This window comes from Streptomyces sp. CA-179760 (genome assembly GCF_050937045.1).
Classification (GTDB): Bacteria; Actinomycetota; Actinomycetes; order Streptomycetales; family Streptomycetaceae; genus Streptomyces.
The window spans coordinates 969,514-1,083,798 of sequence record NZ_JBNJLZ010000001.1 but is presented as its reverse complement, the minus strand read 5'-3'; the positions used below and the strand labels follow the sequence as shown (position 1 = coordinate 1,083,798).

The 114,285-nt window shown below is 70.2% G+C and carries 95 protein-coding genes and 11 pseudogenes (1 of these 106 only partly in view); 46 read left to right on the top strand and 60 right to left on the bottom strand.

Annotated elements, in window-relative coordinates:
* Positions 1–323, bottom strand: a pseudogene (locus ACQEV8_RS04675) (Bug family tripartite tricarboxylate transporter substrate binding protein) (it extends 660 nt beyond the left edge of the window).
* Between the two features lie 248 nt (positions 324–571).
* Here ACQEV8_RS04675 and ACQEV8_RS04670 point away from each other — a divergent pair.
* A complete protein-coding gene (locus ACQEV8_RS04670) occupies positions 572–1,321 on the top strand; it encodes a response regulator (protein ID WP_432957557.1) in 750 nt (249 codons plus the stop codon).
* Between the two features lie 195 nt (positions 1,322–1,516).
* Here ACQEV8_RS04670 and ACQEV8_RS04665 read toward each other — a convergent pair whose 3' ends face one another.
* On the bottom strand, positions 1,517–3,103 hold the full coding sequence (locus tag ACQEV8_RS04665; RefSeq protein ID WP_432957555.1) for an alpha/beta hydrolase: 1,587 nt from the start codon (positions 3,101–3,103) through the stop codon (positions 1,517–1,519).
* Positions 3,104–3,391: 288 nt separating this feature from the next.
* On the opposite strand from ACQEV8_RS04665, the gene ACQEV8_RS04660 reads away from it, so the two are divergent.
* The 9 genes and pseudogenes from ACQEV8_RS04660 to ACQEV8_RS04620 all read left to right on the top strand — a co-directional run bounded on the left by ACQEV8_RS04660 (position 3,392) and on the right by ACQEV8_RS04620 (position 13,807).
* Entirely contained in the window at positions 3,392–4,516 is a 1,125-nt protein-coding gene (locus ACQEV8_RS04660; RefSeq protein WP_432957553.1) for a Gfo/Idh/MocA family protein, read from the top strand.
* Positions 4,513–5,438, top strand: a pseudogene (locus ACQEV8_RS04655) (PmoA family protein). The gene ACQEV8_RS04660 and the pseudogene ACQEV8_RS04655 overlap by 4 nt, the downstream one beginning before the upstream one ends.
* Positions 5,432–6,193 carry a cupin gene (locus ACQEV8_RS04650; protein WP_432957552.1) on the top strand — a complete coding sequence of 254 codons (762 nt, stop codon included), beginning with the start codon at positions 5,432–5,434 and terminating at the stop codon, positions 6,191–6,193. The pseudogene ACQEV8_RS04655 and the gene ACQEV8_RS04650 overlap by 7 nt, the downstream one beginning before the upstream one ends.
* A gap of 75 nt (positions 6,194–6,268) precedes the next feature.
* Positions 6,269–7,552, top strand: coding sequence for an ABC transporter substrate-binding protein (locus tag ACQEV8_RS04645; protein WP_432957550.1), 1,284 nt, complete (start codon positions 6,269–6,271; stop codon positions 7,550–7,552).
* Positions 7,549–8,487, top strand: coding sequence for a carbohydrate ABC transporter permease (locus ACQEV8_RS04640; RefSeq protein ID WP_432957548.1), 939 nt, complete (start codon positions 7,549–7,551; stop codon positions 8,485–8,487). Before ACQEV8_RS04645 ends, ACQEV8_RS04640 begins: the two co-directional genes overlap by 4 nt.
* On the top strand, positions 8,484–9,344 hold the full coding sequence (locus ACQEV8_RS04635) for a carbohydrate ABC transporter permease (protein ID WP_432957546.1): 861 nt from the start codon (positions 8,484–8,486) through the stop codon (positions 9,342–9,344). Before ACQEV8_RS04640 ends, ACQEV8_RS04635 begins: the two co-directional genes overlap by 4 nt.
* Positions 9,345–9,349: 5 nt before the next feature.
* Positions 9,350–9,949, top strand: coding sequence for a hypothetical protein (locus ACQEV8_RS04630; RefSeq protein WP_432957544.1), 600 nt, complete (start codon positions 9,350–9,352; stop codon positions 9,947–9,949).
* 91 nt (positions 9,950–10,040) lie between these two features.
* On the top strand, positions 10,041–11,333 hold the full coding sequence (locus ACQEV8_RS04625) for a tyrosine-type recombinase/integrase (protein WP_432957542.1): 1,293 nt from the start codon (positions 10,041–10,043) through the stop codon (positions 11,331–11,333).
* Positions 11,330–13,807 carry a tyrosine-type recombinase/integrase gene (locus tag ACQEV8_RS04620; RefSeq protein WP_432957540.1) on the top strand — a complete coding sequence of 826 codons (2,478 nt, stop codon included), beginning with the start codon at positions 11,330–11,332 and terminating at the stop codon, positions 13,805–13,807. The genes ACQEV8_RS04625 and ACQEV8_RS04620 overlap by 4 nt, the downstream gene beginning before the upstream one ends.
* A 116-nt stretch (positions 13,808–13,923) precedes the next feature.
* Here the strand turns inward: ACQEV8_RS04620 and ACQEV8_RS04615 are convergent.
* Both ACQEV8_RS04615 and ACQEV8_RS04610 read right to left on the bottom strand, forming a co-directional pair.
* A pseudogene (locus ACQEV8_RS04615) lies at positions 13,924–14,552 on the bottom strand (class I SAM-dependent methyltransferase).
* Positions 14,553–14,739: 187 nt separating this feature from the next.
* A pseudogene (locus ACQEV8_RS04610) lies at positions 14,740–15,437 on the bottom strand (phosphatase PAP2 family protein).
* A 164-nt stretch (positions 15,438–15,601) separates the two neighbouring features.
* Between ACQEV8_RS04610 and ACQEV8_RS04605 the strand changes: the two are divergent.
* Positions 15,602–16,258 carry a class I SAM-dependent methyltransferase gene (locus tag ACQEV8_RS04605; RefSeq protein ID WP_432957538.1) on the top strand — a complete coding sequence of 219 codons (657 nt, stop codon included), beginning with the start codon at positions 15,602–15,604 and terminating at the stop codon, positions 16,256–16,258.
* Positions 16,259–16,283: 25 nt separating this feature from the next.
* Here ACQEV8_RS04605 and ACQEV8_RS04600 read toward each other — a convergent pair whose 3' ends face one another.
* Positions 16,284–18,533 (bottom strand): heavy metal translocating P-type ATPase, encoded by a 2,250-nt coding sequence (locus ACQEV8_RS04600; protein ID WP_432957536.1) that lies wholly within the window; start codon positions 18,531–18,533, stop codon positions 16,284–16,286.
* Positions 18,534–18,668: 135 nt separating this feature from the next.
* Between ACQEV8_RS04600 and ACQEV8_RS04595 the strand changes: the two genes are divergently transcribed.
* Positions 18,669–19,631, top strand: a complete 963-nt coding sequence (locus tag ACQEV8_RS04595; RefSeq protein ID WP_432957535.1) for a hypothetical protein — start codon at positions 18,669–18,671, stop codon at positions 19,629–19,631.
* A gap of 136 nt (positions 19,632–19,767) precedes the next feature.
* Here the strand turns inward: ACQEV8_RS04595 and ACQEV8_RS04590 are convergent, their stop codons facing one another.
* The 4 genes from ACQEV8_RS04590 to ACQEV8_RS04575 form a co-directional block, all read right to left on the bottom strand.
* Positions 19,768–21,003, bottom strand: a complete 1,236-nt coding sequence (locus tag ACQEV8_RS04590; protein ID WP_432957533.1) for an IS701 family transposase — start codon at positions 21,001–21,003, stop codon at positions 19,768–19,770.
* A 345-nt stretch (positions 21,004–21,348) separates the two neighbouring features.
* Positions 21,349–21,519, bottom strand: coding sequence for a hypothetical protein (locus tag ACQEV8_RS04585; protein ID WP_432957531.1), 171 nt, complete (start codon positions 21,517–21,519; stop codon positions 21,349–21,351).
* Positions 21,520–21,663: 144 nt separating this feature from the next.
* On the bottom strand, positions 21,664–23,481 hold the full coding sequence (locus ACQEV8_RS04580) for a glycoside hydrolase family 15 protein (RefSeq protein ID WP_432957530.1): 1,818 nt from the start codon (positions 23,479–23,481) through the stop codon (positions 21,664–21,666).
* Between the two features lie 68 nt (positions 23,482–23,549).
* On the bottom strand, positions 23,550–24,329 hold the full coding sequence (locus tag ACQEV8_RS04575; RefSeq protein WP_432957529.1) for a DeoR/GlpR family DNA-binding transcription regulator: 780 nt from the start codon (positions 24,327–24,329) through the stop codon (positions 23,550–23,552).
* Between the two features lie 117 nt (positions 24,330–24,446).
* On the opposite strand from ACQEV8_RS04575, the gene ACQEV8_RS04570 reads away from it, so the two are divergent.
* Complete coding sequence (locus ACQEV8_RS04570) at positions 24,447–25,337, top strand: SIS domain-containing protein (protein ID WP_432957527.1); 891 nt, start codon at positions 24,447–24,449, stop codon at positions 25,335–25,337.
* Between the two features lie 27 nt (positions 25,338–25,364).
* Positions 25,365–26,225, top strand: a complete 861-nt coding sequence (locus ACQEV8_RS04565) for a class II fructose-bisphosphate aldolase (protein ID WP_432957526.1) — start codon at positions 25,365–25,367, stop codon at positions 26,223–26,225.
* Here the strand turns inward: ACQEV8_RS04565 and ACQEV8_RS04560 are convergent.
* The gene (locus ACQEV8_RS04560) at positions 26,215–27,345 is read right to left on the bottom strand and encodes a methyltransferase (RefSeq protein WP_432957525.1); all 1,131 of its coding nucleotides are present in this window, start codon (positions 27,343–27,345) and stop codon (positions 26,215–26,217) included. The genes ACQEV8_RS04565 and ACQEV8_RS04560 overlap by 11 nt on opposite strands.
* A 68-nt stretch (positions 27,346–27,413) precedes the next feature.
* On the opposite strand from ACQEV8_RS04560, the gene ACQEV8_RS04555 reads away from it, so the two are divergent.
* The 4 genes and pseudogenes from ACQEV8_RS04555 (at position 27,414) to ACQEV8_RS04540 (ending at position 30,782) form a co-directional block, all read left to right on the top strand.
* Positions 27,414–28,058, top strand: coding sequence for an alpha-ketoglutarate-dependent dioxygenase AlkB family protein (locus tag ACQEV8_RS04555; protein WP_432957523.1), 645 nt, complete (start codon positions 27,414–27,416; stop codon positions 28,056–28,058).
* 36 nt (positions 28,059–28,094) lie between these two features.
* A pseudogene (locus tag ACQEV8_RS04550) lies at positions 28,095–29,332 on the top strand (ROK family protein).
* A 116-nt stretch (positions 29,333–29,448) separates the two neighbouring features.
* Complete coding sequence (locus tag ACQEV8_RS04545) at positions 29,449–30,339, top strand: NAD(P)-dependent oxidoreductase (RefSeq protein ID WP_432957522.1); 891 nt, start codon at positions 29,449–29,451, stop codon at positions 30,337–30,339.
* A gap of 20 nt (positions 30,340–30,359) precedes the next feature.
* Positions 30,360–30,782, top strand: coding sequence for a PPOX class F420-dependent oxidoreductase (locus ACQEV8_RS04540; RefSeq protein ID WP_432957520.1), 423 nt, complete (start codon positions 30,360–30,362; stop codon positions 30,780–30,782).
* A gap of 21 nt (positions 30,783–30,803) precedes the next feature.
* Here ACQEV8_RS04540 and ACQEV8_RS04535 read toward each other — a convergent pair whose 3' ends face one another.
* The 3 genes and pseudogenes from ACQEV8_RS04535 to ACQEV8_RS04525 all read right to left on the bottom strand — a co-directional run bounded on the left by ACQEV8_RS04535 (position 30,804) and on the right by ACQEV8_RS04525 (position 32,875).
* Positions 30,804–31,712, bottom strand: coding sequence for a phosphotriesterase family protein (locus ACQEV8_RS04535; protein ID WP_432957519.1), 909 nt, complete (start codon positions 31,710–31,712; stop codon positions 30,804–30,806).
* Positions 31,709–32,241: pseudogene (locus ACQEV8_RS04530) on the bottom strand (DUF4865 family protein). Before ACQEV8_RS04530 ends, ACQEV8_RS04535 begins: the two are co-directional and overlap by 4 nt.
* A 55-nt stretch (positions 32,242–32,296) precedes the next feature.
* The gene (locus tag ACQEV8_RS04525; RefSeq protein WP_432957517.1) at positions 32,297–32,875 is read right to left on the bottom strand and encodes a TetR/AcrR family transcriptional regulator; all 579 of its coding nucleotides are present in this window, start codon (positions 32,873–32,875) and stop codon (positions 32,297–32,299) included.
* Positions 32,876–33,018: 143 nt separating this feature from the next.
* On the opposite strand from ACQEV8_RS04525, the gene ACQEV8_RS04520 reads away from it, so the two are divergent.
* Complete coding sequence (locus tag ACQEV8_RS04520) at positions 33,019–33,309, top strand: SHOCT domain-containing protein (RefSeq protein ID WP_432957515.1); 291 nt, start codon at positions 33,019–33,021, stop codon at positions 33,307–33,309.
* 174 nt (positions 33,310–33,483) lie between these two features.
* On the opposite strand, the gene ACQEV8_RS04515 is transcribed toward ACQEV8_RS04520, so the two are convergent.
* Positions 33,484–34,020: an ATP-binding protein gene (locus ACQEV8_RS04515; protein ID WP_432957514.1), complete on the bottom strand. Its 537-nt coding sequence runs from the start codon at positions 34,018–34,020 to the stop codon at positions 33,484–33,486.
* 183 nt (positions 34,021–34,203) lie between these two features.
* Entirely contained in the window at positions 34,204–34,527 is a 324-nt protein-coding gene (locus tag ACQEV8_RS04510) for a hypothetical protein (protein ID WP_261682162.1), read from the bottom strand.
* A gap of 395 nt (positions 34,528–34,922) precedes the next feature.
* On the opposite strand from ACQEV8_RS04510, the gene ACQEV8_RS04505 reads away from it, so the two are divergent.
* A complete protein-coding gene (locus tag ACQEV8_RS04505; RefSeq protein WP_432957512.1) occupies positions 34,923–36,047 on the top strand; it encodes a PLP-dependent cysteine synthase family protein in 1,125 nt (374 codons plus the stop codon).
* Between the two features lie 16 nt (positions 36,048–36,063).
* Here the strand turns inward: ACQEV8_RS04505 and ACQEV8_RS04500 are convergent, their stop codons facing one another.
* The gene (locus ACQEV8_RS04500; RefSeq protein WP_432957510.1) at positions 36,064–36,531 is read right to left on the bottom strand and encodes an SRPBCC family protein; all 468 of its coding nucleotides are present in this window, start codon (positions 36,529–36,531) and stop codon (positions 36,064–36,066) included.
* A gap of 84 nt (positions 36,532–36,615) precedes the next feature.
* Positions 36,616–37,446 carry a DeoR/GlpR family DNA-binding transcription regulator gene (locus ACQEV8_RS04495; protein ID WP_432957509.1) on the bottom strand — a complete coding sequence of 277 codons (831 nt, stop codon included), beginning with the start codon at positions 37,444–37,446 and terminating at the stop codon, positions 36,616–36,618.
* Positions 37,447–37,738: 292 nt separating this feature from the next.
* Here ACQEV8_RS04495 and ACQEV8_RS04490 point away from each other — a divergent pair, with 292 nt between their 5' ends.
* Positions 37,739–40,129, top strand: coding sequence for a hypothetical protein (locus ACQEV8_RS04490; protein ID WP_432957507.1), 2,391 nt, complete (start codon positions 37,739–37,741; stop codon positions 40,127–40,129).
* On the opposite strand, the gene ACQEV8_RS04485 is transcribed toward ACQEV8_RS04490, so the two are convergent.
* From ACQEV8_RS04485 to ACQEV8_RS04470, 4 genes are all read right to left on the bottom strand, one after another.
* Entirely contained in the window at positions 40,099–42,534 is a 2,436-nt protein-coding gene (locus ACQEV8_RS04485; RefSeq protein ID WP_432957505.1) for a right-handed parallel beta-helix repeat-containing protein, read from the bottom strand. The two genes, ACQEV8_RS04490 and ACQEV8_RS04485, sit on opposite strands and share 31 nt — an antisense overlap.
* Before the next feature lie 231 nt (positions 42,535–42,765).
* Positions 42,766–43,371, bottom strand: a complete 606-nt coding sequence (locus tag ACQEV8_RS04480; protein ID WP_432957504.1) for an Rv1733c family protein — start codon at positions 43,369–43,371, stop codon at positions 42,766–42,768.
* 107 nt (positions 43,372–43,478) lie between these two features.
* Positions 43,479–44,372, bottom strand: coding sequence for an MOSC domain-containing protein (locus ACQEV8_RS04475; RefSeq protein ID WP_432957502.1), 894 nt, complete (start codon positions 44,370–44,372; stop codon positions 43,479–43,481).
* Between the two features lie 42 nt (positions 44,373–44,414).
* Positions 44,415–44,846 (bottom strand): DUF6643 family protein, encoded by a 432-nt coding sequence (locus tag ACQEV8_RS04470; protein ID WP_189730607.1) that lies wholly within the window; start codon positions 44,844–44,846, stop codon positions 44,415–44,417.
* A 296-nt stretch (positions 44,847–45,142) separates the two neighbouring features.
* On the opposite strand from ACQEV8_RS04470, the gene ACQEV8_RS04465 reads away from it, so the two are divergent.
* Positions 45,143–46,435, top strand: a complete 1,293-nt coding sequence (locus ACQEV8_RS04465; RefSeq protein ID WP_432957499.1) for a TerD family protein — start codon at positions 45,143–45,145, stop codon at positions 46,433–46,435.
* A gap of 22 nt (positions 46,436–46,457) precedes the next feature.
* Here ACQEV8_RS04465 and ACQEV8_RS04460 read toward each other — a convergent pair whose 3' ends face one another.
* Positions 46,458–47,651: a glycosyltransferase gene (locus tag ACQEV8_RS04460; protein ID WP_432957498.1), complete on the bottom strand. Its 1,194-nt coding sequence runs from the start codon at positions 47,649–47,651 to the stop codon at positions 46,458–46,460.
* 39 nt (positions 47,652–47,690) lie between these two features.
* Here ACQEV8_RS04460 and ACQEV8_RS04455 point away from each other — a divergent pair, with 39 nt between their 5' ends.
* Both ACQEV8_RS04455 and ACQEV8_RS04450 read left to right on the top strand, forming a co-directional pair.
* Positions 47,691–48,476: a glutamate racemase gene (locus tag ACQEV8_RS04455; protein ID WP_432957496.1), complete on the top strand. Its 786-nt coding sequence runs from the start codon at positions 47,691–47,693 to the stop codon at positions 48,474–48,476.
* Between the two features lie 110 nt (positions 48,477–48,586).
* Positions 48,587–49,137 (top strand): annotated as a pseudogene (locus ACQEV8_RS04450) (hypothetical protein).
* A 39-nt stretch (positions 49,138–49,176) separates the two neighbouring features.
* Here ACQEV8_RS04450 and ACQEV8_RS04445 read toward each other — a convergent pair.
* A complete protein-coding gene (locus ACQEV8_RS04445; RefSeq protein ID WP_432957495.1) occupies positions 49,177–50,265 on the bottom strand; it encodes an O-antigen ligase family protein in 1,089 nt (362 codons plus the stop codon).
* Positions 50,266–50,519: 254 nt separating this feature from the next.
* On the opposite strand from ACQEV8_RS04445, the pseudogene lnt reads away from it, so the two are divergent.
* The 4 genes and pseudogenes from lnt (at position 50,520) to ACQEV8_RS04425 (ending at position 55,554) form a co-directional block, all read left to right on the top strand.
* Positions 50,520–52,126: pseudogene (lnt, locus tag ACQEV8_RS04440) on the top strand (apolipoprotein N-acyltransferase).
* A gap of 67 nt (positions 52,127–52,193) precedes the next feature.
* Positions 52,194–52,673, top strand: a complete 480-nt coding sequence (locus ACQEV8_RS04435) for an NUDIX hydrolase (protein WP_432957493.1) — start codon at positions 52,194–52,196, stop codon at positions 52,671–52,673.
* 54 nt (positions 52,674–52,727) lie between these two features.
* The gene (locus ACQEV8_RS04430; protein ID WP_432957491.1) at positions 52,728–53,528 is read left to right on the top strand and encodes a 3-hydroxybutyrate dehydrogenase; all 801 of its coding nucleotides are present in this window, start codon (positions 52,728–52,730) and stop codon (positions 53,526–53,528) included.
* 79 nt (positions 53,529–53,607) lie between these two features.
* Complete coding sequence (locus tag ACQEV8_RS04425; protein ID WP_432957489.1) at positions 53,608–55,554, top strand: helix-turn-helix domain-containing protein; 1,947 nt, start codon at positions 53,608–53,610, stop codon at positions 55,552–55,554.
* A gap of 47 nt (positions 55,555–55,601) precedes the next feature.
* Here ACQEV8_RS04425 and ACQEV8_RS04420 read toward each other — a convergent pair whose 3' ends face one another.
* Positions 55,602–57,035, bottom strand: coding sequence for an MFS transporter (locus ACQEV8_RS04420; RefSeq protein ID WP_432957487.1), 1,434 nt, complete (start codon positions 57,033–57,035; stop codon positions 55,602–55,604).
* Positions 57,036–57,650: 615 nt separating this feature from the next.
* Here ACQEV8_RS04420 and ACQEV8_RS04415 point away from each other — a divergent pair.
* Positions 57,651–57,848: pseudogene (locus ACQEV8_RS04415) on the top strand (pirin family protein); the annotation flags it as partial.
* A 108-nt stretch (positions 57,849–57,956) separates the two neighbouring features.
* Here ACQEV8_RS04415 and ACQEV8_RS04410 read toward each other — a convergent pair.
* The gene (locus tag ACQEV8_RS04410; protein ID WP_432957485.1) at positions 57,957–58,943 is read right to left on the bottom strand and encodes a PucR family transcriptional regulator; all 987 of its coding nucleotides are present in this window, start codon (positions 58,941–58,943) and stop codon (positions 57,957–57,959) included.
* Positions 58,944–60,343: 1,400 nt separating this feature from the next.
* Here ACQEV8_RS04410 and ACQEV8_RS04405 point away from each other — a divergent pair.
* The gene (locus ACQEV8_RS04405; RefSeq protein ID WP_432957483.1) at positions 60,344–61,063 is read left to right on the top strand and encodes a Tn3 family transposase; all 720 of its coding nucleotides are present in this window, start codon (positions 60,344–60,346) and stop codon (positions 61,061–61,063) included.
* A gap of 335 nt (positions 61,064–61,398) precedes the next feature.
* Here the strand turns inward: ACQEV8_RS04405 and ACQEV8_RS04400 are convergent, their stop codons facing one another.
* The 4 genes from ACQEV8_RS04400 to ACQEV8_RS04385 all read right to left on the bottom strand — a co-directional run bounded on the left by ACQEV8_RS04400 (position 61,399) and on the right by ACQEV8_RS04385 (position 64,043).
* Positions 61,399–61,764 carry a DUF805 domain-containing protein gene (locus tag ACQEV8_RS04400; RefSeq protein ID WP_432957482.1) on the bottom strand — a complete coding sequence of 122 codons (366 nt, stop codon included), beginning with the start codon at positions 61,762–61,764 and terminating at the stop codon, positions 61,399–61,401.
* Positions 61,765–61,951: 187 nt separating this feature from the next.
* Positions 61,952–62,323 carry a DoxX family protein gene (locus tag ACQEV8_RS04395; RefSeq protein WP_432957481.1) on the bottom strand — a complete coding sequence of 124 codons (372 nt, stop codon included), beginning with the start codon at positions 62,321–62,323 and terminating at the stop codon, positions 61,952–61,954.
* 54 nt (positions 62,324–62,377) lie between these two features.
* Positions 62,378–63,064 carry an SDR family NAD(P)-dependent oxidoreductase gene (locus ACQEV8_RS04390; RefSeq protein ID WP_432957480.1) on the bottom strand — a complete coding sequence of 229 codons (687 nt, stop codon included), beginning with the start codon at positions 63,062–63,064 and terminating at the stop codon, positions 62,378–62,380.
* Positions 63,065–63,368: 304 nt separating this feature from the next.
* On the bottom strand, positions 63,369–64,043 hold the full coding sequence (locus ACQEV8_RS04385; protein ID WP_432957479.1) for an SDR family NAD(P)-dependent oxidoreductase: 675 nt from the start codon (positions 64,041–64,043) through the stop codon (positions 63,369–63,371).
* A gap of 129 nt (positions 64,044–64,172) precedes the next feature.
* Between ACQEV8_RS04385 and ACQEV8_RS04380 the strand changes: the two genes are divergently transcribed.
* Positions 64,173–64,886: a TetR/AcrR family transcriptional regulator gene (locus ACQEV8_RS04380; RefSeq protein ID WP_432957477.1), complete on the top strand. Its 714-nt coding sequence runs from the start codon at positions 64,173–64,175 to the stop codon at positions 64,884–64,886.
* 260 nt (positions 64,887–65,146) lie between these two features.
* On the opposite strand, the pseudogene ACQEV8_RS04375 reads toward ACQEV8_RS04380, so the two are convergent.
* Positions 65,147–65,452, bottom strand: a pseudogene (locus tag ACQEV8_RS04375) (helix-turn-helix domain-containing protein); the annotation flags it as partial.
* Between the two features lie 206 nt (positions 65,453–65,658).
* Between ACQEV8_RS04375 and ACQEV8_RS04370 the strand changes: the two are divergent.
* Positions 65,659–66,585 (top strand): recombinase family protein, encoded by a 927-nt coding sequence (locus ACQEV8_RS04370; RefSeq protein ID WP_432957475.1) that lies wholly within the window; start codon positions 65,659–65,661, stop codon positions 66,583–66,585.
* A 46-nt stretch (positions 66,586–66,631) separates the two neighbouring features.
* Here the strand turns inward: ACQEV8_RS04370 and ACQEV8_RS04365 are convergent, their stop codons facing one another.
* The 14 genes from ACQEV8_RS04365 to ACQEV8_RS04300 form a co-directional block, all read right to left on the bottom strand.
* On the bottom strand, positions 66,632–67,336 hold the full coding sequence (locus tag ACQEV8_RS04365; RefSeq protein ID WP_432957473.1) for a GntR family transcriptional regulator: 705 nt from the start codon (positions 67,334–67,336) through the stop codon (positions 66,632–66,634).
* A 935-nt stretch (positions 67,337–68,271) separates the two neighbouring features.
* On the bottom strand, positions 68,272–69,588 hold the full coding sequence (locus tag ACQEV8_RS04360; RefSeq protein ID WP_432957471.1) for a molybdopterin molybdotransferase MoeA: 1,317 nt from the start codon (positions 69,586–69,588) through the stop codon (positions 68,272–68,274).
* A gap of 4 nt (positions 69,589–69,592) precedes the next feature.
* Positions 69,593–70,582: a GTP 3',8-cyclase MoaA gene (gene moaA / locus ACQEV8_RS04355; protein WP_432957469.1), complete on the bottom strand. Its 990-nt coding sequence runs from the start codon at positions 70,580–70,582 to the stop codon at positions 69,593–69,595.
* A gap of 3 nt (positions 70,583–70,585) precedes the next feature.
* Positions 70,586–70,900 carry a ferredoxin gene (gene fdxA, locus ACQEV8_RS04350; RefSeq protein ID WP_432957467.1) on the bottom strand — a complete coding sequence of 105 codons (315 nt, stop codon included), beginning with the start codon at positions 70,898–70,900 and terminating at the stop codon, positions 70,586–70,588.
* 45 nt (positions 70,901–70,945) lie between these two features.
* Complete coding sequence (locus ACQEV8_RS04345) at positions 70,946–71,998, bottom strand: 2-oxoacid:ferredoxin oxidoreductase subunit beta (RefSeq protein ID WP_432957466.1); 1,053 nt, start codon at positions 71,996–71,998, stop codon at positions 70,946–70,948.
* A complete protein-coding gene (locus ACQEV8_RS04340) occupies positions 71,995–73,899 on the bottom strand; it encodes a 2-oxoacid:acceptor oxidoreductase subunit alpha (protein ID WP_432957464.1) in 1,905 nt (634 codons plus the stop codon). The genes ACQEV8_RS04345 and ACQEV8_RS04340 overlap by 4 nt, the downstream gene beginning before the upstream one ends.
* Before the next feature lie 519 nt (positions 73,900–74,418).
* Positions 74,419–74,874, bottom strand: a complete 456-nt coding sequence (locus ACQEV8_RS04335; RefSeq protein ID WP_432957462.1) for a molybdenum cofactor biosynthesis protein MoaE — start codon at positions 74,872–74,874, stop codon at positions 74,419–74,421.
* An 83-nt stretch (positions 74,875–74,957) separates the two neighbouring features.
* A complete protein-coding gene (locus ACQEV8_RS04330; RefSeq protein WP_432957460.1) occupies positions 74,958–77,207 on the bottom strand; it encodes a molybdopterin-dependent oxidoreductase in 2,250 nt (749 codons plus the stop codon).
* Between the two features lie 96 nt (positions 77,208–77,303).
* A complete protein-coding gene (locus tag ACQEV8_RS04325) occupies positions 77,304–77,975 on the bottom strand; it encodes an enoyl-CoA hydratase-related protein (protein ID WP_432957458.1) in 672 nt (223 codons plus the stop codon).
* Between the two features lie 59 nt (positions 77,976–78,034).
* On the bottom strand, positions 78,035–78,622 hold the full coding sequence (locus ACQEV8_RS04320; RefSeq protein WP_432957456.1) for a TetR/AcrR family transcriptional regulator: 588 nt from the start codon (positions 78,620–78,622) through the stop codon (positions 78,035–78,037).
* Between the two features lie 592 nt (positions 78,623–79,214).
* Positions 79,215–79,745, bottom strand: a complete 531-nt coding sequence (locus ACQEV8_RS04315; protein ID WP_432957455.1) for a hypothetical protein — start codon at positions 79,743–79,745, stop codon at positions 79,215–79,217.
* Positions 79,634–80,815: a tyrosine-type recombinase/integrase gene (locus ACQEV8_RS04310; protein WP_432957453.1), complete on the bottom strand. Its 1,182-nt coding sequence runs from the start codon at positions 80,813–80,815 to the stop codon at positions 79,634–79,636. Before ACQEV8_RS04310 ends, ACQEV8_RS04315 begins: the two co-directional genes overlap by 112 nt.
* A gap of 199 nt (positions 80,816–81,014) precedes the next feature.
* Positions 81,015–82,226: an allantoate amidohydrolase gene (locus ACQEV8_RS04305; RefSeq protein WP_432957452.1), complete on the bottom strand. Its 1,212-nt coding sequence runs from the start codon at positions 82,224–82,226 to the stop codon at positions 81,015–81,017.
* Positions 82,223–83,401, bottom strand: coding sequence for an FAD-dependent oxidoreductase (locus tag ACQEV8_RS04300; RefSeq protein WP_432957451.1), 1,179 nt, complete (start codon positions 83,399–83,401; stop codon positions 82,223–82,225). The genes ACQEV8_RS04305 and ACQEV8_RS04300 overlap by 4 nt, the downstream gene beginning before the upstream one ends.
* A gap of 543 nt (positions 83,402–83,944) precedes the next feature.
* On the opposite strand from ACQEV8_RS04300, the gene ACQEV8_RS04295 reads away from it, so the two are divergent.
* The 3 genes from ACQEV8_RS04295 to pruA all read left to right on the top strand — a co-directional run bounded on the left by ACQEV8_RS04295 (position 83,945) and on the right by pruA (position 87,376).
* Entirely contained in the window at positions 83,945–84,898 is a 954-nt protein-coding gene (locus ACQEV8_RS04295; protein WP_432957450.1) for a proline dehydrogenase family protein, read from the top strand.
* Positions 84,895–85,671 (top strand): GntR family transcriptional regulator, encoded by a 777-nt coding sequence (locus tag ACQEV8_RS04290; RefSeq protein ID WP_432957448.1) that lies wholly within the window; start codon positions 84,895–84,897, stop codon positions 85,669–85,671. Before ACQEV8_RS04295 ends, ACQEV8_RS04290 begins: the two co-directional genes overlap by 4 nt.
* Positions 85,672–85,750: 79 nt before the next feature.
* Positions 85,751–87,376, top strand: coding sequence for an L-glutamate gamma-semialdehyde dehydrogenase (pruA, locus tag ACQEV8_RS04285; protein ID WP_432972434.1), 1,626 nt, complete (start codon positions 85,751–85,753; stop codon positions 87,374–87,376).
* A 196-nt stretch (positions 87,377–87,572) separates the two neighbouring features.
* On the opposite strand, the gene ACQEV8_RS04280 is transcribed toward pruA, so the two are convergent.
* The 4 genes from ACQEV8_RS04280 to ACQEV8_RS04265 all read right to left on the bottom strand — a co-directional run bounded on the left by ACQEV8_RS04280 (position 87,573) and on the right by ACQEV8_RS04265 (position 90,610).
* Positions 87,573–88,175, bottom strand: a complete 603-nt coding sequence (locus tag ACQEV8_RS04280) for a HutD family protein (RefSeq protein WP_432957447.1) — start codon at positions 88,173–88,175, stop codon at positions 87,573–87,575.
* Positions 88,176–88,384: 209 nt separating this feature from the next.
* A complete protein-coding gene (locus tag ACQEV8_RS04275; RefSeq protein WP_432957445.1) occupies positions 88,385–89,167 on the bottom strand; it encodes an NAD(P)-binding domain-containing protein in 783 nt (260 codons plus the stop codon).
* A 127-nt stretch (positions 89,168–89,294) separates the two neighbouring features.
* A complete protein-coding gene (locus tag ACQEV8_RS04270; protein ID WP_432957443.1) occupies positions 89,295–89,741 on the bottom strand; it encodes an SRPBCC domain-containing protein in 447 nt (148 codons plus the stop codon).
* A gap of 5 nt (positions 89,742–89,746) precedes the next feature.
* Positions 89,747–90,610, bottom strand: coding sequence for an NADP-dependent oxidoreductase (locus ACQEV8_RS04265; protein ID WP_432957441.1), 864 nt, complete (start codon positions 90,608–90,610; stop codon positions 89,747–89,749).
* A gap of 212 nt (positions 90,611–90,822) precedes the next feature.
* Here ACQEV8_RS04265 and ACQEV8_RS04260 point away from each other — a divergent pair, with 212 nt between their 5' ends.
* Positions 90,823–91,755: a LysR family transcriptional regulator gene (locus ACQEV8_RS04260; protein WP_432957439.1), complete on the top strand. Its 933-nt coding sequence runs from the start codon at positions 90,823–90,825 to the stop codon at positions 91,753–91,755.
* A gap of 923 nt (positions 91,756–92,678) precedes the next feature.
* The gene (locus tag ACQEV8_RS04255) at positions 92,679–93,074 is read left to right on the top strand and encodes a MerR family transcriptional regulator (RefSeq protein ID WP_432957437.1); all 396 of its coding nucleotides are present in this window, start codon (positions 92,679–92,681) and stop codon (positions 93,072–93,074) included.
* Positions 93,075–93,211: 137 nt separating this feature from the next.
* Here the strand turns inward: ACQEV8_RS04255 and ACQEV8_RS04250 are convergent, their stop codons facing one another.
* A complete protein-coding gene (locus ACQEV8_RS04250) occupies positions 93,212–94,147 on the bottom strand; it encodes an NADP-dependent oxidoreductase (protein ID WP_432957435.1) in 936 nt (311 codons plus the stop codon).
* The gene (locus ACQEV8_RS04245; protein WP_432972431.1) at positions 94,066–94,734 is read right to left on the bottom strand and encodes a transposase; all 669 of its coding nucleotides are present in this window, start codon (positions 94,732–94,734) and stop codon (positions 94,066–94,068) included. Before ACQEV8_RS04245 ends, ACQEV8_RS04250 begins: the two co-directional genes overlap by 82 nt.
* Positions 94,735–94,886: 152 nt before the next feature.
* Between ACQEV8_RS04245 and ACQEV8_RS04240 the strand changes: the two genes are divergently transcribed.
* Entirely contained in the window at positions 94,887–95,384 is a 498-nt protein-coding gene (locus tag ACQEV8_RS04240) for an aldehyde dehydrogenase family protein (protein WP_432957434.1), read from the top strand.
* Positions 95,385–95,583: 199 nt separating this feature from the next.
* Here ACQEV8_RS04240 and ACQEV8_RS04235 read toward each other — a convergent pair whose 3' ends face one another.
* A complete protein-coding gene (locus tag ACQEV8_RS04235) occupies positions 95,584–96,210 on the bottom strand; it encodes a TetR/AcrR family transcriptional regulator (protein WP_432957433.1) in 627 nt (208 codons plus the stop codon).
* 98 nt (positions 96,211–96,308) lie between these two features.
* Between ACQEV8_RS04235 and ACQEV8_RS04230 the strand changes: the two genes are divergently transcribed.
* The 6 genes and pseudogenes from ACQEV8_RS04230 (at position 96,309) to ACQEV8_RS04205 (ending at position 101,947) form a co-directional block, all read left to right on the top strand.
* Positions 96,309–96,503 (top strand): ferredoxin, encoded by a 195-nt coding sequence (locus ACQEV8_RS04230; protein WP_432957432.1) that lies wholly within the window; start codon positions 96,309–96,311, stop codon positions 96,501–96,503.
* Positions 96,504–96,524: 21 nt separating this feature from the next.
* Positions 96,525–96,920 (top strand): annotated as a pseudogene (locus tag ACQEV8_RS04225) (FAD-dependent oxidoreductase); the annotation flags it as partial.
* A 61-nt stretch (positions 96,921–96,981) separates the two neighbouring features.
* On the top strand, positions 96,982–98,208 hold the full coding sequence (locus ACQEV8_RS04220) for a cytochrome P450 (protein WP_432957430.1): 1,227 nt from the start codon (positions 96,982–96,984) through the stop codon (positions 98,206–98,208).
* A gap of 149 nt (positions 98,209–98,357) precedes the next feature.
* Complete coding sequence (locus ACQEV8_RS04215) at positions 98,358–99,401, top strand: zinc-dependent alcohol dehydrogenase (RefSeq protein ID WP_432957429.1); 1,044 nt, start codon at positions 98,358–98,360, stop codon at positions 99,399–99,401.
* Positions 99,402–99,532: 131 nt separating this feature from the next.
* Positions 99,533–100,306, top strand: coding sequence for an SDR family NAD(P)-dependent oxidoreductase (locus ACQEV8_RS04210; protein WP_432957427.1), 774 nt, complete (start codon positions 99,533–99,535; stop codon positions 100,304–100,306).
* Positions 100,307–100,939: 633 nt separating this feature from the next.
* Positions 100,940–101,947 (top strand): DJ-1/PfpI family protein, encoded by a 1,008-nt coding sequence (locus ACQEV8_RS04205; protein WP_432957426.1) that lies wholly within the window; start codon positions 100,940–100,942, stop codon positions 101,945–101,947.
* A 154-nt stretch (positions 101,948–102,101) separates the two neighbouring features.
* Here the strand turns inward: ACQEV8_RS04205 and ACQEV8_RS04200 are convergent, their stop codons facing one another.
* The 9 genes from ACQEV8_RS04200 to ACQEV8_RS04160 all read right to left on the bottom strand — a co-directional run bounded on the left by ACQEV8_RS04200 (position 102,102) and on the right by ACQEV8_RS04160 (position 111,853).
* Positions 102,102–102,593, bottom strand: coding sequence for a zinc-binding dehydrogenase (locus tag ACQEV8_RS04200; protein ID WP_432957424.1), 492 nt, complete (start codon positions 102,591–102,593; stop codon positions 102,102–102,104).
* Between the two features lie 47 nt (positions 102,594–102,640).
* Complete coding sequence (locus ACQEV8_RS04195; protein ID WP_432957422.1) at positions 102,641–103,033, bottom strand: alcohol dehydrogenase catalytic domain-containing protein; 393 nt, start codon at positions 103,031–103,033, stop codon at positions 102,641–102,643.
* A 449-nt stretch (positions 103,034–103,482) separates the two neighbouring features.
* Complete coding sequence (locus tag ACQEV8_RS04190; RefSeq protein ID WP_432957421.1) at positions 103,483–103,641, bottom strand: hypothetical protein; 159 nt, start codon at positions 103,639–103,641, stop codon at positions 103,483–103,485.
* Between the two features lie 170 nt (positions 103,642–103,811).
* Positions 103,812–107,045 carry a S8 family serine peptidase gene (locus tag ACQEV8_RS04185; RefSeq protein WP_432957419.1) on the bottom strand — a complete coding sequence of 1,078 codons (3,234 nt, stop codon included), beginning with the start codon at positions 107,043–107,045 and terminating at the stop codon, positions 103,812–103,814.
* Positions 107,046–107,644: 599 nt separating this feature from the next.
* Positions 107,645–108,109: a VOC family protein gene (locus tag ACQEV8_RS04180; protein ID WP_432957417.1), complete on the bottom strand. Its 465-nt coding sequence runs from the start codon at positions 108,107–108,109 to the stop codon at positions 107,645–107,647.
* Positions 108,110–108,553: 444 nt separating this feature from the next.
* Entirely contained in the window at positions 108,554–108,718 is a 165-nt protein-coding gene (locus ACQEV8_RS04175; protein WP_432957415.1) for a hypothetical protein, read from the bottom strand.
* Positions 108,719–108,865: 147 nt separating this feature from the next.
* Entirely contained in the window at positions 108,866–109,861 is a 996-nt protein-coding gene (locus tag ACQEV8_RS04170) for an aldo/keto reductase (RefSeq protein WP_432957414.1), read from the bottom strand.
* A gap of 147 nt (positions 109,862–110,008) precedes the next feature.
* Complete coding sequence (locus ACQEV8_RS04165; RefSeq protein WP_432957413.1) at positions 110,009–110,725, bottom strand: SDR family NAD(P)-dependent oxidoreductase; 717 nt, start codon at positions 110,723–110,725, stop codon at positions 110,009–110,011.
* A 231-nt stretch (positions 110,726–110,956) separates the two neighbouring features.
* Entirely contained in the window at positions 110,957–111,853 is an 897-nt protein-coding gene (locus tag ACQEV8_RS04160; RefSeq protein ID WP_432957411.1) for a helix-turn-helix transcriptional regulator, read from the bottom strand.
* 164 nt (positions 111,854–112,017) lie between these two features.
* On the opposite strand from ACQEV8_RS04160, the gene ACQEV8_RS04155 reads away from it, so the two are divergent.
* Both ACQEV8_RS04155 and ACQEV8_RS04150 read left to right on the top strand, forming a co-directional pair.
* Positions 112,018–113,040, top strand: a complete 1,023-nt coding sequence (locus tag ACQEV8_RS04155) for a zinc-dependent alcohol dehydrogenase family protein (RefSeq protein ID WP_432957409.1) — start codon at positions 112,018–112,020, stop codon at positions 113,038–113,040.
* A 151-nt stretch (positions 113,041–113,191) separates the two neighbouring features.
* Positions 113,192–114,061 carry an aldo/keto reductase gene (locus tag ACQEV8_RS04150; RefSeq protein ID WP_432957407.1) on the top strand — a complete coding sequence of 290 codons (870 nt, stop codon included), beginning with the start codon at positions 113,192–113,194 and terminating at the stop codon, positions 114,059–114,061.
* Positions 114,062–114,285 lie beyond the last annotated feature (224 nt).

Sequence of the window (114,285 nt, the reverse complement as noted above, 5' to 3'; positions counted from 1 at the left end):
ACGGCACCCACGACCCCGAGCCCCATGGACATGGCGAGCTTGCCGTTGCCCTGCTCGCTCACCAGCCGGCTGAGGCCCACGGTGCCGCCGGCTCCGGGCAGGTTGAACACCTCGATGTTGTGGGTCAGTCCGGCGTCCTCGGCGTTCTTCGCGGCCGTACGGGCCGTGATGTCGTAGCCGCCGCCGGGCGTGTTGGGGACCATGAAACGCAGGCCAGGGATCTGTGTGCCGGTCTCGGTGCCGCTGCCGGTGGTCAGCAGCGGCGGTCCGACGAGCACGAGCACGGCGGCCCCGAGCAGGGCCAGGGGAGTGCGCAGGCGCACGAGTGCCACCACCTGTCGGTACGTCGATGCGGGTAGGTAAAGGCCCTGTGGGGGAGGGTGATGTGGGCCACATGCTGCCCGGGCGTCGACGGGCTGTCTCTCTTGCGGAACCAACGGAGGTTTTGGTCTTTGCGGTCGCCGGGCCGGCCGTGCCTCCACCGGTCTCGTGGACCGCACCCTGCGCATCTCTTTCCCTCACCGCAGGTGGACGCCATGATGGGCGGCCCCGGCACGGAAGGAGCGACCCGATGACCAGCGAGCCCCCCACGTCCGCCACCACCGGCACGATCGACGTCCTCGTGGTCGACGACGACTTCATGGTGGCCAAGGTTCACCGAGCCTTCGTCGAGCGCGTCGACTCCTTCCACGTCGTCGGCGTCGCCGGTACCGGCGCCCAGGCCGTCGCCGCCGCCGACGCGCTGCGCCCCGACCTCGTGCTGCTCGACCTGCACCTGCCGGACATCTTCGGCCTCGACGTCATCCCCCGGCTGCGTTCCGCGGGCCACGACTGCGACGTCATGGTCGTCAGCGCCGCCCGGGAGGCCGAGACGGTCCGCGGCGCCGTCCGGCACGGGGTCGTCGACTACCTCCTCAAACCCTTCGAGTCCGAGGAGCTGCGCGCCCGGCTGGAGCGCTACGCCGACCGGCGCGGCCGGCTCCTCGGCACGGTCGTGCGCAGCCAGGCCGACGTCGACCGGGTGCTGGCCGGATCCGCCGGCGGGGCCTCGCCCGTCGCCGCCCTGCCCAAGGGCATGAGCGTGGAGACCGCCGAGCTGGTCGAGCGGGCCCTGCGCGAGGCGGACGGCACCCTGTCCGCCAGCGAGTGCGCCGCCCTGACCGGCGTCTCCCGCGTGAGCGCCCGCCGCTACCTGGAGCACTTCCACACCGTCGGCCGCGTGGAGGTCTCCCTGCGCTACGGCGTGGCGGGCCGCCCCGAACGGCGCTACCGCTTCCGCGGCCCCTCCGCGTTCCGGCCGGGGGGCGAAGCGCGCGCCTAGCGCCACCACGAGCGGGCGGCGCAGGGGCCGACGGCGCCGGAGGCCCCCGTGAGCCGAAGGCCGGCCCCCGCCGGCCCGGGAACTGCTCGAGCAGCGGGGTTCCCGGGCTCGGTGAGCGCCCGCAGCACGTCCTCGGGTGATTCCTCGGAGGGACTCGCGGTGCTGGCCGCCTCCGGAACAGCGGCGACCGCCCCGCTATCGCGCGGCGCAGTCGACGTCCCTCGCCGGCAGGCGGCCCGTCGCGAGGTACGCGTTGACCGTGTCGTCGACGCACGGCACACCGTGGACGCCGTACACCGCGTGCTGGTCGGCACCGCTCAGCGTGACCAGACGCGAGGAGGGCCACCTGTCGCGCACCGCCTCGGCTCCGTCGTAGTCGGTGCGCGGGTCTCCGGTGGCGTTGACGAGGAGGGCGGGCAGGTCGTCGCGGATCCTGGTCGGACGTTCGCGCGGCCGGTCCCAGAACGCACACGGGTTGATGTTGTGCGTGACAGGCGCGAACAGCGGGTCCTGCGCACGCGTGCGCTGCACATCGCGCCAGTAGACCTCCGGGTCTCGAGGTGCGGGGGCGTCCCCGCAAAGGATCGCCGTCTGTGCGCTGCCGTAGTGCGAGTCGGCGCCCGTGAGCGTGAACTCGAGCACCCCGGCGAGCCAGGGCGACGGCGTGACCCGCTGTCCCTCGGACGCCCGCAGCATGTCGCGCACGCCCTGGGCGAAGTCTCCGTAGGCGGCGTCGTTGTGCTGGGAGAGGCCGTTGAAGACGACCATGGGCATCAGGTGCTCGTCCAGCCGGTGGCCGCCGAGCCGCAGCGGCGTGCGGGCCGCAGCCTTCCGGATGCGCTCCACGTTCGCCAGCACCTCGCCCCGTGTACGGCCCAGCCCGTAGGCCCCCTCACGCGCGGCGGCCCAGGACGCCCACCCCTTCAGCGCGTGACGGTTGGCCCGCTCGGCACCCAGCAGCAGTCTCGGCCCGTACCGGTCCGGGTCGATCACGCCGTCCAGGACGACCCGGTCGGTGCGGCCGGGGAACATCGTGGTGTACACCTCGCCGAGGTAACTGCCGTACGAGTAGCCCAGGTAGGAGATCCGCCGCTCGCCCAGCACGGCCCTGATGACGTCCATGTCGCGCGCGGTGTTGCGGGTCGTGGCGTGGGGCAGGGCGTCGCCCGCGTTGCCGCGGCAGAGCCCGGCGAGGTTCTTCGAGAACGCGGTCACGCGGTCGAAGCCGGACCGGTCGGCACCCGCCCCGCGCCATGCCGAGCCGGTCGGCCAGCGGCAGTCCAGCGGGGTGCTGCGGCCGATGAAACGGGGGTCGACGCCCACCACGTCGTACCGTGCGGCGACGTCTTTCATCGCCTTGCGCACCCACGGGGGGTCGCCGAGCGACGGCCCGCCGGGTCCGCCACCGTTGAGCAGCAGCGGGCCGACCCGTCGGCCGGTGTCGGTGGCGCGGATCCGGGATATCGCGACGGTGATCGTACGGCCGCCGGGGTCCGAGTAGTCCAGCGGCACGGTGACGTCGGCGCATCGGGCGCCCGCCTGCCGCAGCTCCTTGCCGGTCGTGTCCTCCGGGTCGAGCACACAGCTCTTCCAGTCGAGGTGCTGCTGGTGGTAGCGGGCGAGAGGATCGGGGGCCGCCCGGGCCGTCGCGGGCAGTGCCGTGCAGGCGAGGGCGGCTGCCGTCAGGGCGAGGGCGGCTCTTCTCGCGGTTCCCGAGGAACGGGATAACACGTGGATGTCCCTTCTGTCGTAGATGTCCCCTCCGCTGTCTGGCAGGTGCATGTCCAAGGGGATCTCCTGCGACAGAACGCTAGGGACGGGCCGCTGCCCGATCACTCCGGCTGGCAGCCGGTTCGTGGTGGGGGCAACCCCAGTGGCCAGCCGGGGGAATGCCGTTTCTGTGAGGCCGACGAGAACCGGAATCCGGGCCCCAAGCTGGGAGAACGCTCGCGCAGACCTTGTGCAGGTCGCCGTTGGGGGGTTGTCCAGACATGGTCCCGCGCCTAGGGTCGCCTTCCGAGTGCAAGCGCTTTCCAAGCGTGAGTCCACCGGCCGTCCGAGGAGCGCCGCATGTCCGTGTCCCCAGGGTCTCCCACCCGCCGCCGCGTGGCCGTCGTCGGCACCGGAGCCATCGTCAGCGGCAGCCACCTGCCCGCGCTGCGGGCCCATTCCGACCGGGTGGAGCTGGTCGCCGCAGTCGACGTGGACCAGGAGCGACTGGACACCTTCCGCGAGCTGGCCGGCGACCGGGTCGCCGGGTACACCTCGATGGACGCGATGCTGGACGCCGTACGCCCCGACCTCGTCCTGATCGGGACACCGCCCTCCCTGCACCGGGAGCAGACGGTGGCCGCGCTCAAGGCGGGCGCCTGGGTGCTGTGCGAGAAGCCGCTCACCCTGTCACTCGCCGAGTACGACGAGATCGCCGCCGCCGAGGAGGCCTCCGGCACCTACGCCTCGGTCGTCTTCCAGCACCGCTACGGCTCGGGCGCCGTGCACGCCCGCGAGCTGATCACCAGCGGCGAGCTGGGCGCCCCGCTGGTCGCGCACTGCCAGACCACCTGGCACCGGGACGCCGCGTACTACGCGGTGCCGTGGCGCGGCAAGTGGGCCAGCGAGGGCGGCGGCCCGACCATGGGCCACGGCATCCACCAGTACGACCTGCTGCTGCACCTGCTCGGTGAGTGGGAGGAGATCCAGGCGATGGCTGCCCGCCTGGTCCACGACACCGAGAGCGAGGACGTCTCCACCGCGCTGGTCCGCTTCCGCGGCGGCACCCTCGCGACCGTCGTGAACAGCGTGCTGTCCCCGGACGAGGTGAGCCGCGTCCGCGTCGACTGCGCGGACGCCACGGTCGAGCTCACCCACCTGTACGGCCACAGCAACGACAGCTGGGCCTACACCCCGGCCCCGCACGTCGCCTCCGAGCGCGCCACCGCCTGGCGCACTCCCGCGAACGACGTGCCGAGTTCGCACACGGCCCAGCTCGGCACGCTCCTCGACGCCTACGACACCGGCACCCGGCCACCGGGCAGCGGCCAGGACGCCCGCGCCACCCTGGAATTCGCCGCCGCCCTGTACAAGGCGGCGTTCACCGGCCGCTCGGTGCGCGCGGGAGAGATCGGCCCCGGCGACCCCTTCTACGAGGCCATGCACGGCGAGTACCCCGACTGGGCCCCCAAGGAGCGCGCATGAGCATCCGAGTCACCCACACCCACGGCGAGGACATCGCCGTCACGGCGGCAGGCGGCACGGAGATCCTCCGCTACGTCTACCGCCCCGACCCGGATCCCTTCGAGTCCCGCAAGCCGTACGCCCACCCCGTGCGCACCCTCTCCGGCCGCACGGTCACCGGCTACCGCCCGAACGACCACCGCTGGCACAAGGGCCTGCAGATGACCTCCAGCCATCTGTCCGGCCAGAACTTCTGGGGCGGCAACTGCTACGTCCACGGCCAGGGCTATCTCCCCCTGCCCGAGCGCGTCGGCTCGATGCGGCACGACGGCTTCACTGACTTCACGGTCGAGGACGACCGGCTCGCCTTCACCGAGAACCTCACCTGGGTCGAGAACGGCGGCGAGGAGTGGGCCCGCGAGGTGCGGGGCTGACCGTCCACTCCGTGGACGAGGAGGCCGGATCCTGGGCCCTCGACTGGTCGATCCGCCTCACCAACCTCCGCTCCGAGCCCCTGGCCTTCGGCTCACCGACCACCGCGGGCCGTGAGATGGCCGGCTACACCGGACTGCAGTGGCGCGGCCCGCGCGACTTCACCGGTGGCACGGTCTTCGCCCCCGACACCGACGCCGACGCGGGCAAGCTCATGGGCACCCAAGGCCCCTGGCTTGCCTTCACCACCGAGCACGACGACGTCGACGGCCACTCCACGCTCGTCTTCGCGCACGCGCCCGAGAACCTCGACGAGACGTCCGCGATCCACGAGTCGCACTGGTTCGTCCGCGCCGAGCCCTTCCCGACGGTCGCCTTCTCCTGGGCCTTCTTCGAGGAGTTCGAACTCCCGCCGGGCGAGTCCTTCGGCTACTGCTACCGGCTGGTCGTCGCCGACGGCGCCTGGGACCGCGACCGGGTCGGCACCCACATGGAGAGCCTGCCGTGGTGAGCGACCCGAAGCCCGCCCTGCCGCACCCCCTGCCCGGCGCGATCGGCCTGTCCCATCTGAGCGCCTACGACTGGGAGGCCGCCGACGGCGTCTGCGGCGGCAGCCCGCATCTGCACCTGGTGTGCACCGAGGCGTACGTCGTCACCGGCGGCCGGGGCGCGGTCCAGACGCTGAGCCCCGACGGCTACCGGGACATCCCCCTCGCGGCCGGCTCCATCGCCTGGTTCACACCGGGCACCGTGCACCGCATGGTGCAGGGCGGCGACCTGCGCATCACCGTGCTGATGCAGAACAGCGGCCTGCCCGAGGCCGGAGACGCGGTCTTCACCTTCCCGCCCGAGGTGCTCGCCGACCCGGAGAAGTACGCCGCCGCCGCGAAGCTGCCGCCCGGCACCGGCCCGGAGACGGCGGCGGCCGCCCGGCGCCGCAGGGACCTCGCCGTCGAGGGCTACCTCGTCCTGCGCGAGGCCCTCGAAGCCGGCGACAACGGCCCGTACCTGGAGTTCCAGCGGGCTGCCGCGAGGATCGTGCGCGACAAGGTGCCCACCTGGCGCGAGCTGTGGCGGGCGGGTGCGCTGGCCACCGCCGAACGCACCGGCGCCCAGCTCGACGCGCTGGAGGCGGGGGAGCCCGTCCATCTCGGCGAGGCCACCGCCCACGAGGCCGCGCCCACCCGGCTCGGCGGCTTCGGCATGTGCGGCCGCCGGGACGAGTACAACCTGCCCGGGACGACGCTGCCGTACCAGGGCGAGTAACCGAGCAAGGGGGCCGGGGGCAACAGGCCGAGGGGGGCCGACAGGAAGTCCGAGGAAAGGAGAGGTGACCTCGGCATGCCCGGACACAGGACAAAGGGGTTCTGCGCGTCGGCCGCCGCACTGGCACTGTGTGCCGTGCTGGCAGGCTGCGGAGGACCCGGTCAATCCGTCTCAGGCGGCAAGGTCGTGCTGCGCTACACGTGGTGGGGCAACCCCGACCGCGCGGCACGTACCGAGCAGGCCGTCGCGCTGTTCGAGAAACAGCACCCGGACATCGACGTCACGACGTCGTTCTCCGGCTACGACGCCTACAAGCAGAAGCTCGCCACCCAGGCCGCCGGCGGCGACGCGCCGGACGCCATGCAGCTGGACTACCGCCAGATCGACCAGTACGCCTCCGGCGGTGTGCTGCTCGACCTGGCGAAACAGAAGTCCGTCCTGCGCACCTCCGAGATCGACCAGGGGCTGCTCGCCACCGGCCGCGTGGACGACGTCCAGTACGCGATCCCGCAGGGCCGCGGCACCGAGACCGTCGCCTACGACGTCGGGACCTGGAAGAAGTCGGGAGTGCCGCTCCCCGGCGAGAGCTGGACCTGGAGCCAGTGGGCCGACACCATGCGCGCCCTCGCGAAGAAGACCGGCAGGCCAGGGGCGACCGACCCCGGCCAGAACGAGGACGCCTTCGAGGTCTGGCTGCGCGGCCGGGGCAAGTCCCTCTACACCGAGGGCGGCGGGCTCGGCTTCACCGCCGGCGACCTGACCCGATGGTGGACCTTCACGGACGGGCTGCGCCGCGAGGGCGCCGTCTCGCCCGCCGAGCAGACCACCCAGCTCGACGGCTCCGTGGAGAACACCCCGCTCGGCCGTGGCAAGTCCACTGCCGACAACAACTGGGACGCCCCGTCCAGCGGTTTCCTCGCCCTCGTCAAGGGCGGAGTCGCCCTCGCCCCCATGCCGTCCGGCGAGGACGGCACCCCCGGCCAGTACTTCAAGCCGTCCATGTTCCTCGGGGTCTCGGCCAACACCGGCCACCCCAAGGAGGCGGCCCAGCTCGTCGACTTCATGATCAACGACCGGCAGGCCGCGAAGATCCTCGGCGCGAGCCGAGGCATCCCGGTCAACGAGACCATCCGTGACGCGATCGGCCCGGAGCTGAAGGACTTCGACAAGACCATCGCCGACTTCCAGACGTCCCTCGACGGCAAACTCAAGGACCCGCCCCAGGCCCCGCCCTCGGGCGACAACGCCCTGCAGACCACCTTCCAGCGCGACTACGACCAGGTGTCCTACGCGCGCATGTCGCCCCGCGAGGCGGCCGAGAACTACGTCACCGAGGCGAAGGCGGAGCTGAGGTCATGACCACCACCGCGATCCCCCCGGAGGCGAAGCGCGCCACCGCCACCACCCCGAAGCGCCGCCCCAGGCGCGAACGCGAGGGCCCCGCCTGGGTGTTCCTCTCCCCGTGGGTGCTCGGTGCGACCGTCCTGACGCTGCTGCCGATGGCCGTGTCGCTGTACCTGTCCTTCACGGACTACGACCTGTTCAACCCGCCGAAGTGGGTGGGCCTGCGCAACTACACGCAGATGTTCACCGAGGACCCGCGCTACTGGCGCTCGGTCGTGACGACCCTGACGTATGTCGTCATCGCCGTGCCCCTGCAACTGGCGCTCGCCCTCGTCGTCGCGCTCGCCCTGAAGGGCATGAAGCGCGGCAAGGCCTTCTACCGCTCCGCCTTCTACGCGCCCTCGCTGCTCGGCGCGTCGATGTCCATCGCCCTCGTCTGGCGGGCGGTCTTCAACGACGGCGGCACGGTGGACAACCTGCTCGGCACCGGCGGCTGGGTCAACAAGCCCGGCTTCGCGCTGCTGGCCGTCGCGCTGCTGACGGTGTGGCAGTTCGGCGCGCCGATGGTCATCTTCCTCGCCGGTCTGCAGCAGATCCCCGCCGAGCTCTACGAGGCGGCGGCGGTGGACGGTGCCAGCAAGTGGCGGCAGTTCCTGTCGGTCACCGTGCCGATGCTGTCCCCGGTGCTGTTCTTCAACCTGGTCCTGCAGACCATCCAGGCCTTCCAGGTGTTCACGCCCGCCTTCGCGGTCAGCGCGGGCAAGGGCGGACCGGCCGACTCCACCCTCGTCTACACCATGTACCTCTACGACCGCGGCTTCGTCGCCTCCCACATGGGCTACGCCTCCGCCATGGCCTGGGTGCTGCTCGTCGTGATCGGTGTCGTCACGGCGGTGCTGTTCCGCACCTCACGCTCCTGGGTCTTCTACGCCTCCGAGGGGGACCGGTGACCTCTACGACCGTTACGCACAGGCCCGTTCGGTGGGGCCGTGTCGCCGTGCACCTGGGCTGTCTGGCCGCGCTGCTGGTCATGCTGTACCCGCTCGCCTGGCTGCTGGCCACCTCGCTCAAGCCCGCCGACGAGGTCATCGCGAGCCTGAACCTGCTGCCCAGCCATGTGGAGTGGTCGAACTACTCCACCGCCCTGGACGGCGTCAACGACGTCTCCATCTGGCGGCTGCTCGGCAACTCCCTGCTGATCGCGGGCGGCGCGGTCCTCGGCAACGTCATCAGCTGCTCGCTCGCCGCCTATGCCTTCGCCCGGCTCAGGTTCCGCTTCCGCGGGCCGCTGTTCGCCTTCATGATCGCCACGATCATGCTCCCGCACCACGCGGTACTGATCCCGCAGTACATCATCTTCAACCAGCTCGGCCTGGTGAACACCTACTGGCCTTTGATCCTGCCGAAGTTCCTCGCGACCGAGGCGTTCTTCGTCTTCCTCATCGTGCAGTTCATGCGCGGGCTGCCGCGTGAGCTGGAGGAGGCGGCCCGGATCGACGGCTGCGGCCCCTTCCGCAGCTTCTTCCAGGTCGTCCTGCCGCTCACCCGGCCGGCCCTGATCACCACCGCCATCTTCACCTTCATCTGGACCTGGAACGACTTCTTCACCCAGCTCATCTACCTCTTCGACCCGGACAAGTTCACGCTGACCCTCGCGCTGCGCTCCTTCGTGGACGCCTCCAGCACCTCCGCGTTCGGCCCGATGTTCGCGCTGTCGGTGATCGCGCTGCTGCCGATCGTGCTGTTCTTCCTCGCCTTCCAGCGGTTCCTGGTGGAGGGCATGGCCAGCTCGGGAGTCAAGGGGTGAGCGGGATGCGGACCCGTGAGGCCGGTGAGGTGTTCGGGCCGCGCATGGCCCTGTTCGCCGATGTGCTGAGCGTCGGCCTCGCCACGGCGGCGGCCTGTCTGCCGCTGGTGACCGCACCGGCCGCGCTGTCGACGGCCTGCGCCGTACTGCGCGGCGCGGGACAGGACCGGCCCGTCACGGCGGGGCGGTACTTCGCCCTGCTGCGGGGCCGGCTCCGGGCCGGTGACCTGCTAGCCGGTGGCGTCGCGCTGGCGGGTCTGCTGCTGTTCGCGGCTGACCTGGCGCTGGCCGGGGCGGGGTTGCCCGGGGCGCCGGTGTTCGCGGTGGCCGCCGCCGTCATCGGGGCCTGCGCGGCGGTCATCGGCCTGCGGGCCTGCGGACGCCCGGAGTCGCTCACCGACTGGCGTGCGGCGGTGCGCGGAGCCGCCCGGGACGCCGTGGCGGACGTGGGCGGCAGCGGGCTGGTCCTGCTCGCCGTGGCGACGGCCGCGCTGTGCGCCTGGATGCTGCTGCCCCTGGCCTTCCTGGCCCCGGGGCCACTGGCCCTGGCGCTCACAGCCGTCGATGTGCGCCGGTCGGCTGCGGTTCTCCTGGAACACGGCTGACATCAGGAGCCGTTGAGGCGCTCCAGGCCTGTTAACCGAACTAACTCAACTGTCTTCGCAGGTCAGACCAGGTATCTGCTAGCTTCCCGAGGTGCTTGATGAGCAGCGGTCCGGAAGGGACCTGAGGAATTTTGTCCTGCCTGAGTTAGGCCAGTTGCTGAAGACGGGAGATCCCTGGGAGCCGTACAGGGTGCTGGATGGACGCGGGAGGCCGGTTGCGCCCGTTGCGCTCTACCTCAAGGAGCTGATGGCGAGGGACAGCTCGCCGTTGACGCCACGTTCGTACGGCATGGATCTGCTGCGCTGGTTCCGGTTCCTTTGGGCGCTCGGGATCGAGTGGGACCGTGCGACCCGGGAAGACGCCCGGGACTTCATGTTGTGGATGAAGGTGGCGGACAAGCCGAAGCGCATCCATTGGCGCCATCGCGGCAAGGCTCTCTCCAAGGTCCCACCGCCTCGCAGCGGCAGGCCGGCACCGGGGACACCGAATCCGGTGACTGGAAAGCCCACGGTCGGGATCAAGTACTCGTCGGCAACCCGGGCTCATTGCGAGACGGTGCTGCGGGAGTTCTACAACTTCCATCTGGATGAAAGCACCGGTTCGTTGCTGGTCAACCCCTTCCCGTTGGTCCGTGGGCGCCGCTTGTCCCAGCTCGGGACACAGCGTGATGGTGGGAAGAAGCACCGCAACCGACGCACGGGCCTCTACCGGCCGACCGTTCCGCAGCGGGTCCCGCGGCGGATTCCCGACGAGATGTACACCAAGGTCTTCGCCAGCCTCCGTTCTCATCGTGACCGCGCCTTGCTGGCCTTCTGGGTCGCCACTGGCACCCGCGCCGAGGAACTGCTCACCGTCAAGCAGGGCGGCGCGATTGTCGGCGAGCAGGCCGTCAGTGTGATCCGCAAGGGCACCCGCGACTACCAGGACCTGGCCGCCACCCCTGACGCGTTCGTCTGGCTGCGGCTCTACCAAGAGTCCGCCTGGAAGAAGGGCGTCCCCCGGGGCCGCCACCACCCGCTGTGGTGGACGCTGCGGCGCCCATGGCGGCCGCCGCTGGAATACGACGCGGCGCGCATGATGTTCAACCGCGCCAACGATCTCCTTGGCGCCAACTGGACCCTTCACGATCTGCGGCACACGGCGACGTTCATGATGCTCGATGACCCGAACATGCCGCCGGTTTACGTGCAAAAGATCCTCGGCCACAAGTATCTGTCGACCCTGGACATCTACAACCGTCCGACCAGGGACGACGTCATCAGAGCCGGCCTCGCCCACCACGCCCGTCAGGAGAAGCGACGCGAGGAGAATCCTGTGCCTGTTGACGAGCCGTCCTACAACCCCGACTCCTTGTCCATCCTCTTCGGCCGGGACGCCTCATGACGAGCACTGCGACGCACGTCGGCTCGAGCTTCGTTCCGCGGGTCACCAGCATGGTGGGCGCCGAAGAGCTCAAGCTGATGAACCGATTCCCGCATCGGGAAAGACCAAGCATGTGGGAAGCGACCGCAGTCACGCGTGAAGAGGTCCTTGAGCGGCTGGCTCGCCCACCGCTACGAGCTGTGGAACCCAGTGCCCAGGCGAATCGAATGTTCGGGGCACGGCTCCTCCTCGACTGGCTGATGACTTTTCCGGGAGAAACCTGGCAACAGCGCTGGCAGAGGAGCCCTGCCCACGGCCAGCACATTGCGTCGCAGGGGTGGAGGGATGCCTTCGCAGCCTGGGCCCGCCCGGAAGGGCGAGTATCGCGCCGTGAAACGCTTCTCGTCGGGGTGCTGGCGCTGCTCTGCGCGGATGCCGTCAGACCCGACCCGGAGTTCCTCATCGGGTCAAGATCGCGGCATCTTCGGCCGGCTCTGGAGACCACACGCGACCCCCAGGGGTTCGCCCGCTTGAGGGCTTCACTGCCGACCAACATCTCGGCTGCGAATATCTCGTCCGGGCTGAAGACCATTGCGGAGATCATGGCCTGCCGAGGCGGCGCCATCGAGGACATCGTCGTCGGCGACCTGCTGCTCTGGCAAAGCAAGAATCCGAGGAACAGCAATGGACGGATCCAGCTTGCCTACACCTGGCTACGCGACTTGGGTCTCTTTCCAGCAGACGCACCGCACACGCTGTTCCGGATCTCGAACCGTACGGGGCAACTCACCCCGGCGGACCTTGTCGACCGCTACGAACTGCAGTGCCGTCCGATCCGCGATCTCTTGGTCGCCTACCTCTCCCATCGGTCCGTAGGGCTCGACTTCACGACGCTGCAGGCGCTCACGATCTCGCTGGCGCTTCGGTTCTGGGGCGACCTGGAGCGGCATCATCCGGGCATCGACTCTCTTCGGCTGCCTGCCGAGGTGATCACTGCCTGGAAGGTCCGCCTGGCTACGAAGACCGTCCGCAAGCGTCTGCCCGATGGATCATTTCGGGAGTTCACAGAGCCACGCCGAGGTGCGATCGGGATCAAAACCCAGGTCAGAGCCTTCTACCTGGACCTGGCGGAGTGGGCAGTGGAGGACCCCGGCCAGTGGGCCGCCTGGGTGGCGCCCTGCCCGATCAGCGAAGCCGAGTGCTCGGGAAGAAAGGCTGAGAAGCAGCTCAAGGCCCGCATGGACCAACGTACTCGCGAGCGCCTGCCGGCCCTGCCCACGCTGGTGAAGACGGCTCACCGCCTACTGAAAGAGGCCACCATGCGCCTCGATGCACTCAACGCTGCCCCGCTCGGTTCGGATTTCAGCGTGCTTGGTGAGACCTTCAGAGTCCCGCGCTTCAGCAAATGCGCTGACGGGCGCCCGATCCATGCCTGGGACGCGAAGGGCACCCGGCGCTCATTCGCGGGTGAGGAACGCAGCGCATTCTGGGGGTGGGCTGCCATCGAGATCTTGCGACACACCGGCATCCGCATCGAGGAACTCCTCGAGCTGGGGCACCACAGCATCGTCAGCTACAAGCTCCCCACCACCGGACAGGCCGTTCCGCTCCTGCAGATCGCCCCGTCGAAGACCGACCAAGAGCGACTTGTCCTGGTCACGCCGGAGCTGGCGGACGTGTTGAGCACGGTCGTCTCTCGAGTCCGAGGCTCGGACGGGAGAGTCCCCGTTCTCCGTAGCTACGATCACTACGAACGGGTCTGGAACCCGCCGATGCCTCTCCTGTTCCAGGATCGCTCTGGCGGCTACCTGCGTCCGCTGTCACGAGCGACGATCCGTCGGGGACTCGACGTCACCTTGTTGGCCTCAGGTCTGACGGACAGCGCGGGTGACCCCCTCATCTTCCAGCCCCACGACTTCCGCCGGATCTTCATCACGGACTCCATCCTCAACGGCCTGCCCCCTCACATCGCCCAGGTCATCGCTGGTCACGACCACATCGGAACGACGATGGGATACGCCGCGATCTACCCCACTGATGCCATCGAGGCACACCGAGCGTTCATCGCCCGGCGCCGGGCTCTGCGGCCTGCCGACGAATACCGCACCGTCACCCCTGAAGAATGGGGAGAGTTCCTCGGACACTTTGAGCGCCGCAAGCTCGCCCTGGGCGACTGCGGCCGCGCATACGGAACTGACTGTGCTCACGAACACGCTTGCGTCCGATGCCCCGCCCTGATCGTCGGCGCGACAGAACGTCCCCGGCTTGTCGAAATCCGCGACAACCTCCTCACGCGCATCGTGGAAGCCGAAAGGGAAGGCTGGCTCGGCGAGATCGAAGGGCTGCAGAGCAGCCTGACCCACGCCGAGGAGAAGCTAGCCCAACTCGACACCCAGATCTCCCGGAAGCAGGAGTCTGTCGACCTGGGAATCCCTACCTTCCGGGAGATCGTTGCTCGCACCACTGCGGCGGCCACCCCGCCGGGACCTGCGTGACTGAACGGCTGTCAATCCGGCGTGCTCAGCGGACACCGCCACAGAACGCGGCGCTTGGACGAGCTTCGTCCACGCGGATGATCTACACCACCCCGACCCCGGCCACGGGCCACGTTCTACGGGCGGCGGGCCAGCAGGTGGGTGTCGAGGAAGCCCCGCTCGGACGCTGGGTCGTGGAGCAACCGAGCCACCGTGACGAGTCCGGCCCCGGCCAGCAACTCGGCAAACTGCTCCGCCGGCCAGCTATAGGCAGGCGCCACCTTGTGGTCGAAGCGGACAGGCTCCGGCCCCTCGGTTCCGAAGAAGGACGCCAGGAGCAGGCCCCTGGTGCCAAGACACGCACCTGCTCAGCGAGCAGCGCGGGCAATTCTTCAGGTGGGGTATGGATCATCGAGTAGTGGGCCAGCACTCCGCCGAGCGCGCCGTCCTCGACCGGCAGGGCCTCCATTCGTGCTTCGTCGAACCGCAGCGCCGGATGGGCCCGCCGGGCGTGGGCGACCATAGCCGGGGAGAGGTCGAGCCCGAAGGCGTCCAACCCCAAGTCGCGCAGCATGGCGGTCAAATGGCCGGGCCCGCACCCGACGTCGGCTGCCCGCAGGTTCCCCGTGCCACGCACGAGCTCGGCGAAGGTGCCGATCATGTTCCGCGCGAACGGCTGCGTCTCCAACCGATTAGCGAACATCGACGCATACAGTTCGACGACCCCGTCGTAGGCCGCCCTGGTCTCGTCCTGGTGTTTTAACACGGGAGGGAAGCTAACACCCTCGTCGTTCACAGCAGTTCTCCGGCCCCATACCGGCCCCTTCCCCGCAGGACTGATCGTCCTGTCACCTGACCACGGGACGCCCCGGTAGTTCGGAGAAGCGGCCTGCAGCGTGTGAACGGTTTCCGTCGCCTCAGCGGCCTGCAGCGTGTGAACGGTTTCCGTCGCCTCAACGGCCGACGGAACCGATGCTGATCCGCGGCCACGACCGAGCCGTAGCCAGGAGCGCCTGGGTCCGTGCAGACGGAGTGGCCGCAGCCGTTGCCAGTGCCGCCGCGGCGCTCGCGATGCCGAGGACCGCGCCGGCGGCCACGTCGCCCGGATAGTGCACGCCCGTGTGGATGCGGGAGTAGCCGACCGCGCTCGCCAGCGCCCCGAGCGGCACCGCGGCGGGCGGCAGGACCACTCCGACGGCGGTGGCGAACGCGACCGCCGACGCGGTGTGCCCGGACGGGAACGAGGCCGACGTGGGCATCCGGACATGCCGGTCCACGGTCACCCGGGCAGCCTCCCGGTCCGGCCGGGCCCGGCGCACCAGGCGCTTGCCGAGCAGGTTGGCGGAGGCCGACGCCACGGCGATCGCCCCGACGCCGACGACCGCTGCCCGGCGCGGCCGCTTTCCGGCCAGCGCCAGGGCGGCGGCGATGCCGAACGAGATCTTGGAGTGGTCGGCCGCGTGCGACAGATGGCGCAGCGTCCGGTCGAGGGTGGGTGTGGGGTGGCGGCCACCGCCGCGTACAGGGCGCCGTCCACGGCCCTGAGATCGCCGAGTACGGCGGTCAGGAGCCGGCCGGGTCCGCTCGCGGGCTTCCCTCCGCTCGGCAGCGGACGGGGGGCGTCCGCGTCTGTGATCGTCGGATCGGTCATGTTGCTTCTCCCCGCAGTGGCCTTTCCCCAGCAAGGTACCGGCTCACGCCGGGCGCACGCTCGGCGCCCCCGCGGGCCGGTACCCGCCGAGTGCCCAAGCGGCGGACGGCCATCCGTGAGCCGGCCCCGGCACCGCCGCCCGGGCGACCTGGTGAACTTGCGGCATGACGTCACCGCTGCCCCGGGCCCTGCGCGCACTCGACCGCTTCCACTCCGCCCGCCCCTGGGACCACAACGCCCACTTCCACCGCTGGATCCTGCGGCAACGGCCCGCCCGTGTGGGAAGCGCCCTGGACGTGGGGTGCGGCAGTGGTGACCTGGCCCGGCTGCTGGCGACCCGGGCCGCACAGGTGCACGGGATCGACGCCGACCCGGCGATCACGGCACGGGCACGGGAGCTGACCCCGGCGACGGCCCCGGTGACCTACGCGGTGGCCGACGCGCCGACCGGGCTTCCCGACGGGCCGTACGACGTCATCACCTGTGTCGCCGTGCTCCACCATCTGCCGTTCAAGCAGACCCTGAAGGCCCTCCGCGACCGTCTCGCCCCCGGCGGCACGCTGGTCGTCGTCGGGCTCTCCCGAGAAGAGACTCCCATCGACCACGTCCTCGGCATCGCGTCGATCCCGCTCAACATCGTCATGGCGTTGGTGAAGAACCGGGGCCGCCGGGCAGCACGCCCGGCCTCGATGACCGCCCCCACGAGACCGGCGGACATGACCTTCCCCGAGATCCTCCGCGAGGCCCGAGCCGTCCTGCCCGGTGCCCGCCTGCGCCGCCGTCTGTTCTGGCGCTACACGTTGGTGTGGCACCACCGCTGACCGCCGCCCCCGTCCCGCGACCACTTCAGCCGGCGGCCCGGAACGTGCGCAGCCGCAGCGAGTTGCCGACGACGAAGACCGAGGAGAAGGCCATGGCCGCCCCGGCGATCATCGGCGTGAGCAGTCCGGCCGCGGCCAGCGGCAGGGCCGCAACGTTGTAGGCGAAGGCCCAGAACAGGTTCGAGCGGATGGTGCCGAGGGTGCGGCGGGAGAGACGGATGGCGTCCGCCGCGGCCCGCAGGTCGCCCCGCACGAGGGTCAGGTCCCCGGCCTCGATCGCGGCATCCGTGCCGGTGCCCATGGCCAGTCCGAGATCGGCCTGGGCGAGGGCCGCCGCGTCGTTGACACCGTCGCCCACCATCGCCACCGAACGGCCCTCGGCCTGAAGCCGCTTGACGACCTCGACCTTGTCCTGTGGGAGCACCTCGGCGACGACATCCTCCGGAGCGATACCGGCCTGGCGGGCGACGGACCGGGCCACCGCCTCGTTGTCGCCGGTCAGCAGGATGGGGGTCAGTCCGAGAGCGCGCAGCCGTCCGACCGCCTCCGCACTCGTCTCCTTCACCGCGTCGGCGACCTCCAGCACCGCACGCGCCTCGCCGTCCCAGGCAACCACGATGGCGGTACGCCCGGCGCCCTCGGCTGCCGCCCTGGCACAGGCCAGCCCCTCCGGCAGCTCCATCGCCCAGTCGGCCAGCAGCCTTTCCCGCCCGACGAGCACCGCGTGGCCCTCGACGACGCCCTGGACACCGAGCCCGGGCACATTGGCGAAGTCCTCCGGCGTGGGCAGCGCGCCGCTCAGCTTCTCCAGCGCACCGTCGGCGACGGCCCGGGCGATCGGGTGCTCGGAGGAGTGCTCCAGCGCCCCGGCCAGCCGCAGTACCTCGGCCTCGCCGATGCCGTCGGCGGTGTGCACGGCGAGCAGGGTCATACGGCCGGTGGTGACGGTGCCGGTCTTGTCGAGGACGACGGTGTCGACCCTGCGCGTCGACTCCAGGACCTCCGGGCCCTTGATGAGGATGCCGAGCTGGGCGCCCCGCCCGGTGCCGACCATCAGCGCGGTCGGCGTGGCCAGACCCAGGGCGCACGGGCAGGCGATGACGAGGACGGCGACCGCGGCGGTGAAGGCGGCCGTCAGTCCGGCGCCGTTGCCGAGCCAGAAGCCCAGCGTGCCCAGCGCGAGGGCGATCACGACCGGCACGAACACGGCGGAGATCCGGTCCGCGAGCCGCTGCGCCGCGGCCTTGCCGTTCTGCGCGTCCTCCACCAGCCTCGCCATGCGGGCCAGGTGGGTGTCGGAGCCGACTCGCGTGGCGCGCACGACGAGCCGCCCTCCGACGTTGATCGTGGCGCCCGTGACCGGGTCGCCGGCGCCGACCTCCACCGGCACGGACTCGCCGGTGAGCATCGAGGCGTCCACGGCGGAGGAACCCTCGACGACCGTCCCGTCGGTGGCGATCTTCTCGCCGGGCCGGACCAGGAAGCGGTCGCCGACTCGCAACTCCGCGACCGGAACGGCCTGTTCACGGCCCGCGTCCCGCAGCACGGTGACGTCCTTAGCGCCCAGCTCCAGCAGTGCCCGCAGCGCCGCCCCGGCCTTGCGCTTCGCACGGGCCTCGAAGTACCGCCCGGCCAGGAGGAAGGCCGTCACGCCCGCGGCGGCCTCCAGGTAGATGTTCCCCGCGCCGTCCGTGCGCTCGATGGTCAGCTCGAAGGGGTGCGTCATGCCCGGCGTGCCCGCGGTGCCGAAGAACAGCGCCCACAGCGACCACAGGAACGCGGCCGAGGTGCCCACCGAGATCAGCGTGTCCATGGTGGCCGCGCCGTGCCGGGCGTTGGTGAACGCGGCCCTGTGGAAGGGCCAGGCCGCGTAGGTCACGACGGGCGCGGCCAGCGTGAGCGACAGCCATTGCCAGTACTCGAACTGCAGCGCCGGGATCATGGCCATGGCCACGACGGGAACCGCCAGCACCACGGCCGTGACCAGCCGCTCGCGCAGCGGGCGGAGATCGTCGGTTTCCTCGGCGGGCTCGGTGCGCCGCTCGGGGAGTGCCGGTTCCTGAGCGGTGTACCCGGTTGCCTCGACCGTGGCGATCAGATCCCCGACCGAGACCTCGCCGGAGTAACTGACTTTCGCCTTCTCGGTCGCGTAGTTGACGGTGGCGGTGACCCCGTCCATGCGGTTGAGCTTCTTCTCGATGCGCGCCGCGCAGGAGGCACAGGTCATGCCTCCGATGACGAGCTCGACTTCGGTGCCGATCGTTCCGGTGGTCATGCCCCTGTATACCCCCTAGGGGTATCATTCGCAAGCGAGGAGGTAGCTTGACTAGGTACCCCTAGGGGTATGGTGAAGTGCATGGAAGCCCCGCATCCGAGCGCGAGGCCCGGCAGCTCGAAGGAGCCGACGGTCATGAACACCGGACTGAAGATCACCACCTTTGCCGCCGCCCTGGCCGCCACGTTCGGCACGGCCTACGGCGTCGGACAGGGCATCGGCCCCGTCGTCGCCGACGCCCCGCCGAAACACGAGGACGAGCACACCCGGCCCGCACCGGAGCCCGAGGGGAGCGGCGGCCACGCCGGACAAGGGACACCCCCGGCCGGCGGACTCCAGATCTCCGAGGGCGGCTACACCCTCGACCTCGAGACCCCGAGCGTCACCGCCGGACAGCGGGCCGACCTGCGCTTCACCGTCCGGGACGGCGGCGGCCGGGCCGTCACCGCCTACCAGCGCGAACACGGCAAGGAACTCCACCTCATCGTGGCCTCACGCGACCTGGCCACCTACCGCCACCTGCACCCCACGCGCGCTGCCGACGGCACCTGGAGCATCCCCGTCGACCTGCCCCGCGCCGGCGGCTATCGCGTCTTCGCCGACTTCACCCCGGCGAAGAAGGACGCCCGGAACCTCACCCTCGGCGCGGACCTCGCCGCCTCCGGCCCGTTCCGGCCGAAGGAACTCCCGCCGGCGAGCACCACGGCCGAGACCAACGGCTACGAGGTCGAGCTGGCCGGCGCCCTGCGCCCGGGCAGGGCGAGCGAACTGAACCTGAAGGTCTCCCGGGCCGGCAGGCCCGTCACCGACCTCCAGCCCTACCTCGGCGCGTACGGCCACCTGGTCGCCCTGCGCTCCGGCGACCTCGCCTACCTCCACGTCCACCCGAACGGCGAACCGGGCGACGGAAAGACCCGGCCCGGCCCGGACGTCTCCTTCACGGCCACGGCACCCAGCACGGGCTCATACCGCCTGTTCCTCGACTTCAAGCACGACGGAAAGGTCCACACGGTGGCGTTCACCGTCCGGGCAGGAGGGGCAGCGGCCGCTGAACCCGGTACCCCCGAGGGGCATGCGGACGACAGCCACGGGCACTGAGCCCTAGTAGTGCTTCGTTAGGTTCTGGGCTGTCTGTGGCTTCTTCGGGGGTTGGGCAGGGGGCGTCCGCAGGTGGTGCAGGTACCGGTCCAGCACCTGAGCAGGTCCTGAAGAATGTCGAGGACCTGGTAGAGGGTCAGGCCGGTGTGCGGACTTTTGGGTCGAGCCGCCTGAGGGTGAGGAAGGCCTGGGCGGCGGTGACGAGGGTGACGTGGTGGTGCCAGCCGCGCCAGGTGCGGCCCTCGAAGTGGTCCAGTCCCAGGCCATGCTTGAGCTCGCGGTAATCGTGCTCGATCCGCCAGCGCATCTTCGCCCACCGCACCAGGTCAGCGGCCGGTGTGGTGGCGGGCAGATTCGATATCCAGTAGTCCGTCGGAGTGTCCTGGCCCTCCGGCCATTCAACGAGGAGTGTCTGGACGGGCAGGACACCGTCCCACTGGTTGCGGCCGCCGCCCGCCGCCTGGGCTGCGGCGAGGGACTGCTTGCCCGCGGGCCGCACGCTCAGCACCGCGAACCGTGAGGTCATCGCGCCTTTGCTGCCCTGCCGCCAGGTCACCTCGGTGAACCGCTCCGCACCCGCCTCCGCTGCGAGGACGCAGACGGCTCGTGGTGGGGTGCGATAGCGGGGAAGGGTGGGCGGCCCGAGCCCACCGTAAGCAGGCTGGTGCGGCTCGGTATTCTCCGGGTGAGCGACTTCCTTCCCGTTCAGGGCCAGGACATAGGACAGCCCTCGCTCCTCAAGGCCGAGCCGGAAGGGGGTGCTGACGCCGTATCCGGCGTCGGCGACCACGACCGGCGCCTTCAACCGCCAGTCGGCGAGCGTGTCCAGCAGGCCGAGCGCGAGACGCCACTTCTCCTGGTGCACCACGTCGTCGGGGACTCCTGCTCTGCGGCATCGGTCCGGCTCATCCGTCCACTCACGCGGCAGATACAACTGCCACTGCAACGGGCACGAGGCGGTGTCGGTGGCGGCATGGACACTGACCGCGACCTGGCAGTTCGCCCGTTTGCCGAGTGCTCCGCAGTACTGGCGGGCCACTCCGGCCGACGCCTTGCCGCACTTGGGGAACGACACGTCGTCGATCACCCACACCTCAGGTGTGATCACCTCGGACAGCCGCTCGGCGATCCGCTGCCTGACCGGCAGCGGATCCCACGGCGACTGGTTCACGAACTGCTGCAGGGCCTGCATGTTCCCGTCCGGCAGACGCTCGGCCATCGGCTGGACCGACTTGCGCCGGCCATCGAGCATCAGGCCCCGCAGATAACACTCGCCCCACCGCCGCTGATCCCGCCGCGGCAACGACCCGAACACATCGGCAACGAACTCCGACAACTCACCCCGGAGCCGTTCCACCTCCCCCAACCTCACCCCGGGAAGCTGCCCACAATCAACCGAGATCACTCAACGTAACGAAGCACTACTAGGGCCTGTCGTTTGGATCACGCCGCAGACGCGGGGTCCGGCACGCGCATCTGCCGCGTTGTCGTCGGTTGCCGATGCTCCGCATCGCCGCCCTCCTCCGCCTTGCAACTGCACGCACCAGACCCCGCTCACCGGCGATTTCCAGGAACCGTCAGTTTCCTGCGACCTGATCCAAACGACAGGCCCTAGCTGTATTGGGTAGCCGTGGTCACCTTCGACGGATTCGACGAGCTCGAGGGCTTCACAGCTTCCGCGCTGATCAACCGGTGCCGCAAGGAAGGCTCCCCCGTCCTAAAGGGCCGAGGTCTGGTCGAGGGCGGCCGGGATCTGGGCAGCGAGTTCCCTGAGGGGCTCACCGCTCAACTGGCACACCCCCCACTCGTCGAGGAAGTCCACGCCGAGCGAGTTGTAGAAGTCGATCGTCGGCTCGTTCCAGGCCAGGACCCACCATTCGAAGCGCACCTCAGGGTGAGGCCGGCGGTCACCGCGTCGAGGTCCCGGGACAGCACACCTGGGGCCTGTCGTTTGGATCACGCCGCGGACGCGGGGTCACCGGCGATTGCGAGGAACTGTCAGTTTCCCGCGACCTGATCCAAGCGACAGACCCTAGCCGAGCGCCCGGTCCAGGTTGAAGGCCGCGCTGATCAGCGCGAGATGTGTGAACGCCTGCGGGAAGTTGCCCTGCTGCTCCCCGGTGTGGCTGATCTCCTCGGCGTACAGGCCGAGATGGTTGGCGTACGTCAGCATCTTCTCGAAGGCCAGGCGCGCCTCGTCGATCCGGCCGGCGTGCACCATGGCCTCGACGTACCAGAACGAGCAGATGGAGAACGTGCCCTCGTCGCCGCGCACACCGTCCGGGCTGGACTGCGGGTCGTAGCGGTAGACCAATGAGTCCGACACCAGTTCCTCGGTGAGGACGTCCAGCGTCGACAGCCACTTCGGGTCCGTCGGGGCGATGAACTTCGTCAGCGGCATCATCAGCACGGCCGCGTCCAGCACGTCGCCGTCCTCGTGCTGGACGAAGGCCCGGCGCTCCTCGGACCAGCCCCGGCTCATGATCCGCCGGTAGATCGTGTCCCGGCACTCCCGCCAGCGCGGCAGATCGGCGGGCAGCCCGCGCCGGGTGGCCATCCGGATGGCCCGCTCGATCGCCACCCAGCACATCAGCCGCGAGTACAGGAAGTTCTTGCGGCCGCCCCGGGTCTCCCAGACTCCCTCGTCGGGCTGATCCCAGTGCGCGCACACCCAGTCCACCAGCGCGCACACGTCGTCCCACTGGCCGCTGGAGATGGGCTTGGCCCACTTGTCGTAGAGGTAGATGGAGTCGATCAGCGCGCCGTAGATGTCGAGCTGGAGCTGGTCGGCCGCCGCGTTGCCGACGCGTACCGGTGCGGAGCCCTCGTGGCCCTCCAGATGGTCGAGGGTCCGTTCGGGCAGGTCTGTGCGTCCGTCGATGCCGTACATGATCTGCAGCGGCCCGGAGTGCTTGCCGTCGCCCGGGCTGATGTGCCGGGTCACGAAGTCCATGAACGCCTCGGCCTCGCCGGTGAAGCCCAGCCGCAGCAGGGCGTAGACGCAGAACGCCGCGTCGCGCACCCACACGTACCGGTAGTCCCAGTTGCGTTCGCCGCCGAGCCGCTCGGGCAGGCTCGTCGTCGGCGCGGCCACGATCGCCCCGGTCGGCGCGTACGTCAGCAGCTTCAGCGTCAGCGCCGAGCGGTGCACCATCTCCCGCCAGCGGCCCCGGTACCGCGACGCCGCCAGCCAGCGCCGCCAGTACGCCACCGTCGCCGCGAGCTGCTCCTCGGCCTCCGTGCGCGCGCACCGGCGGGGTGACACCTCGCCGCCGACCTTGTCCAGCGCGAACACCGCCGACTCGCCCTCGCCGAGCTTGAAGTCGCCGCGCACGTCCGGCCCGTCGGCCTCCAGCGGCACGGTCGCGGTCAGGGCGAGCGCCATCCCGTCGGCTTCGAAGAGCGCCGTCTCACCGTTCAGCCGGACGGTGTGCGGCCGGGTGCCGTAGTCGAACCGGGGAGCCACGCGCGTACGGAAGGGGACCGAGCCGCGTACGCACACCACCCGCCGGATCAGCCGGTGCCGCTCGGCCTCGGCCGGCTCGCCGTCCACCGGCATGAAGTCCTGCACCTCGCCGACGCCGTCCTCGGTGAAGAACCGGGTCATCAGGACGTTGGTGTCGGGGAAGTAGAACTGCTTGGTCCGGGCCGGCACGGTCGCCGCCAGTTCGAAGCAGCCGCCGCGCTCCGCGTCCAGGATCGAGGCGAACACGCTCGGCGCGTCGAAGGCCGGGCAGCAGTACCAGTCGATCGTGCCGTCGGTCCCCACCAAAGCCACGCTGCGCAGGTCGCCGATCAGCCCGTGCTCGGCGATCGGCAGATACCGTCGCCCGTCCGCTGTACCCCGCATGGCAGCCTCCCTGCCCTGGCGAGCGCCTGAGTTTCAGCTTAGGTCCGCCGAGCACAAGCGGCCGGGTGTCACACCGTGACGACCCGCAGCCCGGCGTCCTCGAAGGTACGCAGCGTCTCCGCGTCGGCCGCCGTGTCCGTGACCAGGGTGTCCACTGCCTCGGCCGCGCAGATCCGGGCGAACGCCCGCTGCCCCAGCTTGCTGGAGTCGGCGGCCACGACCACGCGCTCCGCGCGCTCGCACAGCAGCCGGTTGATCGCGGCCTCCGCCTCGTCGTGCGCCGCCGCCCCGTGCGCGACGTCGAAGGCGACCACGCCGAGCACCGCCACATCGACGGTGATCTGCCCGAGCACCCCGTCCGCGAGCGGCCCGACCAGCTCGTACGACTGGGCCCGGGCCACCCCGCCGGTCAGCACGATCTTGAACTGGGGCCGTACGGCCAGCTCATTGGCGATGTTCAGCGCGTTCGTCACGACCGTCAGCGCGGGCGACCCGGACGCCAGATCCCCGCGCGCCGCCAGCGCCCGCGCCACCTCGGTGGTGGTCGTACCGCCGGTCAGCCCGACCGCCTCGCCGGGCGCGACCAGGTCCGCCACCGCCTTCGCGATGCGCTGCTTCTCGGAGGCGTGCCGGGCCGTCTTGTAGCGCAGCGGCAGCTCGTACGACACACCGTGCACCACCGCGCCGCCCCGCGTGCGCACCAGCATCTGCTGCTCGGCCAGCCCGTCGAAGTCGCGGCGGATCGTCGCGGCCGACACCCCCAGCTCCCCGGCCGCCTCCTCGACGTCCAGCCGGCCGCGCTCCACGAGCAGGTCCAGCAGCGCCTTCCAGCGGGCGTCGCGCGACATCCGCACCTCCACGTCTCGATCTCCGGGCGACCCTAGCGCACCCGATCTCGCTGAATGCTTGATGTTGCTCGAAAGGTGGCGATACCTTGCAGGAACAATCAGAGCGGGGAGTGTGGCATGACGCATGTCGAGGACGAGCTGACCAGCCAGCCCGAGTGCTGGACACGCGCCGCGTCGGAGGCGGCGGGGTACGGGGAGGTGTTGCCGGCGGCGGGGGAGCGGGTCGCGATCGTCGGCTGCGGCACCTCGTACTTCATGGCGCAGGCCGCCGCGGCCCTGCGCGAGGACGCCGGCCAGGGCGAGACCGACGCGTTCGCCGCCTCGGAGTTCCCTTACGGCCGTGGCTACGACCGGGTCGTCGCCCTCACCCGCTCCGGCACCACGACCGAAGTCCTCGACCTGCTGGCCCGGTTGAAGGGCCGCACCCCCACCACCGCGATCACCGCCGACCCGGACACACCCGTGATGACGGCGGCCGACGAGCTCGCCGTGCTCGACTTCGCGGACGAACGCTCCGTCGTGCAGACCCGGTTCGCGACCACCGCCCTCACCCTGCTCCGCGCCCATCTGGGACTCCACCCCGACACGGCGGTCACCGACGCGCGCACCGCCCTGGCGGAGCCCCTGCCCGAAGGCCTGGTGGAATGCGCCCAGTTCGCCTTCCTGGGGCGCGGCTGGACCGTCGGCCTGGCCAACGAGGCCGGGCTGAAGATGCGCGAGGCCGCCCTGGCCTGGTCCGAGGCCTACCCGGCGATGGAGTACCGGCACGGTCCCATCAGCGTCACCACCAGCTCCACCGCGACCTGGATGTTCGGCGACGCGCCGGACGGGCTCGCCGAACAGGTCCGCGGCACGGGCGCGTTGTGGATCGCCGGGGCCCTGGACCCGCTCGCCGAACTCGTCCGCGCCCAGCGGCTCGCCGTCGCGGTCGCCGCGTCACGCGGCCTCGACCCGGACAGCCCACGCCATCTCACCCGCTCGGTGATCCTCACTCACCGACCTCGGTGATCCTCGCCCACTGACCCTGGAGGCACCGTGCCCCTCACCACCACCGGCGAGCTCGTCACCCGCGCCGCCGCGGCCCGCTCGGCCGTAGCCTCGTTCAACGTCATCACGCTGGAACACGTCGAGGCTGTCATCGCGGGTGCCGAGTCCGTGCACGCCCCTGTCGTGCTCCAGGTCAGCGAGAACGCGGTCAAGTTCCGCGGCGGGCAGCTGCTCCCGCTCGCCCGGGCGGCCGTCGCAGAGGCCGAACGCGCCGCCGTACCGGTCGCGTTGCACCTCGACCACGTGCAGAGCGACGCGCTGCTGTACCAGGCGGCGGAGGCCGGCTTCAGCTCCGTGATGTACGACGCGGCCCGGCTGCCCTACGCCCAGAACCTCGCCACGACCCGGGCGGCCGTCGACTGGGCACACGCCCAAGGGCTCTGGATCGAGGCCGAGCTGGGGCAGATCGGCGGCAAGAACGGCAGGCCCCCGCTGGACGCGCACGCCCCCGGTGCCCGCACCGACCCCGACGAGGCCCGGGCCTTCGTCGCCGACTCGGGGGTGGACGCCCTGGCCGTCGCCATCGGCAGCGCCCACGCCATGACCACCCGCACCGCGACCCTCGACCACGCCCTCCTCAAACGCCTGTCGGCCGCCCTGGACGTCCCGCTCGTCCTGCACGGCTCCTCCGGCGTCCCGGACGACGAACTCACCTCGGCCGTCGCCGGCGGCATCGCCAAGGTCAACATCGGTACGGCCCTGAACATCGCGCTGACCGGCGCCATCCGGGACTTCCTCGCCGAGCGCCCCGACGCCGTCGACCCGCGCGGCTACCTCACGGTGGCGCGGGAGGCGATGACAAATGCGGTGGCGAGAGCCCTCCGGACCCTCGGCCCGGCTACCGCTTGACGGCCTTCAGCACCACGAACTTCGAGTCACTGGCGACCAGTCGGCTGTTGCCGAAGATCCGCCGCAGCGTGACGTGGTAGCCCAGATGCCGGTTGCCGATCACCCACAGCTCGCCGCCCGGCCGCAGCGCGCGCCGCGCCCCGGTGAACATCCGCCGGGCCGTGGCGTCCGTCGTCGCCTGGTGGGAGTGGAACGGCGGGTTGTTGAGGACCAGGTCGACGCTGTCCGACGGCACACCGGCCAGCCCGTCGCCGACCCGGAACTCGGCATGCCCCGGCACTCCGTTCGCCTTGTAGGTCGCCTCCGCCGAGGCCACGGCCTGGAACGACTCGTCCACGAACAGCACCTCGGCCTCCGGATCGGCCAGCGCCACCGCCGTCCCGACCACACCGTTGCCGCACCCAAGATCCACCACTCGTCCACCCCGGCCGCCCGGCAGATGCCCGAGGAAGAACCGGGTGCCGATGTCGAGCCGGTCGGCGCAGAAGACACCCGCGTGATTGACGACGGTGCCTCCCGAGGCCGGGCCGATGCCGTCCGGCAGCGTGTAGACGTACGGCCACGGACTGGCGGGCCGCGCCGGCGCGGGATCCGGCGTGCAGAAGATCAGCCGGGCCTTCTTCTCAGCGAGCGAGGTGCGGGTCGGGCCGAGGATCCGCTCGAACAACTGAAGCGTCGAGGTGTGGATCTCCTTCACCATCCCCGTGCCCACGACAACGGTCCCCGCGTCCACCGCCGGCGCCAGCCGCAGCAACTGATCCTCCAGCAGCGCCAGGCTCTTCGGCACCCGCACCAGAAGGACATCGACGCGGTCGGGCGGCGGATCCTGCGTGGTGAGCAGCCGTACCGTGCCGGGCTCCACGCCGTGCCGCGCCAGGTTGGCCCGGGTCGCCTCCTGGGTCAGGTGGGAATCCGTGATCTGCGTCGGCCCGTGCTCCGCGAGCGCCGTCACCAGCGCGCCCCACCGGTCCCCGACGGCCACGACCGTGCCCGACAGCGGGACCCGCTCCCGCTCCAGATGCCTCAGCAGGTACTCGTCGGAAGCGTCCCAGGCGCGCAGCCTGTCACGCGGATCCTCGGGGAAACGGGTCAGCGCGAACTCGCCCCACGGCGTCGTCATACGGTCGTTCATCGTGCGTCAAGGCTAGCCGAGCCGCAGCTCAGGCCGTGTCGGGCAGGATGGGGAGCATGGACGGCGAGCTGTTCCCCAGGCCTCGTACGCAGGTGGCACCCGGCGCGGTGCACATACCGGACTGGCTGGACGCGGACCACCAGCGCGCGCTGCTCGACGCCTGCCGCGCGTGGGCCCGCCCACCCGCCGGACTGCGCACGGTCCGAACCCCCGGCGGCGGCACGATGACCGCCCGGCAGGTCTGTCTGGGCTGGCACTGGTACCCGTACGCCTACGCCCGCACGGTGGCGGACGGCGACGGCACCCCGGTGAAGCCGTTCCCCGATTGGCTCGGCGAGCTGGGCCGCCGAGCGGCCGGGGACGCCTTGGACACTCCGATGCAGGCTCCCTACGACATCGCACTGATCAACTTTTATGACGGCGACGCCCGCATGGGCATGCACCGTGACAGCGACGAGAAGTCGGACGCGCCGGTGGTGTCGCTGAGCCTCGGCGACACCTGCGTCTTCCGCTTCGGCAACACCGAGACCCGCACCCGGCCCTACACCGACGTCGAGCTGCGCAGCGGCGACCTGTTCGTCTTCGGCGGCCCGTCCAGGCTCGCCTACCACGGCGTCCCCCGGGTACACGGGGGCACGGCACCGCCCGGATTGGGCCTGACCGGACGGCTCAACATCACGCTCCGGGTCAGCGGTCTGTAGGCCGCAGGCCCGGCGGATCATGGGAGACTCGCCCTCATGAGCGGGAAGGCGGACCCCCGGCAGGCGGGGACGGGAGCACCTCGAGGACGCGGCTGGACCGGGGGCGCGCGGCGCTCGGACCCGCGCTGGAACTCGTCCACACCGGACGCGCGCCGACCCGGGCCGTACTCACCGCCGAGCTCGGAGTGACCCGGGCGACGGCCGGCGCGGTCGCCGCCGAGCTGGAGGCGCTCGGGCTGATCCGGGTCGACGCCCGGCCCGGCGCGGCGGCCGGCTCGCAGGGCAGGCCCTCGCACAAGCTGTCCGTCGCCGACGAGGGGCCCGTCGCGCTCGCCGCGCAGGTGCACGCCGACGGATTCCGGGCGGCGCTGGTCGGGCTGGGCGGCCGGATCGTCGCCACCGCCCCCGGCTGTGAGGTCGTCGACGCGGACCCGGCGAAGGTGCTCGCCTCCGTCGTCACGGCGGGCGCCGAACTGCTGCGAGAGACGGGACGCCGATGCGTGGGCGCCGGACTCGCCGTCCCCTCCGCGGTAGCCGAACCCGAGGGCCTGGCCCTCAACCCCCTGCACCTGGCCTGGCCCGCTGGCGCGCCCGTCCGTGACATCTTCGCCGAACAGGTGCGCGCGGCCGGCATCGACGGACCCGCCTTCGCCGCGAACGACGTCAACCTCGCCGCGATCGCCGAGCACCGGCACGGCGCCGGCCGCGGCGCCCGCGACCTGCTGTGCGTGGCCACCGGCCACCGGGGCGTCGGCGGCGCGCTCGTCCTCGACGGCCGCCTCCACAGGGGAAGTTCGGGCCTGGCCCTGGAGGTCGGACACCTCACCGTGCACCCCGAGGGCCGCCCCTGCCACTGCGGCAGCCGCGGCTGCCTCGACGTCGAGACCGACCCCCTGGCCTTCCTCACGGCGGCAGACCGCGCCCCCGGCCCCGAAGTCTCCCTGCTCCAGCAGTCCATCGACCTCGTCCGCCACCACTACGACGACCCGGGCGTACGCACCGCCACCGAAACCCTCATCGACCGCCTCGGCCTCGGCCTCGCCGGTCTGGTCAACATCCTCAACCCCGACCGCATCATCCTCGGCGGCCTCCACCGCACCCTCCTGGACGCCGACCCCGACCGCCTCCGCGCCGTAGTCGCCGACCGCAGCCTCTGGGGCCAGAGCGGCGGGGTCCCCATCCTCCCGTGCACCCTCGACCACAACAGCCTGGTCGGCGCGGCGGAACTGGCGTGGCAGCCGGTGCTGGACGATCCGCTCGGGGCGCTGGCCTAGAGGGCATGCGCTGGAGGAGTGCCCGCGCCGCTCCCGGGCAGGCGAGCTCCGAGCGGGCAGGCTGGCTCGGAGGCAGTACGCCCGCCGCACCGCACCACCGAGGAAGTAGACGCGCAATGACCGACAAGCTCACCGTGAGCGTCCTGGGCACCGGCATCATGGGCGCGGCCATGGCCCGCAACGTCGCCCGGGCCGGACACACCGTCCGCGCCTGGAACCGCACGCGTGCCAAGGCCGAGCCACTGGCCGCCGAGGGCGTGCACATCGTCGACACCCCCGCGCAGGCCGTGCGGGACACCGACGTCGTCCTGACCATGCTCTACGACGGTCCGGCCGTTCTGGAGACGATGCGCGAGGCGGCCCCGGCCCTGGGTCCCGGCATCGCGTGGGCGCAGTCCACCACGGCCGGTGTCGAGGGCATCGCCGATCTGGCCGCCTTCGCCCGCGAGCACGGCCTGGTCTTCTACGACGCGCCCGTCCTGGGCACGCGTCAGCCCGCCGAGGCCGGGCAGCTGACCGTGCTCGCCGCCGGGCCCGCCGAAGGGCGGGACCGGGTGACGCCGGTCTTCGACGCTGTCGGCGCCCGCACCGTGTGGACCGGAGAGGACGGGGCGGCGGGCGGGGCCACCCGGCTGAAGCTGGTCGCGAACAGCTGGGTTCTCGCCGTCACGGCCGCCGCCGGTGAGGCCCTGGCGCTGGCCAAGGCTCTCGACGTCGACCCGCACAACTTCTTCGACCTCGTCGCCGGTGGGCCGCTCGACATGGGCTATCTGCGCGCCAAGTCCGAGCTGGTCCTCGACGACCGGCTCACGCCGCCCCAGTTCGCGGTGACCACCGCCGCCAAGGACGCCCGCCTGATCGTCCAGGCCGGTGCGGGCAACGGCGTCCGCCTGGACGTCGCCGAGGCGGCCGCCATCCGTATGGAGCGTGCCGCCGCCCAGGGCCACGGCGACGAGGACATGGTCGCGGCCTACTTCGCCAGCTTCGACGAGAAGCCGTCCACCTGATCGACCCAGGAGGTTCCCGTATGTCCAAGCCGCCGCTGCCGCCCGAGGCCGACGCCCTGCTGAGCCGGCCCAACCCGTGCGTCATGGCCACGCTGCGCTCCGACGGCACTCCCGTCTCCACTGCCACCTGGTACCTGTGGAAGGACGGCCGTGTCCTGATCAACCTCGACGAGGGCCGCGTACGTCTCAAGCACCTGCGCCGCGACCCGCGCGTCACCCTCACCGTCCTCGCCGGCGACGACTGGTACACCCACGTCACCCTCATCGGCCGGGTCACCGAGACGTACGACGACGAGGGCCTGGCCGACATCGACCGCCTCGCCCGCCACTACATCGGCAAGCCCTACCCGGACCGCGTCCGCCCACGGGTCAGCGCCTGGATCGAGGTCGACCGCTGGCACGGCTGGGGCGAGTTGAAGGACAGCGACCAGGCCGGAGGCTGAGCGGCCTGGCGGCCACGCCGGTCAGTGCCACTCCGCCGCGAACGCCCGGCCCGGGTTCTCCGTGAGGATGCGCCCCACCAGGTCCTCGCCCACGGCGTGGACGAGCCGGGGTCGCACCCGGCGCAGCAGATACGGCATCCCGGGGCCGCCGACCACCGAGCGGGCGGCGGCCGTGGTGGTGTCCGCGCCCAGCAGCACCCGGTCGCCGAACCCGGCGTCGGCGAGGGCCCGTACGGCGTCCGGCATCCGCCAGTCCGTGGCGTGATGGGCGTGTGACGGGCCGTCGAAGGCCAGATAGCAGCCGGACTCCGCCGCCTGCCGGTGCGTCACGAGGTCAGGGGAGCGGTTGAGATGCCCCAGCACCACACGGTGCGGCGGCACCCCCAACTCCCCGCACAGCAGATCCAGTACGTCGAGCGCACCCGTGCCCAGCTCCAGATGCACGGCGATGGCCGCCCCCGTCGCGTGATGCGCCTCGGCCGCCGCCGCCATGGTCCAGCGGGCGTGCGTGTCCAGGACGTGGAACCCGCCCGCGACCTTGACGAGCCCCGCCCGCACCCCCGACACCCCGATGCCCACGGTGAGTTCGGAGACGAAGACGTCGGCGAGCCGCCCCCGCAGCCCGGCGAGCGTGTCCTCGTCGTAGTGCACGGCCTGGTGCAGACCCGTCGCGGCGACCACGTGCACGCCGGTCTCGCGGGACAGCGGCGGCAGATCGGCGGCCCGCCGCCCCAGCCCGTACGGCGTCCACTGCACCACGGCCCCGCCGCCCCGCTCCCGGAACGCGGCCAGCTCCGCCCGCGCCGCCGCCACGCTGCGCAGCTCCTGGCCCGGCAGCCGGGGACTGCCGAAGAACAGGTGGTCGTGGGCGTCACACACGCCCAGGTCTTCAGGGGCGACGTCCCCCAGCACTGTTCGTATCGCGGTCACCACTGGCGTCCCCGGGGCAGCCGTTCCCGGCCGGGCGCGGACAGGTGCAGCACCTCGAACACGTCACCGTCGGCCTTGGGCGTGTCGTGTTCCCAGACCGAGAAGTGCACCAGTTCCCACCGGCTCGTGTCGACGGCGGCCGCCGCGAGCAGGGCACCGTCCTCCGCCGCCAGGCGCCGGGCCTCGCCCACCGCGTCCGCCGCGACATCGGCCAATGGCCCTCCCTCGGGGACCGGTCGGCGGTGCCGCACCGCGAACCGCGCCTGGGACCCGCCCCTTCCTCGTACGCGAGCCCCGTCCACTGCCGTGCGGACGGCCGCCCGAAGTCGTCACCGAGCCGCTGGAAACCCCCGCCCCACAGAAAGGAGTTCATGCCTTCCACGGTGTTCCACAGATAGAAGGGCGCGTACTGATGGACCGGCGAGCCGCGCAGTCCGCGCTCTCGCAACAGATAGGCCTTGAGGCCGAGGCCGTCCCAGTCGTCCAGCAGTCGCCCCACCCGGGCGACCCGGTCGCGGATGACGCCCATGTCGTAGTCGGCCGGCAAGGTGAGTTCGTACTGCATGGCGTGCACGGAAACCTCCTCAGGCGGTACGGGGTGCCAGCAGCGAGAGCAATCCCCGCACCCCCGCGTCGAACGCGGCGGGGGAGCCGGAGGCGCGGGCGAGGACATAGCCGCCCTGGACGGTGGCCACGACCGCTGCCGCGATCTCCTCGCCGTCCAGCGAGGGCACGAACTGGCCCTGCTCCTTGCCCTCCTCGACGATCCCGGCGATCCGCCCCCGGATCCAGTCCAGGGTCTCCTCGACCGGGGCACGCAGCTCGTCGCTCGCGATCACGTCCGGGTCCATGGTCAGCCGGCCGATCGGACAGCCCCGCAGCACCTCCCGCTCGCGCCGCAGATACGCCTCGAGACGCTCGTACGGCGTCCCGGGGCCGCCGAGCACTCCCTCGGCGGCAGCCCGCATGTCCTCGGCGGTCCGCCGGATCGCGGTCAGCGCGAGATCGGGCTTGCCCTTGAAGTGGTGGTACATGCTGCCCTGCCCGGCGTCCGCGCGCTCCAGGATCGCCTTGGGGCTCGTGCCCACGTAGCCACGCTCCCACAGCAGCTCACGGGTGGACTGGATCAGGCGTTCCGAGGTGCTCATGCATCCACTGTACATACCAGTAGTTACAGAGTCGAGGCCTACTCCCCACGAAGTACGCGAACTGCCGCTGGCCGTACGACGACCGATGCCCCTTTGCGGGGCGACTCTCGGAAGCACAGAAAGAACATCGCGGCAACGCATCCGAGGAGTTGGACGACATGCAGACCCTGGCGAACTTCGGCGATGGCGGCGGGCCCGGCCCGTGGATCCTGTTCTTCCCCTTGATCTGGGCGCTGCTGATCGGTACCGGCATCGTGCTCCTGCGCCGCACCGTGTGGCGCGGACGCCGGGGCGGCCCCTGGCGGCAGCCCGCCGTCGAGAACGACTCACCCATCGCCGTACTCGGCCACCGCTTCGCCTCCGGCGAGATCGACGAGGACGAGTACTGGCGCCGGCTGTCCGTGCTGAACGAGGAGTTCGGACGCTCGGCCAAGGGCGGCGGTGCCTGAGTCCTGCCGGGCCGGCGACCTCATGGCCTCCCGGGCAAGTCCATCCCCGACAAGGCGGCGGACACCCGCTGAGCGCGGCCGTGACCTTGCCGCCGGGCGGCGTACGCCCCGGAACCACTCCCGGCGGCGTACGTCCCGGCGGCTACCGTCGTACGAAGGGTGGTCACCGCCCGGTCAACCGGCAACGGCGGACCGGGCGGGAGCATGGTCGGGCCGCAGCCCGTCGGCGGAGGACCCGACCTCCGCGAACCTGCGCGCGGGCTTCTCCAGGACGGCGCGACGCGCCCGGCGTGCCGGCGCCGCCACCACGGAGGTCGGCAGGGTGAACCACACGACCTTGCCGGACTCGCCGTCCGGCCGCACGCCCCAGCTCTCGCTCATGGCGGCCACCATCGCGAGCCCGCGCCCGCAGGTCGCCAGCGGCGCGATGTCCTGCGGGTCCTCGACCACGGGCATCCGTGGGTCGTGGTCGTGCACCGAGACCGTGAGCCGGTCGAGGAGGAGTTCTATCTCCACCGTGCATGTCTTGTCGGGCTGGGCATGCCGGTGGACGTTGGACAGCAGCTCCGTCACGCCGAGCGAGGCCCGGTCGATCAGGGCGTCCAGATGCCAGTAGCGCAATTGCGCAGATACGATTCTGCGGACCTGGCCGATCCGCGACGGCAGGGCTTGAAGCTCCACCGTGCAGTGTCTGCTTGGGTAGCTGATCACGGCTGCGACTCCCCGACGTGAGGTCCGGAAGAACACGGAGTTCGGATCCAGCAGGGCGCCTTCATGGCACTGCCGCCCGCTGTCGTGGCCGGCGGGCTGGTTCGCAGCGTTATCGCCGGTAAACCCAGAGTGACGTGAGACCAGAGTGACGCAGGGGGTGAGGTACCGCAACTCGCGGACATCTCAGTCGCCGCGCCCCGCCGCTCGGCGCACGGCTTCGATGAAGCGCCGTGCCGCGGGCGGCCCCGGCTCGCCCGGCGCGGGGTCGTGATCGCCCAGGGTGAGCAGGTACCGATTGCCGTTGAGATCCGCCGTGGCCCGGTCATCGGGGCCGAACCAGGGCTTGGACGCGCGCACCGCCTGTACCGGCGCACTGTCGATCTCACTGCCGTAGCTGGTCAGCAACTCGAGCCGGCCGTCGCTGATCCGGACCTGTCCGGCCCGGGTGAGCGAACGCAGCCGCTTCCCGATCCGCACGCCCGTGGCCCTGAACTCCGGCTCCGCCATGCCACCCGCCCCCTTGTGCGCCTCGGTGTGCCGGCCCGCGCTCCCCGCGGCGCCCGGATACGGCTCGTGTTCTGATCCAGTGTGCCTCGGAAGCCCGTTCCGGCGGTGCCTCGTACCTCTGCCGGTACCCCGTGCGGGGCCTTGGTCCCGCGGTGAAGTCTGCCCGCACCCGGCGTCGAGCACCAGTGCGTGAGACCCCTCGCCGGGGGGCGCCCGCAGCACATACGCGAATGCGCCCCCGGGACCGCGCGCCCCCTTGCCCCGGCCTCTGCCCCAGGGGGCGCTTTGGGGGCTCAAAGATGCGTTTATGCAGGTGAGAAGCGTGCCGAAGCTGCCTATCATCGAGGTGTCGGCCGCGCGACGTGCCGTCGGCGCGCAGCGTTAGGAGCACCCTCGTGAGCACTCCCCAGCAGACCCGGACCGGCGTGACCCTGGACGTCGACCACAGTGACGCCGGCTACCGCGCGTGGCTGAAAGAGGCCGTCCGCAGGGTCCAGGCCGACGCCAACCGATCGGCCGACACACACCTGCTCCAGTTTCCCCTGCCGGAGCGCTGGGGCATCGACCTGTACCTGAAGGACGAGTCGACCCACCCCACCGGCAGCCTCAAGCACCGGCTCGCCCGCTCGCTCTTCCTCTACGGCCTGTGCAATGGCTGGATCCGGCCGGGCAGACCCGTGATCGAGGCCTCCAGCGGTTCGACGGCCGTCTCCGAGGCGTACTTCGCGAAGCTCATCGGCGTTCCCTTCATCGCCGTCATGCCGCGCACGACGAGCGCCGAGAAGATCCGCCTCATCGAGTTCCACTCCGGACGATGTCACTTCGTGGACGACCCTCGCACCATGTACGAGGAGTCCGCCCGTCTCGCGGCGGAGTCCGGCGGCCACTACATGGACCAGTTCACCTACGCCGAGCGGGCCACGGACTGGCGCGGGAACAACAACATCGCCGAATCCACCTTCCGCCAGCTGCGTCTGGAGCGGTATCCCGAGCCGGCGTGGATCGTCGCCACGGCGGGCACCGGCGGTACCTCCGCGACCCTCGCGCGCTACATCCACTACATGCAGTACGACACGCGCGTCTGCGTGGCCGACCCGGAGAACTCCTGCTTCTTCGACGGCTGGACCGCCGGCGATCCGGACGTCGCGTGCGACTCCGGCTCCCGTATCGAGGGCATCGGCCGGCCCCGCATGGAACCGAGCTTCGTGCCCGGCGCGATCGACCGGATGATGAAGGTGCCCGACGCGGCCAGTGTCGCCGCCGTACGGGCCCTGGAGCGTGCCATCGGCCGCAAGGCGGGCGGCTCGACGGGCACGGGCCTGTGGAGCGCGCTGAAGATCGTCGCCGAGATGGTGTCCGAGGGCCGGCAGGGGAGTGTCGTGACCCTGCTGTGCGACCCGGGGGACCGGTATCTCGACAAGTACTACTCGGACACCTGGCTGGCCGCGCAGGGACTGGACATCGCGCCCTACACCGCCGCGATCGACTCGCTGCTGGAGACGGGCGTCTGGCCCGACTGAGCCCGGGCCCGCGACATCAGGCCGTCAGCCTCCGGTCCAGCGCCGAGACGGCGTCCCGGAAGGCGCGCGCCTGGGCGATCCGTATCGGCTTCATGGCGAGCCGGTAGACGGCCGTCCCGTCGGTGGCGAAGGTCCACCGCACCCAGGTGCCGTCGCCGGCGGGTGCGAGGCGCCACTCCTCGACGATCGCGCGCACCCCGGGCACGTTGGTGACATCGACGCGGTAGGCGTACACCTCGGGTTCCTTCGCCGCGATGACCGACTCGCGGAACCGGACGCCCCCGCTGAGCGTGATGTCGCGGCCCGCGCCCCCGTCGACCGAACGGGCGGCCGTCACCTGGGGAAACCAGTCGACCCAGCCGGGCACGTCCTCCAGCGCGCGGTAGACCGCGTCCACCGGAGCCGAGATCACCAGCGCGGAGACGTGCCGCACGGGCGCGATCCCGGCGAAGTCGAGCCCGACCGGGCGCAGACGGTGAGCCATGGACGAAGCCCTCCTCGCACGGAACGGGCGATGACCGGAAGCGTCACCCCCGGGTCTGTCAGGCAGACCCTAGCTGGCGACCCGTCAGATGTCTGCCCCGTCCTCGGGCTCCCCGGCCACCACCAGCCGCCGCAGATGTTCCACGACCACGCCGCGCGCCTCGTCCGGCAGACCGGCGTCCGTCACGAGCGTGTCGATCCGCTCCAGCGACGCGAACGAACTCAGGCCCACCTTGCCCCACTTGGTGTGGTCGGCGACCACCACCACCCGCCGGGCCGACTGCACGAGCCGCCGGTTCGTCTCGGCCTCCGCGAGGTTCGGCGTCGACAGACCGGCCTCGACCGATATGCCGTGCACGCCGAGGAACAGCAGGTCGAAGTGGAGCGCCGCGATCGCCTGGTCGGCAACCGGCCCCACCAGCGAGTCGGACGGGGTGCGCACACCACCGGTCAGCACGACCGTGGCAGCGCCCTGCCGCGGGCCCGAGGTGCGCTGCGCCGCGTGGAAGACGTCCGCCACCCGCACCGAGTTGGTGACCACCGTCAGATCCGGCACGTCCTGCAACTGGTGCGCGAGCGCGAAGGTCGTCGTACCGCCCGACAGGGCGATCGCCGCGCCCGGCGTGACCAGCTTGGCCGCGGCCCGCGCGATGTCCTCCTTGGCGGTCAGCTCCAGGCCCGACTTGGCCTCGAAACCCGGCTCGTGCGTACTCGCCTCGACCACCGGGACCGCGCCGCCGTGCACCTTCTCCAGCATGCCCTGGCGGGCCAGCGCGTCGAGATCGCGGCGGACCGTCATGTCCGACACACCGAGCTTGCGGGTCAGCTCGTTGACCCGGACACCGCCCCGCCGGCGGACCTCGTCGAGGATCAGGGATCTCCGCTGCTCCGCGAGGAGGTTCTGATTCTCGCTCACGTACGCTCCGGTCCTTTCGCCTCAATGCCGTCCGACTCGCCCTGCACACCCGCCCTCATTCAGGACATTCGCCCCGGGCTCCGGTGCGCGGACGTCTCATCCTCGCATGTCGCGGAGTCGGCGGCGCCACCGACTGCTCGTCGCGCACATGTCACTCGCGGCTCATCCGTCGCTTCCCCGCGTCACGGATCGGGGAGATTCCGTGACAGGAGGTGTGCGGCGCCGCAGAAGTGGAGATCCTTGTGCCCGCACGGACAGAGCCGACGGCGTGTCACGGGGGAAGTGCGAATCAGTGGAACGTGCGCAGGAACATGTCTCGACCGGCGGGCCCGACCAGCCCGCCCGGTGGCCCGGCGAGACCGGGGCCGCCCTGGAGCTCCTGGTCCACGGCGTGGGCGGCACCACGCCGCAGGAGATGCTCAATGATCCGCGGACGGTGCGGATCACCGGCGACAACATCGCGGCCGTCTTCCGCCGCGCCGACGACGTCGACGCGGAGAACAGCCCCGACGCCCACCGTCGCGACGGACCGGTGCCCGAGGCCTACGTCTGGTGCAACCTCACCTCCGGCAACGGCACCCGCGCTCTGTGGCTGTTGCTGCTGCCGTTCATGGTCGTCAACCTCGCCCACTGGATGCGCCCCACCGCCCGCGGCCGAAGACGCACGGTGCGTCTCTACGGCCTCCTGGTCCGGCTGGCGGGACTCACCCTGACGGTGCTGCTCGTCGCGGCGGCCTGCGAGGTCGCCCTCGACCTGGCGGCCTGGCAGTGCGCGGGCATCCCCGTGTGCGCCGACCGCCACTCCTGGCTGGGCTTCCTCTCGCCCACCGTCTCGGACGGCGGCTGGTGGAGCAGCCCCGGCCGCAGGCTCGCCCTCGCCGCCTTCGTCCCCACCGCCCTGACCGCCCTGCTGTGGTACCTGTCCAAGCGCACCTGGACCGACTACGAGTCCCAGCAGCCGATCGAACGCGACCCCCAGCCCGACGACGACGGCAGCCCGACCGCACTGGGCCGCCCCGGGTTCTGGTACGGACGCCGGCTGGTGGCCCGGCTGCGCGCCGCGCACACCGCCGCCGGACTGATCACCGTCGCGGCCGCGGTCGCCGGCGCCGCCGCCCGCCGCGACCGCGAGCCCGGCGGACCCGCCGCACTGCACATCCTGGGCCTGCTCCTGGAGGCGGCCCTCGCGGCCTGCGCGATCGCCGTGGTCTGGGTCGTGTGCCGCCGGGGCCGCAGCGAGAGGCGCCTCGACCGGAAACTCGACGAACGTTTCGTACGACGCCTGCCGCTCGCCGCGCTCGTCCTGCTCGGCCTCACCCTGCTGTACGCCGGGTGGGAGCGCCCCGGCTGGGAGTCGGCCGGGCGGCTGCCGGGCGACATGACCTTCGGCGGCATCGCCCTGGTGCAAGGGCTGCTCGTGATCGTCCTCGCCGTCGTCGCCCACGCCCTGCACCGCACCGACCCCGACCGGCGGGCCGTGCTGAGCGGCCTCGGCGGACCGGCCGTCGCGATGCTGGCCTGCGCCCTGGGCGGGGTGATGTCCGGCGGCGTGTCCCAGCGCGTGTCCGACTGGCTGGACGGCACGGGCACGTCGATCGACGGCCCACCGGTCCTGCTGACCTGGCAGGCGTCCGTCATCCCGCCCCTGATCGTGGTGCTCCTGGTGCTCTTCGGATGGCTGTGCCGGCGCGCCTGGCAGCTGGCCCGCGCCGAGCGCGAGGCCGTGGCACGCGACTACCCGGACGAGGCCCAGGACCGCGCCCGGACCCGCCGTATCTCCTACACCCGCGCGATGGCAGCGCTCACCGACCGGGGGCCCCGTATCGTCGCCGTCACCTCCGGCGTCACCCTGCTGCTCGGCGCCGGAGCACTGGTGGGCGCCCTGACCACCGACGAGACACCGGGTGAGGCCGCGCAGGGCGCCTACCCCGTCGTCCACGGTGCCGCGGAGACCGCCCAGGCCCTCGGCTCCTGGCTGATCGGCCTCGGTTTCATACTGTTCGTCACCTGGGGCCGGCGCGCCTACAAGGACGCGGCGGCCCGCCGCACCATCGGCATCCTCTGGGACGTCGGCACCTTCTGGCCGCGCGCCGCCCACCCCTTCGCCCCGCCCTGCTACGCCGAACGCGCCGTGCCCGACCTGACCTGGCGGATGGCGACCTGGACCCGGAACACCGGCGGACGGCTGGTCATCTCCGGGCACTCGCAGGGCAGCGTGCTCGCCGCCGCGGCAGCCTGGCAGCTCGCCCCGTCCGCCCGCAAACGCGTCGCGCTGCTGACCTACGGCTCCCCGCTGGAACGCCTCTACGGCCGCTGGTTCCCCGCGCACTTCGGCCCCGCCGCGCTCAGCTCGCTGCACCGGGAGGTCGACTGCTGGCGCAACCTCTACCGGCTCACCGACCCCATCGGCGGCCCGATGCGCCTGCCCGACGACCGCGGCCACCAGGTCGACCACGGCCCTCTCAAGGACCCCCTCGCCTACGGCCGCACCGAACTGCTGCCGTTGCCCGCGCCGATCCTCGGCCACTCCGACTACCAGGCCGACCCCGTCTTCGCCGAGGAACGCCGCACCCTGCTGTCCCGGCTGCTCCCGGCCGTGCCGGCTCCCCGGCAGACCGGCGAGCCGCCCGACCCGGATCCGGAGACGGATCCTCAGAGCAGCTCGGGAAGATCCTCGGAGTAGAGCAGCGTCAGGTCGTCGGTGCTCGGCTCCGCGACCTGGGCGACGCGGCTCGCGTGCCGCTCCACCATCGCCTCGAACGTCTGCCGCGCGGTACGGCCGTTGCCGAAGGCCGGGCCCTTGGGGAGCTCCGTGAAGTACTTCCCCAGGGCCTCTCCGGCGCCCGGCGCCAGCCGGTACTCGTGCTCCTCGGCCTGCTGCTCCACGATCCGCAGCAGATCCTCGGGGCCGTAGTCGCTGAACGTGATGGTCCGTGAGAACCGGGACGCCACACCCGGGTTGACCGACAGGAAGCGCTCCATCTCGGCCGTGTAGCCCGCGACGATCACCACGACCGCGTCCCGGTGGTCCTCCATCAGCTTCACCAGCGTGTCGATGGCCTCCTTGCCGAAGTCGCGGCCCGCGTCCTCGGGGGACAGCGCGTACGCCTCGTCGATGAACAGCACACCGCCGCGCGCCTTCTCGAAGGCCTCCTGGGTGCGGATCGCGGTCGAGCCGATGTGCTCGCCCACCAGGTCGACCCGGGACACCTCGACCAGGTGACCCTTCTCCAGCACACCGAGGGAGGCGAGGATCTCGCCGTAAAGCCGCGCGACCGTCGTCTTGCCGGTGCCGGGGGAGCCGGTGAAGACCAGGTGCCGCTTGACCGACGCCGCCTTGAGGCCCGCCTGCTGCCGGCGCCGGCCGACCTCGATCATGTCGGTGAGGGCACGCACCTCGCGCTTGACGCTCTCCAGGCCCACCAGCGCGTCCAGTTCACCGAGGACGGCCTTGGACGTGCGGGACGGCTCCTCGGGCTCCACGGCCGGGGCAGGAGGCTCCGGTTCGGTGCGCTGTCCCGGGAGGGCGCCCAGCAGACCGGGGGAGTGGTGCACCGTCTGCACGGCCGTCTCCTGCGCCGCGGGGGCTCTGAGCCCCGCGCTCTCGTCGCTGGTGCAGTCCTCCACCGCGGGGCCCGTGCCGGACGCCGCGTCCGCGCCGCTGTCCGCGAACTCGTAGCCGCCCCGCGCGCACCGCTCCGTGCGGCACTTCCTGAGCGTCGTACGGCTGCCGTCGATCACATGGAAGCCGTAGCCGCCGCTGCCCGTCACCCGGCAGTTCTGGAAGCTGCCGCGGCCACCTGCCGAGACATAGACCCCGGCCTCGGCGGGGGAGTCGATGGTGCAGCGCTCCACGGTGGGGTCGGCGCCCTTGGTGACGATGACGCCGGTCTGGGTGCCGTCCAGCGTGCAGTTGCTCAGGGTGCCGCCGCTGCCGTGGTCGCGGAACCAGGCGCCCGTCGCCGCGTCCCGGATCCGGCAGTCGTCGAGCTGGGCGGTCGCGCCGTCGCTCACCGACACGGCCGTGTTGCGCACCTGCGACAGGTCGCTGTCGACGACGTCCGCGCGCGAACCGCGGTCGAGGACGAACAGCGCGTCCGGCACGTCGTGCACCCGGCACGAGTCGAGCACCGCCGTGGCCCCGTCGCTCACCCACACCGCCGGGTAGTCGCCGGTGCTGTCGAAGATCTCGCACTGGTTGGCGTCCACCCGCGTGCCCGGGTCCCACACCGACAGGCCGTTGCGCCCGAACTGCCGCACCGTGGTGCGCGTCAGCGTGAGGACCGAACGCGAGCGCAGATCGACCGCGTTCTCCGGGATGTCGTGGATACGGCAGTCGGCCAGCGTCAGCACGGCGTCCGTGTCCAGCGTGACACCGTCGGCCGTCGTCCGGTGCACATCGCAGTCCGTGAGGTGCGCGGTGGCCCGGCCGGTGATCTGCACCCCGCTGCCCCGGACCTCGTAGATCTCGCAGCCCACCGCCTCCAGCGCCGAGTTCTCCCCCGTCACCGACAGCCCCGAGCCCGAAGTGTGGTGCACCCGGCAGCGCTCCAGACGGGGGTGGGCGCCGCCGCGCACCGCCACGCCCGCCTGACCGGCCGCGACGACCTCGCACTCCTCGAACACCCCGCCCGCGCCGTCGAGTACGGCGATGCCGACTCCCGCCGGATTGTCGACCGCGCAGCGCCGGACCGTGGGCCGGGCGTTGCCGCGCACCTCGATCCCCGCCGCCGAGCGCGTGACGACCCGCACGTCCCGCAGCTCCGGTGTGCCCTCTTCCACCAGGACGGCAGGGGCGGCCGAGTCCTGGCCCTCCACATGCAGGTCCTGCACCACCGCCGAGGCCCGCACGGTCAGCGGCACCCCGTCCACCGGCGCGATCCGCACCGAGCCGGGGGACCCCTCGGGTCCGCGCAGGGTCACCGCGCGCTGCACGACGAGGTTCTCCCGGTAGGTGCCGGGGGCGACGGTGAGGACGTCCCCGTCGGCCGCGGCCTCCAGGGCGGCGGCGAGCGATGCGTACTCACCCGTGCGGCGCCGCCACCGCGAGGTGCCGGTGTGCGTCACCTGGACCGTGCCCTGTGCCATGGTGTAGCTGTGCCCCCACCTCGGTCGTACTGATGGCTCGTTCGCCCTCGGGGCGCTTCAGCCCGTGTCGTGAGTCGCGGCCGTGCTCGGCCTCTCGGGCCTGCGCGCGCACGCGGCAGCGACACCGGCGCGCCCTTCCTGCTCGCTCGCGCGCGGGTTGTGCCGATCGTCTCGGCCGGACCACCGTAGCGTGCGCGCGGGTGGTGGGTTGACCAGAGTCGGAAGGCCGTCTCAGCTGCCGGTGCCCGTCCTGCCCCAGTCCGGGCCCGCCTTGTCCCATGCCTGGTCCCAACGGGCGTACCGGCGGCGGACCATGCGCCAGACGATCAGCCGCCGGGCGCCCTCGATGAGGCCGCCGGCCGCCAGGGCCGCGCCTGTGCCGCCGAGGACCGCGTGCGTCGACGCCGTCGCGGAGTCGAGCGGGCGGGCCACCATCCGGCCGTGCCGGTCGGTCCATATCCGGAACTCGTCGCCCTGCCGCGGGTCCTTGAGGCCGGCCAGGACCGGGCCCTGGTGCGTGGTGCCGTCCGGGGCGGTCCAGTCGGCGAGGACACGGCTGCGCAGATCCCTGCCCGTCGAGGTCTCGGGGTCGGCGTCGAGCGGGGAGCGGTCCAGCTTGCGGACCACCGTGGCCGTCACGAGATGCCGCGCCTCGTGCTGTGTCCGGACGGACCGCTGCAGCGTGTCCTGCGCGGCGCCTCCGACGAAGGACCCGGCCACCGGGGCGACCAGGAGGATCAGCAGCAGGGCCGCCAGCGCCACCCACGCCTCGGCCAGATCGGTCGCCCGGCACAGCGGATTGCGCCGCCAGCGCCAGAGCCCCCTGATCGCACGCACTGACCACACCCCCTTCCCGCTCCGTGATAACCCCCCGCGGAGCCCTCCACGCGCGGACCCGTCGAAGAGAGAGCCACATCACCTCTCACGGGTCTCTCATGAAGTTCTCACACAAGGCCAACGCCCGGGCCCGTGACCCGGTTCCCGCCTCGGCCGGAGAGCTGCTGCCCGCGCTGCTCGAGGATCCTGACCGGGTCCCCGACCCGGATCGTGCCCCGGGACAGGGGCACCAGGTTCTGCCCGAAGACCAGCTTGCCGCCGAGCCGCCGGTGCCGCCCCAGGCTGTGGAGGGGCTCGCGGCCGCGCTCGCCGGTGCTCTGGTCGGTGGTGGTCACCACGCACCGGCCGCAGGGCTTCGCGACCCGGAAGGACACCTCCCCGACGGCGATGCGCGACCACGTGTCCTCGGCCCAGGCGACGGTGCCCGCCACGACCACGTTCGGCCGGAAACGGTTCATCGGCAGGGGGCCCTCGTCCGCGTGGTCGCCCTGCGCGATCAGGGTGTTGAGGGCGTCGAGCGAGGCCGTCGTCGAGAGCAGCAGCGGGAAGCCGTCGGCGAAGGAGACGGTCTCGCCGGGGCGCGCGTACTCCGGGTCGACAGGGCGGCGCGTGGCCGGATCGGGCATGTACACGAGGCGCACACCGATGCCGAGATAGGAGCTGCACCAGGCGTGCGCGGCGTCGTCCTCGGCCGGGACCGCCTCGACCTTGTCGCGGAAGATCTGCACCGGCACTGTGCCGAGGGGCCGGGGAACGGGCACCGTGAGCGGCTCCATGCCGGGCGCGGACAGCCGGACGCCGCCGTCCGGGAGGAGTTCCGCGGCGGCGGGTGCGAGGCGCGGCTGCTGGCGTTGGGTGACGACCTTTCCCCCGTCGTCGATCAGCACCCAGCGTCGGTCTCCGGCCGGCCCCCAGGGCTCCACGACGGCCTTCCGGGGCGCCAGGCCCCGGACCGCCTTGACCGGATGGATGTGAATCGAGTGCAGATGTGCGTTCCCCATGGGGTCATCGTGCCAGTCGGCACCGACAACCCCCGGGACCGCTCAGTAACCCCGGTACTGCTGGTTGTTGTACGGGTCCTGATAGGGAGCCGGAGCGGGCCGGGGAGCCGCGGGACGCATCGCCTCGTAACCCCCTCCGGGCGCCGCGGGGCGCGGCTGCTGCGGCTGTGGGCCGGGATAGCCGCGCGGTGCGGAGGCCTGCTGCGGGATGTACGCCGCGGGCGCCTGCTGGAGCGGGGCGGGCTGCTGCGCCTGCGGATAGCCGTAGGCGGGCTGGGAGGGGGCTGCCGGCAGGGCGGGCAGCGCCGACGGGAGGGCGGGCAGGTTGCTGCCGGGCATGTCGTATTGCGCGGGGACCCGGATCGGGGCGATCTGCGGGGTGCCCCGCTCGGCGACGAGCCTGTCGTAGATCGGGGTGTCCGGGAAGGAGGCGGAGTAGTAGCCGCCGCCATAGGTGGAGCGGGGGGAGGTCATGCCACATAAGTTAAGCCAATGATGTGCTGGTTGGGGAGACCGATAAGAGGGTTGTTTTCCGCGTCCCCAGTGACCTGGGATCCCCAATGCGAGCGAACTCGCCAAAAAAGGGCACCGAACCGGGTTCTGATCGTGTAAAGGCCGAGTTCCGGGCCGGTTACCAGGGGTTGGCCACCGGTCTTCCGGTGGCGGCGCATGGGAGTTCGCCGCGGGGAGGAATAGGTTGTGCGCACGGAACTCGGAGAACGGCCGGGATGTGCCTGGCGCGGTGATACGCGATGGGGGCGGACATGCAAATGCTGAAAGGTTCAAACACTCCTGTGCCTACCGCGGCGCTGCGAGTGGAATTGGGCTGGCGCGCCGGGCCGGGTGTGCCCGACGCGGACGCCTCCGCTTTGCTGCTGGTAAGCGGGAAGGTGCGTTCCGACGCGGACTTCGTCTTTTACAACCAGCCCGCGCACTCCTCGGGTGCGATCCGTCACGAGGGCAAGCGGAACGCCGACGGCCGGGTGACCGACGCGCTCCTCGTCGACCTCGCGCGCGTGGAGCCCTCGATCGAGACGGTCGTCCTCGCCGCCTCCGCCGACGGCGGCACCTTCGGGCAGGTCCCGGACCTGTACATCGAGGTCCAGGACGCAGGCCGGAGCACTCCGATGGCCCGCTTCGACAACCCGGGCGCCACGACTGAAACCGCTTTCGTACTGGGCGAGTTCTACCGCCGCCAGGGCGCTTGGAAGTTCCGCGCCGTCGGGCAGGGCTACAGCAGCGGGCTCGAAGGGCTGGCCACCGACTACGGCATCACCGTGGACGAACCGCAGCAGACGGCTCCGGCCGCGGCACCGCCCATGGCCACCCCACCGCCCGCAGTGCCCCCGGCGCCCACACCCCCGCCGATGACGCGGCCGACGGCCCCGCCCCCGCCCGCAGCGCCTCCGGCAGCACCGGCGCCGGTCCGTCTGACCAAGGTGACGCTCACCAAGGCGGCCCCCTCCGTCTCGCTCACCAAGCAGGGCGGCACCTCCGGCGCCCTCCACGTGAACCTCAACTGGGAGGTGCGCAAGCAGTTCTCGGGGTGGAGCAGCAAATTCGGCCGCCCGGCCGCGATGCACTCCGACCTCGACCTCGACCTGTGCGCGCTGTTCGAACTCACCGACGGCAGCAAGGGCGTCGTGCAAGCCCTCGGCAACACCTTCGGAGCGCTGCACCAGCCCCCGTACATCCACCTCGACGGCGACGACCGCACCGGCGCCGTGGCGGCCGGTGAGAACCTCACCGTCAATCTCGACCACAAGAACGCCTTCCGGCGCATCCTCGTCTTCGTCACCATCTACGAAGGCGCCCGCTCCTTCGCCGACCTGGACGCCACCGTCACGCTCCAGCCGCAGTACGGCGCCCCGATCGAGTTCTCCCTCGACGAGTGCACGGTCCCCTCGCCCGTGTGCGCGCTCGCCCTGATCACCAACACCGGCGGCGACCTCGTCGTCCAGCGGGAGGCGCGCTACCTGGTGCCCGAGCGCGGAATCAGCCCGCAGCGCACGGTCGACTACGCCTACGGGTGGGGCATGAACTGGACCCCCGGCAGGAAATGACCACCCTTCCCACCGACGGCCGTCAGCCCTCGTCGGGCACGGCGTCCGGACGGGCGTAGGTGCGGCCCTTCCAGGCCGCACCGCGTCCCCGGTAGTGCTGCACCGCCGAATCGACCGTCATGAGGAGATAGAGGAACGCGGTGAACGGCAGCAGGGGAGCGAGCCACAGTGGCTGCCGGTAGTAGCGGAGCATCGGGACGTACGTCCCGGTCATCACGAGCCACGCCAGTCCGCCGGTGATCGCCGCCGCCGCGCTCCCCGCGGCCAGGCCGACCACGACCGCCACCGGCGGCACCAGGTACACCAGCGCCAGCCCCGCGACCGTCCCGGCCAGCAGCAGAGGGCTGTGCCGCAGCTGGGCGTACGCGCTGCGCGACACCATCCGCCACAGGTGGTGCAGCCGTGGATACGGCCGCACGCTGTCCACCCGGTCCGCGAGCCCGAGCCAGACGCGCCCGCCGCCACGCTTCACGGCCCGGGCGAGGGCCACGTCGTCGATGACTGCGTGCCGGAACGCGTCCGGGACCCGCACCCGCTCGGCGGTCTCCGCCCGCAGCAGGACGCAACCACCGGCCGCGGCGGCCGTCCGCGTTCCCTCCTTGCCGATCCGGCGGAAGGGATAGAGCTGGGTGAAGAAGTAGACGAAGGCCGGCACGACGAGCCGTTCCCAGGCGCTCCCCACCCGCAGCCGCGCCATCTGCGAGACCACGTCGAACCCTCCCGCGCGGGCCGCCGCCACCAGTTCCCGCAGACTGTCCGGCGCGTGCGCGATGTCGGCGTCCGTCAGGAGCAGATACTCGGGATCACGCGCGCGTGCCAGGCCGATGCCGTGGCGCACCGCCCACAGCTTCCCCGCCCAGCCCGGGGGAGGCTCGCCCGGCGAGCCCACGGTCAGCGGCAGCCCGCCGTGCCGGCGCGCCAGTTCCCGCGCGAGATCACCGGTGCCGTCAGAACTGCCGTCGTCGACGAAGAAGACCTCCGCCCTCCCCGGATAGTCCTGCAGCAGCAGGGACGGCAGCGCGGCGGGCAGTATCGCCGCCTCGTCGCGGGCCGGGACGACGACGCACACGGACGGCCACGCGTCCGGGTCCCTGCGCGGCGGCAGTCGCACATCCGTGCGCCAGAAGAAGCCCTGACAGAGCAGCAGCCACAGCCAGGAGAGGAGTGATCCAGCGGCAGTCCACACAACGGCGCTCACGCGCGCAGTCTGCCCCACCCGATCTGCCCGAGAAGGCTCATCGTCTATCGTGATCGGGTGAAGATCGCGCTCATGGACTCCGGAATCGGTCTGCTGGCGGCCACCGCCGTGATGCGGCGTCTGCGCCCCGACGCCGATCTCGTACTCTCCCTCGACCCCGACGGCATGCCGTGGGGCCCGAGGACCACGGAGGACCTGACCGAGCGTGCCCTGGCCGTCGCCGAGGCGGCCGCCGCGCGCCGCCCCGACGCCCTGATCGTCGGCTGCAACACCGCGACCGTGCACGCCCTCACCGCCCTGCGCGCCTGCCTCGAACCGGAGCTCCCGGTCATCGGCACAGTCCCCGCGATCAAGCCCGCCGCGGCCGGCGGCGGGCCCATAGCCATCTGGGCCACTCCGGCCACCACGGGCAGCCCCTACCAGCGGACCTTGATCCGGGACTTCGCCGGCGGAGTCCCGGTCGCCGAGGTGCCGTGCTGGGGCCTCGCCGAGGCCGTGGAACACGCGGACGAGGCGGCGATCGACGCCGCCGTGTCCGCGGCGGCCGCGCTGACCCCCGACGAGGTGACGACCGTCGTCCTGGGCTGCACCCACTACGAACTGGTCGCCGAGCGCATCCGGGCCGCCGTCCAGCGCCCCGGCCGCCCGCCCCTCGTGCTGCACGGTTCCGCGGGCGCCGTCGCCGCCCAGGCCCTGCGCCGGCTCGGCGAGCAGCCGGCACCGGGGGCCACGCCCCACGGCACCCTGACCGTACTGCTGAGCGGGCGCGAGGGCTCGCTGCCCGCGCGGGCCCTGGCGTACGACGAAGGGCGACTGCTCCAGGCGGTCACGCCCGCCGGCTGACCGGCACCGGTCACCGGCCGCTGTCGCCCGTGCCGGCCCGCCGCCCGGTCGGCGCAGTCACGCTCCGCCACGAGGTACCGGCGGAGCGAAACCTGAGTAACCTCATATGCATGAGGGACCACCCCCACGGCGAGAACGCCCCCCACTCGCACCCCGATGTCTGGACCGGCCGTGCCACCAACCGGGTCCAGTGGCTGCTGGCGCTCGTCGGCGCCGCCTGCATGGCGCTGGGCATCGAGCTGGCCGTCGACTCGGCGTGGAGGTCCGGCGCCGCGCTCGTCATGGCTGTAGTCGGGTGCATCGCCGCCGGGCTGCTGGTCCTCTTCGGAACCCTCGCCTTCGTGCACGTCGCGCTCCGGGTCGACGACGAGCACCTCGAGGTGCGCTGCGGCCACATCGGGCTGCCCCGCCGTCGTATCCCGCTCTCCCATGTGGCGGGCGCGACGTACCTGCCGCATGTCACCCCCGGCACTGGGGCGGCTGGGGCTACCGATGGCGGCCCGAGAAGGGCACCGCGGTGGTCGTACGACGGGGTGAGGGCGTCGTGCTGGAGCTGTGGGACGGTCACACCTTCACGGTCACCGTGGACGACGCCGAGGCGGCCGTACAGGTGATCAAGGCACGGCTGCGGCCCGCGAAGCCGGGAGCTCCCGCGCACTGAGCGCGAAGGATCGCCGACCGTGATCACCGGGGCGGCCGGTCACCAGGCAGGGGCGCGTCCGGCGCCGCGCGGGTGTGCGTCCGGGGCACGGCTCGACTGTTCGTCGGCCCAGGGGCGTGCCGTTGCCGTGCCCGCCAGCAGTCCCGCACCCACCGACACCGCGGTGAAGCTCAGCGCGTTGCCGAACGCGGCGATGGCGGCGAGCGCCGTCAGGGTCGCGCCCGCGGTCAGCACCACCGGCGTCGGGCGCGGGCCGCGCCACAGCGCGTACAGCACCCAGCCGAACACCGCCGCCAGCAGGACCACGCCGACGAGGCCCTGCTCGGCCGCCTGTTGCAGGGGCGCCGAATGGGGCTTGCCGTCGGACAGCAGTGACTGGGCGGACGTCGTGCTCAGCTCCCCGAAGCGGCCCGGGCCGACCCCCAGTACGGCGTCCTCGCGCAGCAGACGCCACGCGTCCTCCCAGAGTCGCACGCGGTGCGGCGTCAGCCGTCCTTCGAGGGCGGCCACGAGCCCGCCCGGTACGACCCGCGCGGCGACCGTCCAGGCCAGGCAGGTCACCAGGGCGGCGACCGCGGCCAGCAGGGCCAGGCCCACGCCGCGATGACGGGTGCGACCGGCGGCGAGCGAGCACAACAGCACCGCCACACAGGTGACGCAGCCGGTGGTCGAGCCGAGCACGGCCGCCACAACCGCGGTCCCCGCGGCCAGCAGACACAGGACGATCCGGGCGGCCGGAGCGGTGGCGGACCAGGCCGCGCAGCACGCGGCACCGGCCGACAGCGTCAGCACGGCCGCCGTGGCCCCGGCGTGTCCCAGGGGCGTGGTGATCTGCGGGCCCGGAGCCAGGTGCGGAACGGCCACGGTCAGCGCGACACCCGCCAGGGCCCCGGCGCAGGGCGTGCCGACCGGCAGCAGCGCCCCGGCGATCCGCCCCGCGGCGTACCCGGCCGCCACGGCCAGCACCGCAAGGAGCACGCCCTCGGGCCGGCCCTCGTGCACCGCGGCCGTGATCAGGGACCAGCCCGCGCAGGCCCCCAGCACCACGACGCCCGCCGCATCGGAAACGATTCTTCTCTCGCCGTCCGCGTCCAGCCCGGACGCGGACGTCAGCCCACGTGAACCCACCCCGCCCCGCCCCCGCACCACGTCGCCCCCGACCTGTGAAGACCCCGGCCGTACAAGCCGTAACCGGCCGCACGACTGAAACTTCGGCACACCGTAGCCGCTGGTGGACGGTTTGTGGATGTGTCGTGACGAAATGAGCAGGAACGATGCTGCGGACGCGAGCCGCCGCCGCGCGTGGCCGCCCGCACGGCGTGGAGCCGCCGCCCCGTGGACCGCGCTGTCGGCCTCAAGGTCACGCGCCTTAGACTCCGGGAGTGACCGTCACCGCAACCTCCGTCGGCGAGTCGGACCAGCTGGAGCCGCGGAACGCGCCCGTGGCGCGGACCTGGGCCCGGCGTCTCGTTCCGGCCGCCGCAGCCGCGCTCTCCGGCCTGCTCCTCTATGTCAGCTTCCCGCCCCGCACCCTCTGGTGGCTGGCCCTGCCGGCCTTCGCCGTCTTCGGCTGGGTACTGCGCGGCCGGAGCTGGAAGGCGGGGCTGGGCCTCGGCTATCTTTTCGGCCTCGGCTTTCTGCTGCCGCTGCTGGTGTGGACAGGAGTGGAGGTCGGGCCGGGCCCCTGGCTCGCCCTGGTGGTCATCGAGGCGATCTTCGTCGCCCTGGTCGGCGCGGGCGTCGCGGCCGTGTCGAAGCTGCCCGGCTGGCCGGTGTGGGGGCCGCGGTGTGGATCGCCGGAGAGGCGGCACGCGCGCGTGTGCCGTTCGAGGGGTTCCCCTGGGGGAAGGTCGCGTTCGGGCAGGCCGACGGGGTGTTCCTGCCGCTCGCGGCGGTGGGCGGTACCCCGGTGCTCGGCTTCGCCGTGGTCCTGTGCGGCTTCGGACTGTACGAAGTGATCCGCCTGGCCGTCGAGACCCGGCGGACGGGGACGGTACGACGGGCCGCCGCGGCCGTGGGCCTGCTGAGCGTGGCCGTCCCGGTTGTGGCCGCCGTGGCGGCCCGGCCGCTGGTCAGCGACAAGGCCGAGGACGGCAGCGTGACCGTCGCCGCGATCCAGGGCAACGTGCCCCGCGCGGGCCTCGACTTCAACTCCCAGCGGCGGGCCGTGCTCGACTACCACGCGCGCGAGACGGAACGCCTGGCCGCCGAGGTCAAGGCCGGCAAGGTCGCCCGTCCCGACTTCGTGCTGTGGCCGGAGAACTCCTCCGACATCGACCCCTTCGCCAACCCCGACGCCCGCGCCGTGATCGACAAGGCGGCCAAGGCCATCGGCGTGCCCATCTCGGTCGGCGGCGTCGTGGAGCGCGACGGCAAGCTGTACAACGAGCAGATCCTGTGGGACCCGGCGAAGGGCCCCGTCGACACCTACGACAAGCGTCAGATCCAGCCGTTCGGCGAGTACCTGCCGCTGCGCTCGTTCATCGGCGCGATCAACAAGAACTGGACGGCGATGGTCCGCCAGGACTTCAGCCGGGGCACCGAGCCAGGTGTGTTCACCATGGACGGCGCCAAGGTCGGCCTCGTCACCTGCTACGAGGCCGCCTTCGACTGGACCGTGCGCTCCGAGGTCACCGACGGCGCCCAGATGATCTCCGTGCCGAGCAACAACGCCACCTTCGACCGCAGCGAGATGACCTACCAGCAGCTCGCCATGTCCCGAGTCCGCGCGGTCGAGCACAGCAGGACCGTGACGGTGCCGGTGACCAGCGGCGTCAGCGCGATGATCATGCCGGACGGGAAGATCACGCAGAAGACCGGCATGTTCGTCGCCGACTCGCTGGTGCAGAAGGTGCCGCTGCGGTCCTCGCAGACCCCCGCTACGCGGCTCGGCGTCCTCCCGGAGATCGCCCTCGTGCTGGTCGCGGCCGGCGGACTGGGCTGGGCCGTCGGCGCCGTACTGCGCGGACGACGCGCCGGTGACGTGTAGCCGTACACCCGCCGCACGCTGCCTGAATCGCGCGAGACACCGCGACCGGCCGATTAGGGTCGTCACCATGGCTACTCCTGACTTCATCCGGACCCTGCGCGCATCGGCCGGCCATCAGCTGCTCTGGCTCCCCGGGGTCACCGCCATCGTCTTCGACGACGAAGGCAGAGTGCTGCTCAACCGCCGGTCCGACACCGGCAAGTGGTCCGTGATCGGCGGCATCCCGGACCCAGGGGAGGAGCCCGCGGCCTGCGCCGTACGGGAGGTCCACGAGGAGACGGCCGTGCACTGCGTCGCCGAACGCGTCGTCCTCGTCCAGGCGCTCAACCCCGTCACGTACGACAACGGCGACACCTGCCAGTACATGGACATCACCCTGCGCTGCCGGGCCGTCGGCGGCGAGGCACGGGTCAACGACGACGAGTCGCTGGACGTGGGCTGGTTCGACATCGACGCCCTGCCCGAACTGAACGAGTTCGGCCTGCTCCGGATCAAGCAGGCTGTGTCGGACGTCCCCACATGGTTCGACCCCACTGCCCCTAGCTGAACTATGGGGCGTGACCACATGGGGCCGGGCAGAGGCGCTTTCTAAGGTCGACGCATGACCGCGCCCCGTGTCTCCCCGGCTCCCCACGCCTCCTCGCTCGACCTCGGCGGCCGCACCGCGCTCGTCACCGGCGCCGCCGGCGGCATCGGCCGCGCCTGCGCGCTGCGCCTCGCGGCCTCCGGGGCCGAGGTGAGAGCCGTCGACCGGGACGCCGCGGGCCTGCAGACGCTCGCCGAACAGGGCCACGACCTCCCCGGCACCGTGGAACCGTACGTCCTCGACCTCACCGACCTGGACGCCGCCGAACTCGCCGCCGCGGGAACCGACGTCCTCGTCAACAACGCCGGGCTCCAACTGGTGCGTCCCATCGAGGAGTTCCCGCCCGATGTCTTCCACATGGTGCTCACCGTGATGCTGGAGGCACCGTTCCGGCTCATCCGCGGTGCACTGCCTCACATGTACGGACAGGGGTGGGGCCGCATCGTGAATGTGTCGTCCGTCCACGGGCTGCGCGCCTCGGCTTACAAGTCGGCCTATGTGGCCGCCAAACACGGACTGGAGGGACTCTCCAAGACCGCCGCCCTGGAAGGCGCAGCCCACGGTGTCACCTCGAACTGTGTGAACCCCGCCTATGTGCGCACCCCACTGGTCGAGAAGCAGCTCGCCGACCAGGCGCATGCGCACGGCATCCCCGAGGAACGCGTCCTGTCCGAGGTGCTGCTGCAGGACAGCGCCGTCAAGCGACTCATCGAACCGGAGGAGGTCGCCGAGGCCGTGGCGTATCTGTGCGGTCCGCAGGCGTCCTTCGTGACCGGCACCTCGCTCGCGCTCGACGGCGGCTGGACCGCCCATTGACCTCATGGCCCGGCTGTGCCGGTTCCAGGGTTGTCCACAGGGCTGACGGGACGGCGCGGACATGGTGAATCCTGTGAGCATGTCCAGCGATCACCTGCAGTCAGCCGAGCGCTCCGCCGGAGCCGCCGAAGCACCTGCGGCCGACCCGGAGACGCCCTTTCTCGAGCTGCTGGCCCGGGGCGCCTCCGCCGACGCCTACGAGCAGCCGGTGCTGCTCGCGCGCGCCGAAGGCCGGTCCGCGGAGTGGATCGCCGCACTCCAGCGAGCCAAGCCGCTCGCGCTGCGCGTGCGCTCGGAGCTGGAGGGACGGCGCCGGCGCGAGGCCGAGCTGTCCGCCCTGTTCGAGACCGCCCACGACCTCGCCGGGCTGCGCGACCTCGACGCCGTACTCCAGGCGATCGTGCAGCGCGCCCGGTCGCTGCTGGGCACGGACGTCGCCTACCTCAGCCTGAACGACCCGGCGAGAGGCGACACCCACATGCGGGTCACCGAGGGCTCGGTCGCGGCCCGGTTCCAGCAGCTGCGGCTCGGCATGGGGGAGGGCCTCGGCGGCCTGGTCGCGCAGACCGCCCGCCCGTACGTCACCGACGACTACTTCAACGACGACCGCTTCCAGCACACCCTCACCATCGACGCGGGCGTGCGGGACGAAGGGCTCGTGGCCATCCTGGGCGTGCCGCTGATGCTCGGGCACCACGTCATCGGCGTGCTGTTCGCCGCGGACCGCCGCGCCCGGGTCTTCGAGCGCGAACAGATCGCGCTGCTCGGCTCCTTCGCCGCCCTCGCCGCGGCCGCCATCGACACCGCCAACCTGCTCGCCGAGACCCGGTCGGCCCTCGCCGACCTGGAGCTGGCCAACGAGATCATCCGGGACCGCAGCGGCGTCATCGAGCGGGCCTCCGACGTGCACGACCGGCTCGCCGAACTGGTCCTGCGGGGCGGCGGGGTGCACGACGTGGCCGCCGCGGTCTCAGAGGTCCTCGACGGCACGGTCGTCTTCGCCGAGGCCGCCGCCGCACCGGCCGCGGCCCTGGAATCGTCCCGCACGGACGGGCACGCCGTGCGGTTCGAGGACGACTGGATCGCCGCCGTCGCCGCCGGCGGGGAACTGCTCGGCGCCCTCGTGCTGCGGGGCACCCCGGGGCTCGACCCCGTCGACCAGCGCACCCTGGAGCGGGCCGCCATGGTCACCTCCCTGCTGCTCCTCGCCCGCCGGTCCGCCGCCGAGGCCGAACAGCGCGTACGCGGCGAACTGCTGGACGACCTGCTGGACGCCCGCGACCGCGACCCGCGCCTGCTGCGGGAGCGCGCGGCCCGCCTGCACGCCGACCTCGACGCCGTCCACGTGGTGCTGGCCGCGCGTCTCGAAGGCGGCGCTGCCGACGCCGGCCTGGAGGCGGACGCCCGCAGACGCCTGGCGGCCGCGGCGGCGCACCTCGCCGCGACCCGGCACGGCCTGGCCGCCGCACGCGACGGAGGCACCGTCCTGCTGCTGCCGCTCGGCCCCGGCGACAGCGCCACCGATCTCGCCCGCCGCGTCGCCCGGCATCTGGGCACAGCGGTCCACACACCGGTCACCGTCGGTGCCTCCGCACCCGCCGGGGAACTCGCCGTCCGCACCGACACCGTGGCCACGGCCTACGCGGAGGCCCGGCGCTGCCTCGACGCCCTTCGCCTGCTCGGCCGTTCCGGGGACGGGGCCGCCGCCGAGGACTTCGGCTTCCTGGGGCTGCTGCTGGCCGGCGACCGGGACATACCCGGTTTCGTCGACCGCACCATCGGCCAGGTCGTCACGTACGACCGACGACGCGGCACCGAACTGCTGCGCACCCTCGACGCGTACTTCGCCTGCGGCATGAGCCCCGCCCGCACCAAGGACGAGCTGCACGTCCATGTGAACACGGTCGCCCAGCGCCTGGAGCGGGTCGGCCGCCTCCTCGGCGACGACTGGCAGACCCCGGCCCGCGCCCTGGAGATCCAACTCGCCCTGCGTCTGCACCGGTTGTCGGAGCCCGGACAGCACTGACCCCCGTACGTGGCCGACGCGGACGTACGGGGGCCGGGCCGGCGGGATCAGATGGTCCGGGCGTCCGCCGCCGGGGCGTCCGTCGGCCGGTCCGCGTCGGCCGGCGGGGCGACGTCGGCAAGGTCCCGGTGGCGGGTCTCCTCGGCCGCCGCCACCGCGACGACCGTGAGCACGGCGGCGGCGATGACGTACAGGGCGATCGGCGTGGAACTGCCGTAGTCGGCCAGCAGCGCGGTCGCGATCAGCGGCGCGGGCGCGCCCGCCGCGACCGAGGCGAACTGGGCGCCGATGGACGCTCCGGAGTAGCGCATGCGCGTCGCGAACATCTCGGAGAAGAACGCGGCCTGGGGCGCGTACATCGCCCCGTGCAGCACCAGCCCCACCGTGACGGCGAGGATCAGGTTGCCGAAGCCGCCGGTGTCGATCAGCGAGAAGAACGGGAACATCCACAGCCCGACACCCACGGCACCCACCACATAGACGGGGCGACGGCCGATCCGGTCGGAGAGCGCGCCCCACGCCGGGATGACTGCGAAGTGCACGGCCGAGGCGATCAACACCGCGTTGAGCGCGGTCTGCTTGGAGACACCGGCCGAGGTGGTGGCGTAGACGAGGATGAACGCGGTGATCACGTAGTAGCTGATGTTCTCCGCCATGCGCGCCCCCATCGCGACCAGGACGTCACGCCAGTGGTGCCGAAGCACGGCGACGAGCGGCAGCTTCTCCGCCTCCGCGGCCCGGTCCACCTTGCGGGCCTCGGCCTGCGCCAACGCCTGCTTGAAGACCGGCGATTCATCGACAGACAGACGTATCCACAAACCGACTACCACCAGCACCCCGGAGAGCAGGAACGGGATCCGCCAGCCCCAGCTGCCGAAGGCGGCGTCCGACAGGACGGCCGTCAGCAGGGACAGCACGCCGGTCGCGAGCAACTGCCCCGCCGGCGCTCCGGTCTGCGGCCACGAGGCCCAGAACCCGCGCCGCCGCGCGTCCCCGTGCTCCGACACCAGCAGTACGGCTCCGCCCCACTCACCGCCGAGTGCGAACCCCTGGACCAGCCGGAGCACGGTGAGCAGGACCGGCGCGGCCGTCCCTATCGTGGCGTGCGTCGGCAGCAGCCCGATCGCGAAGGTCGCCCCGCCCATCAGCAACAGACTCAACACCAGCAGCTTCTTGCGCCCGATCCGGTCGCCGTAGTGCCCGAACACCAGCGCGCCGAGGGGCCTGGCGGCGAATCCGACCGCGTACGTCAGGAACGACAGCAGCGTGCCGACGAGGGGGTCGGAGCCCGGGAAGAACAACTTGTTGAACACGAGCGCGGCGGCGGAGCCGTAGAGGAAGAAGTCGTACCACTCGATGGTGGTGCCGATGAGGCTGGCGGCGACGATGCGCTTGAGGCTGGCGGGGGTGGGGGAGCGGTCGCGGGGGTGGACATCGGCACCACTTCCTGGCGGTTGGCGGGGACGTTTTCGTGTCGCCATACCGTAGGAACTTGCAGGTCAGAGGCGTATGTGGTGGGGCACCATAGTTCTGCGTACGGAGGTGCGTGTGACCACCATGACCGCGTTGCCGACGCCCCTACGAGAGCTCCGGTCGAGCCCGCGAGAGCGCTGTCCGAGTTGCACTGTTCGGGCATGATTTGGAGGTGGGGTGCTGACTCCCGTGCTGGTTTGGTGCTGACTAAAAGCCCATGTCATCACTCGTTCTCACCTCTCCCGTGCTGACTTGGTGCTGACTACGCTGCGTTGAACTCGGTCATCTGGGGCCGATCGGGCAGCAGCCGTTGCTTGGTCCTGCATGAAGCTGAGGCATGGGAGCGTGGGGATCAGGTCTGAGGTGAACGGAATGGTGGGCCTGTGCATGGTGCGGCGCCCGCGAGCGAACATCGTCTGCGTGGTCGCGTGGTGCGACACCCCGGGCCGCGCATGCCGGAGCCGGCGATACCTCTGGTGTCGTGATCGTCAGATGCTTGCCGTGAGTGTGCTTGTGGATGGGGGACGGATTCGGTGAACTGGCCGAGAGTCTGGGAAGCCGATTGCTCGCCAAGCAGCGCCGCACCCTGGTGCACCGAGGGCTACCGGCTGGACGGCCGCCCACGCGCCGTACTGGACTCAGAGATGACCCTGCTCGGTGACCCGCCCGGCGATGTGGGCCTGTTCCACTTGTTCTGGAACTGGATCGGGCGATCTCAGGAAGAGATCGTACAGGCCCGTCAGGACTGGATGGAAGGCTCCCGGTTCGGGGAGGTGAATGGGTACGACGGGGTTCCACTGCCCGCACCGGAACTGCCGCCGGACTTCCCCGCGGTGAGAGGCGCCCGGGGACCGGGCGCGGCGGGTGGCCGGTGCGTCGTTGTGCCGGAGCACGAAGCCGACCCGCCGCGGTGGTGCGCGGCGACGAACTCAGCGGTCGTCGTCGGTCGGGTGACGCATGAGGCGCAACTGCAACTGGGCCAGGAGCCGGGCGTCGGGATCGTCCAGCTCGATACCGCACACCTCACGCACGCGCCGGATGCGGTAGCGGAAGGTGTTGGGGTGGATGCCCAGTGCCCGGGAAGCCGCCGGCACGTCCGAGAAGTGGTCCAGGTAGGCACGCAGGGTGTCGACCAGCGCGCCGCCGTGCTCGGCGTCGTACGCCGCCAGACGCGTCACCGGCAGCTCCGATGGCAGCGGAGCCTCGCGCAGTGCGTCCACGATGTGCAGCATCGCCACCGCCTCGGCCACCTCGCCCACCCGTGCGACGGAGCGGGGGCCGTCGCGGGAGAGCAGTGCCAGCAGCGCCAGGTCGGCTGTCCGCCGGGACTCGGCCGCCTGGTGCAGGTCGGCCGCCACCTCCCCGATGCCGACGCGCACCTGCGCGTCGATGGTTGCGGACAGTTGCCCGGCAAGCGCCTCGCCCAATAGCGCCATCTGTGGCGCAGCGCGCTCAGGGTTCGGCGCCAGGTCGCCCAGCAGTACCAGCACACCCTCGGCGACTGTGATCACGACCGCCTCATGCCCGTGTGCGGCGCACTGCACGGCTACGAGGTCCGGTAGCCGGTCTTCGTTCCGGCCGCCGCGTGGTCCGGGCGTGGCATGCACGGCCAGGACCGCGCAGTGGCCCTCGACCGGCAGCGCGGTGCGCGCCGCCAGCGCCTCGGCGGAACCCGAGCCCTCCAGCAGCGCCCGCGCCGCCTCCTGTACTACCTGCATCTGCCCCGCCCGGCGGGAGCGGTGATGGAGCAGATGCGGTACGGCGGCACGCGCGACCGCACGCAAGTCGTCCGCGGCCGTCTCCGGCAACGGCCGTCCGGCGGCCGCCACCCAGATCGATCCCAAGGCCTCCCCGCCGGCGGACACGGCGACGGCCAGCCGTTCGGGCAGATCCTCTTCGGCGGGACGGCGCACCACATCGCCCGACCCCCCACAGCAGCCGGAAGAAACCGGTCTCCCGCATCTCGGCCATCGCTGCGTCCGGCACTCGGCGACCGAGGATGGTCCGTCGGCGCATGTCGTCCACGTCCTCGTCCGTGGACGAGTAGGCGAGCACCCGTGACTGAAGATCCTCGATCGTCACCGCCCCATCGACCGTCACCGCCACGGCGTCGGCCAACCCCTCCAGGTCCCCCAGAGTCACCTGCGCGATCTGCGGATCGGCCGGGCAGCCGACAGCGGTCAGCCCTGCTCGCAGCGTCCCCACCAACTGCGCCCAGGCGACCCAGGGGGTGCGAAAGAGCACCGCCACACCCGCGTCCATGGCCGCCGGACGCAGCACCGAACTCGCCCGACCGGCCCGGTCCGGGCCGAAGACAACCGCCACCGCCCTCGACCGCCCGGCTGTCTGGATCACGTCGGCGGCGGCACTCGACTGCGGCTCGACCCCGACCGCCAGCAGAACCTGCCCCGGCGACACCGTCGGTTCCAGCGCATCCCACACGCCCACGCCCTGCACAGGGACCTGCAGGCCACGAGGAGCCGCACACAGCTCCATGACGCCGGCCCCCACCAGTGACAGAAGAGCATTCAACGTCGGACCGGGCGCCGTCGAGGACTGACGAAAGGAGGAAGAACTACCTGACGGCATCGGCAGCCCCTGCACTGATGATCACGGCATTCGCCATGGGAAACGGTTGGTCGTGGTCGATCCCAGCCTACTGATCGCGTGACGACCGGCGATGCCAGACTGGCCCGGCCATGCGCATGACGAGGACCAACAGCGGTCGACGAGGAAGGGGGACACCGCGGCCTGGCGTGGGAAGCCGAAGCCCTGTTCCGCACTGCGATGACCGACGTCACGATGGCCGACCGTCTGCCCGCAGAGCCGGAAGGGTGGGTTCCGCAGATTGGTGGGGCTCGCGGGCTCGTGTCAGCGCTCTGCCATGTTTAGTCGCGCTTGACGTAGCCCCGGCGCCAGGAGATCTTCGTGCCAGTCCCCATCAGCTGTTCGGCAAGGTCGGGAATGGTGTTTTAGTTGATGCGGAAGGTCGGCCCGGACAGGGTTGCTCCAGGCCCTTGAGCGATCTACGCATCGACGGGTGACACGCACGTGTGCCTTCCGTGCCCTGACTGCGAAGAGCTTTCCGACCCCGTGACGCACTGACCTCCCTCACCTCGCAGCGCGGCTGGCACTTTCCGCGTTCCTCGCTGAGCTCGGACGCGGCTGATCGGCCCACGGACTCCGGCCTCGGGGAACATCGGTACAGCGGTTGGCGCTGAGATTGATCATGGTCGGCTAGCACGCTGACTGGGGGTTCCGCTGGGGTTCGCGGAAAGATCGCCGCTCGGGTGCCGGGGCTGGCTACGGTCCGCTCGTGCCGGTGGAGTTTCTGACTGATGAGCAGGCCGAGGCGTACGGGAAGTTCGCCGAGGAGCCGACCCGCCCCGAGCTGGAGCGGTTCTTCTTCCTGGGCGACGTCGACCGCGATCTGATCGCCCGGCGACGCTCCACGCACCACCAGCTCGGCTTCGCGCTTCAGATGTGCACGGTGCGGTACATCGGCCGGTTCCTCCCGGACAATCCGCTGGATGCGCCGTGGCCGGTGGTCGAGCACCTGGCCGCGCAGCTCGGTATCGAGGACCCGTCGGTGGTGAAGCGGTGGATCGCGAAGACCGAGCACCTGCTGCGGGTGGTCGATCCGGTGGACGACACCTACCGCAGGCAGATGAACCGGCAGCTCACCGTGCAGGAGTCCCGCCACAAGCTGGCCCGGGACGTGTGCCACGGCAAGCGCGGCACCATCCACCAGGCGTACCGCGACGGGATGGAGGACCAGCTCGGCGCGCTCGGCCTGGTCCTCAACGCCATCGTGCTGTGGACGACGAAGTACATCGACGCCGCCGTCGCCCAGCTCCAGGCCGAGGGCCACGAGATCCGCGAGGAGGACATCGCCCGGCTTTCCCCGCTCAAGCACCGCAACCTGAACCTCCTGGGCCGCTACAGCTTCACCCCCTCCACCCCGCGCCAGGGACTGCGCCCGTTGCGCGACCCGGACGCCCCCGAACTCGATGAGGACGACGACGGCCAGGAGTAGCCGGTGGGTGCGGATCCTTCACAGGGAGTCGGTGGTCAGAGTCGGCGCTCGTCGGGGAGCTGGGTGACCTCGGCGAGTCCTTCGGCGAGCCGCGGTTCGGATGCCGGACGGTTGCGGTGTCCGTCACGGTTGCTCCGGTTGTCGTCGGCGCGGGAGCCCCGAGGGAAGCGGCGGCATGCAGGGCGGCGCCAGGAAGATTTTATGGCGGGGCTGACCAGGGCAGCGCGATGGCAGAAGCGGTGCCCCCGATCACTTGTCTGATCGTTGATCGGGCGCCGCAAAGCGTCGACGTCAGGGGCACCGCTTCTCCACTCCCCACATCATGCGCGGCCCGCTCAGTGGTCTGCCTTGAGGGACGGGCCGTACTGATTGGCACCTGGAACGCTGTCCACGGCCATGCCCACGAGGTAGAGGACGGGGCCGACGACCGGGATCAGGGCGATGAGCATCCGCCAGCCGGTCCTGCCTGTGTCATGCAACCGGCGGACGGAGACTGACAGCATGGGCACGATGAACAGCAGCAGGAGGACGCTCAGCAGCGGGGCCTCTGCTGCCCAGCTGATCCCTCCGATCACGGCAGTGGCCATCACGTACAGCACCGAGTACCACCAGTACTCCGACCGCCGGGCGCGACCGGAGAACGTGGCGTACTTCGTGGTGAGACACGTGCGGGACGCCTCGGTGAACGACATTCTCGGCATGATGGTTCCTTCGAAGCGAACGGGGTGGGACACAAGCCGCACCGCGAGAGCGGACACGCGGACAGCGGGAAGACGGCAGTGTCCTCGCCGGTCACGGCGGAGCCGACATGGTCGTGCCCGAGGAAGCCGGACCGGGGCGGTGGCCTGATGGCCTTCGTTCAGGAGCTGCGGTAGTGGGGTGGCGGCTTCAGAAGCGGTACGGGCCGAAGCGTCCCCAGGCCACCAGCGTGGCGAGGATCAGCAGGACGGCGTTGAGGCCGATCGCGGGGATTTCCTTCTTGCGTGCGTGATAGGCCGCGGCCAGCAGCATCGTTACGCCGAGGCCGACCGCTGCCAGTGGCGTCAGGACGGTGGCGATGCCGGTGGCCGCGGGCAGGATCAGCCCGAGGGCGCCGGCGAACTCCACGATGCCGATGAAGCGGACGGTGCCGGGCGAGAAGTCGGCGACCCAGGGCAGTTTCTCGACGAGCTTGTCCTTGGGCTGGGTGGACTTCATGACACCGGCCATGGCGAACATGACGGCCAGTACGGCCTGCACGATCCACAGGAAGTTGTTCATCAGGGGTGGAGTCCTTCGGGACGAGGGTGAAGGGGAACGGGGCGGAGCGGGCTGCTAGCCGAGGAGGCTGCCGCCGGTGGCGTCGAGGGAGGCTCCGGTGATCCACCGCGCCCGGTCGGTGGTGAGGAAGACCACCACGTCGGCGACCTCCTCCGGCTCGCCCAGGCGCTTGAATGCCGACAGCTGCGACATCGGCTCGCGCACCTCGGGCATCTGGAAGGCCGCGCTGCCGTTGTCCGTGGCACCGGGGAGCACGCTGTTGACCGTGATCTGCCGAGGGGCGAGGTGCCGGGCGAAGTGCAGCGTGAGCTGGTCGAGCGCGCCCTTGGACATCGCGTAGACGACCTGCGGCGGCATGGCCATGCGCGTGACCGCGGAGGAGACGTTGACGATGCGTCCGCCGTCCGGGATCAGCCCGAGGGCTCGCTGGACGAGGAGGAAGGGGGCCTTGGCGTTGACCGCGAAGATCTCGTCGATCTGCTCGGCGGACACCTCTTCCGGTGCATCGCCGGGCGTCGTCGCAGCGGCGTTGTTCACCAGGATGTCCAGGACCCTCTCGCCGGTGTGCTCGCGCAGTCCGGCCTCCAGCTGGTCAAACAGCTGATCGACGGAGCCGGACGCGCCCAGTTCCGCGCCGACGGCAAAGGCCCGCCCGCCGTCCTTCTCGATGAGGCCGACGGTCTCCTGGGCGGCCTGCTTGTCGCGTCCGTAGTGCACGGCGACCAGGGCCCTCGCGGGCAAGGCCACGGGCGGTGGCCCGGCCGATGCTGCGGCTGGATCCGGTGACGAGAGCGGCCTTGCCATGGAGTGTGCTGGTCATGCTGGAGTCCTTGCTGTGTTCTGGAACTGGGGCTTGGTGGGGCGGCTGTAGAAGACGGCTTCGGCCTGGCCGCGGTGCTCGTACGGGTCCCAGTACAGGCGCGCGGCCTGCTCGGGGGCGGTCCCGAGGGAATGCTTTCGGGGCCGCCCTACCCGAGCCAGGTGTTGAAGGCGAAGTGCGCGGCGTAGATACCGGGAGGCCAGGAGGCCGGGTGGCTGATGGGCGTCAGAGACTGAAGACGAGTTCGGCCTGGTCGCGCTTGGTGGTGTGCAGGTCCCAGTAGACCGGGGAGATCTCCTCGGGCTGGGCGGTCGGGAATCCGGGGACCGCCGGCGTGCCGATCGACACGTTGATGGCGACGTGCGCGGCCTGGACACCGGTGCCGTCCAGCTCCTTGTGCAGGTTGATCACCCAGTTGCGCAGCGCCGCGGCGGCGGCGTTGACGTTGGCGATCTGCGGCACGGGGTCGACGGAGCCGGCGCCGGTGGTGAACAGCAGGGTGCCCGCGCCGGCCTCACGCATGGCGGGCAGCACCGCGCGGGTGGCGGCGATGGCTCCGTAGAGCTGGAAGTCCATCTCGTGCTGCACGTCGGCCGGTTCGGTCGCGGCCGGGGTGGTCATGACGGTCTGGAGGCCGCCGACCGGGGAGTACTCGAGGACGTCGATGCCGCCGAAGTGTGCGGCCGCGTCCTTGAGTGCCTGGGTGAGCGCGGTGCGGTCGAGGATGTCGGCGGGGAACGCGGCGGCGCTGATGCCCTCGGCGGCCAGCTCACCGGCCAGATCTTCGAGCTTGGCCTGGTTGCGGGCGATCAGTGCGACGTCGTAGCCGTGAGTGCCGTAGGTGCGGGCAATGGCGAGGCCGAGCTGGGGGCCGGCGCCGACGATGGCGATGGTGGGCATGAGAGAGCCTTTCGCTGAAGTGGAGGCGGAAAGGGCTATCCGTTTCCTTTCCGGAAAGCCTTATCCGTTTCGCTGTCCACCGTAACACAGGAACTGGATAAGGCATTCCGGTTTGCTAGTCTGATCGGTATGAGCCCCCGAGATCCCCACACCGACGCCGACGCCGGCACGGCCAATTTCGCAGGTCAGTCCAAGCGCAGCGACGCGGAGCGCAACCGGGGGCGGATCATCGCCGCCGCGCGCACGGTCTTCGGGTGCGACGGGCTGAACGCGTCGATGGCCTCGGTCGCACGGGAGGCCGAGGTGGGGATCGCCACCCTCTTCCGCCACTTCCCCCGCAAGGAAGACCTCGTCGCCGCGGTCTTCGCCGACCGCATGAAGGCGTACGCACAGGCCACCACCGAGGCCCTGGCCGACCCCGACCCGTGGAACGGCTTCACCGGCTACATCCAGCACGTCTGCGCGATGCAGGCCGCCGACCGCGGCTTCGCCGACGTCCTGACCATGAGCTTCCCCGGCGTCCCGGAACTGGAGCAGCACCACGCCCGGGCGTACGAGGACTTCCTCGAACTCATCGGCCGCGCCAAGAACAGCGGGCAACTGCGCGAGGACTTCACCAGCCGCGATCTCGTACTGCTGCTGATGGCCAACGCCGGAGTCCTCAGCGCCACCGGCGACGCCGCCCCGGACGCCTGGCGCCGCCTGGTGGCATGGATGATCCAGTCCTTCCAGGCACCGGCCCGTGGCCCGCTGCCAGACCCGCCGGAAGACGCTGCGCTGTACGAGGCCATGCGCCGCGCCAGCCAGGACGTCACCGCCCCCGAGACCGGAAAGCGACGCTGAACCAGCGACCGGTGGGACAGGGCGACCGTGGTGAGGCCGCCGTTGGATGCGGGCTCCGAGATCAACTGCTCGCAAACCCGTCGGTCTCCCCCATGGCACCGGCGCCGGACAGCCGGGCCTGATGACGCAGCTTCTACCTCCCCTGCATCGTCGCACCTGTCGGCAAACGATGGCGAACTCAAGCGGTCAGCGCATCACCGCTGTTCAGGAGGTCAGCGTAGACCTCTGCCGGAGTGCGGTAGCCGTGGGTCTTGCGCGGACCGGCCTCCGTTGCGGGCGATCTCGCGGGAGACGGTCGAAGGCGATCGGCCCAGCCGCCTGGCCAACTGCCGGCCAGATGCCCCGGCGGCGATGCCGCGGGATATCTCTTCGCGCTCGCTGCCGCTCAGATGCCGCTCTGATCGCTGCTGCGGGGTGATGCGGACGCCGCCGCTCTGGTGCAGGAACCGACGAGCGTTCTGCATCGGCGCCCCAAGCGCCCGCCCGATCAAGCTGAACGACTGCCCTTCGCGCCAGCGTCTCCAGATCTCATCCTGCTGAGCCGGCGAAAACCCATAGTCACGCACCTGTACCTCCACGATCACATGATCATCCGTGGGTGGTGCGTTGATCACTTGAGGGTGCCATCGTTTGACGACAGGAAGGCCGGGCGTCCAATGAACCCGTGCAATCCGGGGGTTCGCGGCGGCGCGAATCCAATCAGATCCGATGGTGATTACTGACAGGGTTTGACGACAGATAGGGTCCGATCCTCCGTACGGAAGGGGCCCCGGTGGCGAACCTGGTCTACAAGCGGGTCTCGACGGACCAGCAGTCGACCGCCCGGCAGGACCTCGTCCTGGACGAGGCCGGCATCGAGGACCCGGTCGTCTTCGAGGAGGACGGTGGCACCTCCAGCCGCCTCCACCCGCTCCAGCGTCCGAAGTTCCGCGCGCTCCTCGACTACGCCCGCCCCGGGGACACCGTGCACATCTCCGAGATGTTCCGCCTCGTACGCGGCACCGGGCACATCCTCGACGTGCTCGACGTCCTCCACCGCGACCGTCTCGCCCTGCGCATCCACGACGGCGCGTTCTCCGCCATGGACCTCACCGCCCGCCACCCCCGCACCGGCGAGCTGTTGTCCACCGTGAAGTTCATGGTGCAGACCCTCGCCGCCGCCGGCGAACTCCAGCGCGACCTCCAGCGCGAGCTGACCTACGACGGACTGCGCGCCGCCGAGGCCAAGGGCAGCAAGGGCGGACGCCGCCCTGCGGTGACGGCCGCGAAGACCGGCGATGTCCGCACCGCGTACCTGGAGGGCCGCTCGATCGCCGCCCTCGCCCGCGACCACGGCGTCAGCCGCGGCGCGATCCGCACGACCCTCGCGGACCTCCTGCCTGAGCACACCGCCATCGAGGAGGGCACTCCGGCGCCGGAGCTGCCGGTCCCCCTCGACATGCCGGGCAAGGTCGCCGACTTCCTCCGCGTCTCCGAGCTGAATGCGGTCGAGCGGGCCGCGCTCGACCAGGGGGTGACCGTACGGCGCGGCCAGGGCTACACCCTGCGCGTCACCGCCGTCCCCGCCGTGCACCGCCAGCTCCTCGACCGTTGCCAGCCGCTCGACGGCGGCCATGGCACCCCTGCGGTCCCGGCCCAGCGCAAGGCCCACCGCGAGTACGAGAGTCGGGTCAGCGCGCTCACACCCCCCCGAGCATGATCGTTCTCAGCGCCAACCGCTGTACCGATGTTCCCCGAGGCCGGACTCAGCCGCTCTGGTCCGAGTCCTCCGGGACACTCATCTGTCGCACGAGGCGTTGACGGGCGCTGAGAAGGGAATCACGCGTGATCGTGACGGCCAGTTCCGTGTCGCCGGCCGAGAGAGCGTCGATCAGCGCAGGCTGGGGGGTCCACAAGGACGAGTCGCGAGCTTCCAGGGCCACACGTGCACCGATCACCTTGTAGGGCCGGCACTGGATCCACAAGGAGTCGATGGTCGATACCAGGACCTCGTTGCTGCCCGCGCGATACAGGTGCCGCAGAAGCTCCTCATCCTCATCGAGAGCATCCGTGACGCGCCCTTGGACGACGGCCCGGTACATCCGCTCACAAGCGCCGCGCATCTTGTCCAGGTCTTCGTCGGTGACCGACGTCGCGCCCTTCAGGGTGGCCTCGACCTCGAGGATTGTCCGGACCTCATAGAGATTCAACAGCTCGCGGACGGTGAACTCGCGGACCCGGGCACCACGATGCGGGTGCGCCACGGCGAGGCCGTTCTTCACCAGCAGTCGGATCGCCTCGCGGACCGGCATGACGCTCGTTCCCACTTGCTCGGCCAGGTCCCGGACGGGCAGTCGATCTCCCGCAGCGAGTTCGCCGTCGAAGATGCGTTGGGCGAGGACCTCATAGACCTGGTCCGCGACGAGCGTCGGGTTGACGTTCTGGCTCCCGCGGCCGGTACCTGTGACCACTGAGAACTCCATCGCGTCGGCAGCAGAGAAGACAGGAATACGATAGCTGCGCGTTGGAGCGGTCTGACCCGGCCGGTCGTACGGTCCAGGCGGGCCATGCCGAAACTATCCGGACCTCGGACCTCGGTGCACGGTCGTTGACGCCGGGCCCTGGGGATCCTCGTGATCTGTCGCTTGGCGTAGGCAGTTGCCCGCCGGAGGCTGTGGTGGGGACGCGGTCGCTCATCCCCAACGCCCACACCCGGCCCGGTCAAGGTGACAAGGCGTAGAGCTCACACCGCAGCGGGCGCTGTCTGCGCGAGGACTGCCGATCAAGAAGAAGAGACCGACCTCGTACGGTGTACCCGCGCCGGCGCCCGCGCTCGGTGCGGGCCTTCGTCCTCTGTCACGGCGCCTTACAGGCCCCTCCCGGCAGCAGCAGAAGGCTCGCCCGGCGCTACGAGGTTCACAACGCCTGTATGGCTCGAGTCTGCTGCATCACCCGAAGTGGTTCGGCTGGTGCCGTTCGCCAACGATTTGGCAGTCGCCCACGTAGAAGAAGTTCGTGGCCTGCACCGAGATCCTGTTGCCGACGTGTCACCTGATGACCACTGGATGGCTGCTGTCCGCTCAGCGTTTTACCGGAACCCAGGGAATGCTTGAAGAGCGTCGCCGCGATCGATCAGCGGCCGGTACGCCGCGCGAAACATCGCAACCGCCAACGGAGGGCCAGCGGCTGGTCTCAGGAACTGTTCGACGGAACCCTCTTCGAGCCGTCGGCCGAGCTCCGCGGAAAGGAAGGGCGGGACCGACAGCCGCAAACGGGTCGTTCTCCTCCACCGGCAGACCAGGATGTCGGCCCTTCGACGTCCGGGCCGAGGCATCGGGACAGCGTCAGTGATCTTGTGCGTTGCTGGATCACCTACCTGTTCCCGAGGCTTGTTGCAGAAGCCTCATCATGAATGTGAGCTGCCGGAAGTGGGCAAGGCGAGCAGCGGTATTCCCTCCGCCGGTCGAGCGGCCGGTTTCACTACCGCAAGGGCATCTGCTTGAGCCACGCTGCGGAGCATGGCGCTGCCGCCGTGCTGAAGCGGTACCGCTCGGCCGTCGCGGACTCGGACCGGGACGAGACGGGTCATCGTCGGGTGGGAAGTGATTCCGCCGTCGCGCACCCGTGTGAGTGTCGGCAACGGCAGCCCGCGGGCGCCTTGTACAGCGGGGACTACCAGAGTGAGAAAGCCGACGAGCGCCGCGAGCGGATTGCCGGGTAGCCCGGCGACCAGACGGCCGTCCGGCAGTTGGTGCAGGCTCTGCGGATGGCCCGGCCGGCAGGCGACGGACGTCACCAGCGGCTCGGCGCCCAGGCGTCGCAGCGCTGCCTGAAGGTGATCGACCGGCCCGACGGACGACGAGCCGGAGACGATCACCAGGTCCTCTGTGGCTCGATCGAACTCGCCGACAAGAGCGTCGAGACTGTCGGAAACGTGCCGCACGCTCGTGAGCCGGCCGCCTGCCCAGGCGACAAGGCCGGGAAGCTGTGGGCTGGTGGCATCGCGGACTCGGCCACGGCTGGGGAGGCCCGAGGTGATCAGCTCGTCTCCCGTGATCAGGGCTCGCACGGAGGGGCGCCCCATCACTTCCAGGGCGTCGTGGCCGGCAGCAGCGGCCAGCCCGAGTGCCATGGCGGTCAGCTCTGTCCGCACCGGAAGCAGGACGTCCCCCGCTTCATACTCCTCGCCCCGGTGACGGATGTGCTGTCGGGGCTCGACTGCACGCCCCGTCGCCCTGACGGCGATGACCGAATTCGCTTCCCTTTGCGTGTGCTCGTAGGGCAGCACTGCGCTGGCACCCTGGGGTAGGGCGGCACCGGTGGCGATCTCGACGGCCTGTCCGGAGGCGAGGTCCATGTCCTGGTCGGCGGCATCGGCGAGGAGCCTGCCGACGATGGTCCAGCGTTGCGCGTCGAGGCCGCAGACGGCGAAGCCGTCCATGGCCGAGGCATCGAAAGCCGGCATGGCGCTCAGCGCGGTGAGCGGTCGGGCGAGGCGCTCTCCCAGCGCGTCCGGAAGCGCCACACGCACAGCGGGGCACGGCAAGGCCGCGGAGTATGCGTAGGCCCGCGCCTGATCCCAGGTCACGGCGGACGACTGGTGATGAGTTTCGCGGTGCTCGTGGTACGGGGCATCGTGCACGCTGAGATCGGCGGACGTGGAGCCGTGAGCCACGACGGGCAGAATGTGATCGGCTCGGCCTTGGCGGGTGCCCTTGGTCATCTGCTCAGCCCCCGATGGCCGACATCGTGCGGGCGGGTTGCTCGAAGGCGTCTTCGTCGATGGCGCCGCCCGCTTGCTTGCCCCACATGGCGGTCCGCCACCGGGTGGCGATCTCCTCGTCCGTGGCGCCTGAGCGCAGGGGGCCGCGTAGGTCGGACTCCTTGCGGGCGAAGAGGCAGGCCCGCACCTGCCCGTCTGCGGTCAGTCGAGTACGGTCGCATGCCTGGCAGAACGGCGCGGTGACGCTGGCGATGACACCGACACGGGCAGGCCCGCCGTCGACCAGCCAGGTCTGTGCGGGGGCGCTGCCTCGGACGGCTTGCGGTTGCGGCGTCAGGCTGAAGTCATGGCGGAGGCTCTCAAGGATCTCGTCAGCGGTGATCATGCTGCCCCGGGTCCATGCGCGGTCGCCGTCCAGCGGCATCTGCTCGATGAACCGAAGCTCGTACCCTCGGGCCAGGCACCAGCGCAGAAGTTCGGGTCCTTCATGATCGTTGATCCCGCGCATGAGTACAGAGTTGATCTTGATCGGGGTCATACCTGCGGCATCGGCGGCCGCCAGACCTGCCAGAACATCAGCGTGCCGGTGACGTCGCGTCAGACGGTGAAAGACTTCGGCGTCCAACGTGTCGAGGGACACGTTGATCCGGTCGAGGCCTGCACGGCGAAGCGGCTCGGCCAGGGTTCCGAGGCCGACGGCGTTGGTGGTGAGGGCGATCTCCGGGCGGGGCCGGAGGTCGGCGACGGCCGCGAGGATGTCCCGCAGCCCGGGGCGCAGCAGGGGTTCGCCGCCGGTGAAGCGGACTTCGCGTACGCCCAGGTTCTCGACAGCGATGCTCACCAGGCGCACCACCTCTTCGTCGGTCAGTACCGACTCGGACGGCAGCCATGCCAGGCCGTCGGCCGGCATGCAGTAGGTGCAACGGAGGTTGCAGCGGTCGGTCAGTGATACACGGAGATCGGTTGCCACCCGTCCGTGACTGTCCCGGAGCATCGTTCAGGATCCCGTCTCGTTGTACTGGGCGATCAGGGGGTGGTCGCGGTCGAGAGGACCATGCTGCGCGGCTCCGCCGGGCGCTGTGTCGAACACCTCGGCGTTGGCTTTCGTGAACGCCGTCCATTCGGACGGCAGGTCCTCCTCAAGGAAGATCGCTTCGACCGGGCAGACGGGCTCGCAGGCGCCGCAGTCGACGCATTCGTCCGGGTTGATGTACAGCGACCGGGGGCCTTCGTAGATGCAGTCGACGGGGCATTCTTCGATGCACGCCTTGTCTTTGACGTCGACGCACGGTTCGGCGATGACATAGGTCATGGGTGGCTCCTGAGACGAGGGAAGCGGGCGGAGAAGGGCTCGGGGTCAGGTGGTGGTCCACGTTTCGCTGCCGGCCAGCAGTGCGCCGAGGTGACCGCGCCCCTGTTCGCTCTCTGCGCGCTCCAGCTGTTGTGCCATCAGCGCGTCGTACACCGGTCGTCGTACAGAGCGCAGAACGCCGATCGGGGTGTGGTCGAGCGTCGCGGCGTTCGTGAGGCGGGTGAGCGCGAAGGCCGTTGCCGGGTTGGGGTCGTAGGCGTCATGGACGAGTACGTCCTCTTCGTTGGCGGCGGTAACTGTGTCCACGGACAACTCACCGTTCAGGCCGCGGAAAACTCCCTGGTCGGTACCGAAGCGGATCGGCCGGCCGTGTTCCAGAGGGATCAGCGCGTTGTCGCGGGTGCCCGGTTCCTTCAGCACATCGAAGGCGCCGTCGTTGAAGATGTTGCAGTTCTGGTAGATCTCGACCAGTGCCGCGCCCTCGTGTTCGGCGGCCGCACGGAGTACGGACTGCAGATGCTTGCGGTCGGAGTCGATGGTGCGGGCGACAAACGTGGCCTCGGCGCCGAGCGCCAGGGACAGAGGGTTGAACGGCGCGTCCAGCGAACCCATCGGCGTCGACTTGGTGATCTTGCCGATCTCGCTCGTCGGCGAGTACTGGCCCTTGGTCAGCCCGTAGATCTGGTTGTTGAACAGTAGGATCTTCAGATTGGTGTTGCGGCGTAGCGCGTGGATGAGGTGGTTGCCGCCGATGGACAGGGCATCGCCGTCGCCGGTGACGACCCAGACCGACAGGTCGCGGCGGGATGCCGCCAGGCCGGTGGCGATGGCGGGGGCCCGGCCGTGGACGGAGTGCATCCCGTAGGTGTTCATGTAGTACGGGAAGCGGGACGAACATCCGATGCCGGAGACGAAGACGGTGTTCTCGCGCCTGATGCCGAGTTCCGGCATGAAGGACTGGACGGCGGAGAGGATCGCGTAGTCCCCGCACCCCGGGCACCAGCGGACCTCTTGGTCGGTCTTGAAGTCCTTGGCGCTCTGCGGGCCTTCGGCCTTCGGCACCAGCTGCAGGGAGGGGTACCTGTTGGTCTCGGTCATCGCTGGTCCTCCGTATTGAGGGTGCTGAGGGCCGCTTGCAGGACGTCGGCCAGCTCTGCGGCCTTGAACGGCAGGCCGCGCACCTGGTTGCAGGACTGGACGTCCACCAGGTACCGGGCGCGCAGGAGGAGGGCGAGCTGGCCGAGGTTCATCTCCGGCACGATGACCCTGCTGAAACTTTGCAATATCGCGCCGAGATTGGCAGGGAAGGGGTTGAGGGTGCGTAGGTGTGCCTGCGCGACGCGTCCGCCGTCAGCCCGCACACGGCGCACGGCGGCGGTGATCGGACCGTAGGTGGAGCCCCAGCCCAGTATCAGTACCTGCGCATCACCGGTGGGGTCGTCGACGGTGAGGTCGGGGACGTCGATGCCGTCTACCTTGGCCTGGCGGGTACGGACCATGAGGTCGTGGTTGGCCGGGTCGTAGGAGATGTTGCCGGTGCCGTCCTCCTTCTCGATGCCGCCGATCCGGTGTTCCAGCCCTGGCGTGCCGGGAACAGCCCACGGCCGGGCGAGGGTGAGCGGGTCTCGCTTGTACGGCCAGAAGGCCGGCGTCCCGTCCTCCAGGACATGGTTGGGTCCGGAGTGGAACTCCACCTTCAGGTCCGGCAGTTCGTCGATCTCCGGGATCCGCCAGGGCTCGGAGCCGTTGGCGAGGTAACCGTCGGAGAGCAGGAAGACCGGCGTGCGGTAGGCGAGCGCGATTCTGGCCGCCTGAAGGGCCGCGTCGAAGCACTCCGCAGGTGTGGCGGGCGCGACGATCGGGACCGGGGCCTCACCGTTGCGTCCGAACATCGCCTGGAGCAGGTCCGCCTGTTCTGTCTTGGTCGGCAGGCCGGTCGACGGGCCGCCCCGCTGTATGTCGACGATCAGCAGGGGAAGCTCCAGCGAGACAGCGAGTCCGATGGTCTCCGACTTGAGCGCCACGCCGGGGCCCGAGGTCGTGGTGACCCCCAGTGCGCCGCCGAACGCGGCACCCAGGGCGGCGCCGATCCCGGCGATCTCGTCCTCGGCCTGAAAGGTGCGCACGCCGAAGTTCTTGTGCCTGCTCAGCTCATGGAGGATGTCCGAGGCCGGGGTGATGGGGTAGGAGCCGAGGAACAGCGGGATCTGCGCGCGTTCGGCGGCTGCGATCAGCCCGTAGGACAGCGCCAGGTTGCCGGCGATGTTCCGGTAGGTGCCTGCCGACAGCCGGGCCGGGGCAACCTCGTAAGAGACGGCGAAGGCCTCGGTGGTCTCTCCGTAGTTCCGGCCGGCCCGGAAGGCGGTCACGTTCGCCTCGGCGATCTGCGGCTTCTTCGCGAACTTCCGGCGAAGGAAAGTCTCGGTTCCCTCGGTCGGCCGGTGGTACATCCAGGACAGCAGCCCGAGCGCGAACATGTTCTTGCTGCGCTCGGCCTCCTTCCGGGAGAGACCGAAGTCCTTCAAGGCCCTCACGGTGAGCGTGGTCAGCGGTACACCGTGGACTCGGTACCGGTCCAACGAGCCGTCGGCCAGGGGGTCGCTTGCGTAGCCGACCTTGGCAAGGGCTCGTGGGGTGAACTCGTCCGTGTCGACGATGATTTCGGCCGCGCCCGCCAGGTCGGGCAGGTTCGCCTTCAGCGCGGCGGGGTTCATCGCCACCAGCACGTTCGGGGCATCTCCGGGGGTGAGGATGTCGTGGTCGGCGAAGTGCAGCTGGAAGCTGGAGACGCCTGGCAAGGTGCCGGCGGGGGCGCGGATCTCGGCCGGGTAGTTCGGCAGGGTGGAGAGGTCATTGCCGAACGACGCCGTCTCCGAGGTGAACCGGTCACCCGTGAGCTGCATGCCGTCACCGGAGTCTCCCGCGAAACGGATGATCACCCGGTCCAGCTGCCGGACCGGCTTGAGCCGGCCCTCACCCGATAGAGCCTCAGTGGTCATGGTGCCGCTACCTCTCGATCCGGACGATGAATGGCCGACGGGCGCTGGCCGTGGGTTTGGGCGTCGGCGGGCCGCACGGGCCGAGTCGATCCCGTCAATGCAGTGACGTGCGCCGGGCCGGAGGGCTGGCCCGCAGCGCAGGCATCCGGCATTCGGCCTACTGAACGGTAACTTAAGCTAGATGTCATAGAGCATGCAAGGAGTCCTTCGTCACGGCCATGGGCTCAGGCCGTGGCGATCCGAGGTGCCGGCCCACGGCGCTTCTTTGCGCTTATGTCGCTGAGGGCAGCTCGGATTGGGCCGTCTCAGGCCGCGTGCCCCGGCCCCTGGATATACGGGGGAGCTGCCCCGTATCCCCTGCGAGGAGATTCCTCATGCCAGAGCTGCAGCAAAGCCGGGCGTGCCACTGGTTGGTGGCGGCGGCGACGTCGGAGTCAGGTTGCGTCGGGCGCGCCCCATACAGCCGGGCGGAAACACTGAAAGAGGGGATGTTTGCCTTTGGGCTGTGGCAGTCCCGGTTCAGCAGGAGTCGACCCACTCCTCCGTCCCGTCGGAGAACCTTTGGTGTTTCCAGATCGGCACCTCGTGCTTGAGGTCGTCAATCAGCCGTCGGCACGCGGTGAAGGCTTCGCCCCGATGGGCACACGACACGGCGACGACGACCGCGAGGTCGCCCACTACGAGGTCTCCCACGCGGTGGATCGCCGCCAGAGCGCGGACGGGGTGGTCGGCGGTGATCCCTTCGGCGATCCGACGCATCGCGGCCTCGGCGCTGGGGTGGCACGAGTACGCCAGTGCGTCGACATCCGTGCCACCGTCGTGGTTTCGTACCGTTCCTACGAAGAGCGCGATCCCGCCGGCGGCGGCATCCCCGACCGCCCGGAAGACCTCGTCGACGGAGAGCTGTGTCTCGCGTATGGCAAGCAGCTTGATCGGGTCGTCGGCCGCGCGTGAGCCGGGGTGCTCAAGTGGCACGGTCGTTCTCCTCGGGTGTGCCGCGGGTCCGCGAACCCGTGCAGCAGGGTCCGCGGACGCGTTGGCCTGTCGTGGGTGGAGGGTCAGGCGGGGAGAGCCTCGATGCGGGCGGGCACGTGCTTGTGCCACGGGACGCCGGCGATGGGGTCGCGCCTGCGCAGGTCGGTGAGGGTGTTGAGGGCGACACCGGTGCGTTCGGTCCCGCCGTTGCCGGTGGGCAGATCGAGACCGAAACCGTTGGGCAGGGCGGCGTGCCCGGCCTGCATGCGGTCGTCGATCTCGACGGTGGCGTTTGCGGTGCCGCGCTCGGTGGTGATCCGGGCGGGCGCCCCGTTGTCGAGTCCGAGCTGCTCAGCGTCGTACGGGCTGATGCGCAGGGTGCCGCCCTTGTCGCGAAGGCGCCAGGTGGTGTCGCGAATGATCGTGTTCGCGGTGAACGCGCGCCGCTGGCCGGCGGCCAGGACGATCGGGAACTCCTCGGTGGTGTGCACGGCCGGAGTGGTGTCCAGGTCGGCGTGCAGGTCGAGCAGTTCGGGGATGGGAAGCGGGATGCGGTGGCCGGGATGAGGAACGTAGCCCCAGGCGTCGTCGTACTCGTCCTCAGTGAAGGTGACTCCGGAACGGCCCTTGAGGATCGCTTCGAACAGGGCTTCTGCGTCGGCGTGCCCGGCGCGGCGCATGGCCTTGGGGTACTCCTTGGCGATGCGCTGGCAGAGTGCCCACAGCACAGCGGCGGAGCGGGCACCGTTGGGCAAGGTGGGGCCGAGGGTTTCGTACAGCAGGTAGGGGGCCAACTTGATGGTGCTCTTGTCGAGAACAGCCAGGGCGGCGAAAGCGAGTTTGTACGGGGTGCGGCCGAGGCGAGCCGCAGCGCGGAGAAGGGAGAGACGGCTACGGGGGACGGCACCGATTTCCCGGACCAGGCGGGCGTAGATCTCGGGTTCGGTCAGCGTGCCGGGCAGCGGGTCGAGAACGGGGGCACGCAGGTGGAAGGTGTTGTGCGGAAACTCGAAGGTGAAGAAGGTCGCTTCCCACTTCTCGTACTGGGATGCGGCCGGCAGCACATAGTCGGCCCGGCGCCCGGTCTCGGTCAGCGCGATGTCGATGACGACGACCAGGTCGAGCTTGTCGAGGGCCTTGGCGAAGGCGGCGGAGTCGGCAAGGGAGTGCGCCGGGTTGGAGGACTCGATGACCATCGCCCGGAACCGGTCGGGATGGTCGTTGAGGATCTCCTCGGCGATGACGTTGCAGGGAACCAGACCCCCGGGCATCCGCGCGCCGGTGACGGGGGTGCGGCGCGGGCGGGTGCTGTAGCTGGCGAGCGGTACGACCCATGAGTGCGGCTGCATCGCGCCCTGCTTGGCGAAGTTGCCGGTCAGCAGCCAGATCAGCTTGTTGAGGTAGGAGACAAGGGTGCTGTTGGGGCCCTGCTGAACTCCCAGGTCCTCGTACGTCGAGACACTGGAGGCGGTTGCAATCCGGCGGGCCGTCGTGCGCAGGAGTTCCTCGTCCAGTCCGCACGTGGCGGCACAGAGAGCGACGTCCACAGCTTTCAGCTGCTCGAGTACGGTTGTTGCCCCGGTCGTGTGGGTGTCGAGGAAGGCGTGGTCGACGAGGTTCTCCTGGACCAGGACGCCGAGGATGCCGGACAGGCACCAAGCGTCGGTGCCGGGCCTCAGCTGCAGGTGGATGTCGGCGAGGTCGGCGGTCTCGGTCCGCACCGGATCAATGACGATCATGGTGCGGTCCGGGTTCTTGGCTATGTCCTTGAGCACGGTGCGGGCCCGGGAAACCCCGTGGGTCTGCCAGGGGTTCTTGCCGATGAAGATCGAGACCTCGGCGTTCTCGAAGTCCCCCACGGTGTGACCGCCGGTCAGATGGGCGTCGACGAAGCCTTCGCCGGTCTTCTCCTGGGCCAGGGGGTTGGAGCGGTAGCGGGCGCCCAGGGCGCCCATCAGGGCGCCGCTGTAGGCGCCGCCGAGGTGATTGCCCTGGCCTCCGCCGCCGTAGAAGAAGATCGACTTGCCGCCGTGAGTGTCGCGCACCGACTTGAGCCGGGCGGAGATCTCGCGCACGGCGGTGTCCCAGTCGATGGGGGTGAAGCTGCCGTCTGCCTCTCGGCGCAGAGGCGTGGTCAGGCGTTCCACACCGTTCTGGTAGTGGTCAAGACGCAGGGCCTTGTTACAGGTGTAGCCGACGGTGGCGACATGTTCCTTGTCGCCACGGATCTTTGCGAAGCGCCGGCCGTCGGTCTGGATCTGGATGCCGCAGTTGTTCTCGCACAGAATGCACGCGGTCTTGTGCCAACTGGCAGTGTCGGCCTGGTCAGTCATGTGATTTCTCCTCGTCAACACCGCCAACCGTTTTGGCGTGGGAGTCCGCCGCCCGGGGGTGGGGCGGCGGCGGGTGGGGACGTGCGGACCGTGAGGTCAGCCCATGGGATTGATGGTGTCGCGCAGCGTGGCCAGGGCAGGGGCGTACATGCGGGCCTTGATGGTGCCGAGGGTGTCGCCGGCCTTGTTCACCTGTGCCTGGGCGATCTCGATCGCGGTGGAGCGTACGGCGTCCTCGCTGACCGCCTGGTCGACGATGCCGGCGGCCACCGCGTCGGCGCCGCCGTAGCGGCGGGCGGTGAGCATGGCGGCGTGGGCGGTCTGCGGCGACAGTCGGGACTGGATGAGCGCGGCCATGCCGGGGGTGAAGGGGATGTTGATGTCCGCTTCGGGCAGGCACCAGTAGCCGCGGTCGGCGCGCATCACGCGGAAGTCGTGGGCGAGGGAGAACATCGCGCCGGCGGCGAAGGTGTGCCCCTGCAGCGCGGCCACGGTGATGACCGGCAGCGACAGCATCCGCGCGAACAGTTCGTGGACCGAGACGACGTAGTCCTGGTGCTGGTCGGCGTGGGCGAACAGCCAGTCCAGGTCGAGGCCGTTGGAGTAGAACTTGCCGGTGGCTGCGGTGACCAGGGCACGGGGGCCATCCGCCTTCTCGACCTCGTCGAGTGCGGCGTTGACGGCGTTGATCCAGTCAGGGTGGAAGCGGTTCTCGTCGTCCCCGAGGGTGAGTACGAAGACGCTTTCGTGACGGTCGAGAGTGGGCATCGGGTCCTCCTGGTGCGGTGGGATGGGGTGTGCGTCGCGCCTGTGGAATGTCGCGCGGCTCAGGGACGGCGAGGCAGGGTGAGGGCGAGCAGCTCGTGGATCTCGGCTGCGGCTGCCTCGATTGGGGCGGTGCTCTCTTCGGCCCGGCACATGATCACCGCGCCTTCGACCGCGGCGATGATGAACGCTGCCAGTCGCTTGCTGCGCTCCTCTGGCAGACCGTTCTTCAGGAACAGGGCGGCGAGGGCCTTCTGCCAACGGGCGAAGACTGCCGCCGCCGAGCGGGCCAGCTGCGGAGCGTCGTCGTTGGTCTCCACGGCCACCGCCACGATCGGACAGCCGCTGCGGAAGTCGCTGTCGACGAGCCGTTGACGCCAGAGCCCGAAGAAGGCGTCGATCGCCGCCAGCGCATCATCGGCCTGCATGGCGGCGTCGATCAGTCCCGCGATGAAGTCACCCGCGAGTGCGACCGCCTCATTGATGAGCTGGGCTCGCCCGTCGGGGAAGTGGTAGTAGACCGAGCCGCGCGGGGCGTCGCTGTGGGCGAGTACCCGGTCGATGCTCGTGGCGCTGGCCCCGTACTCGCTCAGCAGCGCGGCGGCGCTGAGCACCATGCGGTCCCGGCTGCCGCCCTTGCGCGGGGTCACGCCGCCATCACCTCGCGGATTGCGAGCTGTGCGGGCGCACCCGTGACGCGTGCCCGTTCGAACATGCCCGGTGTCCTTTCCTGCGTACGGCGAAGCATCAAGCAACGCATCTACCAATCAGTAACTTAAGGTGGATGGCATAGAACATGCAAGAGGGTGCGACGCTCTCCGTGGGCGCGAACTATCTGGCGAGGCCAAGGCGTCTCGGGCTCGCGCGGGTCGTGGCCTGGGCGGGCGTCGACCGGGCACTGCGCCTCACCGTGCCACCAGGGCAACAACACATGGACGTATGAGGGGCGACAGATCGGCCCGCTCACCGACACACGTCTCGACATCTGCGCCATCGCTACTGGCTTCGACGCGAATGTCGTCCAGTTGCTGTGCCCGGACGGCCGCCCTCGCCGTCTTGCCGAAACCACCAAGATCATGGCTCCAGTCCGGATGTCACAGGCCCCTCCTGCCGAGGGACGGCCACTGTCCAGCATCTGCAGCCGCCGAATCCGCTGGTGACAGCCGTGCCGGTCGGTCGTTACAGTCGTGATCGCTGCCGGGCGGCGAGGTAGGGCGCCCAGCGGTTGCCAGCGAGCTGGGATCAGCGGTGGGCGGTCGCGGGGCTGATGCCGAAGAGATCGGCGACGACGATGGGCGGCATGTCTGTGATGGCCTCCATCAGCGCCGTGTTGCGTGCAGCGCGTACGGGGAGGCCGTGTTGCTTCATCTGGTCGGCCAAACCGACGGGGTTGCGGGGGCGGCCAGGCGCGGCGCCCGGCAGGAGGAGATGCCGGTGGCCCTGCGGAGGCTGTGGGGCGGGGAGTTGGGCGATCTGTTCATCGAGCAGGGTGGCCAGCGCCGGTGGGAGCAGGACCGGGTAGCGGTCGAGGGTGAGGTAGGCGGCCTCGGCTTCCCGGTGGAACTGATCGGTGGTGAGTTCGACGATCCGGGTCAAGGGCAGGGCGTAGAGGCGGACCAGGGCGCCGATGATGCGTACGGGCAGGGGTAGGCCGGTGTCGGTCAGGCAGCGCCGCAGTTCGGCCTGGTGGGTTGCCTCGTCCTGGAAGGTGCCGGGGAACTGCCTCGGCCGGTGGTGGATCTCCAGGTCACGGACGATGTGACGGGCGTGCACCCAGCGGACGAACGGGATGAGACGAGTGCGCTGAGTCGGATGCGCGCTCGCCCAATCGTCCAGGTGCGCTTGTGCCAGGTCCCGGATGTACAGGTCGTGGGCGTCGAGCCACGCTCGTCTCCCTGCATGTAGCTGTGCCGCAGGCAGTGCAAGTCCAGGTCCTCGTCCAGACCGCCGTCAGTCCGGGCCGCGACGAACGCCTCGTTGATCGAACGAGGCGAAAGGCGTCCCACCCGCTCGGTCACCCACAGCGCCGGATGCCGGCCCGGTGAAAAAGCGGGCCGGATCTCCTCGATCCACTCGCCCAGGACGTCCGCGACCCAGTCCATCTCCGGCACCAGCAGCACCGACCGGCGCTTGGGCGGAGCCCCTTTGGACGACTTGCCGTAGCGGACCGTCATGCTTCCGAAGCGGTCGAACTCCGGCGCGGAGCGGCTGCGTCGCAGATCGACGAGATCGACCCGCGACGACTCCGTGCGCCGGGTGCTGTAGGCGTAGATGGTCTTGAGGACAGCGGCGTCCCGCAGCGCGGTGAGCGCGCCCTTCCTGCCCTGGCCACGGATCCTTTTCCCCCGCACGTCCGCCGCGTCGAACAGTGCCTGTACTTCGTCGTAGTCCAGCGGGCGCCTGCGCGGATCGCCCTCGTACTCCACCGTGTGCAGGACCGAGTTGCCCTCGTAGAAGGCCTCTTGAGGCGCCTTGCCGAACCTGTCCAGACACAACTTCACCCAGCCGTACCGGGCATCCAGCAGGTACTCGACGAACAAGGCGATCATCACCTCGTAGGTACGGGCCATGGAGAGCTGGATCGGCTTCGCCCCGCTGCGCAAATGAGCGATGAACGCCTCACCGTCCGCCGGCGTCCACTGCCACGGGTACAACCCCGTGAACTCGCCCATCCGCGCGACCAGACGCAGCCGCGATCTGATCGTCTCCTTCTGCAGGACCCGAGCAGCCTGCTGCCTCGCCCACCCCTCACGCATCGCCGAGAACATCGCCGGTTCCGGATCGAGGTGGACGACGTTGGATGCCAGGGCGAGCGGTGCCGCACCGGGAGCCTCAGTGATCACCCATCTGTTGTATCTGAGACAACATCGATGCATCTGATCCTTGTTGGCAGGTCACCGTTACGAGTGATCCCGCGACTGTCGAGCTGCCAGAGCTTTGACCAGCGTGATTGGTACACGAGCCAGGTCGTAGCGTGTTGCAGCTGATGCAATTCCTCCTATTTTGGACCTACAGCCAGGCCGAATGGGGAAAAGGCGAGGGCTACGCGGACGCCAGATCCATCAGGATCAGGGCGAGCGCGTGTGCGCCGGCGTCCACATCGGCGTCCTCGGCGTACTCCTCGGGGGAGTGTGAGATTCCGCTGGGGTTGCGCACGAACAGCATTGCCGAGGGGGTGAACGGCGCCAGCACTCCCGCGTCGTGCCCGGCGCCCGTGTCGAGCAGAGGCGCGGACGGAAGGACCTTCGTGAAGCGCTGGATCAGGTCGGCGTCGAAGGTAGCGGTCGGGCTGTACGACTCGCGGCTGACCGACGAGCGGCAGGCTGCCGCGTGCGCGAGTCCGTGTGCCCGGGCTGTGATCTCGTCGACGAGGGGCTGCAGGGCCGACTCGTCCGCGTGCCGCACGTCGAGCCAGACGTCCACGACTGAGGCGATGACGTTGGAGCCGCCGGGCACCGGAATCACCTTTCCGACGGTCGCACGGGCACCCGTGACGGCCCGCGCGGCCTCCTGCACCGCAAGGACCGTCTGGGCCGCGGGGATCATCGGATCGCGGCGGTCCGACATCAACGTCGTTCCGGCATGGTTGCCCTGGCCTTCGAAGCGCAACTTCCAGCGACCGTGCCCGATGATGCTGCGGCCGATGGCCACGGGCTCGGACAGGTCGACGAGGCCTCGGCCCTGCTCTACGTGGAGCTCCACGAAGGCGCCGATGCGTTCCATGGCCTTCGCGTCGGGTCCGACCCGGTGGGGGTCGATTCCGTTGCGGCCGAAGAGGTCGGCGAGGGTGTCACCGTTCTCGTCCTTGAGCGCGAGGGCTCGGTCCACGGAGACTGTGCCGGCCATGAGTCCGGAGCCGAGGCAGGGCAGCCCGTACCTGGAGCCCTCCTCCTCCGGGAAGACGACGATGACGACAGGGCGGCTTGGGCGGAAACCGGAGGCTTGCATCGACTCGACCGCCGCGAGTGCTGAGACGACCCCCAGCGGGCCGTCGAACGCGCCGCCTCCGGGCACCGAGTCGAGGTGGCTTCCGGTCGCGACAGCGTTTTCACGAGTTCTGCCTGGTGCGTCCCACCAGGCCCAGAGAATGCCGTTCCGGTCCGTTTCCACGTCGAGTCCCAGACGCTGGGCCTCCGCGACGAACCACTCCCGCAATTCGAGTTCCGCAGGCGAGAACACAGGGCGGCTGTAGCCCCCGCGTTTCGGATCGCGGCCGATTCCGGACAGGTCGGCCATCATCGACGAGGCGGTCATCGCCGTCCTCCGTTCTGGAGGGAAGCGGCGCCGGGGCTGCCGCCGACCAGGAACTCCCGGGGGAGGGCGGCGCGGCCGGCGGCAGGAGTGCCGGCGCCGGCGAGATGGGCGGCGAGAACGCCGATGAGTGGAGCGAACTTGGCGCCGTGCCCGGAGCACGGGGAGATCACCGTGAGGTTGTCGGTGCGGTCGAGCACGAAGTCCTCGCTCGGGGTCGTCGTGAAGAGGCAGGTCGTCTCCGCGTACGGCTCGGGCACGAGGCCGGGGAGGTTGTCCTTGACGTAGGCGATCAGCCGTTCGCGGTTCGCCGGATCGATCTGGCCGTCCTGCTCGTATGCCGAGGGCAGCGCCTTCCCCGCGGCGTACTCCGCGAGCTTCTGGCCACGGAAATCAGCGTCGCGGCCACCAGGAAGGCTGTAGGTCTCTATCGCCTCGGTCTTGTGGATGAAGGTGGGCCAGCCCTCGGCACCGTCGCGGTAGGGGAAGTGGTAGGCCTGCTCCTGGGTGACCGTGAACCGCGGCATCGCGACTATGAACCGCTCGTCGGCACCGGTGTTCTGCAGGAGCCGGGGCAAAAAACCGCCGGTGCAGAGAACCACTCGCTCGGCATCGAGCATGTCACCCGCGGCTGCGTGCAGACGATAGCCGGACGTCGTCCTCTCGATTGTCTGCACGTCCCATCCCGTTCGCAGTCGGGCACCGTGGGAGGTCGCGAGAGAGACCATCGCGTTGACCGACCTCTCCGCGTCGATCACCCCGGCGTCCGGATGCCACAGCACCGGCGAGTCGAACTCGATCTGCCAGCGCTCCGAGGCCGTCGCAGGGCTGAGGAGTTCGTGCTCGACGCCGACCTCTTCCAGGGAGCGTGCGAGCGCGCCCGGGTCCCGCCGCCCGCCCCAGTCCAGGCAGCCGGTCCGGCTGATCAACTGCTCACCGGCTGCTGCCTCCAGTTCCGACCAAAGGGGTCGCGAGCGGAGGACCAGATCGGTGTAGAGCGTTGACGGGTAGGCGTAACGGAAGATCCGTGCGGAGCCGTGTGAGCTGCCTTGGTGGTCGGCCGGTAGGCCGCGCTCGACGAGTGTGACGTCGTGGCCGGCTTCCGCGAGGCGCCACGCGGTAGCGGCGCCGGCCAGTCCCGCGCCGACAACGGCAAAGGTGGACTGCTCAGTTGCCATGGTGAGTTCCTGTGAGTGGGTTCGTGACGGAGTAAAGGTCGCGATGCCTACGGACGGAGACCTCTGCGGATGTGGGGTCCCGGTCGCGGGTTCGACGGCCGTTGTCGGGCTGGCACGGCACAACGTCACATCCCGGCGCCGGGATGTGTGAGAGACCGCCTGCCAGGAAGCCGTGGCGGCAATGCGAGCGTTGCATGTGATCACATTTGGTGTCCATGGTTACCGCTGGGTAACTTCTAGGAAGTGCTCGCGGACGCCGGCTCAGGGTTCGTCGGGGTTGCCTGCTCGGCGAATCGAGCCCCTCGGTGAGTCAGAACCTAGGTGTGACCTGCTGGAATGATGAGCAGGTCCCGGTGGCGGCATGCGGTGACCGATGCGGTCACGGATCGACCGAGCGGAGCGTGGCGCTTCCATCTGGGTGGGTCTTGCGTGATGTGTGATCACAAATTACGGTGAGGTCTGCGCACCCCTACTCGTGCGGGACCGATGTGGTTCACCCGGCGGAGATGTTCTCGCGGAGAGCCCGGAGTCGCCGCGCATCCCATGTTGCTCCAGACGCTCTACCCCGATCAGAAGGGCATCCCCGTGCCGAACAAACTCCTTCTTGTGGCGTCCGAGAACAAGAAGCTCGGACGGATCGTCACCAAGAGCAAGCTGACCCGTCCCATCGTGCAGCGCTACGTCGCGGGCACCAGCCTCGCCGAGGCGCTCGATGTCACCGAGCAGCTCAACTCCGTCGGGATCGAGGTGAGCCTGGACCTGCTCGGTGAGTCCGTCCACGACCTGAAGCAGTCGGAGGCCGCGACCGCGGAGTACATCCGTGTCATCGAGGGCATGGCGCCGCGGAGCGCGAGTGCGACCGTGTCGGTCAAGCTGTCCCAGCTCGGCATCGTCATCTCCTCGGAGAGCTGTGAGAAGAATTTGCGCCGGCTCCTGGAGGCAGCCCGTGCCCACGGCTGCGAGGTCGAGGTCGACATGGAGCACAGCTCCGTCGGCCGGGAGACGCTGGAGATCTTCCGGCGCCGCCACGCGGAGTACCCGGAGACCCGCGTGGCCATCCAGGCCTGTATGCGCAGCACCTTCCAGGACCTGTACGAGTTCGGTGCCAACCCGCCGAAGATCCGGCTCGTCAAGGGCGCCTTCGACGAGAAGGTGGACGTGGCCATCCTGGACCGCGACGACGTGACGGCGCAGTACCAGCACCTCGCCAAGTGGGCACTCGCCAACCTTCCCGACCCCGCCTTCGGCACCCATGACGACGCCTGCATCGAGACCGTGAAGCGGACGGCCCGTGAACTCGGCATCGACAAGCGCGCGTTCGAGTTCCAGATGCTCCAGGGCGTGCGTCGCGAACTGCAGGAGGAGCTGGTCCGCGAGGGCTACCGCGTGCGCGTGTACCTGCCCTACGGCACCGAGTGGTACCCGTATCTGACGCGCCGCATGGCCGAGAAGCCCGCCAACCTCCTTCTCTTTCTTCGGTCGATCGTCGGTTCATGATGCAGCTCACTCGGCGTTCTCAAGGACGGTCGGACGACCGGCATCAACTCGCTTCCCCCATCGCCCGTACACCGCTGGTGCCGACGACCATGGCCACCCATGCCGCCGAGATCCCGGCGGGAGTCAGCCCCACGCTCGTGGCCGACCAGGTCTACGAGGTGCTCGCGGGCCGCATCTTCACCGGTGAGCTGCACGCCGGCGCGCGGCTTCGGGTCCGTGACATCGCGGAGCAGGTGGGAACCAGCGTCATGCCGGTTCGGGAAGCGGTCCGTCTGCTCGTCGAGAACGGGCTGGCCGTCAGCCACCCGCATCGCGGGGCCAGGGTCCGTGAGTTCACCGTCCGCGAGCTGATCGAGATCTACGACGTCCGAGCCGTCCTGGAGATCGAGGCCACGCGGCTCGGCGTGCCCCGGGTGACCGACTCGGATCTCGCGGTCATGCGGGAAGCGTGCGACCGGATGTTCCGCGCAGTGGTTCACGAGGACATCCACGACGCACTGGAGGCCGATGAGGTCCTGCTCCGGCAGCTCTACGTCGCCGGAGGCAATGACGTTCTCGTCCAGACGGTCGACTCACTGTGGACCCAGTGCCGCCCCTACAAGGTCATCGGGGCCCGCGCCGCGATCGAGTCGCATGACACATCGCTGTGGGAGCCCCAGCCGGCACTGATCGATGCGCTCGAGGAGCGAGACCTCGACGCGGCGGTCGCGATCACCCGACGGTCGGTCACGAGCGCCCGCCGCCGTCTGGAGAACCAGCTCGTCGCTCACTGACCGCAGCACCGTCACCGTAGGCCGTACGCCAAGCAACTCAACTGAAAGGGAAGTCCTCATGTCCGCCACACCCATCAGCATCGCCGCGAACCCGCGGATGCCCGCGCCGAAGAACGAACCGTCGCGGGACTTCGTGCCCGGATCGCCGGAGTCGCGATCGGTATCGGCCGCGATCGAGAACATCCGCGCCAACCCGCGGGAGATTCCCCACGTCGTCAACGGCGAGCGGATCATGACCGCCGACACCACGCGCGTCGTCGAGCCGCATGCCCACGGGAGCGTCATCGGCACCATGGCCGTGGCGGACGAGACCGTGACGAAGAAGGCGATCGCGGCCTCCCTGGCGGCAGCACACGAGTGGTCCCGCACCCCCTGGTGGGAGCGCGCGGCGATCATGCTGCGAGCGGGCGACCTGGCGGCGGGAAAGTACCGCGACGAGCTGGTCGCCACGACCATGACGGGACAGTCCAAGACGTTCCACCAGTCGGAGATCGACGCCGCAAGTGAGTTCGCGGACTTCATGCGTTTCAACGCGCACCTCGCGCAGCAGATCTACGCCGACCAGCCGGCGTCGCTTCCCGGTGACATCAACATCCTCGACCAGCGTCCGCTGGAGGGATTCGTCCTCGCGATCACCCCGTTCAACTTCACCGCGATCGGCGTCAACCTGCCGACGACCCCCGCCCTCATGGGCAACACCGTCGTGTGGAAGCCCGCGGAGAAGGCGGCTCTCGCGGCCGAGGTCACGATGCGGGTGCTCGAGGAGGCCGGGCTGCCGCCGGGCGTCATCAACCTGGTCCACGGTTCGGGCGCCGCGGTGTCTTCCACCGCCATCGCGGACCCGGATTTCGCGGGCCTTACCTTCACGGGCTCCACGGCGGTCTTCCGAAGCCTGTGGCGCGCCGTCGGCGACAACATCGACACCTATCGTTCCTTCCCCCGGCTGGTCGGCGAGACCGGCGGCAAGAACGCCGTCCTCGTCCACCCGACGGCGGACATCGACGCCGTGCGCACCGCGCTGGTCCGTTCGGCCTTCGAGTACCAGGGGCAGAAGTGCTCCGCGGCCTCGCGCGCGTACATCGCGCGCTCGGTGTGGAACAAGCTCCGTGACGAGCTGGTGGACATCGTCCGCGAGCTGCCCGTCGGCGATCCGACCAGGCACGAGACGTACGTCGGTGCGGTGATCGACCGGACCGCCGCGGACCGCCTCCAGTCGGCATTCGACCGCGCGAACGCGCTCGACACCCACGAGCTCCTGGTGGGCGGCAGGACCGACACATCGACCGGCTGGTTCGTCGACCCGACGATCTACACCACGACCGACCCGACGGCGTTCACCCTGTCGGAGGAGTTCTTCGGTCCGCTGCTCACCGTGTACGTCTACGAGGACGGCGAGTGGGACACGGTCCTGCGCGAGGTCGACCGTGCCAGCGGCTACGCGTTGACGCTGTCCGTCTTCGCCTCCGACCGCCGGGCGATCTCGAAGGCCCTCGACGAACTCCGCAACACGGCCGGCATGACCTACATCAACGACAAGCCGACCGGGGCACTCATGGGCCAGGTGTCCTTCGGCGGCGGCCGGGCCTCGGGCACCAACGACCGAACCGGTTCGCGCCTGGCGCTGCAGCGCTGGATCTCACCGCGGTTCATCAAGGAGAGCCTCACCTCCGCCACGGACTGGAGCTACCCGTACCTCCAGCGGTGACGTCGTGCCCGTGCAGATGGCCGCGCCGGCGACTTGTGACCGTACGGCGGGGTGCGCAGGGCCGGGCTCCCGACGCGCCCCGCCGCGGTGTCATCGTGACGTCACTGGTGCGGCGTGCGCGCCATGATGCGGGAGCGTCAGTACATCGTCGACACCGAGGACGAGACGACCAGTCGGCGGGCGCCGGTTCACGTCGTCAGCACGCCGCGGTGACCCTGATCCCGGCCACCGTGCCGTCGCCCCGCAGAGTCAGCGCCACCGGGCCTTCGTGACGCACGCAGTCGAGGCGACCGAGCGTGGTCTCCCGGCCGTCCGGTCCGCCGACGGCGATGCCCTCGGTGACAGCCATGACGAGGAGCGTCTCGCCCGTGGCGCACGCCATCTCTTCCCCCTGTGCAGCGGCAACGGTGATGATCCGCACCTGTGCCGTCGCCCGGTCCCTGTGGGTCATCACATTCATGTTGCGGACCGCGCCCGCCTCCAGCTGACAGTCCGTCGCTGCGTCGCCTGAGAAGGCGAAGGGACTCAACGGCCCGACCGGATGCGGTGTTCCGTCCACCGTCAGCACCATGCCCTCGCCCTCGACGAGGGTGATCACGCGATCGATCCCGGGAAAGGTGGAGAAAGAGCCTCCCGCGTCCACGTCCGCGACGCTCACCCGCCAGTCGAAGCCGTCCGCGGGCTCCATCGAGGCCAGGGGCGCGTGCACAGTGCCCGACGCGACCTCTCGGGTCGTACCGCCGCGGTTCTTCCACGGCACGCTGCGATACTCGCTCCAGCGCAGAGCATCTCCGCCCATACGACACCGTCTCCTTGCTCCGTCATCCGGCCGGCCGCGTCACCGACGAACCCGGGCCACCGGTCTCTCGGTCGTCGGATCGCGGGAGTGCCCAGCCACGTGATCATCGAGTCCGGGGCCAGCCTACGCACCGACCAGACGCGCAGGGCGGGGGTGCCTCACCGGACGGGGTGAGCCGCGAGGCTCGCGAGCCGGAGGAGCACCTCACTTCAGGTGTGCGAAGGCGTGCTCGCAGACCGCGCGGACGGACGCGATCGGCTTTGTTGGCCTGCTTCTTCGCCGGGGTCTGATACGTCCTCGTCAGGACTTGTTGTGTGCTTGCGCCAGGGCCGCACGAATCTCCTGGACGCCGGCCGGCTTTCCCGGGTCCTGAGGCCAGGGCAGTCGGGGATCCGCCAGATAGGGGAGAACCCAGGCGGGGTTGCCGTCCTGGACGCGCCAGCTCTCCGCCGTGGCGCCGGCGTCGACGGTGTCGTAGCCGAGCCGGTCGAGCAGGGCGGTGACGGACTTCTTGGCCGCGTCGTCGTCGCCGGTGATCGGAAGGGCGCTGCGGTCGGGGATCCGGCGGGACGGGCGAGGGTGATGAGGTGCTCGAAGTAGATGGTGCTGAAGGTCTTGATCGCGCGTGCTTCCGGCACGTACCGCTGGAACAGCTCTCCTGCGGTCAGGCCGTCCGCCGGCAGAGCGGCGATGACGCCGTCCCGCGACCGGTAGTAGTTGTTCGCGTCGATGACGATCTTCCCGGCGAGGGCGTCGGCGGGCAGGTGGGGTACGGCGCTGAAGGGGACGGCGACGACCGTCCAGTCGCCTGCCGCGGCGGCCTCCGCCGGAGTGGCGGCGCGTGCCCGGGGGCCGAGGTGGTCGGTGAGGCCTCGCAGGGTTTCGGGGCCGCGTGAGTTGCTGAGCACCACGTCGATCCCTGCGTTGACGGCAAGGCGCGCAACCGCGCCGCCGAGGCTGCCGCTGCCGATGATGCCGAGCGTGTCGTTCATTGCTGTCCTTCTTGTGGGTGGGGGGCTGTGTCTTTTGGGTCCAGCCGGAGCCCGCGGACCGAGGGGAGTCCGGGCCGCGGGCGTATTGGGGGATGGGGTGCTCAGGGGTGTGGGCTGCGCGGAACTGTCAGCGGACGGCTTCGACCTGCTTGGCCAGGGCCTTGCCGTAACTCACGTAGCGCTCCTCCGTCCGGGACCGGCCGTCGCCGTCCACGAACTGCGCGGCGGCCGGGCCGGTGATCTCCTCGGATTCCGTGAGGCGCGTTCCGCCGTCATACGGCTCGAGGACGTAGGAATGCAGTGCGTTGACAACATCCGGGACTCCGGCCTCCCAGGCGAACCGCCGCGGTGCCTCGTAGTGGACGACGGTGAAGTCGTGTTCCCCGTCGGCTTCGGATCCGTTCGTCACCTGGGCCCGCAGCGGGGCTCCGGGCAGGAATTCATCGGGGAGTTCGGTGAAAAGCAGCCCGGGGTGCCACTGTGCGTATGCGGCGAAGTCGGTCAGTACGCTCCACACTTCCTCCGGGGAAGCTGCGATGTCGGTGACTGCGGTGATGACTGAACTGCTCTCCATGTTTCTCATATCTCCTTATTGTTTTCGAGGATGATCTTTCCCCGGGCGTGGCCGCCGGCCAGCAGCTGCTGGGCCTGCGCCGCCTGGGCGAGGGGGAAGGTCCGGCCGACGTGCACCGTGAGCTTGCCCTCCTCGGCGAGCTCCACCAGCCGGGTCAGGTCATCGCCGTCGAGATGGACGAAGACGTCGATGGCTCCCGGGTACTCGGCGGCGGACAGCGCGATGGAAGCGACCCGCGCCCCGAGGGCGGCGATCGCGTGCGTCGTGGCCAGGGAGCCGCGTCCGGCGGTGTCGAGGATCGCGTCGACCCCGTCCGGGGCGATCTTGCGTACCTGCTCGACGAGCTCGTCGCCGTAGCGCACCGGCGTCGCTCCCAGGGATGCGATGAATTCCTGGCTGGCCTCGGAGCCCGTCCCGATCACCCGTGCGCCCCGCGCGGCGGCGATCTGAACGGCGAGGTGCCCCACCCCGCCCGCCGCCCCGTGGACCAGCACGGTGTCGCCGGCGGTCACCTCAAGGCTGTGCACGATCGCCTGGTAGGCGGTGAGTCCGGCGAGCGGCAGCCCGGCGGCCTGGGCCCAGCTCAGGTTCCTCGGCTTGCGGACCAGCTGGCGCGGTTCGGCCGAGATCTTCTCGGCGTAGGTGCCGTAGTGCATGGCCTTGTCGCGGACGAAGCCGATCACCTCGTCGCCCGGCCTGAATCCCGTCGTCGCGACTCCGGCCTGCTCGATGACCCCCGCCAGATCCCACCCAGGGGTCACCGGGAAGAGGGAGTCCACAAGCGGATCCGGGGCTCCGCTCTGGAATCCCAGATCCGCCGGGTTGAGGGCCGCGGCCTCGATTCTCACCAGAACGAGATCGGAGAACATCTTCGGATCCGGAACATCGACGACTTCAAGGACCTCGGGTCCGCCGAATTTCTGATACTGAACGGCTTTCACAACTCTGCCTCTCGTGATGCGTGCGGGTCGGCACGGCACAAGCACCTCATCCGGCCGGGGCCCGGGGCGCACCACCAAGCTGACCAGGACGGCCACGGCGGAGCAATGACTGTCTGGGCATCAGGTAATACCCTGGGAGCATGAATCAACTGGAGACTCGGGAACTCACCTACTTCGTGGCCGTGGCCGAGACGCTGCACTTCAGCCAAGCCGCGGAACGCCTGGGCATCACACAGCCGCCCCTGTCCCGGGCCATCGCCCACCTGGAGCGGCGCGTGGGCGTCCCGCTCCTGGAACGCACCACACGGAAGGTGACACTGACCGCCGCCGGCGAGGTCTTCCTGGCCGAATGCCGCACCATCCTGGCGGCGATGGACACGGCCATGCGCAAGACACGCAAAGCCGCCGAGCAGCGGGTCACCCTCGCGGCTCGCCCCGGCTCCGGCCCCGGTGTCCTGCCCGCCCTGCTCGCCGCCGCCGACGGTGCGGACGGCGTGCACGCTGACGTCGTGTTCACCTACGACGAGATCGGCGCCCTTCGAGACGGCACCGCGGACGTCGCCCTCATGTGCCAGACGGTTGCCACCCCCGGCCTCGAACTGATCGAGCTCGGCCCGGAAGAGCCGGTCGTCCTGCTCCCGGCAAGCCACCCTCTGGCCGAGCATCCGTTCTTGACGCTCACCGAGGTGGAGGCACTATCGGGCTACGAGGCGCAACTGCCGAACGAGGCACTGGACGTCATGGTCGACCGTGTCGCACTCGGGCAACTCGTGGTCGTCGTCGGCGAAAGCGTCCGCGGCCGCTTCGGTGAATCGGTACGAGCCGTGCCTGTCCACGGATACCCGCCCACCCAACTGGTGCTGGCCTGGCTCCCGGACGCCCGCCCGGCCGCGACCCGCCTCACCGCGACGGCCCACGCCTTGCTGGCGGGACGCCCACCGGGACAGTCGGCGCTGGGAAGCACAGACCTCAGCACAAACCGGCCGTACGAGGGAGGCGGCCGGCAAGATGCACAGCGGTCGGCTGCGCCAGTCGGCGGCGAGGCGATTCCTGGGGGTCGGCCCGCCGCGTGAGCGGCCCGTCGGGCCGGGGTTCGGCGGCTTCCACGATCAGGGCTCAACGGGTCTGTTCAATTGCCGGGAGTCGCTGTGGTGACTCCATCAGGCTGACACGCGCCGAGTCGGTCGCGAGCGGGTCCTGCGTGACTCGTCGGTGACCTGTCCGCAGGAAGCACCCCGGTTCCGCACCCGGTGGGCCGTGCACCACATCCGCATCAGCCACCACGCATCAAGCGTCAGGCGGGCCAACGGCCACGGCGTCGCTGTAGCGGCGGGCGACGAGCATGGCCTCGTCAACTCGGGCCCGGTGCCGTCGGTCGCTCACTATCCGCCCTCCCGCGCGACGGCACGGAAACCGCTCACCGAACCGGCGGGCGCCTTCCCTGCCTGCCAAGCGGCCCGGGCTCGTCGCCCGCCAGGGACAGTGAACTCACCATCGCACGGTGCTGTCTGGGCCGCCTGCCCGTCTCCGAGACGCTGCCTCACGTTGACAAGGAAGCCGTGGTGCTGCGTGACGACCTGATCAAATCTATGCAGGCCCTGCCGGCGCACACCTACCCGTCTGCCGGGCATGTGCACAAACATTGCGGCCCCGGGACGTCTTCCACCTGGGCGCGTTCGACTTCGTGCACATGCCCGGCGGCCACGCTCCCGGGCAAGAAGGTACGCAGGGGCCCTCATCGGCGAAGCCCTCAGGGACGCCGGCTACGAAATGCAGACAACCATCAGCCCGACTGCCATCAAGGTCATCCGGGAGGAAGACGTCCGACTGCTCACCAGTAGCGGCCTCCATGCCACCGACGAGCACACCGCACACCCTCCTGCCGCGTCGCTGACAACCCTCTCCCAGTTCAGGGACATCGACACCAGCTACGCTAAGACCTCACGCTAACGTCAGATATAACTCTGGTATGACGCGCAACAAGCAAGGAGCAGTCATGCGGATCGGAGAGGTCGCCGAACAGGCGGGGGTAAGCGTTCGGGCGCTGCGCTACTACGAAGAGCAGGGGCTGCTCGCCTCCGAGCGCACCAGCGGCAGGCAGCGGCAGTACCCGGAGGGCGCGGTCGAGCGGGTCAGAATGATCCAGAAGCTGTACGCCTCCGGCCTGACGAGCAGGCTCGTGCGCGAGGTCCTGCCCCGGTGTATGAACGAGGGCCCCGTGACCTACGACTTCGTCGAGAACATCATCACCGAACGGGCCCGCATCGACCGCCAGATCAGCGACCTGACGCAAGTGCGCGCCCGCCTTGACGAGATCATCACCGCGGCGACCGACCCCGACCACCCCGACCACTGCCACCCGGTACGCTCCGATGTCTCCAGTACCGCCTGAGGCCGACCGCCTCGGTGACCGGGCTCGCCGCGATCAGGGTCGTACGCGCCAGCCCCTCGTTCGCTAGCTGCACGGTCCTGCCACGGACCGTGCAACCAGCCTCCGCCCGGGTCAGCCCTGTCGCAGCAGTACCGGGCTCACTCCATGGTGAGGACGATGCGCCCCTGCAGCCCACCCTTGGCCATACGCGCGTAAGCCTCCGAGGCGTCCTGCAGCGGGTAGGTCTCGGCCACGCGCAACGTCAGGTCTCCCGACGCGGCCAGATCGGACAGCGTCGAAAGCCTCGATCCGTCCGGGCCGACCTGCGTCAGCAGGACCCGGATGCCCCGCTCGGCCTGCGGCAGAGCGTCGAGCCGTGTGGTCACGAACCTGCCGCCGTCCGCCACCGCCCCGATGAGGGCCTGCCCCAGCACGGCCGTGTCCAGAACGGCGTCGACCCCTTCGGGGCGCACCTTGCGGACGGCGTCGGACGGCGCCTGCGACGCCGGCACGTACATGTCGGCCCCCGCCACCTTGGTCGCGAACTCGCCGTCGGGCGACAGGTCACTCGCGATGACCACCGCGCCCCGGCGCTTCGCCAGCTGCACTGCATAGCCACCGACCGCCCCCTCCGCCCCGGTGATGAGTACGGTCTGGCCCGCTTGGATGCCGAGCAGTTCGACGGACTGGGCCGCGGTTAGGCCGTTGAGGGGGATGGTGGCGGCGTGGACCGGGTCGACACCCGCGGGCGCCGCGGCGATCGAATGGGTAGGCACCACGACGTACTCCGCTTGCCCCCGGTTCAGCCCCAGGGGCACGCCGTAGCTCAACGCGATGACAGGCTGTCCGGGCGTCCAGTGGGTGCCCGGGCCGACGGCGTCGACAACACCGGCGATGTCCCAGCCGAGGCCGTAGGCGCTCCCCTCCGGCGGAGCCGGGAAGAAGCCCGAGCTCCAGGCCATCAGATCGGTAGGGTTGAGCGCGGACGCCTGAACCTTGATGCGAATCTCGCTCAGGCCCGGAACCGGCTTGTCGACCTCGGCGACCTCGACAACTTCCGGCCCTCCGAGCGAACGGTAAACGGCTGCGCGCATGAGTCTTCCTCCGGTAAGTCGCACCTGCTCGCAGCAGGCGCGGAAGATCTTTGATCTAGGGAAACGATGTCCGCGGTGGGCTGCGGAGCACGATCGGCCACCACGGTAAAACCTGACGCCAACGTCAGGTGCAAGTCGGGCGGGTCTGCCGTCCCGATCCCCAGGTGCGGAAGCTGATCGGAAAATCTGGGTGTGGGAGGGCAGGCGGCAGCATCCGGGCCGCGTGCGGACCGGATGACGATGAATCGGCCGTGCGACGGTGACCAGGGCCTGGCGTGGCCGCGGCGTTGGCGGTCTCGGCAAGGGTTCCCCTGAGCCAGAGGTTTCCCTGTCCGGCCGGGCCTGCGCTGTGCTTCGCCCCCGGATCGGATCGTGTGGGGACGCAACTTGGCACAGGACACCAGGTGTTCAGGGGTGGGGAACCGGCTCATGTCCGCGCCGATCCCGGCGAGGATGATTTGCGCGGTGCCTGGCCCGATGCCGGGTGAGAGCGTCCGCTGAAAATGAGAGTGGCGCTGACCTGCGCTTATCGAGGCGCAGCAGTGATCTTGGCGTGGGGCCTCTGGTCGGCGCCCCGTCGGGCACATAGCTACTCGCGTCTCTCGCTGCATGTGGCGATCACGTGGTTGTGATCATCGCCTCTCGACATGGCCCCGCCGGGCCTCCTCGCGGAATCCGAAGGACGGTCCGGCTCGCCAGGCTCGTGACTGCCGTCCAGACCGCAGCGAGCCCACAAGTCATGTGCGCAGCCCGAATCGAAGTCGTTCAGGAACTTCTCCGTGACCTCCTGCCCGGCATGGTCCAGCGGGCCGTCGAGGCAGGGGCGACGTTCGTGAGGGGTGGCCGGCGCATCGACTCCGGGTTCGTCTACGAGCCGACCATCCTTACAAGCGTCGATCCGGGCACTGAGATCGCCCAGGAGGAGGTCTTCGGCCCGGTCCTCGCGGTGATCCCCTTCGACGACGAGGGCGATGCCGTTCGCATCGCCAACAACTCCAGGTACGGCCTGTCCGGGTCCGTGCACACCGCCGACGAGGAGCCGGCCCTGCGCGTCGCCCGCCGGATCCGCACCGGCACCTTCTTGGTCAACGGCGGCAGCTACTACACGCCCGATGGGCCTTTCGGCGGCTACAAGCAGTCCGGTGTCGACTGGGAGAGCGGCCGGGCGGGCTTAGGGGAGTTCCTGGAGGGGAAGTCCCTGGCTCAGGTCGTGGTCTCGCCGGACGGGCAGCTGTGAGGTCGCTGGAGAGTACGCACCTGGTGGGCGTCGCGAGGTCTCGCCCCGGTCCGCGGGGCCTGTGCCCGCGGACCGGGGTGCGGACATCGCCAAGGTGAGCACCCCGGCACCGGCGGGCATTTGGCCGCGCTGTCCGTCAGGGCCCCGTTCGTCGGGTGCGGACAATTGTCCCGAGGGTGCGATGAGCCGGAGGAGCACCTCATGTTCTGGTGTCCTGGGCGGCGGTGTGGCCCGCGACGAGGAGTGGCCAGGTGAGTTCGGCCATCTCGGTCGGTGCGCGGGGGCTGTCGCGCTGGAGCCAGTCGGTGGCCACGCCGAGGAGTGCGCCGGCGGTGAAGGCGGCGGGTACGTCGTGGGGGGTGTCGGTCGTCGTAACGCTTTCCGGCGGTGCGCCGGCGTTCAGGCGCAGGGTCACGTGAACGCTGGCGGAGATGCGGCCGCGGATGTGGTCGATGACGCGGGCACTGCCCTGGGGCCCCAAGAGGCTGCGATAAAGGCCGGCGTGCTCGGCGAGGTTCTCGAAGAACGCGACGAGTGACCGGGCGGGTTCCGCGTCCGGGTCCGCTGGTGCGGGGTCGAGGGCGGGGAGGGACTCGACGAGGGTGTCGATCGTCGAGGTGCAGGCGGCCTCGGCCAGTTCGTGCACGTCCCGGTAGTGGTCGTAGAAGGTCGTACGGTTCACGCCGGCCTGTTCGGCGACGTCCGCGACGCTGATCTGCCCCAGGTCCTGTTCCTCGACGAGCTTGATCAGCGCGCCCTGCAGGGCCGCGTGAGTGCGCCGTACGCGCCGGTCGCCTGCTGGCGGGTTCTGTGGAGTCCTGGGCATGGCTGACACTCTATCCAGCCGACACCTGTTGGTTTACCGACGCCTGTCGGCTAATGTGCTCGTAGAAGTGGTCCTATCCGGCTGAGAGAGGGATCCTCATGAAGCTCACCGTGGACGAACCCAAGTGCGTGGCCTCCGGGCAGTGCGTCCTGATCGCGCCCGACGTCTTCGACCAGCGGGAGGAGGACGGCATGGTCGTGTTACTGAGCGAGGCTCCCGGGGCGGACCAGTACCAGTCGGTGCGCGAGTCGGCCCTGGCCTGTCCCGCCGCCGCGATCCACGTGGCGGAGTAGTGAACGCAATAACGCTGCTAGGGGGCATCGGCGGGCGGACTGGCCACTGCGGAGGCGCTGCGCCGGGCGGGACACCGGGGCGGGATCACGCTCGTCGGTGATGAGCTGTACCTGCCGTACGACCGGCCGCCGCTGTCCAAGCAGGTCCTGAAGGGGGAGTGGGAGCGGGACCGGCTTGTCCTGCGCGCGCGGGCGGACATCGACGCGCTGGATCTGGACCTGCGGTTGGGGGTGAGGGCGACTCGGCTGGATGTGGCCGCGCGGACGGTATCGCTGTCGGACGGCACCCGACTGTCGTACACGGCACTGGTCGTGGCGACCGGAGTGCGCGCCCGCCCCTTGCCCGGCACAGAGGGCGTGGCCGGGGTGCACACGCTGCGCACCCTGGCCGACGCGGTGGCGTTGAAGGCCGCCGTCACGTGTGGCGATGACACCTCCCCTTTCCTTTTTCCTTTTCAGGCCTTCCGAGGAGCAATCCATGAGTACGACGACCAATATGACCGACCCGGTCGACCACGCCGAGCTGCCTCCTTTCCCCGGCGTGCGGTCCGCGCGGTGCCCGTTCGATCCGCCGGCCGACTACGCGGACTGGCGTGAGGGCAAGGGTCTGCGCCGGGCGCTGTGGCGTGGCGAACCGATGTGGGTGGTGAGCCGGTTCGCCGACATCCGGGAGGCCCTCGGTGATCCCCGGCTCAGCGCGGACGACCGTACGCCCGGCTTTCCGGTCCCGGCCGCTGCCGGGTCCGAGGTGGCCCAGTCCTTCGTACGGATGGACGACCCGGAGCACATCCGGTTACGTCGGATGCTCACCGGAGAGTTCATGGTCAAGCGGATGGAGCGGCTGCGCCCGTTGATCCAGGAGCAGGTCGATCACTTCCTGGAGCAGATGATCAGCCAGGGGGCGCCGGCGGATCTGGTGAGCGCCTACGCCTTCCCGATCCCGTCCATGGTCATCTCCCTGATGCTCGGGGTGCCCTACGAGGACCACGCGCACTTCCAGGAGCACAGCGCCACCATCGTCAGGTCCGACGTGACCGAAGAGGAGAAGCAGGCTGCCACCATGGCGCTGGCCGGCTACATGTACGAGCTGGCGGCCCGCAAGGAGCGCGAGCCGGCGGACGACCTGATCAGCCGACAGCTCCAGCGGGTCGCCGCCGGGGAGATCAGCCGCGACACCGTGGTCGTCAACGGTATGGCGCTGCTGGTGGCCGGGCATGAGACGACGGCCAACATGATCGCCCTGAGCGCCCTGGCCCTGCTGGAGCAGCCCGACCAGCTCGCCCGGATCCGCGACACCGACGATCCCGCCGTCGTGGCGAACGCGGTCGAGGAACTGCTGCGGTACCTGACCATCGTCCAGGACGGGATCTTCCGCGTCGCCACCGCGGACGTCACCATCGGCGGCCGGCTCGTCCGGGCCGGCGAGGCCCTGCTCATGAATCTGCCCTCCGGCAACCGCGACACGTCCTTCTTCGCCGCCCCCGACACCTTCGACCCGGACCGCAACACCCGCGGCCACCTCGCCTTCGGCTACGGCACCCACCAGTGCCTCGGCCAGCCCCTGGCCCGGGTGGAACTGCAGATCGCGCTGCCCGCACTGCTGCGCAGGCTGCCCGGCCTCCGGCTGGCGGTACCCCTGGACCAGGTCGCCTTCCGGAACAACACCATCACCTACGGCCCCCACGTGCTGCCGGTCGCCTGGTGACCACCACGGCAGCCGGCGGGCCGGCGGCCTGAGCGGCGAGGACGGGTACGCCCGCGCGAGTCATGGCGACCAACTGCCGACGGCGTGCCCGCCCCGCCGCACCACAGCGCCACGGACAGGAAACACGTCACAAGGAAGAGAGGCTTCCCATGGCCACGATGAAGTCCGTCCGGACCGGCGAGCAGAACAAGATCGAGGTGGTGGATGTCGGGCGTCCCGTGCCCGGTCCCACAGATGTCCTGCTGCGGATCCGCGCCTGCGGCATCTGCGGTACAGACGCCACGTTCGTCCGTGAGGGCGGTGTCCGCCTGGGCCCCGGCGGGTCGGTCGTCCCACTGGTGCTCGGCCACGAGCCCGCCGGTGAAGTGGTCGAGGTGGGCGCTGAGGTCCAGGCTCTCAAGGCCGGTGACCGGGTGGTCGTCAACCCGCAGGGCGCCACCTCCGACATCGCGAACATCATCGGCTGCGGTGGGCCGCACGGCGGCATGAGTGAGTACCTGCTCGTCGAGGACGCCGTCCTGGGCAGGAGCGTCGCCGTCTTCCCCGACAGCGTCCCGTTCGACGTGGCCGCGCTGAACGAGCCCATGGCTGTGGCCCGCCACTGCGTCAACAAGTCCGAGGCCAAGCCCACCGACAAGGTCGTCGTGTTCGGCGCCGGCCCCATCGGCCTGGGCGTCACGATCTGGCTGAAGCTGCGCGGCGTCGAGCATGTGGTCGTCGCGGACGTCATACCCGGGCGCCTCAAGACGGCGCTGGCCGTCGGCGCCGACGCGGTCATCGACTCCGCGACCGAGGACGTCACCGCCCGGCTGACCGAACTGCACGGCCAGGGGGCCGACGGCCTCGGCCGGCCCCGTCCGGACACCGACCTGTACATCGACGCCGCCGGCGCGCCCGCCGTCTTCCGGACCACCGTCGACTCCGCCAAGCAGGGCGCGAGGCTGACCATGGTCGCTGTGCAAAAGAAGGCCCAGATCGACCTCAGTCTCATGCTCCCCAGTGAGCTGACCCTCATCTCCTCCCAGGGATACCCCACGGAGATCTTCGAGGTCACTCCCGAACTCGCCGAGCACCAGGAGCGGTTCGCCAAGCTCATCAGCCACCGCGTTCCCTTCGCCGAGGTCGAGAAGGCGTTCGACCTCGCCCTCACCCCTGGAGCGGCGGAGAAGATCGTCGTCACCTTCGACGAGTAAGAGCCGTTCGGCATGCGCCGGACAGACCGGCCGACCGCGAACCCCGCGAGCAGACATCGGTCGAGCGTGCCATCACGCCCCACCACCCAAAAACCAGTCATTCCACACCAGCGAGGAACAGGAGCCATGCCATGAGGGGACTCACCGGACAGCGCATCGTCATCGCCGGAGGCGCCGGCGGGATCGGCGCAGCCACCGCCGAGCGCCTTGCCGCCGAGGGCGTCACGGTCGTGATCGGCGACATCAACGTGGACGCGGCGCAGGCCACCGCCAAGCGGATCACCGCCGACGGCGGAACCGCCCTCGCAGTCGAGTTCGATCTCGCCGACGAGCGGTCGGTACGCGCCCTGTTCGACACCGCCGTCGACCAGCTCGGCGGAGTCGACGGGCTTTACAACGTCGCCGCTGACGCCTCGGAGGACGTGCTGGGCCGTGACCGCGACCTGCTGGACATGGATCCGGCCGTATGGCGGCGCACCCTCGAGGTGAACCTGATCGGCTTCGCGCTCACCTGCCGTGCGGCCCTGCCCCTGCTGCTCGGACAGGGCGGCGGTGCGATCGTCAACACCTCTTCCCTCTCCGCGCACGTGGGCGACCACCAGCGCGCGGCGTACCAGATCAGCAAGGCCGGGATCAACGCGCTCACCCGCCACGTCGCCCACCGCTGGGGCAAGCAGACCATCCGCTGCAACTGCGTGTCGCCCGGGGTGGTGATGACCGAGTCCGCGGAGAAGATGGCCCTGACCCCGGAGGCGCTGGAGTTCGCGCGGATGACCATCCCCAGCCCCCGGTTCGGCCAGCCCGGCGACGTGGCCGGAGTGGTGGCGTTCCTGCTCTCCGACGACGCGGAGTGGATCAACGGCCAGGTCTGGTCGATCAATGGCGGTGCGCTCCTGCGCGAATGACGACCTGCCACGCACGACTACCTCCCTGGCCCGCGCAAACTCCACATCGAGGACTCAGCGGGCTCTTGATGTAGTCGAATTCTGATGGAGTTCGTCCCGGAGGAGCCGGTCGTCCTGCTCCCGGCAGGCCACCCCTTGGCCGAACACCCGTTCCTGGCCCTCGCCGAGGTGGAGGCGCTGCCGGGGTGCGAGTCGAACTTGCCCAACGAGGCGCTGGACGCGATGGTCGACCGCGTCGCGCTCGGCCGACTCGTAGCCGGCGTGGGGGCAGCGTCAGCGACCGCCTCGATGGAACCGTACGGGCCGTGCTCGTCTACGGGTACCGCGCACCCGGCTGGTGTTGGCCTGGCCCCTCCAAGCGCGCCCGGTCGCGTTCCACCTCGCCGGGACCGTCCACGCCGTGATGGAGCGGCGCACGCCGTGAGTGGTCGAGTCGGCCGGAGGCAGGCCCAGCCACTCGCACCCTGCTTGCACTCGGTGGTTGCCAGCCACTCGATCTCACACGCACAAGTACTTGCATCTGACGTTAGCGTGATGTTTTAGCGTAGCCGCTGTCGGGCGCCGCCGACGAGCTGTGCCGGGGGACGCCCTTCTTTCATTCCGCCTTACCTGTAGAGCGAGAGAATACTTGCCATGGACACGCCCACCCCCTCGTTCAAGCCCAAGGCACTGATCGTCATCCCGTCGGCCACTGTCCTGCCGCTCACCGAACCGGCAGGCCACCCCGGCGTCTCCACCGGGTTCTACCTGGTCGAGATGGCGCAGATCCTCAAAGAACTGGGCGACGAGTACGACTTCACCTTCGCCACCCCCGGCGGACGAGTCCCGCAGCTCGAGATCAACGGTTTGGGTCTGTCGATGCACGCCGCGGGCAAGTTCAGCTCCGCAACGGTCTCGGCCACCGCGGCCCAGGCCCTCCGTTTCGATGTCGACTCCTTCCGCGCCAAGCGGCCGGAACTCGTCGCCCGCCGGGACAGTGAACTCGCCCTCGCCCGCCGCTATCTGGGCCGTCTGCCCGTCTCCGAGTCGCTGCCCAACAGTGACAAGGAGGTCGTGGTACTGCGTGACGACCTGATCAAGTCGATGCAGGACCTGCCTGAGCACACCTTCCCGTCCGTCGAGCAGCTCGTGCGCAGGCACCGTGACCCCGAGGACTCCTTCGACCTGGGCGCGTTCGATTTCGTGCACATGCCCGGCGGCCATGCCCCGATGGTCGACTTCGTCGACAACCCCTGGATCGGTGAACTGCTGCACACCCTGCGGGAGAACCAGGTGCTGATCTCGCTGATCTGTCACGCCCCCGTCGCCATGGCCTCGGCCAAGTACCGGGTAGGCCCCGACGGCACCGTCGTCACCGACGCCCAGCACGCTTTCAGGGGCGTGCGGGTGACCACGGTTGCCAAATCCGCCGAGCTCTTCGTCCTCGGCAACGGCTACCTCAAGATCCCCGGCAAGAAGGTGCGGATGGGCTACTTCATCGACGAAGTCCTCAGGGACGCCGGCTACCAGGTACGGACGACCACCAACCCGACCGCCATCAAGGTCATCTGGGAGGAGGACGTTCGCCTGCTCACCAGCAACGGCCCTCAGGCCATCGACGAGCACTCCGCACGCCTGCGCACCCTGCTGCCTCGCCGCTGACGCTTCCTGTCCCGGCTCGGGGCGCCGATACCAACTGCACAAGCGCCGGTGTCTTGTCCACCACCTGCACGGTTCCTCCGTGGAGGATGTGACCGGCCGGGGACGGTCTCCGCCCCGGCCGGCCGTGTCCCAGCCTTGTCAAAGGCTGTCGTCCTCACTCCATAGTGAGGACGACACGTCCCTGGAACCCGCCGCCGGTCATGTGCGCGTAGGCCTTTGAGGCCTCCTGCAGCGGGTAGGTCTTGGCCACGCGCAACGCCAGGTCTCCCGCCGCGGCCAGATCGGACAGTGTCGAAAGCATCGCTCCGTCCGGGCCGACCTGCGTCAGCAGTACCCGGATGCCCCGCTCGGTCTGAGGCCGGGCGTCGATCCGTGTGGTCACGAACCTGCCGCCGTCCGCCACCGCCCCGATGACGGCCTGCCCCAGCATGGCCGTGTCCAGAACGGCGGCGACCCCTTCGGGACGCACCTTGCGGACGGCCTCGACCAGCGGCTGCGACGCCGGCACGTACACGTCGGCCCCCGCCACCTTGGTCGCGAACTCACCGTCGGACGAGAGGTCACTCGCGATGACCACCGCGCCCCGGCGCTTGGCCAGCTGCACCGCGTAACCGCCGACCGCCCCCTCCGCCCCGGTGATGAGCACGGTCTGGCCCGCCTGGATGCCGAGCAGCTCGACGGACTGGGCGGCGGTCAGACCGTTGAGAGGGATGGTGGCGGCGTGGACGGGTTCGACACCCGCAGGTGCCTCGGCGAGCGCCTGGGAAGGAACAACGATGTACTCGGCCTGCCCCGGTTCAGCCCCAGGGGCACGCCGTGACTGAACGCGATGACGGGCTGTCCGGGCGTCCAGTGGCTACCCGGGCCGACGGCGTCGACAACACCGGCGACATCCCAGCCGAGACCATAGGCCGTCCCCTCCGGCGGAGCCGGGAAGGATCCGCTCCAGGCCGCCGCATCGGCCGGGTTGAGTGCGGCCGCCTGAACCTTGATGCGAGTCTCGGCCAAGCCCGGAACCGGCTTGTCGACCTCGGCTACCTCGACAACGTCCGGGCCGCCGAGCGAACGGTAGACGGCTGCGCGCATGGGTTTTCCTCCTGTAGCTCGCGCCTGGTCACAGCGGACGCGAAAAAATCATTGATGGCAGGGAAGCGATGTCCACGGTGAACTGCGGAGCACCAACAGCCATCACGCTAAAACCTGACGCTAACGTCAGGTGCAAGTCGGGTGGCCTTGCCGTCCCGATCTTTCGGTCTCGGTCAGTGGGATCGCGCCATGGCGTGCGGCCGATCGTCCGGGTCGAGCCCGGACGCGTGCCGACGCACGGTCTGGCGGAGCCGGACCTGCCGCGAAGTCTCCTCTTCCTCTTCACACGTGCCACAGGCGGGCAGCGGTCGACGGCCGGATGGATGGCAGGAACACGGCCGGCGGCACCTGAGCCGTCCGCGCCGACCCGAAGGTGGTCAAGGCGGGGAGCCGGGGCAGGGCTTCGGGACAGCAGGAAGGACAGTCGCCGGGACGGCGGTCGTTCCTGCTCACTCCTGGCCGACGAGGCCGGTGTCTCGGGCCCAAGCGGCGATCTCCGCGTTGGTACATCCCCGGGCCACCAGGCGTACGAGGTTCAGCTCGCGTGCCGACAGTGGGCTCGGCGCCGCCTGACGGCCGGGCACCCGGGCGGCCTCTTCCTGCTGCAACGTCCTTACTGGCGATGTCACTTGCAGGGAGGTGGCCGGCCGGGGTGACGGGATCACCTGCAACCCCATGGGGGAGTCGGAGCGGGTCAGGGTTTCGGGCCGACGCGATCCGGCCGCGCACTCGGGAGAGTGCGCGGGCGGATCTCTCACTGACGGCTACCGGGTCGTGGCTACGGCGTGACGGTCAACACCGTGCGTCCGAGGGTGGTGGAGCCGTCGCCGTACTCGACGGCGCCGACGTACCGCCGGCCGCGTGTCGCGTCCGGCCATGACACCGTGATCTCAGGGCGGTCGCCCGCCGAGACGTTGTGTTCGGCCGGGGTGACGGTGGGTGTCACGGCCGGGGTTCCCTGGCCGACCTTCCAGCTCCACAGGGTGTACTGCTGGCTGGTGGTGCCGGCCGGGAGTATGTACTGGAGGACGTAGACGTCGTAGTCGCCGGGCGGCAGGTCGACGTGCTCGTCGGAGCCGGCGCCGGCCCAGTCGCCGACGTGGTTGCCGTCGGTGTCGAAGGCGTAGAGGTCGAGGTCGCTGCCGGGGACGTGGTCCGCGGAGGTGATGGCGAACCGGGTGAAGGGGGCGCCCGCGGGGACGTGGACGCGGTGTTTCACGACGGCGTCGTTGGTGCGCTGGCTCATGGTGAAGTCGGCCTGGTCGGTACCGGTGAGGGTGCCGGTGGTCTTCTCACCGGTGTACAGGGACGCCTTCGCGGTCAGTTCGCCGTTCCAGCTGACCCGGGTCCTCAGTGTCGCGGAGTCGCCTCCGGTGACCGTGACCTCGTCCGGGGCGGAAAACGGTACGGAGCGCAGGGCGATCGGGCTGGTGACCTCGTGGTGGCTGTGCGCGTCGCTCAGCGTCAGGGAGCCGAAGGACCAGGTGCCGTGGGTCGCGCTCGTACGCTCGAACGTCACCTTGTACGACGCGGACTCTCCCGGTGCGAGCGTCAGCCGCTTCGGGGTGACCTCGGCGCGGAAGCCCGGCGGGGTCTGCAGCGTCGCCTTGTACGTGGCGGTGTGTGCCGAGACGTTGGTGACCGTGCGCGTCACCGTCTGCTCGGCCAGCAGGTCACCGACCGCGATCGAGGGGTAGTTGAGGTCGCTGGGGTCGGTCTTGGTGGCCGTTGCGCAGGCGTCGGTGCCGTCCTCGGTGGTCGGCTTCTGGCCGATCGCGCAGAGGTAGGCGGTCCAGTCGGCGGAGGTGGAGTCGTAGACCAGGCCGGGATCGGTGGCACGGGTGACCCGGGGCAGGCCCGCGCCGTAGTCGAGGGGTGAGGCGGAGTCGGCCAGGTTGCGGCCGATGGGGTCGCCGTTCTCGTCGGTGGTCGTGGCCGTCGTCATCAGCGCCGACTTGATCTCCATCGGCGACCAGTCGGGGTGCAGCTGCCGCAGCAGTGCGGCGAGTCCGGCGATGTGCGGGGACGACATCGAGGTGCCGTTGGCGAAGCTGAACTGGCCGGTGTTGTAGCTGGAGCTGCCGGGCACCACGCCCGCCGCGATGGTCTCGCCGAAGGAGGCGACGTCGGGCTTGAGCAGGTCGCCGTCGCTGAAGTGGTCCGGGCCGCTGGAGGAGAATTCGGTGATCTCCCGGGTGGCCACATGGCTGCTCTGCGAGGGCGTGAACCGGGCGGTCGCTCCGGCCTGGGAGGCGTACGCGTGGACCGCCTTCGCGTCTTCGGCGCCGACGTGGATAAGGGGCACAGAGAAGACGTACGGGGGCAGGAACTCTTCGTAGGTTGGGGTGTCGGTGAGCACGAGCCCCTTACCGCCGACCGCCAGGACCTCGTCCGACTTGGGGTCCTCCCAGAGGCCGTCACCGCCTCGATCACAGACGATGATCTTGCCCTTCGCCTGTGCCGGATCGAGCGTGCCCGGCGCGCACAGCGCGGCCCTGTCGGCGTCCGAGCCGGTCTTCGCCACGGCGGCTGCTTCGACCAGTGGGGCAGAGGCGACACCCGGGTTGAGGCCGACGCGGGTGTAGCGGCGGCCGTCGCCGAGGACCAGGGAGGTGGTGTACTGGGTGTCGTGCGTCGCCGCGGCGACCGTCGTGACCCACGGGCCGGTGTGGTGCACCGAGTCCGGGCCGCCGTTGTTGGCGGACGCGGCGATGAACACGCCCGCCTTGGCCGCGTTGAACATGGCCTCCATGTCGGGCTGCTCGGTGAGGGTGCCGGTGAGGGAGAAGTTGATGACGTCGACACCGTCCGCCACGGCCCTGTCGATCGCGGCGGTGAGGTCCGCGGTCGGACAGCCGAAGCCCGGCCAGCACGCCTTGTAGAAGGCGAGGCGTGCAGCCGGGGCGACACCGCTGAGCCGGCCCTCGGCATTGCTGCCTGGCACCGACGCGGCGACGCCGTAGTTCCCGGCGGCCGTGCTGCCGGTGTGTGTGCCGTGGCTGCTGGTGTCCAACGGCGAGGGGGTGTCTTCACTGTCCGCGGGGACGCCCGCCCCGAACCACTGCGCGCCGATCACCTTGTTGTTGCAGGTCACCTTGCGTGCGGGGTCCTTGCCCGGGTCGCAGTCGCCGTGCCACTTCTTGGCGATGGCCGCGGCGTCGGGGCGCGGCTCCGGCAACGCGGCGAACATCGGGTTCGAGGGGTCGAAGCCGGTGTCCACGACTCCGACGATCACGCCTTCTCCGGCGTGCTCGGGGCCGCCCGCCCTCGCCCACAGACCCTTGTCGCCGGAGAGGCCGAGGAGACGCGGGATGTCGGGAAACTGGGCGGGGTGGGCTGTACGGGACGCTTTGGAGCCCGGGGAGTGCGATTCCCCTGAAGGACCTCGGCCCTGCGGGCCGCTCACCCCGTCGGGAGAGGGCGGCTGCTGGGCTGCAGGAGTCGGGACCTTGGGCTTGGTCCTGTCTTGTCCGTCCTGGCCGTCATCCACGGTCCGTATGCGGGTCCCTGCCCGGCTGCCCGCTCCCGTCCCCGGCCCGTGGTCCGAACCTGTCGACGTCAGCTGCGCGACCGTGTTACGGGTCACCGAGACGACCCCGGGTGTCGAGGCCAGCTTCGCGGCCTGCCGGCCGGTCAGTTCGGCGGCGAACCCGCTGAACGTGTAGGAGTAGTCGTACAACGTCTCGACGCCGGGCACGGCGTCGAGGACCCGCTCCCGGCGGTCGTCCAGGTGGGCCACGTACTTCTCGACCGTGGCGGAGCCGGCGTCGAGGCGCTCGCCCGCCGCGGGTTCCGTCCGCTTCAGCCGGGGCAGCCCGCCCTCGTACGCGGCAACGGGCGGGTCGGTGAGCTTCACGATGTAGGTGCCGTTGCCGTAACTGCCGTGGATCCGAGCGGAGTTGGGGTCCGCAGCGGAGGTGGGAGCGATGGCCGCCACGACGGCCAGGGCTCCGGCGAGGAGGGGTGCGAGAGTGGTGACGGCCGCTCTCGGGCGTATGTGTGTGCGTGTCACTGGGGATCCATATCGATCGGGTGCCGCGGAGGCATCGGGCGCCAGGTGTCCGGGCGCCGTCCGCCTCCGTGGCTGTGTGTGGGGGGTGTGCTGGGCGGCTACGGCGTGACTGTCGAAACCGTGCGCCCGAGGGTGCTCGAACCGTCGCCGCACTCGACGAGGCAGAGGTACGGCGTGGCCTGCAAAGCGGGCCAGGTCGTCCTGTGTTCAGGTTGGTCGCCCGCGGCCACCGACTGGGGTGGCGGCGGTTGCGGTGGCCCGGCGAGTCGGGTTCGCCCTGGCCGACAATCCGGTTCCAGAGTGTGTACCGCTTGCCGGTGGTACCGGCTGGCACGGCACGCGCGGTGAGTGCGAGCACCACGGTCGGGCGGTGGCACACCTCTGTTTGGATCCCGCGGGTCCGGCGCCTCGGCTGGGCAGCGTCGGCAAGGCCGGGGCCTCCTCGCGAACGACGTCGGATTGCTCGCGGAGCTGGTCAAGGGGAGCCGGGAGCGGTGTGACGCGTCGGCAGGCACGGTCTTCCACTCGGATCACGAGGGGGGAGAACGCCGTGATCGTGGAAGCCGTGCCTGCCGCACTTCGGGGCCCCGGCTGAGCACTTACATGAATGCGCCGCTCTCGACCTCCACGGGCTGGATGAGTGTGCCGTCGGGGTCGTAGAACAGGAACGAACGGGTTCCGGCCCATGGGGACCAGATGTAGTCGGTCTGAGTCTCGTAACCAGCGGCCTTGACGCGCTGGAAGAGGTCATCGATGTCGGTCACCTGGATCGCCAGCTCCGTGATGCCGGTCGCACCGTAGCGCAGGTACTTGTCCGGAGTCTTGGTACTGAGCGGATTTGCCGCCTGCTGCAGTTCCAACGCCGCGCCGGAGTCGTCGGCGACGACCACGATCCGGGTCGCCGCGTTCTTCACGCCAAGAATGTCGTCGAGCAGCGAGCCCTCGAACCACTTTCCGGGCTCGTTGGTCTCCGCGACCACGTTCTTGAATCCCAGGAGGTCCTGGTAGAAGGGCAACGATCGGTCCAGATCGCTCACGATGATGCAGATGTGATGGAAAGGCACGATTCTCCTCTGTGGGGGTGAAGGAGCGGTCACCGCAGACACCGGTCCAGCGGGTACTGGTCCAGACCGGCCAGCGGACAACTCCCCGCACTGGCCTGCAACTTCAGTCACCACGGTAGAACCTGACGCTAGTGGCAGGTGCAAGTCTTTCCGGGTGAGGGAGCCCCGCGAGACGGCGGGGTGAGGCGGCGGGCAGGGTGAGTGACCGTCCACCACTCGACCCCTGGCGGCCCGCTCTCCTCCTGATTCGCCGGCAACCGCCAAGTACGGTTGGTGACAAAGAGATTCGCGAGCGCGGGTGAAGCGGCGGCCGACCGAACCGTCCTGACGGAAAGACAGTTCCGGTCCGTCCCCGGTCAGTTGGGCCGTTCACACGGCCGGACGCCCATAGGGCTCGCCGCGTCGCCAAACGGCGCTGCCGCCCGCTGTGCGTCCTGCTGACCCCTATCCGCTGTCCGCCTGCATGCGCCCCTGCTCGACCTGGGTGTGGTGCTCGGTGCTGGTGGAAGCCGACCGCGCGATCTCCTCGCACCGCAGCCAAGGCAGCCGGACAGGGCCGCTGATCGGCGGTCCGACCTGCTCCAGGGTGAGCCTGGTGCGGCGGCCCACGGGGAAGCCCTGGATGCCGACGCGGTTGGCGGCATGGTGATCGGGCTGAGGTCTCCGCGATCTACGCTGTGGGCGCAGTGTAGCCCGGAAGAGCTCGGCGACGTGACACCTGGGCGACCTGGGATGTTGGTCGGCCCGGGGACGGATTTACCAGGCGTACACCTGCGGAGCTTCGCCCGGCCCCGGCCAGATGCGGTCGAGACGTTCCATGACCTCGTCGTCGAGTTGCACGGACAGCGCGCCGAGGTTGGAAAGCAGTTGCTCGCTGGTCGTTGCTCCGGTGACGGTGGTGGAGACGGCAGGGTTGCGCAACACCCAGGCCAACGCCACGTGTTCTGGCTTGGCACCCAGCTCGCGGCACAGTTCTTCATACGCTTCGAGCTGGTCGCGGTGCGCTTCGATGCGCACCAGCATCGACTCGTCCTGGATTTGTCCCTTGGCGGCGGACGCGAGTGCACCGGTGAGCAGGCCGGCGTGCAGCGGGCTGTAGGGGATCAGGCCGATGCCAAGGTGGCGCAGCGCGGGGGCGAGCTCCATTTCCACAGCTCGTACGGCGAGGTTGTACAGGCTCTGTTCGGAGGTCAGGCCCAGGAAGTGCCGTGCGGTGGCGGCTGACTGGGCGAGCGCCACGTCCCAGCCGGCGAAGTTGCTGCTGCCGATATAGCTGATCTTGCCCTCACGTACAAGCTGTTCCATCGCCTGCCAGATTTCCTCCCATGGCGTGGCCCGGTCGATGTGGTGCATCTGGTAGAGGTCGATGTGGTCCGTCTGCAGTCGCCGCAGGCTCGCCTCGCAGGCGCGCCGGATGTGGTATGCGGACAGTCGGCGGTCGTTGGGGCCCAGTCCCATCGGCTGGTACACCTTCGTGGCCAGGACGATGTCGTCGCGGCGCCCGCTGCGTTTGAGCCACCGGCCGATGGTCTCCTCGGACACGCCGTATCCCTTGGCCATGTCCGCTGTTTGCGGGCCGCCGTAGACGTCGGCGGTGTCGAAGAGGTTGATGCCCGCCTCGATAGCGGTGTCCATGATCATGAAACTGGTCGATTCGGTCACGGTGTAACCGAAGTCCATCGTCCCGAGGCCGATTTGGCTGACCAGCAGACCGGAGCGGCCCAGGTGGCCGTATCTCATCTCGTCACTCATCTGCTTGCTGTCCTTTCGTACGTGGCGCCCTGATGGGGCTTCAGATGGGGACCGGCGCGGTGACGAGGTCAGAGTCTTCCCTGGTCTGCGGTGTGCGCGTCGAGGTCCGGTACGACGCGCCCTGATCCGTCCGCGGCGGGGTTGCGGTCAGGCCAGCGGGACGCCTGTGTGGTTCTCGAGAGTCCGGATGAGGCGGGCCTGGAACTCTTCGTCCCGGCAGGCGGGGTGCGGAGGCTGCGTCTGCCGGTGGTACCAGTAGCCGCCGGTGGACGGGGTCACATCGTGGTGGGCGGCGAGCCACGCCTGTGTTTCATGCCCGGCGGTCAGGTTGTCCGAAGCGCCGGGGCCGCCCATACGGGTCGGCACCCAGCCGGGGTCGACCGCATGGCTGGAGGTTCCCTCCCACCGGGACGCGAAGGCGAGCGCGAGGGTGGTGACCCACAGTTTGCTGTCGTCGTCGTAGGTAGCCGTGCCGGCGGCCAGCCGTCGCAGGTCGGTGGAGCCGGTCCGGTGCATGGAGCTGCTGAGATAGACGAGCCTGGCCGGTTTGTCCAGCAGTGCCGTCAGCAGGTAGGGCGCGACGGTGTTGACAGTCCCCGCTTCGGGGGTACGCATCGTGCCGGCGTTGTGGATGACCGCGTCGAAGTGGCCGAACCCGCCGGCCTGCCGGGCGACCTCGCGGACCTGGTCCAGGTCGGCGAGGTCCCCGGTGAGTACACCCTTCCACCGGGCGGTGTCCTCCGCACCGGTGAGGCGAGCCCGGTTGCGGACGTGCGCGACCACGTCGTGCCCGTCGTCGGCCAGTGCCTTCGCCGTGTTGTATCCGAGCCCGCTGGATGCCCCGGTCACCAGGATCAGTGCCATGTCCGTCGTCCTTCGTCGGTTGCGGTGGTGGGTGCGGCGAACCGGTTGGGACGTCTGCCGCGTGTCGAGGTCGTGCGGAAAGGGCCTGCGGGCCATGCCTTGCCGTCGCCGGATCTGCCGGTCCGGCGACGGCGCAGACGGTGAAAGCCCAGTCTTCGGTCGCATCTGATCCGGCGTTCCGGCCTCGGGACGCCCGCCGCACCGCGGCGCCCCGTCCTGACGGCAGCCGTGCTACCGGCCCGCGTCCTCGGAGGCGTTGGAAGGGCGGACGCTGTCCTGGGAGGCCGTCCACGAGGCCAGCAGGCGCAGGGCTTCTTCGGAGGGGGTGCCGGGTTCGGCGGTGTAGATGAGGAGGGTGAGGCCGGGTTCGTCGTCCACGCCGGAGCCGTGCCAGGCCAGGGTGAGGTCACCGACGAGCGGGTGGTTGAAGCGTTTGGTGCCACTGCCGTGGCGGCGCACGTTGTGGGAGCCCCAGCGGGTGCGGAAGGCGTCGCAACGGGTGGAGAGCTCGCCCACCAGGTCGTGGAGGTCCTTGTCGTGCGGGTTGCGGCCCGCCTCAGTGCGCAGGACGTCCACGGTCATGTCGGCTATGAGGTCCCAGTCCGGGTAGAAGCGTCGGGCGGCGGGGTCCAGGAACTGGAAACGGGCCATGTTCGGCGGCTGCGTGCCGCCGTCGTAGATATCGCTGAAGAAGACGCGGGCGAGCTGGTTGGTGGCGAGCAGGTCCAGGCGGCCGTTCGTCACGAATGCGGGCCCGGCGGTGACAGCATTCAGGGCCCACTGCAGGGTCTTGGGCGGCACCCACTGTTTGCTGGCGCGTGGCCTTGGCCGGGCGAGCCGGTCGGAGCCTTCTTGTGCCTGGGCGAGATGGAGCAGGTGGGTCCGTTCGACTTCGTCGAGCTGGAGCGCACGGGCGACCGCTTCGAGCACGGCGGGTGAGACGCCTGTGAGGTTGCCGCGCTCCAGCTTGCCGTAGTAGTCGACGCTGACGTCGGCCAGCGCCGCGACCTCGCTGCGGCGCAGCCCGGGCACACGGCGCCGGGAGCCGGCTGACAGCCCTACCTGCTCCGGGGTGATCTTGGCTCGCCGCGAGGTCAGGAACTCGCGGACTTCGTCACGGTTGTCCACACCCCGACCGTACGGCGTCTGCAAGGCCATAGCGATGTACTGCCAGTACATGCTTCATCAGTCACTGGCTACCCGCGCAGAACGTAGGTTTCCTGGGTGACGTGGCACCCAGCCCACCCGGCTGTCCACCGCGGCCGGGCCTTCGTATGCAAGGAGCAACCGCCATGCGCGGTGTCGTGATGCACGCCCCCGGTGACTTCCGGGTGGAGGAGCGCGAAGACCCGAAGATCCTGCAGCCCACGGACGCGGTCATCCGAGTGGTGGCAGCCTGTGTCTGCGGCTCCGACCTGTGGCCCTACCGCGGCGCCGAGCCCTTCGAGGCACGCTCCCCGATCGGCCACGAGTACGTGGGCGTGGTGGAGGAGGTCGGCAGCGCCGTCACCAGCGTCAGGCCCGGCCAGTTCGTGGTCGGCGGCTTCTCCACCTCGGACAACACGTGCGAGAACTGTCGCGCCGGCTACCAGACCTCGTGTGTCCAGCGCGAGTGGATGAACGAGATGGGCGCGCAGGCGGAGCGGCTGCGGGTCCCGCTCGCCGACGGCACCCTCGTCGCGACCCCGGGCACCCCGGACGAGGACCTGATCCCGAGCCTGCTGACTGCCTCCGACGTTCTCGGCACCGGCTGGTTCGCCGCCGTGGCCGCCCAGGCCGGACCCGGCAAGACGGTCGCCGTGGTCGGTGACGGCGCGGTCGGCCTGCTCGGTGTGCTGGCCGCCAGGCAGCTCGGCGCGGAGCGGGTCATCGCCATGAGCCGCCACGAGTCGAGGCAGAAGCTCGCCCTGGACTTCGGCGCCACCGACATCGTCACCGAGCGCGGTGACGCGGGCGTCGAGAAGATCAAGGAGCTGACCGGCGGCTTCGGCGCGCACTCGGTGATCGAGGCGGTAGGCACCCAGGAGTCCATGCTCCAGGCGATCCGCTCCACCCGCCCCGGCGGCCACGTCGGCTACGTCGGCGTGGCCCACGACGTGACGCTGGACGGCCAGGAACTGTTCTTCTCCCACGCCCACCTGCACGGCGGCCCGGCCCCGGTCCGCCAGTACCTGCCGCAGCTGATCGACCTGATCTGGACCCGGCAGATCGACCCGGGCAAGGTCTTCGACCTCGCCCTCCCTCTCGACCAGGCCGCCGACGCCTACCGGGCGATGGACGAACGCCGCGCCGTCAAGGTCCTGCTGAAGCCCTGACCTGATCCGAACACAGTGGCCGCCCGGCTGGGAGCCGCTCCTGCGCCGGGGCAGGTGGCCACCGCCTGCCCCGGCGGGCACTGATGCGCACGCAAGGGATCCGCATCAGAGATCCGGACATCTTTCGACCTGAACAATGAATGAGGACAACATGAGCAGTCCGTCCGACCGTCCGGCCGTGGCGAGCGGCATCTTCACCATCGGTGGCGACCTGCCGGTGCACAGGCTCGGCTACGGGTCCATGCAGCTCACCGGCCCAGGCGTGTGGGGTGAGCCCGCCGACCGCGACGAGGCGATCCGGGTGCTGCGCCGGGCCGTCGAACTGGGCGTCACTCTCGTCGACACCGCCGACGCGTACGGGCCGTACACCAACGAGAAGCTGATCGCCGAGGCGCTCCACCCGTACGCCGACGACGTGGTGATCGCGACGAAGGGCGCGAACACCCGGCCGTCACCGGGGGAGTGGATCCCGAACGGCCGCCCGGAGTACCTGCGCCAGTGCGTGGAAGGGAGCCTGCAGCGTCTGAACCTGGACCGGATCGACCTCTACCAGTTGCACCGGGTCGACCCGACCGTGCCGTTTGCCGAGCAGGTCGGCGCGCTCGCGCAGTTGCGGGAGGAGGGCAAGATCCGGCATGTGGGCCTGTCGGAGGTGACGGTCGATGAGCTGGTGGAGGCGCAGCAGTACGTCCCGGTCGTGTCGGTGCAGAACCACTACAACCTCGCCGAGCGCAAGTACGAGGACGTGCTCGAACACTGCGAGCGGGAGGGCATCGCGTTCATCCCGTGGTTCCCGCTGGCGACCGGCCGGCTGGCGCAGCCCGGGAGCATCCTCGCGGAGGCCGCCGACCGCCACGCGGCCACCCCGGCTCAGCTGGCGCTCGCCTGGCTCCTGCACCGCTCTCCGGTGATCCTGCCGATCCCCGGCACATCCAAGGTCGCCCACCTGGAGGACAACGTCGCCGCGGCGGCCATCTCGCTGACCGACGACGAGGTGGCACAGCTGAGCGCCCTCAGCTGACCTGTGAACGGGGTGTTCCACCTGCGCCGAAGGAAGGCGAGGGCCCAGAACCAGAGGGCGGAGGGGCCGCCTCGTCCAAGGCGCTCCGGCGAACCCACGTCCTGTCACATCACACCGACGGCACGCAACGGCCGGTCTCCCCCCCACGACCTGCCGCCGCATGACGCCATACAGGCGTCAAGGTCCTCCAGCGATGACACCCCGTGCTGTGCTGCGGCGCACGG

Excerpts from the sequence above, each read along its gene's own strand:
- ACQEV8_RS04670 (WP_432957557.1), top strand. The coding sequence starts at position 572 with ATGACCAGCGAGCCCCCCACGTCCGCCACCACCGGCACGATCGACGTC.
- ACQEV8_RS04665 (WP_432957555.1), bottom strand. The coding sequence starts at position 3,103 with ATGCACCTGCCAGACAGCGGAGGGGACATCTACGACAGAAGGGACATC.
- ACQEV8_RS04660 (WP_432957553.1), top strand. The coding sequence starts at position 3,392 with ATGTCCGTGTCCCCAGGGTCTCCCACCCGCCGCCGCGTGGCCGTCGTC.
- ACQEV8_RS04645 (WP_432957550.1), top strand. The coding sequence starts at position 6,269 with ATGCCCGGACACAGGACAAAGGGGTTCTGCGCGTCGGCCGCCGCACTG.
- ACQEV8_RS04640 (WP_432957548.1), top strand. The coding sequence starts at position 7,549 with ATGACCACCACCGCGATCCCCCCGGAGGCGAAGCGCGCCACCGCCACC.
- ACQEV8_RS04630 (WP_432957544.1), top strand. The coding sequence starts at position 9,350 with ATGCGGACCCGTGAGGCCGGTGAGGTGTTCGGGCCGCGCATGGCCCTG.
- ACQEV8_RS04620 (WP_432957540.1), top strand. The coding sequence starts at position 11,330 with ATGACGAGCACTGCGACGCACGTCGGCTCGAGCTTCGTTCCGCGGGTC.
- ACQEV8_RS04605 (WP_432957538.1), top strand. The coding sequence starts at position 15,602 with ATGACGTCACCGCTGCCCCGGGCCCTGCGCGCACTCGACCGCTTCCAC.
- ACQEV8_RS04600 (WP_432957536.1), bottom strand. The coding sequence starts at position 18,533 with ATGACCACCGGAACGATCGGCACCGAAGTCGAGCTCGTCATCGGAGGC.
- ACQEV8_RS04595 (WP_432957535.1), top strand. The coding sequence starts at position 18,669 with ATGAACACCGGACTGAAGATCACCACCTTTGCCGCCGCCCTGGCCGCC.
- ACQEV8_RS04580 (WP_432957530.1), bottom strand. The coding sequence starts at position 23,481 with ATGCGGGGTACAGCGGACGGGCGACGGTATCTGCCGATCGCCGAGCAC.
- ACQEV8_RS04575 (WP_432957529.1), bottom strand. The coding sequence starts at position 24,329 with ATGTCGCGCGACGCCCGCTGGAAGGCGCTGCTGGACCTGCTCGTGGAG.
- ACQEV8_RS04570 (WP_432957527.1), top strand. The coding sequence starts at position 24,447 with ATGACGCATGTCGAGGACGAGCTGACCAGCCAGCCCGAGTGCTGGACA.
- ACQEV8_RS04560 (WP_432957525.1), bottom strand. The coding sequence starts at position 27,345 with ATGACGACGCCGTGGGGCGAGTTCGCGCTGACCCGTTTCCCCGAGGAT.
- ACQEV8_RS04555 (WP_432957523.1), top strand. The coding sequence starts at position 27,414 with ATGGACGGCGAGCTGTTCCCCAGGCCTCGTACGCAGGTGGCACCCGGC.
- ACQEV8_RS04545 (WP_432957522.1), top strand. The coding sequence starts at position 29,449 with ATGACCGACAAGCTCACCGTGAGCGTCCTGGGCACCGGCATCATGGGC.
- ACQEV8_RS04540 (WP_432957520.1), top strand. The coding sequence starts at position 30,360 with ATGTCCAAGCCGCCGCTGCCGCCCGAGGCCGACGCCCTGCTGAGCCGG.
- ACQEV8_RS04525 (WP_432957517.1), bottom strand. The coding sequence starts at position 32,875 with ATGTACAGTGGATGCATGAGCACCTCGGAACGCCTGATCCAGTCCACC.
- ACQEV8_RS04520 (WP_432957515.1), top strand. The coding sequence starts at position 33,019 with ATGCAGACCCTGGCGAACTTCGGCGATGGCGGCGGGCCCGGCCCGTGG.
- ACQEV8_RS04510 (WP_261682162.1), bottom strand. The coding sequence starts at position 34,527 with ATGGCGGAGCCGGAGTTCAGGGCCACGGGCGTGCGGATCGGGAAGCGG.
- ACQEV8_RS04500 (WP_432957510.1), bottom strand. The coding sequence starts at position 36,531 with ATGGCTCACCGTCTGCGCCCGGTCGGGCTCGACTTCGCCGGGATCGCG.
- ACQEV8_RS04485 (WP_432957505.1), bottom strand. The coding sequence starts at position 42,534 with ATGGCACAGGGCACGGTCCAGGTGACGCACACCGGCACCTCGCGGTGG.
- ACQEV8_RS04475 (WP_432957502.1), bottom strand. The coding sequence starts at position 44,372 with ATGGGGAACGCACATCTGCACTCGATTCACATCCATCCGGTCAAGGCG.
- ACQEV8_RS04470 (WP_189730607.1), bottom strand. The coding sequence starts at position 44,846 with ATGACCTCCCCCCGCTCCACCTATGGCGGCGGCTACTACTCCGCCTCC.
- ACQEV8_RS04465 (WP_432957499.1), top strand. The coding sequence starts at position 45,143 with ATGCTGAAAGGTTCAAACACTCCTGTGCCTACCGCGGCGCTGCGAGTG.
- ACQEV8_RS04435 (WP_432957493.1), top strand. The coding sequence starts at position 52,194 with ATGGCTACTCCTGACTTCATCCGGACCCTGCGCGCATCGGCCGGCCAT.
- ACQEV8_RS04430 (WP_432957491.1), top strand. The coding sequence starts at position 52,728 with ATGACCGCGCCCCGTGTCTCCCCGGCTCCCCACGCCTCCTCGCTCGAC.
- ACQEV8_RS04425 (WP_432957489.1), top strand. The coding sequence starts at position 53,608 with ATGTCCAGCGATCACCTGCAGTCAGCCGAGCGCTCCGCCGGAGCCGCC.
- ACQEV8_RS04420 (WP_432957487.1), bottom strand. The coding sequence starts at position 57,035 with ATGGCGACACGAAAACGTCCCCGCCAACCGCCAGGAAGTGGTGCCGAT.
- ACQEV8_RS04400 (WP_432957482.1), bottom strand. The coding sequence starts at position 61,764 with ATGCCGAGAATGTCGTTCACCGAGGCGTCCCGCACGTGTCTCACCACG.
- ACQEV8_RS04395 (WP_432957481.1), bottom strand. The coding sequence starts at position 62,323 with ATGAACAACTTCCTGTGGATCGTGCAGGCCGTACTGGCCGTCATGTTC.
- ACQEV8_RS04385 (WP_432957479.1), bottom strand. The coding sequence starts at position 64,043 with ATGCCCACCATCGCCATCGTCGGCGCCGGCCCCCAGCTCGGCCTCGCC.
- ACQEV8_RS04380 (WP_432957477.1), top strand. The coding sequence starts at position 64,173 with ATGAGCCCCCGAGATCCCCACACCGACGCCGACGCCGGCACGGCCAAT.
- ACQEV8_RS04360 (WP_432957471.1), bottom strand. The coding sequence starts at position 69,588 with ATGACCAAGGGCACCCGCCAAGGCCGAGCCGATCACATTCTGCCCGTC.
- moaA (WP_432957469.1), bottom strand. The coding sequence starts at position 70,582 with ATGCTCCGGGACAGTCACGGACGGGTGGCAACCGATCTCCGTGTATCA.
- fdxA (WP_432957467.1), bottom strand. The coding sequence starts at position 70,900 with ATGACCTATGTCATCGCCGAACCGTGCGTCGACGTCAAAGACAAGGCG.
- ACQEV8_RS04345 (WP_432957466.1), bottom strand. The coding sequence starts at position 71,998 with ATGACCGAGACCAACAGGTACCCCTCCCTGCAGCTGGTGCCGAAGGCC.
- ACQEV8_RS04340 (WP_432957464.1), bottom strand. The coding sequence starts at position 73,899 with ATGACCACTGAGGCTCTATCGGGTGAGGGCCGGCTCAAGCCGGTCCGG.
- ACQEV8_RS04330 (WP_432957460.1), bottom strand. The coding sequence starts at position 77,207 with ATGACTGACCAGGCCGACACTGCCAGTTGGCACAAGACCGCGTGCATT.
- ACQEV8_RS04325 (WP_432957458.1), bottom strand. The coding sequence starts at position 77,975 with ATGCCCACTCTCGACCGTCACGAAAGCGTCTTCGTACTCACCCTCGGG.
- ACQEV8_RS04305 (WP_432957452.1), bottom strand. The coding sequence starts at position 82,226 with ATGACCGCCTCGTCGATGATGGCCGACCTGTCCGGAATCGGCCGCGAT.
- ACQEV8_RS04300 (WP_432957451.1), bottom strand. The coding sequence starts at position 83,401 with ATGGCAACTGAGCAGTCCACCTTTGCCGTTGTCGGCGCGGGACTGGCC.
- ACQEV8_RS04295 (WP_432957450.1), top strand. The coding sequence starts at position 83,945 with ATGTTGCTCCAGACGCTCTACCCCGATCAGAAGGGCATCCCCGTGCCG.
- ACQEV8_RS04290 (WP_432957448.1), top strand. The coding sequence starts at position 84,895 with ATGATGCAGCTCACTCGGCGTTCTCAAGGACGGTCGGACGACCGGCAT.
- ACQEV8_RS04280 (WP_432957447.1), bottom strand. The coding sequence starts at position 88,175 with ATGGGCGGAGATGCTCTGCGCTGGAGCGAGTATCGCAGCGTGCCGTGG.
- ACQEV8_RS04275 (WP_432957445.1), bottom strand. The coding sequence starts at position 89,167 with ATGAACGACACGCTCGGCATCATCGGCAGCGGCAGCCTCGGCGGCGCG.
- ACQEV8_RS04270 (WP_432957443.1), bottom strand. The coding sequence starts at position 89,741 with ATGGAGAGCAGTTCAGTCATCACCGCAGTCACCGACATCGCAGCTTCC.
- ACQEV8_RS04265 (WP_432957441.1), bottom strand. The coding sequence starts at position 90,610 with ATGTTCTCCGATCTCGTTCTGGTGAGAATCGAGGCCGCGGCCCTCAAC.
- ACQEV8_RS04260 (WP_432957439.1), top strand. The coding sequence starts at position 90,823 with ATGAATCAACTGGAGACTCGGGAACTCACCTACTTCGTGGCCGTGGCC.
- ACQEV8_RS04255 (WP_432957437.1), top strand. The coding sequence starts at position 92,679 with ATGCGGATCGGAGAGGTCGCCGAACAGGCGGGGGTAAGCGTTCGGGCG.
- ACQEV8_RS04250 (WP_432957435.1), bottom strand. The coding sequence starts at position 94,147 with ATGCGCGCAGCCGTTTACCGTTCGCTCGGAGGGCCGGAAGTTGTCGAG.
- ACQEV8_RS04245 (WP_432972431.1), bottom strand. The coding sequence starts at position 94,734 with ATGTGCCCGACGGGGCGCCGACCAGAGGCCCCACGCCAAGATCACTGC.
- ACQEV8_RS04240 (WP_432957434.1), top strand. The coding sequence starts at position 94,887 with ATGTGCGCAGCCCGAATCGAAGTCGTTCAGGAACTTCTCCGTGACCTC.
- ACQEV8_RS04235 (WP_432957433.1), bottom strand. The coding sequence starts at position 96,210 with ATGCCCAGGACTCCACAGAACCCGCCAGCAGGCGACCGGCGCGTACGG.
- ACQEV8_RS04230 (WP_432957432.1), top strand. The coding sequence starts at position 96,309 with ATGAAGCTCACCGTGGACGAACCCAAGTGCGTGGCCTCCGGGCAGTGC.
- ACQEV8_RS04220 (WP_432957430.1), top strand. The coding sequence starts at position 96,982 with ATGAGTACGACGACCAATATGACCGACCCGGTCGACCACGCCGAGCTG.
- ACQEV8_RS04215 (WP_432957429.1), top strand. The coding sequence starts at position 98,358 with ATGGCCACGATGAAGTCCGTCCGGACCGGCGAGCAGAACAAGATCGAG.
- ACQEV8_RS04210 (WP_432957427.1), top strand. The coding sequence starts at position 99,533 with ATGAGGGGACTCACCGGACAGCGCATCGTCATCGCCGGAGGCGCCGGC.
- ACQEV8_RS04205 (WP_432957426.1), top strand. The coding sequence starts at position 100,940 with ATGGACACGCCCACCCCCTCGTTCAAGCCCAAGGCACTGATCGTCATC.
- ACQEV8_RS04195 (WP_432957422.1), bottom strand. The coding sequence starts at position 103,033 with ATGCGCGCAGCCGTCTACCGTTCGCTCGGCGGCCCGGACGTTGTCGAG.
- ACQEV8_RS04170 (WP_432957414.1), bottom strand. The coding sequence starts at position 109,861 with ATGAGTGACGAGATGAGATACGGCCACCTGGGCCGCTCCGGTCTGCTG.
- ACQEV8_RS04165 (WP_432957413.1), bottom strand. The coding sequence starts at position 110,725 with ATGGCACTGATCCTGGTGACCGGGGCATCCAGCGGGCTCGGATACAAC.
- ACQEV8_RS04155 (WP_432957409.1), top strand. The coding sequence starts at position 112,018 with ATGCGCGGTGTCGTGATGCACGCCCCCGGTGACTTCCGGGTGGAGGAG.
- ACQEV8_RS04150 (WP_432957407.1), top strand. The coding sequence starts at position 113,192 with ATGAGCAGTCCGTCCGACCGTCCGGCCGTGGCGAGCGGCATCTTCACC.